Origin of the sequence: Pollutimonas thiosulfatoxidans (assembly GCF_004022565.1) — a bacterium.
In the GTDB taxonomy this organism is placed as follows: Bacteria; Pseudomonadota; Gammaproteobacteria; order Burkholderiales; family Burkholderiaceae_B; genus Pusillimonas_D; species Pusillimonas_D thiosulfatoxidans.
In genome coordinates this window covers 1,712,922-1,822,717 of sequence record NZ_CP022987.1, presented here as the reverse complement: position 1 = coordinate 1,822,717, position 109,796 = coordinate 1,712,922, and the positions used below count along the sequence as shown (strand labels likewise).

At 60.0% G+C, this 109,796-nt stretch carries 117 protein-coding genes, 2 tRNA genes and 3 pseudogenes (2 of these 122 cut by a window edge); 74 read left to right on the top strand and 48 right to left on the bottom strand.

Annotated features, from left to right (window positions below; all coding sequences use genetic code 11):
* The 12 genes in view from CKA81_RS08750 to CKA81_RS08695 are tightly spaced (at most 16 nt apart) and all read left to right on the top strand, a layout consistent with a single transcriptional unit that may run on beyond the window.
* On the top strand, nt 1–1,825 hold the 3' portion of the coding sequence (locus CKA81_RS08750) for a conjugal transfer protein TraG (RefSeq protein WP_118994235.1). It extends 191 nt beyond the left edge of the window; the window shows 1,825 of its 2,016 coding nt (coding positions 192–2,016); its start codon lies off the left edge, out of view; it ends in the stop codon at nt 1,823–1,825.
* Nucleotides 1,822–2,286: a ribbon-helix-helix protein, CopG family gene (locus CKA81_RS08745; protein ID WP_118994236.1), complete on the top strand. Its 465-nt coding sequence runs from the start codon at nt 1,822–1,824 to the stop codon at nt 2,284–2,286. The genes CKA81_RS08750 and CKA81_RS08745 overlap by 4 nt, the downstream gene beginning before the upstream one ends.
* Nucleotides 2,283–3,353, top strand: a complete 1,071-nt coding sequence (gene trbB, locus CKA81_RS08740; RefSeq protein WP_118994237.1) for a P-type conjugative transfer ATPase TrbB — start codon at nt 2,283–2,285, stop codon at nt 3,351–3,353. The genes CKA81_RS08745 and trbB overlap by 4 nt, the downstream gene beginning before the upstream one ends.
* Nucleotides 3,350–3,727: a TrbC/VirB2 family protein gene (locus CKA81_RS08735; protein ID WP_118994238.1), complete on the top strand. Its 378-nt coding sequence runs from the start codon at nt 3,350–3,352 to the stop codon at nt 3,725–3,727. The genes trbB and CKA81_RS08735 overlap by 4 nt, the downstream gene beginning before the upstream one ends.
* The gene (locus CKA81_RS08730; protein WP_118994239.1) at nt 3,724–4,008 is read left to right on the top strand and encodes a VirB3 family type IV secretion system protein; all 285 of its coding nucleotides are present in this window, start codon (nt 3,724–3,726) and stop codon (nt 4,006–4,008) included. Before CKA81_RS08735 ends, CKA81_RS08730 begins: the two co-directional genes overlap by 4 nt.
* 12 nt (nt 4,009–4,020) lie before the next feature.
* On the top strand, nt 4,021–6,477 hold the full coding sequence (gene trbE, locus CKA81_RS08725) for a conjugal transfer protein TrbE (protein ID WP_118994240.1): 2,457 nt from the start codon (nt 4,021–4,023) through the stop codon (nt 6,475–6,477).
* Nucleotides 6,474–7,214 (top strand): P-type conjugative transfer protein TrbJ, encoded by a 741-nt coding sequence (trbJ, locus tag CKA81_RS08720; protein ID WP_118994241.1) that lies wholly within the window; start codon nt 6,474–6,476, stop codon nt 7,212–7,214. Before trbE ends, trbJ begins: the two co-directional genes overlap by 4 nt.
* Before the next feature lie 16 nt (nt 7,215–7,230).
* Nucleotides 7,231–8,478, top strand: coding sequence for a P-type conjugative transfer protein TrbL (gene trbL / locus CKA81_RS08715; RefSeq protein WP_118994242.1), 1,248 nt, complete (start codon nt 7,231–7,233; stop codon nt 8,476–8,478).
* A gap of 11 nt (nt 8,479–8,489) precedes the next feature.
* On the top strand, nt 8,490–9,194 hold the full coding sequence (gene trbF / locus CKA81_RS08710) for a conjugal transfer protein TrbF (RefSeq protein ID WP_118994243.1): 705 nt from the start codon (nt 8,490–8,492) through the stop codon (nt 9,192–9,194).
* On the top strand, nt 9,191–10,183 hold the full coding sequence (gene trbG / locus CKA81_RS08705; protein ID WP_118994244.1) for a P-type conjugative transfer protein TrbG: 993 nt from the start codon (nt 9,191–9,193) through the stop codon (nt 10,181–10,183). The genes trbF and trbG overlap by 4 nt, the downstream gene beginning before the upstream one ends.
* A 2-nt stretch (nt 10,184–10,185) precedes the next feature.
* A complete protein-coding gene (locus CKA81_RS08700; RefSeq protein WP_118994245.1) occupies nt 10,186–11,526 on the top strand; it encodes a TrbI/VirB10 family protein in 1,341 nt (446 codons plus the stop codon).
* On the top strand, nt 11,480–11,722 hold the full coding sequence (locus CKA81_RS08695) for a DUF2274 domain-containing protein (protein ID WP_118994246.1): 243 nt from the start codon (nt 11,480–11,482) through the stop codon (nt 11,720–11,722). Before CKA81_RS08700 ends, CKA81_RS08695 begins: the two co-directional genes overlap by 47 nt.
* A gap of 96 nt (nt 11,723–11,818) precedes the next feature.
* Here the strand turns inward: CKA81_RS08695 and CKA81_RS08690 are convergent, their stop codons facing one another.
* A complete protein-coding gene (locus CKA81_RS08690) occupies nt 11,819–12,343 on the bottom strand; it encodes a rhodanese family protein (RefSeq protein ID WP_118994247.1) in 525 nt (174 codons plus the stop codon).
* Between the two features lie 25 nt (nt 12,344–12,368).
* Nucleotides 12,369–12,668: an ArsR/SmtB family transcription factor gene (locus CKA81_RS08685; RefSeq protein ID WP_228255684.1), complete on the bottom strand. Its 300-nt coding sequence runs from the start codon at nt 12,666–12,668 to the stop codon at nt 12,369–12,371.
* Between the two features lie 87 nt (nt 12,669–12,755).
* Here CKA81_RS08685 and CKA81_RS08680 point away from each other — a divergent pair, with 87 nt between their 5' ends.
* The 7 genes and pseudogenes from CKA81_RS08680 to CKA81_RS08650 all read left to right on the top strand — a co-directional run bounded on the left by CKA81_RS08680 (nt 12,756) and on the right by CKA81_RS08650 (nt 17,458).
* Entirely contained in the window at nt 12,756–13,628 is an 873-nt protein-coding gene (locus tag CKA81_RS08680; protein ID WP_118994249.1) for an MBL fold metallo-hydrolase, read from the top strand.
* Nucleotides 13,629–13,909: 281 nt separating this feature from the next.
* A pseudogene (locus CKA81_RS17300) lies at nt 13,910–14,089 on the top strand (hypothetical protein); the annotation flags it as partial.
* Nucleotides 14,067–14,348: a DUF2274 domain-containing protein gene (locus tag CKA81_RS17550; protein WP_118994250.1), complete on the top strand. Its 282-nt coding sequence runs from the start codon at nt 14,067–14,069 to the stop codon at nt 14,346–14,348. The pseudogene CKA81_RS17300 and the gene CKA81_RS17550, both read left to right, overlap by 23 nt.
* 97 nt (nt 14,349–14,445) lie before the next feature.
* Nucleotides 14,446–15,351, top strand: a complete 906-nt coding sequence (locus tag CKA81_RS08665) for an Abi family protein (RefSeq protein WP_118994251.1) — start codon at nt 14,446–14,448, stop codon at nt 15,349–15,351.
* A gap of 525 nt (nt 15,352–15,876) precedes the next feature.
* Complete coding sequence (locus tag CKA81_RS08660) at nt 15,877–16,122, top strand: AbrB/MazE/SpoVT family DNA-binding domain-containing protein (RefSeq protein ID WP_128354953.1); 246 nt, start codon at nt 15,877–15,879, stop codon at nt 16,120–16,122.
* Nucleotides 16,122–16,469 (top strand): type II toxin-antitoxin system PemK/MazF family toxin, encoded by a 348-nt coding sequence (locus CKA81_RS08655; RefSeq protein WP_128354952.1) that lies wholly within the window; start codon nt 16,122–16,124, stop codon nt 16,467–16,469. Before CKA81_RS08660 ends, CKA81_RS08655 begins: the two co-directional genes overlap by 1 nt.
* A 125-nt stretch (nt 16,470–16,594) precedes the next feature.
* Complete coding sequence (locus CKA81_RS08650) at nt 16,595–17,458, top strand: DMT family transporter (RefSeq protein WP_128354951.1); 864 nt, start codon at nt 16,595–16,597, stop codon at nt 17,456–17,458.
* Nucleotides 17,459–17,485: 27 nt separating this feature from the next.
* Here CKA81_RS08650 and CKA81_RS08645 read toward each other — a convergent pair whose 3' ends face one another.
* The 5 genes from CKA81_RS08645 to CKA81_RS08625 are packed head-to-tail and all read right to left on the bottom strand — an operon-like array spanning nt 17,486 to nt 21,686.
* Nucleotides 17,486–18,235, bottom strand: coding sequence for a YggS family pyridoxal phosphate-dependent enzyme (locus CKA81_RS08645; protein WP_128354950.1), 750 nt, complete (start codon nt 18,233–18,235; stop codon nt 17,486–17,488).
* An 11-nt stretch (nt 18,236–18,246) separates the two neighbouring features.
* Nucleotides 18,247–19,233, bottom strand: coding sequence for an LLM class flavin-dependent oxidoreductase (locus CKA81_RS08640; RefSeq protein WP_128354949.1), 987 nt, complete (start codon nt 19,231–19,233; stop codon nt 18,247–18,249).
* 41 nt (nt 19,234–19,274) lie between these two features.
* Nucleotides 19,275–20,033, bottom strand: coding sequence for an alpha/beta hydrolase family protein (locus tag CKA81_RS08635; protein ID WP_128354948.1), 759 nt, complete (start codon nt 20,031–20,033; stop codon nt 19,275–19,277).
* Nucleotides 20,020–21,141 carry a DUF3182 family protein gene (locus CKA81_RS08630; RefSeq protein ID WP_128354947.1) on the bottom strand — a complete coding sequence of 374 codons (1,122 nt, stop codon included), beginning with the start codon at nt 21,139–21,141 and terminating at the stop codon, nt 20,020–20,022. The genes CKA81_RS08635 and CKA81_RS08630 overlap by 14 nt, the downstream gene beginning before the upstream one ends.
* A gap of 8 nt (nt 21,142–21,149) precedes the next feature.
* Nucleotides 21,150–21,686 carry a PRC-barrel domain-containing protein gene (locus tag CKA81_RS08625; protein WP_128354946.1) on the bottom strand — a complete coding sequence of 179 codons (537 nt, stop codon included), beginning with the start codon at nt 21,684–21,686 and terminating at the stop codon, nt 21,150–21,152.
* A gap of 153 nt (nt 21,687–21,839) precedes the next feature.
* On the opposite strand from CKA81_RS08625, the gene CKA81_RS08620 reads away from it, so the two are divergent.
* From CKA81_RS08620 to CKA81_RS08610, 3 genes are all read left to right on the top strand, one after another.
* Nucleotides 21,840–22,055, top strand: coding sequence for a glycine zipper 2TM domain-containing protein (locus CKA81_RS08620; protein WP_128354945.1), 216 nt, complete (start codon nt 21,840–21,842; stop codon nt 22,053–22,055).
* Nucleotides 22,056–22,093: 38 nt separating this feature from the next.
* On the top strand, nt 22,094–22,240 hold the full coding sequence (locus CKA81_RS08615) for a lmo0937 family membrane protein (protein ID WP_128354944.1): 147 nt from the start codon (nt 22,094–22,096) through the stop codon (nt 22,238–22,240).
* A 231-nt stretch (nt 22,241–22,471) separates the two neighbouring features.
* Nucleotides 22,472–23,290: a mechanosensitive ion channel family protein gene (locus tag CKA81_RS08610; RefSeq protein ID WP_128356703.1), complete on the top strand. Its 819-nt coding sequence runs from the start codon at nt 22,472–22,474 to the stop codon at nt 23,288–23,290.
* Here the strand turns inward: CKA81_RS08610 and CKA81_RS08605 are convergent.
* The gene (locus CKA81_RS08605) at nt 23,280–24,059 is read right to left on the bottom strand and encodes an IclR family transcriptional regulator (protein ID WP_128354943.1); all 780 of its coding nucleotides are present in this window, start codon (nt 24,057–24,059) and stop codon (nt 23,280–23,282) included. The two genes, CKA81_RS08610 and CKA81_RS08605, sit on opposite strands and share 11 nt — an antisense overlap.
* 149 nt (nt 24,060–24,208) lie before the next feature.
* On the opposite strand from CKA81_RS08605, the gene CKA81_RS08600 reads away from it, so the two are divergent.
* Genes CKA81_RS08600 through CKA81_RS08590 form a run of 3 tightly spaced genes read left to right on the top strand, consistent with a single transcriptional unit; the run spans nt 24,209 to nt 26,472 of the window.
* The gene (locus CKA81_RS08600) at nt 24,209–25,153 is read left to right on the top strand and encodes a Bug family tripartite tricarboxylate transporter substrate binding protein (protein ID WP_128356701.1); all 945 of its coding nucleotides are present in this window, start codon (nt 24,209–24,211) and stop codon (nt 25,151–25,153) included.
* Nucleotides 25,154–25,165: 12 nt separating this feature from the next.
* Nucleotides 25,166–25,837 (top strand): 3-oxoacid CoA-transferase subunit A, encoded by a 672-nt coding sequence (locus CKA81_RS08595; RefSeq protein WP_128354942.1) that lies wholly within the window; start codon nt 25,166–25,168, stop codon nt 25,835–25,837.
* Nucleotides 25,834–26,472 carry a 3-oxoacid CoA-transferase subunit B gene (locus tag CKA81_RS08590; RefSeq protein WP_128354941.1) on the top strand — a complete coding sequence of 213 codons (639 nt, stop codon included), beginning with the start codon at nt 25,834–25,836 and terminating at the stop codon, nt 26,470–26,472. Before CKA81_RS08595 ends, CKA81_RS08590 begins: the two co-directional genes overlap by 4 nt.
* On the opposite strand, the gene CKA81_RS08585 is transcribed toward CKA81_RS08590, so the two are convergent.
* Complete coding sequence (locus tag CKA81_RS08585) at nt 26,459–27,262, bottom strand: RNA methyltransferase (protein WP_128354940.1); 804 nt, start codon at nt 27,260–27,262, stop codon at nt 26,459–26,461. The two genes, CKA81_RS08590 and CKA81_RS08585, sit on opposite strands and share 14 nt — an antisense overlap.
* A gap of 104 nt (nt 27,263–27,366) precedes the next feature.
* Here CKA81_RS08585 and CKA81_RS08580 point away from each other — a divergent pair.
* The 5 genes and pseudogenes from CKA81_RS08580 to CKA81_RS08560 all read left to right on the top strand — a co-directional run bounded on the left by CKA81_RS08580 (nt 27,367) and on the right by CKA81_RS08560 (nt 33,113).
* Nucleotides 27,367–28,157 (top strand): annotated as a pseudogene (locus tag CKA81_RS08580) (inositol monophosphatase family protein).
* A gap of 21 nt (nt 28,158–28,178) precedes the next feature.
* Complete coding sequence (locus CKA81_RS08575) at nt 28,179–29,750, top strand: TerC family protein (protein WP_128356699.1); 1,572 nt, start codon at nt 28,179–28,181, stop codon at nt 29,748–29,750.
* Nucleotides 29,747–30,625, top strand: coding sequence for an undecaprenyl-diphosphate phosphatase (locus tag CKA81_RS08570; protein ID WP_128354939.1), 879 nt, complete (start codon nt 29,747–29,749; stop codon nt 30,623–30,625). Before CKA81_RS08575 ends, CKA81_RS08570 begins: the two co-directional genes overlap by 4 nt.
* A gap of 30 nt (nt 30,626–30,655) precedes the next feature.
* Entirely contained in the window at nt 30,656–31,360 is a 705-nt protein-coding gene (locus CKA81_RS08565; protein WP_228255843.1) for a carbonic anhydrase, read from the top strand.
* A gap of 31 nt (nt 31,361–31,391) precedes the next feature.
* Entirely contained in the window at nt 31,392–33,113 is a 1,722-nt protein-coding gene (locus tag CKA81_RS08560) for a solute carrier family 23 protein (RefSeq protein WP_128354938.1), read from the top strand.
* Here the strand turns inward: CKA81_RS08560 and CKA81_RS08555 are convergent.
* From CKA81_RS08555 to CKA81_RS08545, 3 genes are all read right to left on the bottom strand, one after another.
* Nucleotides 33,092–33,868: a UDP-2,3-diacylglucosamine diphosphatase gene (locus tag CKA81_RS08555; protein WP_128354937.1), complete on the bottom strand. Its 777-nt coding sequence runs from the start codon at nt 33,866–33,868 to the stop codon at nt 33,092–33,094. The genes CKA81_RS08560 and CKA81_RS08555 overlap by 22 nt on opposite strands.
* The gene (locus CKA81_RS08550; RefSeq protein WP_180015053.1) at nt 33,861–34,424 is read right to left on the bottom strand and encodes a peptidylprolyl isomerase; all 564 of its coding nucleotides are present in this window, start codon (nt 34,422–34,424) and stop codon (nt 33,861–33,863) included. Before CKA81_RS08550 ends, CKA81_RS08555 begins: the two co-directional genes overlap by 8 nt.
* 101 nt (nt 34,425–34,525) lie before the next feature.
* Nucleotides 34,526–35,287 (bottom strand): tetratricopeptide repeat protein, encoded by a 762-nt coding sequence (locus tag CKA81_RS08545; RefSeq protein WP_228255683.1) that lies wholly within the window; start codon nt 35,285–35,287, stop codon nt 34,526–34,528.
* Between the two features lie 214 nt (nt 35,288–35,501).
* On the opposite strand from CKA81_RS08545, the gene cysS reads away from it, so the two are divergent.
* From cysS to CKA81_RS08515, 6 genes are all read left to right on the top strand, one after another.
* Nucleotides 35,502–36,950: a cysteine--tRNA ligase gene (cysS, locus tag CKA81_RS08540; RefSeq protein WP_128354934.1), complete on the top strand. Its 1,449-nt coding sequence runs from the start codon at nt 35,502–35,504 to the stop codon at nt 36,948–36,950.
* A 14-nt stretch (nt 36,951–36,964) separates the two neighbouring features.
* Nucleotides 36,965–37,612: a DNA-3-methyladenine glycosylase family protein gene (locus tag CKA81_RS08535; protein ID WP_128354933.1), complete on the top strand. Its 648-nt coding sequence runs from the start codon at nt 36,965–36,967 to the stop codon at nt 37,610–37,612.
* 35 nt (nt 37,613–37,647) lie between these two features.
* Nucleotides 37,648–38,610, top strand: coding sequence for an acetyl-CoA carboxylase carboxyltransferase subunit alpha (locus tag CKA81_RS08530; protein WP_128354932.1), 963 nt, complete (start codon nt 37,648–37,650; stop codon nt 38,608–38,610).
* Between the two features lie 9 nt (nt 38,611–38,619).
* Nucleotides 38,620–39,678, top strand: a complete 1,059-nt coding sequence (gene tilS / locus CKA81_RS08525; protein ID WP_128354931.1) for a tRNA lysidine(34) synthetase TilS — start codon at nt 38,620–38,622, stop codon at nt 39,676–39,678.
* Nucleotides 39,679–39,737: 59 nt separating this feature from the next.
* Complete coding sequence (locus CKA81_RS08520) at nt 39,738–41,006, top strand: aspartate kinase (RefSeq protein ID WP_128354930.1); 1,269 nt, start codon at nt 39,738–39,740, stop codon at nt 41,004–41,006.
* A 106-nt stretch (nt 41,007–41,112) separates the two neighbouring features.
* Nucleotides 41,113–41,205: transfer RNA gene (locus tag CKA81_RS08515), tRNA-Ser, on the top strand.
* Nucleotides 41,206–41,322: 117 nt separating this feature from the next.
* On the opposite strand, the gene CKA81_RS08510 is transcribed toward CKA81_RS08515, so the two are convergent.
* Both CKA81_RS08510 and CKA81_RS08505 read right to left on the bottom strand, forming a co-directional pair.
* Nucleotides 41,323–42,801 (bottom strand): DASS family sodium-coupled anion symporter, encoded by a 1,479-nt coding sequence (locus CKA81_RS08510; RefSeq protein ID WP_128354929.1) that lies wholly within the window; start codon nt 42,799–42,801, stop codon nt 41,323–41,325.
* Between the two features lie 114 nt (nt 42,802–42,915).
* Nucleotides 42,916–44,013: an NAD(P)-dependent alcohol dehydrogenase gene (locus tag CKA81_RS08505; protein WP_128354928.1), complete on the bottom strand. Its 1,098-nt coding sequence runs from the start codon at nt 44,011–44,013 to the stop codon at nt 42,916–42,918.
* 121 nt (nt 44,014–44,134) lie between these two features.
* On the opposite strand from CKA81_RS08505, the pseudogene CKA81_RS17415 reads away from it, so the two are divergent.
* A pseudogene (locus tag CKA81_RS17415) lies at nt 44,135–44,286 on the top strand (IS256 family transposase); the annotation flags it as partial.
* A gap of 327 nt (nt 44,287–44,613) precedes the next feature.
* Here the strand turns inward: CKA81_RS17415 and CKA81_RS08495 are convergent.
* Nucleotides 44,614–45,075 carry a methyltransferase family protein gene (locus tag CKA81_RS08495; protein WP_128354927.1) on the bottom strand — a complete coding sequence of 154 codons (462 nt, stop codon included), beginning with the start codon at nt 45,073–45,075 and terminating at the stop codon, nt 44,614–44,616.
* A gap of 163 nt (nt 45,076–45,238) precedes the next feature.
* Here CKA81_RS08495 and CKA81_RS08490 point away from each other — a divergent pair, with 163 nt between their 5' ends.
* Complete coding sequence (locus tag CKA81_RS08490; RefSeq protein WP_128354926.1) at nt 45,239–45,901, top strand: DUF924 family protein; 663 nt, start codon at nt 45,239–45,241, stop codon at nt 45,899–45,901.
* On the opposite strand, the gene CKA81_RS08485 is transcribed toward CKA81_RS08490, so the two are convergent.
* Both CKA81_RS08485 and CKA81_RS08480 read right to left on the bottom strand, forming a co-directional pair.
* Complete coding sequence (locus CKA81_RS08485) at nt 45,869–46,630, bottom strand: dienelactone hydrolase family protein (RefSeq protein WP_128354925.1); 762 nt, start codon at nt 46,628–46,630, stop codon at nt 45,869–45,871. The genes CKA81_RS08490 and CKA81_RS08485 overlap by 33 nt on opposite strands.
* A gap of 167 nt (nt 46,631–46,797) precedes the next feature.
* The gene (locus CKA81_RS08480) at nt 46,798–47,019 is read right to left on the bottom strand and encodes a YgdI/YgdR family lipoprotein (RefSeq protein WP_128354924.1); all 222 of its coding nucleotides are present in this window, start codon (nt 47,017–47,019) and stop codon (nt 46,798–46,800) included.
* Between the two features lie 243 nt (nt 47,020–47,262).
* Between CKA81_RS08480 and ypfJ the strand changes: the two genes are divergently transcribed.
* Nucleotides 47,263–48,111 (top strand): KPN_02809 family neutral zinc metallopeptidase, encoded by an 849-nt coding sequence (ypfJ, locus tag CKA81_RS08475; RefSeq protein ID WP_128354923.1) that lies wholly within the window; start codon nt 47,263–47,265, stop codon nt 48,109–48,111.
* On the opposite strand, the gene CKA81_RS08470 is transcribed toward ypfJ, so the two are convergent.
* Nucleotides 48,108–48,560 carry an HIT family protein gene (locus CKA81_RS08470; RefSeq protein WP_128354922.1) on the bottom strand — a complete coding sequence of 151 codons (453 nt, stop codon included), beginning with the start codon at nt 48,558–48,560 and terminating at the stop codon, nt 48,108–48,110. The genes ypfJ and CKA81_RS08470 overlap by 4 nt on opposite strands.
* Nucleotides 48,561–48,706: 146 nt before the next feature.
* Nucleotides 48,707–50,689, bottom strand: coding sequence for a TRAP transporter substrate-binding protein DctP (gene dctP / locus CKA81_RS08465; protein ID WP_128354921.1), 1,983 nt, complete (start codon nt 50,687–50,689; stop codon nt 48,707–48,709).
* A 218-nt stretch (nt 50,690–50,907) separates the two neighbouring features.
* Between dctP and CKA81_RS08460 the strand changes: the two genes are divergently transcribed.
* The 5 genes from CKA81_RS08460 (at nt 50,908) to CKA81_RS08440 (ending at nt 53,539) form a co-directional block, all read left to right on the top strand.
* Nucleotides 50,908–51,228: a hypothetical protein gene (locus tag CKA81_RS08460; protein WP_128354920.1), complete on the top strand. Its 321-nt coding sequence runs from the start codon at nt 50,908–50,910 to the stop codon at nt 51,226–51,228.
* Nucleotides 51,229–51,350: 122 nt separating this feature from the next.
* Entirely contained in the window at nt 51,351–51,890 is a 540-nt protein-coding gene (locus CKA81_RS08455; protein ID WP_128354919.1) for a lipocalin family protein, read from the top strand.
* Nucleotides 51,891–51,948: 58 nt separating this feature from the next.
* Nucleotides 51,949–52,140: a hypothetical protein gene (locus CKA81_RS08450; protein WP_128354918.1), complete on the top strand. Its 192-nt coding sequence runs from the start codon at nt 51,949–51,951 to the stop codon at nt 52,138–52,140.
* 84 nt (nt 52,141–52,224) lie between these two features.
* Nucleotides 52,225–53,151, top strand: a complete 927-nt coding sequence (locus tag CKA81_RS08445) for a pirin family protein (protein ID WP_128354917.1) — start codon at nt 52,225–52,227, stop codon at nt 53,149–53,151.
* Between the two features lie 7 nt (nt 53,152–53,158).
* On the top strand, nt 53,159–53,539 hold the full coding sequence (locus CKA81_RS08440; RefSeq protein WP_128354916.1) for an RNA-binding S4 domain-containing protein: 381 nt from the start codon (nt 53,159–53,161) through the stop codon (nt 53,537–53,539).
* A 31-nt stretch (nt 53,540–53,570) separates the two neighbouring features.
* On the opposite strand, the gene CKA81_RS08435 is transcribed toward CKA81_RS08440, so the two are convergent.
* Both CKA81_RS08435 and CKA81_RS08430 read right to left on the bottom strand, forming a co-directional pair.
* Complete coding sequence (locus tag CKA81_RS08435) at nt 53,571–54,080, bottom strand: DUF2165 family protein (RefSeq protein ID WP_128354915.1); 510 nt, start codon at nt 54,078–54,080, stop codon at nt 53,571–53,573.
* A complete protein-coding gene (locus CKA81_RS08430) occupies nt 54,077–54,715 on the bottom strand; it encodes a class I SAM-dependent DNA methyltransferase (protein WP_128354914.1) in 639 nt (212 codons plus the stop codon). The genes CKA81_RS08435 and CKA81_RS08430 overlap by 4 nt, the downstream gene beginning before the upstream one ends.
* A 71-nt stretch (nt 54,716–54,786) precedes the next feature.
* Between CKA81_RS08430 and CKA81_RS08425 the strand changes: the two genes are divergently transcribed.
* From CKA81_RS08425 to CKA81_RS08415, 3 genes are read left to right on the top strand one after another with little or no spacing between them, the layout of a single operon-like run.
* On the top strand, nt 54,787–55,176 hold the full coding sequence (locus CKA81_RS08425; protein ID WP_128354913.1) for a DUF6152 family protein: 390 nt from the start codon (nt 54,787–54,789) through the stop codon (nt 55,174–55,176).
* Between the two features lies 1 nt (nt 55,177).
* The gene (locus CKA81_RS08420) at nt 55,178–55,654 is read left to right on the top strand and encodes a DUF6644 family protein (protein WP_128354912.1); all 477 of its coding nucleotides are present in this window, start codon (nt 55,178–55,180) and stop codon (nt 55,652–55,654) included.
* 31 nt (nt 55,655–55,685) lie between these two features.
* Entirely contained in the window at nt 55,686–56,015 is a 330-nt protein-coding gene (locus CKA81_RS08415; protein ID WP_128354911.1) for a DHCW motif cupin fold protein, read from the top strand.
* Here CKA81_RS08415 and CKA81_RS08410 read toward each other — a convergent pair.
* Nucleotides 55,978–57,093, bottom strand: coding sequence for an extracellular catalytic domain type 1 short-chain-length polyhydroxyalkanoate depolymerase (locus CKA81_RS08410; protein WP_128354910.1), 1,116 nt, complete (start codon nt 57,091–57,093; stop codon nt 55,978–55,980). The two genes, CKA81_RS08415 and CKA81_RS08410, sit on opposite strands and share 38 nt — an antisense overlap.
* 27 nt (nt 57,094–57,120) lie before the next feature.
* On the bottom strand, nt 57,121–57,543 hold the full coding sequence (locus CKA81_RS08405; RefSeq protein WP_128354909.1) for a CopG family transcriptional regulator: 423 nt from the start codon (nt 57,541–57,543) through the stop codon (nt 57,121–57,123).
* Between the two features lie 220 nt (nt 57,544–57,763).
* Between CKA81_RS08405 and CKA81_RS08400 the strand changes: the two genes are divergently transcribed.
* On the top strand, nt 57,764–58,168 hold the full coding sequence (locus CKA81_RS08400; RefSeq protein ID WP_128354908.1) for a RidA family protein: 405 nt from the start codon (nt 57,764–57,766) through the stop codon (nt 58,166–58,168).
* On the opposite strand, the gene CKA81_RS08395 is transcribed toward CKA81_RS08400, so the two are convergent.
* Entirely contained in the window at nt 58,148–59,605 is a 1,458-nt protein-coding gene (locus tag CKA81_RS08395) for an NCS1 family nucleobase:cation symporter-1 (protein WP_128354907.1), read from the bottom strand. The two genes, CKA81_RS08400 and CKA81_RS08395, sit on opposite strands and share 21 nt — an antisense overlap.
* Before the next feature lie 158 nt (nt 59,606–59,763).
* On the opposite strand from CKA81_RS08395, the gene CKA81_RS08390 reads away from it, so the two are divergent.
* Both CKA81_RS08390 and CKA81_RS08385 read left to right on the top strand, forming a co-directional pair.
* Nucleotides 59,764–60,876, top strand: a complete 1,113-nt coding sequence (locus tag CKA81_RS08390) for a magnesium transporter CorA family protein (RefSeq protein WP_128354906.1) — start codon at nt 59,764–59,766, stop codon at nt 60,874–60,876.
* An 82-nt stretch (nt 60,877–60,958) separates the two neighbouring features.
* Nucleotides 60,959–61,468, top strand: coding sequence for a DUF1993 domain-containing protein (locus tag CKA81_RS08385; protein WP_128354905.1), 510 nt, complete (start codon nt 60,959–60,961; stop codon nt 61,466–61,468).
* Here the strand turns inward: CKA81_RS08385 and CKA81_RS08380 are convergent.
* A complete protein-coding gene (locus CKA81_RS08380) occupies nt 61,465–61,992 on the bottom strand; it encodes a cytochrome b (protein WP_128354904.1) in 528 nt (175 codons plus the stop codon). The two genes, CKA81_RS08385 and CKA81_RS08380, sit on opposite strands and share 4 nt — an antisense overlap.
* A gap of 212 nt (nt 61,993–62,204) precedes the next feature.
* Between CKA81_RS08380 and CKA81_RS08375 the strand changes: the two genes are divergently transcribed.
* The gene (locus CKA81_RS08375) at nt 62,205–62,819 is read left to right on the top strand and encodes a BPSL1445 family SYLF domain-containing lipoprotein (RefSeq protein ID WP_164878367.1); all 615 of its coding nucleotides are present in this window, start codon (nt 62,205–62,207) and stop codon (nt 62,817–62,819) included.
* A 2-nt stretch (nt 62,820–62,821) separates the two neighbouring features.
* Here CKA81_RS08375 and CKA81_RS08370 read toward each other — a convergent pair whose 3' ends face one another.
* The 3 genes from CKA81_RS08370 to CKA81_RS08360 are packed head-to-tail and all read right to left on the bottom strand — an operon-like array spanning nt 62,822 to nt 66,692.
* Complete coding sequence (locus CKA81_RS08370; RefSeq protein WP_128354903.1) at nt 62,822–63,163, bottom strand: hypothetical protein; 342 nt, start codon at nt 63,161–63,163, stop codon at nt 62,822–62,824.
* A 5-nt stretch (nt 63,164–63,168) separates the two neighbouring features.
* Nucleotides 63,169–65,694: a cbb3-type cytochrome c oxidase subunit I gene (locus CKA81_RS08365; protein WP_128356692.1), complete on the bottom strand. Its 2,526-nt coding sequence runs from the start codon at nt 65,692–65,694 to the stop codon at nt 63,169–63,171.
* 14 nt (nt 65,695–65,708) lie between these two features.
* Nucleotides 65,709–66,692, bottom strand: a complete 984-nt coding sequence (locus tag CKA81_RS08360; protein WP_164878366.1) for a cytochrome c oxidase subunit II — start codon at nt 66,690–66,692, stop codon at nt 65,709–65,711.
* Nucleotides 66,693–66,957: 265 nt separating this feature from the next.
* Here CKA81_RS08360 and CKA81_RS08355 point away from each other — a divergent pair, with 265 nt between their 5' ends.
* Together CKA81_RS08355 and CKA81_RS08350 are read left to right on the top strand one after the other, a co-directional pair.
* Nucleotides 66,958–67,362 carry a c-type cytochrome gene (locus CKA81_RS08355; protein WP_128354902.1) on the top strand — a complete coding sequence of 135 codons (405 nt, stop codon included), beginning with the start codon at nt 66,958–66,960 and terminating at the stop codon, nt 67,360–67,362.
* Nucleotides 67,363–67,380: 18 nt separating this feature from the next.
* Nucleotides 67,381–68,244: a c-type cytochrome gene (locus tag CKA81_RS08350; RefSeq protein WP_128354901.1), complete on the top strand. Its 864-nt coding sequence runs from the start codon at nt 67,381–67,383 to the stop codon at nt 68,242–68,244.
* Between the two features lie 28 nt (nt 68,245–68,272).
* Here CKA81_RS08350 and CKA81_RS08345 read toward each other — a convergent pair whose 3' ends face one another.
* On the bottom strand, nt 68,273–68,707 hold the full coding sequence (locus tag CKA81_RS08345; RefSeq protein ID WP_128354900.1) for a VOC family protein: 435 nt from the start codon (nt 68,705–68,707) through the stop codon (nt 68,273–68,275).
* A 67-nt stretch (nt 68,708–68,774) separates the two neighbouring features.
* On the bottom strand, nt 68,775–69,101 hold the full coding sequence (locus tag CKA81_RS08340; protein ID WP_128356688.1) for a YnfA family protein: 327 nt from the start codon (nt 69,099–69,101) through the stop codon (nt 68,775–68,777).
* Between the two features lie 100 nt (nt 69,102–69,201).
* Between CKA81_RS08340 and CKA81_RS08335 the strand changes: the two genes are divergently transcribed.
* Nucleotides 69,202–69,792 (top strand): phenylacetic acid degradation protein PaaY, encoded by a 591-nt coding sequence (locus CKA81_RS08335; RefSeq protein ID WP_128354899.1) that lies wholly within the window; start codon nt 69,202–69,204, stop codon nt 69,790–69,792.
* A 3-nt stretch (nt 69,793–69,795) separates the two neighbouring features.
* On the opposite strand, the gene CKA81_RS08330 is transcribed toward CKA81_RS08335, so the two are convergent.
* From CKA81_RS08330 to CKA81_RS08320, 3 genes are read right to left on the bottom strand one after another with little or no spacing between them, the layout of a single operon-like run.
* Nucleotides 69,796–70,959 carry an alpha-hydroxy acid oxidase gene (locus CKA81_RS08330; protein WP_269467480.1) on the bottom strand — a complete coding sequence of 388 codons (1,164 nt, stop codon included), beginning with the start codon at nt 70,957–70,959 and terminating at the stop codon, nt 69,796–69,798.
* Nucleotides 70,960–71,019: 60 nt separating this feature from the next.
* A complete protein-coding gene (locus tag CKA81_RS08325) occupies nt 71,020–71,940 on the bottom strand; it encodes a phosphoribosyltransferase family protein (RefSeq protein ID WP_128354898.1) in 921 nt (306 codons plus the stop codon).
* A 59-nt stretch (nt 71,941–71,999) separates the two neighbouring features.
* Nucleotides 72,000–74,507, bottom strand: a complete 2,508-nt coding sequence (locus CKA81_RS08320; RefSeq protein WP_128354897.1) for an NAD-dependent epimerase/dehydratase family protein — start codon at nt 74,505–74,507, stop codon at nt 72,000–72,002.
* A gap of 100 nt (nt 74,508–74,607) precedes the next feature.
* Here CKA81_RS08320 and CKA81_RS08315 point away from each other — a divergent pair.
* A tRNA-Arg gene (locus CKA81_RS08315) sits at nt 74,608–74,684 on the top strand.
* A gap of 43 nt (nt 74,685–74,727) precedes the next feature.
* On the opposite strand, the gene CKA81_RS08310 is transcribed toward CKA81_RS08315, so the two are convergent.
* Nucleotides 74,728–75,315: a DNA-3-methyladenine glycosylase gene (locus CKA81_RS08310; RefSeq protein WP_128354896.1), complete on the bottom strand. Its 588-nt coding sequence runs from the start codon at nt 75,313–75,315 to the stop codon at nt 74,728–74,730.
* A 234-nt stretch (nt 75,316–75,549) separates the two neighbouring features.
* Here CKA81_RS08310 and CKA81_RS08305 point away from each other — a divergent pair, with 234 nt between their 5' ends.
* Nucleotides 75,550–75,759: a cold-shock protein gene (locus CKA81_RS08305; protein WP_128354895.1), complete on the top strand. Its 210-nt coding sequence runs from the start codon at nt 75,550–75,552 to the stop codon at nt 75,757–75,759.
* A gap of 55 nt (nt 75,760–75,814) precedes the next feature.
* Here CKA81_RS08305 and CKA81_RS08300 read toward each other — a convergent pair whose 3' ends face one another.
* On the bottom strand, nt 75,815–76,864 hold the full coding sequence (locus CKA81_RS08300; RefSeq protein ID WP_128354894.1) for an adenosine deaminase: 1,050 nt from the start codon (nt 76,862–76,864) through the stop codon (nt 75,815–75,817).
* A 69-nt stretch (nt 76,865–76,933) separates the two neighbouring features.
* Between CKA81_RS08300 and CKA81_RS08295 the strand changes: the two genes are divergently transcribed.
* The 3 genes from CKA81_RS08295 to CKA81_RS08285 are packed head-to-tail and all read left to right on the top strand — an operon-like array spanning nt 76,934 to nt 79,449.
* Complete coding sequence (locus CKA81_RS08295) at nt 76,934–77,716, top strand: SDR family oxidoreductase (RefSeq protein WP_128354893.1); 783 nt, start codon at nt 76,934–76,936, stop codon at nt 77,714–77,716.
* A 12-nt stretch (nt 77,717–77,728) separates the two neighbouring features.
* Nucleotides 77,729–78,676, top strand: a complete 948-nt coding sequence (locus CKA81_RS08290; protein ID WP_128354892.1) for a 3-hydroxyacyl-CoA dehydrogenase — start codon at nt 77,729–77,731, stop codon at nt 78,674–78,676.
* 17 nt (nt 78,677–78,693) lie between these two features.
* On the top strand, nt 78,694–79,449 hold the full coding sequence (locus CKA81_RS08285) for an SDR family NAD(P)-dependent oxidoreductase (RefSeq protein ID WP_128354891.1): 756 nt from the start codon (nt 78,694–78,696) through the stop codon (nt 79,447–79,449).
* Nucleotides 79,450–79,466: 17 nt separating this feature from the next.
* On the opposite strand, the gene CKA81_RS08280 is transcribed toward CKA81_RS08285, so the two are convergent.
* From CKA81_RS08280 to zwf, 4 genes are read right to left on the bottom strand one after another with little or no spacing between them, the layout of a single operon-like run.
* Nucleotides 79,467–80,312 (bottom strand): SIS domain-containing protein, encoded by an 846-nt coding sequence (locus tag CKA81_RS08280; protein WP_269467479.1) that lies wholly within the window; start codon nt 80,310–80,312, stop codon nt 79,467–79,469.
* A complete protein-coding gene (locus CKA81_RS08275) occupies nt 80,305–81,285 on the bottom strand; it encodes a glucokinase (RefSeq protein WP_128354890.1) in 981 nt (326 codons plus the stop codon). Before CKA81_RS08275 ends, CKA81_RS08280 begins: the two co-directional genes overlap by 8 nt.
* The gene (pgl, locus tag CKA81_RS08270; RefSeq protein WP_128354889.1) at nt 81,266–81,940 is read right to left on the bottom strand and encodes a 6-phosphogluconolactonase; all 675 of its coding nucleotides are present in this window, start codon (nt 81,938–81,940) and stop codon (nt 81,266–81,268) included. Before pgl ends, CKA81_RS08275 begins: the two co-directional genes overlap by 20 nt.
* A 1-nt stretch (nt 81,941) precedes the next feature.
* Nucleotides 81,942–83,402 carry a glucose-6-phosphate dehydrogenase gene (zwf, locus tag CKA81_RS08265; RefSeq protein ID WP_128354888.1) on the bottom strand — a complete coding sequence of 487 codons (1,461 nt, stop codon included), beginning with the start codon at nt 83,400–83,402 and terminating at the stop codon, nt 81,942–81,944.
* Between the two features lie 145 nt (nt 83,403–83,547).
* Between zwf and CKA81_RS08260 the strand changes: the two genes are divergently transcribed.
* The 8 genes from CKA81_RS08260 (at nt 83,548) to CKA81_RS08225 (ending at nt 90,468) form a co-directional block, all read left to right on the top strand.
* A complete protein-coding gene (locus CKA81_RS08260; RefSeq protein WP_128354887.1) occupies nt 83,548–84,564 on the top strand; it encodes a LacI family DNA-binding transcriptional regulator in 1,017 nt (338 codons plus the stop codon).
* A gap of 166 nt (nt 84,565–84,730) precedes the next feature.
* Nucleotides 84,731–85,402: an amino acid ABC transporter permease gene (locus CKA81_RS08255; RefSeq protein WP_128354886.1), complete on the top strand. Its 672-nt coding sequence runs from the start codon at nt 84,731–84,733 to the stop codon at nt 85,400–85,402.
* Entirely contained in the window at nt 85,402–86,055 is a 654-nt protein-coding gene (locus CKA81_RS08250; protein WP_128354885.1) for an amino acid ABC transporter permease, read from the top strand. The genes CKA81_RS08255 and CKA81_RS08250 overlap by 1 nt, the downstream gene beginning before the upstream one ends.
* A 56-nt stretch (nt 86,056–86,111) precedes the next feature.
* A complete protein-coding gene (locus CKA81_RS08245; RefSeq protein ID WP_128354884.1) occupies nt 86,112–86,915 on the top strand; it encodes a transporter substrate-binding domain-containing protein in 804 nt (267 codons plus the stop codon).
* Nucleotides 86,916–86,932: 17 nt separating this feature from the next.
* Nucleotides 86,933–87,724: an amino acid ABC transporter ATP-binding protein gene (locus tag CKA81_RS08240; protein WP_128354883.1), complete on the top strand. Its 792-nt coding sequence runs from the start codon at nt 86,933–86,935 to the stop codon at nt 87,722–87,724.
* Between the two features lie 45 nt (nt 87,725–87,769).
* A complete protein-coding gene (locus CKA81_RS08235; protein WP_128354882.1) occupies nt 87,770–88,537 on the top strand; it encodes a sugar phosphate isomerase/epimerase family protein in 768 nt (255 codons plus the stop codon).
* A gap of 2 nt (nt 88,538–88,539) precedes the next feature.
* Nucleotides 88,540–89,484 (top strand): sugar kinase, encoded by a 945-nt coding sequence (locus tag CKA81_RS08230; RefSeq protein WP_128354881.1) that lies wholly within the window; start codon nt 88,540–88,542, stop codon nt 89,482–89,484.
* 15 nt (nt 89,485–89,499) lie between these two features.
* The gene (locus CKA81_RS08225) at nt 89,500–90,468 is read left to right on the top strand and encodes a 2-hydroxyacid dehydrogenase (protein WP_128354880.1); all 969 of its coding nucleotides are present in this window, start codon (nt 89,500–89,502) and stop codon (nt 90,466–90,468) included.
* Between the two features lie 15 nt (nt 90,469–90,483).
* Here the strand turns inward: CKA81_RS08225 and eda are convergent, their stop codons facing one another.
* Both eda and CKA81_RS08215 read right to left on the bottom strand, forming a co-directional pair.
* A complete protein-coding gene (gene eda / locus CKA81_RS08220) occupies nt 90,484–91,104 on the bottom strand; it encodes a bifunctional 4-hydroxy-2-oxoglutarate aldolase/2-dehydro-3-deoxy-phosphogluconate aldolase (protein WP_128354879.1) in 621 nt (206 codons plus the stop codon).
* Between the two features lie 118 nt (nt 91,105–91,222).
* Nucleotides 91,223–91,600, bottom strand: a complete 378-nt coding sequence (locus tag CKA81_RS08215; RefSeq protein WP_128354878.1) for a DUF423 domain-containing protein — start codon at nt 91,598–91,600, stop codon at nt 91,223–91,225.
* 121 nt (nt 91,601–91,721) lie between these two features.
* Here CKA81_RS08215 and CKA81_RS08210 point away from each other — a divergent pair, with 121 nt between their 5' ends.
* The 7 genes from CKA81_RS08210 (at nt 91,722) to CKA81_RS08180 (ending at nt 101,081) form a co-directional block, all read left to right on the top strand.
* Nucleotides 91,722–93,365, top strand: a complete 1,644-nt coding sequence (locus CKA81_RS08210) for an isovaleryl-CoA dehydrogenase (RefSeq protein WP_128354877.1) — start codon at nt 91,722–91,724, stop codon at nt 93,363–93,365.
* Between the two features lie 137 nt (nt 93,366–93,502).
* Nucleotides 93,503–94,135, top strand: a complete 633-nt coding sequence (locus CKA81_RS08205) for a thermonuclease family protein (RefSeq protein ID WP_128354876.1) — start codon at nt 93,503–93,505, stop codon at nt 94,133–94,135.
* Entirely contained in the window at nt 94,111–96,360 is a 2,250-nt protein-coding gene (locus tag CKA81_RS08200; RefSeq protein WP_128354875.1) for an ABC transporter substrate-binding protein, read from the top strand. The genes CKA81_RS08205 and CKA81_RS08200 overlap by 25 nt, the downstream gene beginning before the upstream one ends.
* Nucleotides 96,357–97,334 (top strand): ABC transporter permease, encoded by a 978-nt coding sequence (locus tag CKA81_RS08195; protein ID WP_128354874.1) that lies wholly within the window; start codon nt 96,357–96,359, stop codon nt 97,332–97,334. Before CKA81_RS08200 ends, CKA81_RS08195 begins: the two co-directional genes overlap by 4 nt.
* Before the next feature lie 4 nt (nt 97,335–97,338).
* Entirely contained in the window at nt 97,339–98,844 is a 1,506-nt protein-coding gene (locus CKA81_RS08190) for an ABC transporter permease (protein WP_128354873.1), read from the top strand.
* The gene (locus tag CKA81_RS08185; RefSeq protein WP_128354872.1) at nt 98,841–100,538 is read left to right on the top strand and encodes an ABC transporter ATP-binding protein; all 1,698 of its coding nucleotides are present in this window, start codon (nt 98,841–98,843) and stop codon (nt 100,536–100,538) included. Before CKA81_RS08190 ends, CKA81_RS08185 begins: the two co-directional genes overlap by 4 nt.
* Nucleotides 100,539–100,592: 54 nt before the next feature.
* Entirely contained in the window at nt 100,593–101,081 is a 489-nt protein-coding gene (locus CKA81_RS08180; protein ID WP_128354871.1) for a DUF1178 family protein, read from the top strand.
* A gap of 30 nt (nt 101,082–101,111) precedes the next feature.
* On the opposite strand, the gene efp is transcribed toward CKA81_RS08180, so the two are convergent.
* The 7 genes from efp to prpF form a co-directional block, all read right to left on the bottom strand.
* Nucleotides 101,112–101,669, bottom strand: coding sequence for an elongation factor P (efp, locus tag CKA81_RS08175; protein WP_128354870.1), 558 nt, complete (start codon nt 101,667–101,669; stop codon nt 101,112–101,114).
* Nucleotides 101,670–101,750: 81 nt separating this feature from the next.
* Entirely contained in the window at nt 101,751–102,866 is a 1,116-nt protein-coding gene (gene earP, locus CKA81_RS08170; RefSeq protein ID WP_128354869.1) for an elongation factor P maturation arginine rhamnosyltransferase EarP, read from the bottom strand.
* Nucleotides 102,866–104,068 (bottom strand): DUF2863 family protein, encoded by a 1,203-nt coding sequence (locus CKA81_RS08165; RefSeq protein WP_128354868.1) that lies wholly within the window; start codon nt 104,066–104,068, stop codon nt 102,866–102,868. The genes earP and CKA81_RS08165 overlap by 1 nt, the downstream gene beginning before the upstream one ends.
* Nucleotides 104,069–104,171: 103 nt before the next feature.
* Complete coding sequence (acnB, locus tag CKA81_RS08160; protein ID WP_128354867.1) at nt 104,172–106,757, bottom strand: bifunctional aconitate hydratase 2/2-methylisocitrate dehydratase; 2,586 nt, start codon at nt 106,755–106,757, stop codon at nt 104,172–104,174.
* Nucleotides 106,758–107,739: 982 nt separating this feature from the next.
* Nucleotides 107,740–108,018, bottom strand: coding sequence for a GNAT family N-acetyltransferase (locus CKA81_RS08155; RefSeq protein ID WP_128354866.1), 279 nt, complete (start codon nt 108,016–108,018; stop codon nt 107,740–107,742).
* 93 nt (nt 108,019–108,111) lie between these two features.
* A complete protein-coding gene (locus CKA81_RS08150) occupies nt 108,112–109,554 on the bottom strand; it encodes a bifunctional 2-methylcitrate dehydratase/aconitate hydratase (protein ID WP_128354865.1) in 1,443 nt (480 codons plus the stop codon).
* 33 nt (nt 109,555–109,587) lie between these two features.
* Nucleotides 109,588–109,796 carry the 3' end of a 2-methylaconitate cis-trans isomerase PrpF gene (prpF, locus tag CKA81_RS08145; protein ID WP_128354864.1) on the bottom strand. Its footprint extends 982 nt past the window's final position, so 209 of the gene's 1,191 nt are visible here — the last part of the coding sequence; its start codon lies beyond the right edge, outside the window; its stop codon occupies nt 109,588–109,590.

Sequence of the window (109,796 nt, the reverse complement as noted above, 5' to 3'; positions counted from 1 at the left end):
CGACGCCTATGCCTCCGAGGTTTTCAATATCGGTGGTCTGATCGCGGGCGGCAGCGGCCTGATTGCCGTGGTGGTTGCCATCGGCATGTCGATCTGGCGCTCGCGCCAGGCACGGATGGTCACCACCTACGGTTCAGCTCGCTGGGCCGAGACGAGCGACATCCGTGAAGCCGGACTGACCCAACCCGTTGGCGTTTTCCTCGGTCAGCACGAGGGGCAGTACCTGCGCCACGAAGGACCGGAGCATGTGCTGGCCTTCGCGCCCACGCGCTCGGGCAAAGGCGTGGGCCTGGTGGTGCCCACCTTACTCGCCTGGCCGGCGTCGGCCGTCATTCACGACATCAAGGGCGAGAACTGGCAGATCACGGCCGGGTGGCGCGCGCGCTTCTCGCACTGCCTGTTGTTCAACCCCACAGATAGCCAATCCGCAGGGTACAACCCGCTGCTGGAAGTACGGCGCGGCGCGCATGAAGTGCGCGATGTGCAGAATATCGCGGACATCTTGGTCGATCCCGAAGGTGCGCTGGAGCGCCGCAACCATTGGGAGAAAACCAGTCATGCGCTGCTGGTGGGCGCCATCCTGCATGTGCTCTATGCGGGCGAAGACAAGACGCTACGCGGCGTGGCGAACTTTCTGTCCGACCCGGCCTGCCCGTTCGAGCTGACCTTGCATCGGATGATGACGACCCCGCACCTGGGCACGGATGGGGATGAAGGCAGACCGCATCCGGTGGTGGCCTCCGCCGCGCGTGAAGTGCTCAACAAGTCGGATAACGAACGCTCGGGCGTGCTGTCCACCGCGATGTCGTTCCTCGGCCTGTACCGCGACCCCACGGTGGCCGAAGTCACTTCACGCTGCGACTGGCGCATTGCCGACCTGATCGCTGCCGACCATCCCGTGTCGCTCTATCTGGTGGTGCCGCCGTCCGACATCAGCCGCACCAAGCCGCTGATTCGCCTGATTCTCAATCAGATCGGGCGGCGGCTGACGGAATCGCTGGACGGTTCCGACGGCATCGCTCGCCGCCACAAGCTGCTGCTGATGCTCGATGAGTTCCCGGCCCTGGGCCGCCTGGACTTCTTCGAGACGGCGCTGGCCTTCATGGCCGGTTACGGCATCCGCAGCTTCCTGATCTCGCAGTCGCTCAACCAGATCGACAAGGCTTACGGCCAGAACCATTCCATTCTGGATAACTGCCATGTGCGCGTGACCTTCGCCACGAACGACGAGCGTACCGCCAAGCGGATTTCCGAAACTTTGGGTACGGCCACCGAACTGCGCGCCCAGCGTAACTATGCGGGCCACCGGCTCGCACCCTGGTTGGGGCACCTGATGGTGTCGCGCCAGGAAACAGCGCGGCCGCTATTGACCCCCGGCGAAGTCATGCAGCTTCCTCCCGATGAGGCGGTGGTGATGGTTTCCAGCGTGGCGCCGATCAAGGCTAAGAAGCTGCGCTACTACCTGGATGCCAATTTCAAGCATCGCGTGCTGGCGCCGCCGGTACTTGCCGCCGGGCGCTATGCGGATGCACCGCCGGCCCGTCCCGATGATTGGAGCGGTCTGTCGATTCCGGCTGTTCCCGTTGCGCCCGCCTCGGCGGGTGGCGATGGCATGGCGGGCGTGGCCGATGACGGCGGCCCGCGCCATCGGCCCGAGCTAGACGAAGCCGCCACCTACAGCCCGCAGCCAGAGTACCCCGCCAGCGACCTGGCGCTGCTCGATGACGACGATCTGGCGCCTGTTCTTCCCAGCCAGCTTGATCCGGCCATGCAGCGCGTGGCGCGGCTGGCTGTCCTCGACCCTGATGACGGAATCCAGTTATGAGCCGATATCGCCTGAATCTCTTCATCCACCCTGAACACGCCAAGCGCCTGGACGAGCTGGCCGCCAAGAAAGGGGTGTCCAAATCGTCCATCGTCGCCGCCGCCTTGGCTTCGTGGCTCTCGCCCGATGCCGGCGACCAGCGCGAAGCGGCGATGGCCAAGCGCCTGGATCGCCTGTCACGCCAGTTCGAGCGCTTGGAGCGTGACCAGAATATCCAGATCGAAACGCTGGCGCTGTTCGTGCGCTACTACCTGACGGTCAGCACGCCGGTGCCCGAAGCCCATCAGGATGCGGCCCGTGCGCAGGGCAAGGCGCGCTTTGAGCAATTCGTCGAACAGCTTGGCCGCCACCTGCTGCGCGGTCGCAGCCTGGTGCGCGACGTGGTGGATGAGTTGCACCCCGAGCCGATACGTATGGACGACGCGCCAGCGCATTTCGAAGCGCAGGAGCGTGTCTCATGACTATCGCGCCGCAGTCCTTGCATGAACCTCGTTCGTCCGCGTCCACATCGCTGGACCGCCGCATCCAGATGCTGCGCACAGCAATGGGGCCGCTGATCGCCGCCGCGCTGGAAGACCCGGACGTGGTGGAAATCATGCTCAACCCCGACCGCAGCCTGTGGATGGATCGGCTCTCTACGGGCCGCACGCCGTTGGGCGTCGAGCTGTCCGAAGCCGATGGCGAGCGCATCATCCGGCTGGTCGCGACGCACGTTGGCGCGGAAGTGCATCGCGGCCAGCCGCTCTTGAGCGCTGAACTGCCCGAAACAGGCGAGCGCTTCGAGGGCATCTTGCCGCCCGCCGCACCCGGCCCGGCTTTTGCGCTACGCAAGCGGGCGGTGAGCATCCTCAGCCTGGATCGCTATGTGGCCGACGGCATCGTCACCGCTGATCAGGCCGGGTTTCTGCGGCTTGCGGTACGTGAGCGGCAGAACATCCTGATCGCCGGCGGCACCAGCACCGGCAAGACCACGCTTGCCAACGCCTTGTTGGCCGAGATCGCCGCCACGGGCGACCGCGTACTGGTGCTGGAAGACACCATTGAACTGCAATGCGCGGCCCGTGACCACGTGCCACTGCGCACCCGCGCCGGGGTCGTGTCGATGCAGGAGCTGGTGCGCGCCACCATGCGTCTGCGCCCCGACCGCGTGGTGGTTGGCGAAGTGCGCGGCGGCGAAGCCCTGGATCTCATCAAGGTCTGGGGCACCGGCCATCCCGGCGGTATCGCCACCATCCATGCTGGCTCCGCCTTGGGTGCGCTGCTGCGCCTGGAGCAACTGATTCTGGAAGTCGCGGTGAACCCGCCGCGTGCGCTCATCGCCGAGGCGGTCAACGTCGTGATCCACATCGCCGGACGGGGCCGTAAGCGCCGCGTCGAAAGCATTGCCCGTGTCATGGGTTTCGATGCGGCGGGCTATCGCCTGGGGGATGCGCTGGAGACGCCGCTTTCTGCACCGTCACCTATTTCCGATGCCGCACCCGCTGCGGCGATCTTCCCATCCCCTGATTCCGTTGGAGAACTGCCATGACGCCTGCTGATGTATTTCGTATTTCCGTGATTCCGCTTTCTACTATGAACCGCCTGCGTCTGCTTGTCCGGCCTGCCGCGCAAGGGTTGCTGCTGGCCATGATGTTGATGCTCCTGGCCGGCGCAGCACACGCCGCTGGTTCCTCCATGCCCTGGGAAGGGCCGCTGCAATCCATTCTGGAGTCCATTCAAGGGCCGGTGGCGCGCATTGTGGCGGTCATCATCATTATCGCCACGGGGCTGGCGCTCGCCTTTGGTGACACCAGCGGAGGCTTTCGCAAACTGATTCAAATTGTCTTTGGTCTGTCCATCGCGTTCGCCGCATCTTCGTTCTTCCTGTCGTTCTTTTCGTTCTCGGGCGGGGCCGTCGTATGAGTGTCGACACCAAAGGCGCATCGAGCTTCGCGTCCGGCTTTGAAATTCCGCTGCATCGCTCGCTGACCGAACCCATCCTGCTGGGCGGCGCACCGCGCACCGTGGCCATTGCCAACGGCACGCTGGCGGCTGCCGTGGGGCTGGGTCTGCAATTGTGGATACCGGGCGTCGTGCTGTGGATCGTCGGCCACTCTCTGGCGGTCTGGGGCGCGCGGCTGGACCCGCAGTTCATGCAGGTGTTCGCGCGCCACATTAAGCACAAATCGTTGCTGGACGTATAAGAGGATACCGTCATGCTGAACCTTGCCGAATATCGCCAGCGTCCCGCCTTGCTGGCAGACTGGCTGCCCTGGGCCGGATTGGTTGCGCCGGGCATCGTGCTGAATAAGGATGGTTCCTTTCAGCGCACGACTCGTTTTCGCGGACCTGATCTGGATAGCGCGACCCAAAGCGAGCTGATCGCCACGACGGCGCGCTTGAACAATGCACTACGGCGCCTGGGGTCGGGCTGGGCGCTTTTCATTGAGGCCGAGCGCCGCCCGGCGGCGGGCTACCCCCATTCGGACTTTCCTGAAGCCCTGTCCTGGCTGGTCGATCAGGAGCGCCGCGCCGCCTTCGAAGAGGCTGGGAATCACTTCGAGAGTGCCTATTACTTGACGTTCGTGTTCCTCCCACCCGAGGAGTCTCGCGCCCGCGCAGCGGGGCTGCTCTATGAGAACCGTCCCGCCGAAGGCGTGGACTGGCGTGAGCGGCTGGCCGCATTCGTAGCGGAAACGGATCGCGTCTTTGATCTACTTGATAGCGTGATGCCAGAAATCGGCTGGCTGGATGACAGCCAGACGCTCGCGTACCTGCATTCCACCATCTCGACACGGCGTTACGGCATCGGTGTGCCGGAAGTGCCGTTCCATCTGGATGCGCTGCTGAGCGATTGCGCACTGGTGGGTGGGCTGGCACCGACACTGGGCGACGCACATCTGCGCGTGGTATCGGTGCGGGGCTTCCCGACGTCCACCTGGCCGGGCATTTTGGATGACCTTAACCGGCTTGGTTTTGCCTATCGCTGGAGTACGCGCTTCATCTGTATGGACAAAGCCGAGGCGGAAAAGGAGCTGCGCCGCCTACGTCGTCAGTGGTTCGCCAAGCGCAAAAATGTCGTGGCGCTGCTGCGGGAAACGATTTTCCAGCAGGAGTCGCCTCTGGTCGATACCGATGCCAGCAACAAGGCCGCCGATGCAGATGCTGCCTTGCAGGAGTTGGGCAGTGATCAAGTCGCCTTTGGCTACGTCACCACTACCGTGACGATGCTGGATGCCGAACCCGCTGCGGCCGATGAAAAGCTGCGCATGATTGAACGCGTCATCCAGGGCCGGGGTTTTGTGACGATTCCTGAGACGCTGAATGCTGTGGATGCCTGGCTCTCGTCCATCCCCGGCAACGCCTACGCAAATGTACGGCAACCGATTGTGTCTACATTGAATCTGGCGCACATGATGCCGGTATCAGCAGTGTGGGCTGGACCGGAGAAAAACAACCATCTGGACGGCCCCCCGCTGATTATCACGCGCACCGAAGGCGCCACACCATTCCGGCTGGTGACGCATATCGGCGACGTGGGCCACACCCTGGTCGCAGGACCGACCGGCATGGGCAAGTCGGTGCTGCTGGCCGTCCTGGCCAAGCAGTTTCGCCGCTATCGCGGTTCACGTATTTTCGCCTTCGACATGGGCCGTTCAATGCGCGCCACCATCTTGGGCCTGGGCGGGGAGCACTATGACCTTGGCAATGATGGTGAGATTGCCTTTCAGCCGTTGGCGCGCATTGACCACGACGGCTACCGCACTTGGGCCGCAGAATGGATCGAAGGTCGCTTGCTGCACGAAGGCATGGCCGTCAGCCCCGACGATAAAGTCGCCATCTGGTCGGCGCTGGGGAGCCTCGCAGGTGCGCCGGTGGAGCAGCGCACGTTGACGGGTTTTTCCGTGCTGCTGCAATCGAACACATTGCGCCAAGCGCTTGCGCCCTATGTCCTGGGCGGCTCACACGGCAAGCTGCTGGATGCCGACCATGACCGGCTGGGCATGGCCGACGTGCAGGGCTTCGAGATGGAAGAATTGATGCACAGTCCGGCCGCCGTGCAGGCGGTGCTGCGCTATCTGTTTGCCAGGTTTGATGAACGCTTCGATGGTGCTCCCACCCTCCTGATTCTAGATGAAGCATGGTTGTTTCTCGATGAACCGTCCTTTGCCGCTCGTATCCGGCAGTGGTTGAAGACCCTGCGCAAAAAGAATGTCAGCGTCATCTTTGCCACGCAAAGCTTGGCTGATATCAAGGATTCGAGCATCGCGCCAGCCATCATCGAAAGCTGCTCCAGCCGCATCTTCCTGCCCAATCCACAGGCGACCGAACCGCAGATTCGCACGATCTACGAAGGCTTTGGCCTGAATAGCCGACAGATCGAGATTGTCGCCACCGCCCAACCCAAGCGCGACTACTACTACCAATCGCGTCTGGGCAATCGTCTGTTCGACCTTGACCTGGGACCGGCGACGCTGGCCTTTGCGGGGGTGTCCACCCCGCAAGACCAGCGCGACATCGACCGAATCCTGCTAGACGCTGGGGTCCCCGGCTTTGCGGGCGCTTGGCTGCGCCATCGCGGTCTGGGCTGGGCTGCCGATCTGCTGCCCGATTTTCCCGGTCTCTCGCCCGTTCCCGAGCTTTCCCCTTCATCCCTGGAGAACCTGCCATGAAAACCCGCGCGCTATCCGTATCGCTTGCCGTCGTGCTTTCGATGTCGTTACTCGCTGTTTCGCCCGCCTGGGCCTGGAAAACGGTCTTTGATCCGTCCAACTATACGCAAAATACGCTGACTGCCGTCCGCACGTTGGAGCAGATCAATAACCAGATTAGCCAGCTTCAGAACGAGGCGCAGATGTTGATGAATCAGGCACGTAATCTGGCGAGCCTGGATTTCAACGTCGTGAACCGTCTGCGTACCGCGCTGGCCGCCACCGACCGTTTGATCGGCCAGGCGCAGGGGCTCAGTTACGAGGTGGCGCACATGGATCAGGAATTCGCCCGCCTGTATCCCGACCAGTACGCCGCAACTGTCAGCGGCGACAGTATGGCTCAGGATGCGCGGGCGCGCTGGCAGAACACGCTTAATGGCTTGTACACGGCCATGCGGGTGCAGGCGCAAGCCTCGCAGAACCTGCGCGACGATGAAAGCGCGCTGGCAGATCTGGTGAACCAAAGCCAGTCGGCGCAAGGCGCGTTGCAGGCCATGCAGGCGACCAACCAGCTTCTGGCTTTACAGGCCAAACAGAGCATTCAGGCGCAGCAGCTTCAGATTACCCAGGATCGGGCTGCCGCCTTGGAGCTGGCCCAGCAAGCCGCCGTGACCGAGCGCGCCCGTGAAGTACGGCGGCGCTTCCAGGGCAGCGGCACGCCATACACGCCACAGGCCGTGACCTTCTACGGCAACTGACCGGAGCGCTTGAGCCATGAACGACGTGGCGGTGATCGACCGTTTTCTCGCTACCTTTGCGCAGTACATCGACTCGGGGTTCGGGCTGCTGCAAGGCGACGTGGCGTTTCTCACCGCCACCCTAGTTGTCATCGACATGACGCTGGCCGGCCTGTATTGGGCAATGGGTCACGCCAGCGGCCAGGGCGATGACGTGATCGCCAAGCTGCTGCGCAAGGTGCTTTACGTCGGCGCCTTTGCCTACATTATCGGCAATTTCAACGCGCTGGCTGGGATCCTGTTCCGCTCGTTCGCGGGATTGGGGCTGATGGCCTCGGGCTCGTCGTTGAGCATGGGTAACTTTCTGCAGCCAGGGCGGCTGGCCAAGACCGGCATTGATGCCGCCGCGCCGATTCTGGAGCAAATCGGCGACATGGCGGGCTTTCCCCAAGTATTCGCCAACATCGACCCCATCGTGGTGCTGTTCCTGGCCTGGATGGTGGTGGTGCTGAGCTTCTTCGTGCTCGCCATCCAGCTTTTTGTGACGTTGATCGAGTTTAAGCTGACCACGCTTGCCGGCTTTGTGCTGGTGCCGTTTGCCCTCTGGAACAAAACCTCGTTCCTTGCTGAGAAGGTACTGGGCAATGTGGTGTCTTCAGGGGTAAAGGTGCTGGTGCTGGCCGTGATCGTCGGCATTGGCAGCGGCTTGTTTGCCGAGTTCCAGGTGCATCCCGATGAGCCGTCCATCGACTATGCGCTGGTCATCATGCTGGCCTCGCTCTCTTTGCTGGCGCTAGGAATATTCGGGCCGGGCATCGCTACGGGGCTTGTCTCCGGCGGGCCGCAGTTGGGCGCGGGCTCCATGGCCGGTGCCGCCGTGGGTGCTGTCGGGACTGCGGTTGCCATCGGTGCGGCCGCCACAGGGGTGGGTGGTGCGGTGGCGGCAGGCGCGCGCATGGTCCCGGGTGCCGTCCGCATGACATCCGGCGCAGCGCGCTCCATCGGTTCAAGTGTGGGCAGCATCCGGTCGGCCTCTCAGACAGGTCCTACAGCGGGTAGCGGCCTTAAAGGAGCGGCGGGGGTGACTTCCGCTTCTGGCGCCGGGATAGGTGCGTCCGGTGTTGCGTCATCTGAACCAGCCGGCACCGCACAACCGGCCTGGGCCAAGCGCCTGCACCGCAGACAACAACTGACGCAAGCCGCCACGACTGCCGCCCATGCTCTACGCGGTGGGGATGGCGGCGGCACGGGCCAAGGTCCGAGCCTTCGTGATGCCGATTCATAAGGAGAACAACCATGCGTTTCAAACGACCGCAGGTGCGCTATGCCGAGACACCGCAACCTGCAACCCCATATCAATCCGCCGCCCAGGTCTGGGATGACCGGATCGGTTCGGCTCGCGTACAGGCCAAAAACTGGCGGCTTATGGCCTTCGGCTGCCTGCTGCTCGCGCTATTCATGGCCGGTGGCCTGGTGTGGCGCTCGATGCAGTCCACGATCGTTCCCTATGTAGTGGAGGTCGATAGCCTGGGGAATACGCGGGCGGTCGGCAAAGCTACAGAACCCTACAGCCCGAAGGAGGCTGAGATCGTTACGCATCTTGAACGCTTCATCAAGCTTGTTCGCTCGCTTTCTATTGACCCCGTGGTCGTGAGGGAAAGCTGGCTTGAGGCCTACCGCTACACGACGGATCGCGGTGCCGCCGTGCTGAACGAATATGCACGGCAGAACAGTCCTTTCGCAAAAGTGGGTAAGGAGTCCACAACTGTGGAGGTCTATAGCGTGGTTCGAGCCAGCGACATGACCTTCAACATTCGCTGGATTGAACGGCACTACGCCAACGGCGCTCTTGCGTCCACGCAGCGCTGGTCTGCCGTCATCACGCTTGTCCATAAGGCGCCGAAAACAGAGGACGAACTGAGAAAGAATTCCTTGGGCCTGTATGTCCATGGATTGTCCTGGAGTCGAGATTTGAACGTGTCGGAAGGAGCACAGCCATGATTAATGTTGTCCGCATGTGGGTTGCCCCCTTAACCCTGATCATCCTCGCTGGGTGCGCTACGCACGGCAAGCCACCACCAGCCATTTCGCTCGATGAGCCGGTAGCCGCCGAGCTGCTGCCCGAACCACCCAGCCCGGTCGAAGTGATTGCCGTGCCCGAACCGCTGGCGCTGCCGGCGCAACTGAAACCCTTGCCGGACACGGATGCGGGCAAGTCCACGCCCGAACCCACCGATGAAACCGTCCGGGTGTCCCGCGCCAATGCCGAAGCGCGGATTGCGCCCACACGCGAAGGTTATGTCAATGCCATTCAGGTCTGGCCCTATAGCGATGGGGCGCTTTATCAGGTCTATACCGGCGTGGGCCGCGTAACGGTGATTGCGCTGCAGCCCGGCGAGGAGCTGGTGACGGTGGCAGCCGGCGACACCGTGCGCTGGATCGTGGGCGACACGTCCAGCGGCAGCGGCGCGGACTTGCGCGTGAATGTGCTGGTCAAGCCTATCCGCTCAGGCCTGAAAACGAACCTCGTCATTACCACCAATCGCCGAACCTATCTGCTGGAACTGACGTCCACCGAAAAGACATGGATGGCGTCGGTGTCTTGGGAGTACCCGAAGGATCGGATGCTAGCCTTGCACCGCCAGAACCGGGCCGCGCAGGCTGGCGCGTCCGTCGATACCGGGCTGGCGCTGGAGAGCCTGCGCTTTCGGTATGCAGTCAGCGGCAGCAATCCGCCCTGGAAGCCGCTGCGCGCCTTTGATGACGGACAGAAGGTCTATATCCAGTTTCCTGCAGGGATTGCTCAAGGGGAGCTGCCACCGCTCTTTGTGATCGGTGCTGAGGGCGACGGTCAACTGGTCAACTATCGCTTCCGTTCGCCGTACTACATCGTGGATCGACTCTTTGGCGCAGCCGAACTGCGCCTGGGTGGTGATCGAGGCGACGTGGTGCGCATAGAGCGTACCGATGGCGTGGCGCGGAGGAACTGAGTATGAGCGAGGAACACAGATCCGAACAAGCCACGCCACAGGCGACGGATAAGGTGGCCCCCGAAACCGTGGCGCTGCGCGCACGGCCACGGCCCGTCACGCGACTAAACCGTCGCATGCTCGCCCTCCTGGTGGCAGGGCTGTCGGCGGCGGCCTTGGGTGCCACCATCTGGTCACTGCAACCGCAGCGGCGCGGCGCGGGCGAGCACACCGAGCTGTACAACGTCGACCGGGTGTCCAAGTCGGAAGGGTTGGACATCTTGCCCGCTGACTATTCCATGCTGTCGGCCCCGGACGTGCCGTCCGATGTGCCGGAGCTCGGGCCGCCCCTGCCGGGCGATCTGGGGCCGGCCATCGTGAATAGTCAGCAGCCGGCGGTTGCCACCTATGCGCCGCCGGGGGTTGACGCGCAAGCTGCCGAACGCGAAGCGCGGCGTAAGGAAGCAGAAGCAGCAGCCGCTTCACCTGTATTCTTCCGCACCGGCCAGCCCACGGTAACGGCTGCGCAGGCGATGCCTGTCGCGCCCGGAATGGATGATTCCTTAGCTGCGTTCGACCCGTTGGCCGCAGGGCCAGCCTCGACGGAGGCGCAACCTACCGATCCCACTGCGGCACAGAACCGGCAAGACCAGAAAGAAGCCTTCCTGCAATCCGGTTCTACGCAAACCCGTAATTCTGGGGATTTGCAAATGCCGGCCTCGCCGTATCAGGTTATGGCGGGGACTGTAATCGCCGCTGCGCTGGTTACGGGCATCAAGTCTGACCTTCCGGGGGATGTGATCGGCACCGTGACTGAACCCGTCTATGATTCCGCGACCGGCAAGCACCTGTTGATTCCCCAAGGTTCGCGCATCCTGGGGCGCTACAACAGCCAAGTCAGCTATGGGCAAAGCCGGGTGCAGGTCGTATGGCATCGGGTCATCCTGCCTGATACGGCCTCATTGACGCTGGATAACCTAGTTGGTGCCGACCCGACCGGGTTCGCCGGCCTGGAAGACGATGTGGACTGGCATTGGAATCGCATCATAGGCGGTGCCGTGCTGACGACGCTCTTGGGCGTCGGAGCCGAGTTGGCCGCGCCGGAAAACCGGCAGGACGGCAACCGCGTCATCATCGCCGGACGCGACAGCGCCCAGGACAACATCAATCAGGTCGGCCAAGAGATGACCCGGCGCAACATGAACATCCAGCCGACACTGACTATCCGTGCAGGAATGCCGGTGCGCATCATCGTCAACCGCGACCTGGTGCTGCGACCGTACCAGCCGCTTTTCTTCAACAAGGGAGCGTCACACAATGACCACCACCCGAAAACTGCGGCTGGGACCGCTTCCCAAGACTGAAACTGTCAAGGTAACCTTCGTATGTCCGGCCAGCCTGAAAGCCGATCTCGACCGCTATGCAGCGTTACACACGCAGACTTACGGGAAAACCGTGAGTACAGTGACGTTGATCCCGCACATGCTGGAGGCGTTCATAGCGGGAGATCGTGGGTTTAGAAGAGGTGGCGAATGGAGCAGCAGGGAGAAAAATGGCTGATTTGATGCCTTTTGCGAGTGCAGTGCGCCAGTCACATAGAAACGTCGGAAAGCCAGGAGCGTGGTGATAAGATGCCTGGAGGCAGACGTATCTAGCCTAGCCGGCCACAGCCTTACGATTCCATGGCATACGCATCAACAGGCGGGCCATCCCGCAGAATCCAGATACACCAGCAAACACCAGGCCAGCGCCGATGGTTGCCGACAGCGCATGAAACCAGGGCGAGACTGTGGCGCCCAGCACAGCGCCCAACAGGACCAGCGAGCCTGCCGTAATCTGCACCTGGCGCTGCAACTCCATCGGCTGGGAAGTATCTGTCACCACGGGCAGCCCGGCCTTCTTCCAGGCATCGAGTCCCCCGTCCAGTACATAAGCCTCGCAGGCCGCACATGCGCTGAGTGTCTGAGCATTGATACGTGTGCGATTGCCGGAACGGCAGTGAAAGATGAGGCCCGCCGTGGCGTCGAGCGGTGCTGAGCTTTTCAGATCTTCCATGGGGACGTGGCGTGCGGCGGCGATGTGCTCGCGAGCATATTCGTTCGCTGCACGGATGTCGATCAGGATTGCGCCGTGATTCATAAGGTCTCGGGCTGCTTGGGGGGAAATAGGCTTTAAAGACATGAAAATTGACTCCGGACAGTCGGGTTCAGGGGCAGAAAATAGCCTTGAGTGTGGCAATGAGGGTGGCCACGTTTGGGTTGTCGATCCGATAATGCAGCGTTTGTGCCTCTCGGCGGAACGTCACTAGGCCCTCTTCGCGCATCTTGGCCAGATGCTGGGACAGCGCGGATTGGCTCAAGGGTACGTATTCATGCAGCGCACCTACCGTCATTTCCCCATGCTCGATCAGTAAACAGAGGGTCAACAGGCGGTGCTCATTGCCGACGGTTCGTAACATGGCAGCCGCCTGCTTCGCTCCGTCTTGTAGGAACTGCTTGTCTTTCATAGTCACAATCACAATTTATTTCGTATTTTTCTAATTTAGCATAAACTAATATATATTCAAGACTCCGTACCCCTGGATGGACAAGTTATGTTTCCTGCCGCTGACATTCAGTCCTTCTTCGATGAAGCCACCAATACGGTGAGCTATCTAGTTTCTGACCCATCCACCCGCCAAGCCGCCATCATTGATCCGGTGCTGGATTACGACCACCGCAGCGGCAAGGCTTCCACCACCTCTGCTGATCGCATGCTGGCCGCCGTCCATGCGCGTGAACTGCAGATTGCATGGATTCTTGAAACCCATGCGCATGCGGATCACCTGAGCGCAGCGCCTTACCTCAAAACTCGTACAGGTGCGCCTGTCGCTATCGGTGAGCATATTCGCGACGTACAGCGGATTTTCCGTCCAGTGTTTAACCTGGACGATGTTTTCTGCGACGGCAGCGAGTTCGACCGGCTGTTTCGCGATGGCGAAACCTTCCACATCGGTGCGCTGACCGTAGAGGTTATGCATACGCCAGGCCATACGCCCGCCTGCGTGTCGTACCGTATCGGTGACGCTGTGTTCGTGGGGGACACCTTGTTCATGCCTGATTACGGCACGGCTCGCGCTGACTTTCCAGGCGGTAGCGCATATATGCTGTACCTGTCGATTCGTCGGCTTCTGGCGTTGCCGCCAAAAACGCGTCTGTTCATGTGCCACGACTACAAGGCTCCGGGGCGCACCGAGTATGCGTGGGAATCGACCGTTGCCGAGCAGTGCCAGAGCAATGTGCATGTGCGCGATGGCGTGGGCGCCGAGGCATTCACCGAGATGCGCCAGTCTCGCGATGCCACACTTCCGGCTCCCACGCTGCTGCTGCCTTCCATTCAGGTCAACATCCGTGCGGGCCGCTTGCCGGAGTCTGAATCCAACGGCGTGCGCTACCTCAAGATCCCCGTCAGTTTGGCCGAGGCATAGGCCGGTTTGCTGCATCGGATGTGATCGAGTGAGGTAGAAAAGTGACGAGCGTGCGCGGGCACATGTAGCATAAGTCAGCGGCACTGCTATTGCAGACCTGACTTCGCCAACGGAGCAAGCTCGACCTTGACGTTAAGCTCCAATGCGTGGAGGTGCCAGTGATGTAGTCCTTCGCAACTGCTTGGGTGACCGTTTTAAGTCCAAATGCGGTCAGCCCGTCCATGACTGAGCTCGCTGCAAGGCAGACATCGCCCACAGAAACTAGAGCGATAGCAGCGGCTCGCAACATGAACATCCAACCTACGTTGACCACCCGCTCAGGGTTGCCAGTGCACATCATCGTCAACCGTGATCTGGTGCTGAGGCCTTACCAACCGCTTTTCTTCAACAAGGGGGTGTTCACAATGAGCGCGACTAAAAAAACAGCGGCTTGGGCCGCTGCCGAAGACCGAAACTGTTAAGTTAACCTTCCCGTGTCTGACTGGCCTGAAGGCCGATCTAGACCGCTACGCAGAGCTGCACGCACAAACCTATGGGGAATCGGTCGATGCCGTGACACTGATTCCACACATGCTGGAAGCGTTCATGGCGGGGACCGGGGGTTCACGAAGGGCGGAGGACGTCGTGTTGTGTTTGCATCAGAGGCATTGCCGCGAACGGCTTGGCCCCAGTTTCTGTCGGCCTTTCCGGCGTTTGCGTGAGGAGGGCTGGTTGGGTTAGAATAGTCTCAACACACCCGCCACACGTCCTATCTTCGGGTAGGGTTCTGCTAACGCAGACGTGCAAAAGGCGGGTTTTTTGCGCCCATATTACGCCCATGGCAATAAATCGCATTCCATTTAGCAAACCAGCGTCCTCGCCGGAGCAGCTTCTCCAGAAGCTGGAGCGGCAGGGGTTGGTCGTGGATGATTTTAAGCGTGGGCAAGCGCGTAATTACATGCGTTTCGTGGGCGGATATCGTCTCAAAGGGTACTGGCATCATCTGGTCGATCCAGTCACGAAAAACTTTCCCGCTGGATATCGGTTCGAACAGATTGTCAGCCGCTGCGAGTTTGATAGAGAGCTGCGAGCCCTGACCATGGCTGCCGTCGAGCGCCTGGAAATTGCGGTGCGGGTCGTGATGGCAAACCATCTGAGTCTGAAGCATTCTCCGCATTGGTTCCTGGATGGTAACTTGTTCAGGCAAGGGCGGCGGCAGGGCGCAGCTGAGCTTGTGGCGAAGATCGAGGCCGAGGTAGATCGAGCCCGCGACAAGACATTTGTGAAGCATTATTTCTCGCGGTACAGCGAACCGCATCTTCCGCCCAGTTGGTCAGTATGCGAGTGCGTAACCTTTGGGCTTTGGTCCAGAACCTATCAGTTGCTGAAGAATCCCGATGATCGCAAAGCAATCAGTCGGCGCTTCAATGTGGATGCGACTGAAGTATTTGAATCGTGGATTCATACTCTGACAGTTGTACGGAACATGGTGGCTCATAGCGGGCAACTGCTTCGCGTGACGCTTGGCGTTGCTCCCAGAGATTATCGTAAGGCAGACATTCGGTTTTCCGATTCAAAATCGTTCTATGCCGTGGCAACGGTTATCAATTACCTATTGCGACAAATAGGCCTACCGCTGGAATGGTCAGAACAGTTGAAAGCCCTGTTTGCCAAATACCCAGAGGTGCATTTGGCAGAAATAGGCTTCCCGATAGATTGGGGAAATCGACCAGGCTGGCTGTAATTAGCATCGGATTTTTCCGTTCAATAATTCTCCACTATGCGACGGATATGAGAAGCAGGCATTCCATACGGCAGGGCAATACAGCGTACCTCAGCGAAGCGCTGCAAAGTATGCCTGCATACCCTTGAATATGCTCCACGTTGATGACCAAATTCTTGGGACAAATTTGGGACAATTCAGTCGCTAAATCATGCCAATCGATGCCCATATCAAGCCAGAGACAAGTAAGGCGTAGTTTTATTAACTAATTGATTATAAAAGATAATTTCGCCTTTCTGTCCCCGACAGCAACTGCTCCTCCTCCACCATGGGGGTGTGATTTTCTGCCTTTCCAGAACTGCTCATTTATTAGCCAATACCTCGGTCATTACCTTGATTTTCATATAAAAAAGGTTAAGCGATATATTACGCTACCCATAGTAGCGGTCGTAGGAACTGTACAAGGATATGCTTGTCCTACTTGAGTAAAACACATAGTTCTACTAAAATAGGATTTATTAAGTTTCGGGTAAATAGGAGGCGTCTATGCTTCAAACTCTACGCAAAGCGGGCGGCTCGCTCGTGATGACGGTCCCCAAGGTGTTTGTGGAACAGAACGGTCTCGGCGAAGGTTCCCAGGTTGAACTTCATCTTCTGGGAAAGAAAATGACCGTCGAGGCGCCAACCCGCCCGCGCTACAAGCTGGCCGACCTGATGGCCGAAATGTCTGAAGGGCTGCCTCGAGTTGACGGCTGGGAAGAAATGCCCACCGTCGGACTGGAGAACGGTTGATGGCGTACGTGCCCAACCGTGGCGACATCGTGCATCTGGATTTTGACCCATCGTCAGGTCGAGAGATGCAAGGCCCTCACTTCGGCCTTGTCCTGAGCGGCAAGGTCTTCAACCAGCAAGGGTTGGCGATGATTTGTCCGATTTCGCAGGGGGCTGTTGCGGCAGCTCGAACCTACGGAACGGTGGTCACGCTGATGGGTGCGGGCACAGACACCCAAGGCGCCGTGCACTGTCATCAGTTGAAGTCGCTGGATTGGCGTGCGCGCAAAGTGCGCCTCAAGGAAACCGTGCCGCAGTCTATTGTCGATGAAGCCTTGGCCAGAATCGAAGCCATTCTGTTTGAGTGACAAGGCTTGGACCGGGATCTTATTGCTATGGCACGCCAACGCCTCGCGCTAAAGGATCCCGCCGCTGAGGTGGGCCTCGACTAATGCCGCTGCCATTCGACGGGAGAAAACTCCAAAAGGTAGCGATGAAAAAAACAACGAGCGGTTGGATAAACGGATTTATCGGAGTGGTGATTTTTGCCGGATCGCTGCCGGCTACCCGCGTAGCAGTGGCTGATCTTGACCCAATATTTCTCACCGGCGCACGGGCGACCATCGCCGGCTTGCTTGGCCTGGCGCTTCTGCTGCTGCTTAGGCAAGCTCGACCGAAGATGACTGATGTGCAAGCGCTGGCAATCACGGCACTGGGCGTTGTGGTTGGCTTCCCGCTGTTGACCGCATTGGCGCTGCAATACATCACGTCTGCCCACTCGATAGTTTTCGTGGGGCTGCTGCCGCTATGCACGGCCATCTTTGCTGTTTTGCGTAGTGGCGAACGCCCCGGGCCAGTCTTCTGGCTGTTCTCGACCGTTGGGGCTGCCTTCGTTGTCGGTTACGCGGCGATGGGCGGTATCCAGGCCTCTCCTGAGGGCGATTTGCTGATGCTGGGCGCTGTGGTTGTCTGCGGCCTGGGGTATGCGGAAGGCGGCCGCTTGTCCCGCAGGCTGGGCGGCTGGCAAGTCATCAGTTGGGCCTTGGTGTTGTCCTTGCCCCTCATGCTGCCGATCACCTTGTTGACTATGCCTGCGTCGTTCGAGCATGTTGGCGGGCCGGCATGGATAGGCCTGGCCTACGTTGCACTTTTCAGCATGCTGATCGGGTTCGTTTTCTGGTATCACGGCCTGGCACAAGGAGGTATCGCGGCAGTCGGACAACTTCAGTTGCTGCAGCCATTCATGGGGCTGGGCCTGGCGGCACTGCTGCTTCATGAACAGGTAAGCTGGACGATGCTGGTAGCCACCCTGGGTGCTGTGGTGTGTGTCGCAGGAGCCAAGCGATACGCCAGGTGAAAAGGAAGACGGGCCCAAGCGGCGGCCCTACGGAGCCTTCTTTACACCCTCCGGCCAGTAGTAATCGTCGTTATACACGCGCCCGCCAAAAATGGCGGTGCCGATCCGTACCTCGGTCGAGCCTTCCTCGATGGCAATCTCGAAGTCGCCGCTCATGCCCATGGACAAGCGATCCAGCTGCACACCCGGCAAGTCCAGATCGCGCGTGCGATCACGCAGCTCTCTGAGGTTGCGAAAGCATGCACGCACGGCCTCGTCGTTGGCTTCGTTGATGGCCAGCGTCATCAGGCCCTGTATGCGCAGGCTGGGCGCTTCGTCTGCTACGCGGCGCAGGAAATCAGGCAGTTCGCCCGGGGGCAGGCCGTATTTCGTGGGCTCTGTAGACGTCTTGATTTGAACCAGGGCGTCGATTTGCCGGCCTTCTTGTTGCAACCGTTTTTCCAGTGCGATGGCCAGTTCGATGCGATCGAGCGATTGAATCTCGGCCGCCATGCGGGCGACATCTTTGGCCTTGTTGGTTTGAAGATGCCCGATCATGATCCATTCGATATCGCAATCAGCCAGGGGCTCGTACTTGCTGCGGATTTCCTGGGCCTTGTTCTCGCCAAAGCGGCGCACCCCGGCTTGAACGGCTTCCCGGATGGCTGCTTCGCCAAAGGTTTTGCTGACTGGCAGCAGCCTAACGGCGTCTGCTGCACGGCCCGCGCGTACTGCGGCCTGGCTGATGCGTTGTTGGATTTGCGCGAGGCGCGCTGCGATGGAGCTATCTTCTGTCATAGCCTCATACTTTACAGCGACTCGCGAACTTGCGCGGTGATCTCGTACGAACGTAGACGGGCAGCGTGGTCGAACATATTGGAGGTAATCATCAGCTCGTCAGCGCCTGTCTGAGTGATAAAGGCCTTCAACTGATCTGCCACGGTTGCCGGTGCGCCGATGGCCGAACAAGACAGCACGTGCGCCAGCAGGTCCTGGGCGCCTGGGCCCAGTTGGTCGATGTAGCCGCGTACGGGGGGCGGTAGCCTGGAAGGCCGACCACTGCGAAGATTGACGAAAGATTGCTGCCATGAGGTCGCAAGATACTGCGCTTCGTCGTCGGTGTCGGCAGCAAACACATTGAAGCCCAACATGACATAGGGCTTGTCCAGGTGAACTGACGGTTTGAATGTGTTTTTATAAAGCTGGACAGCCTGCATCATTTGTTGGGGAGCAAAGTGCGACGCAAAGGCGTAGGGCAGGCCAAGTGCCGCAGCCAACTGCGCGCCAAAAAGACTGGAGCCCAGTATCCATATGGGTACATTCAGCCCCTTGCCAGGCACCGCCAATACGTTTTGCCGCGGCTCGTCCGACATATAGTCCATTAGCTCGAGAACATCGCGCGGGAACTCATCGGCGTCTGACGACAGGTTGCGGCGCAGTGCCCGTGCAGTGATCTGGTCCGACCCGGGGGCGCGTCCCAGACCGAGGTCGATGCGCCCGGGGTACAGTGACTCGAGCGTGCCGAACTGTTCGGCGATGACCAGCGGAGAGTGGTTCGGCAACATGATGCCGCCAGCACCCACGCGTATGGTCGATGTGCCTGCTGCCACATGCGAGATCAGGACGGCGGTTGCCGCACTGGCAATACCGGGCATGCCGTGGTGTTCGGCCATCCAGTAGCGCTTGTAGCCCCACTTCTCGCTGTGTTGCGCGATTTCCAGCGTATGGCGAAAGGACGCGGCGGCGTCGCTGCCTTCGTTGATGGGGGCAAGATCTAGTACGGAGAAAGGAATCATTAGGCCTAGGTGGGGTCGTCGACCCGTAAATCAAGAGAGGTCTACGATACTCCGTATCGCTTCCCGACTCGGGCGCCAACCACCATTTCGGTAATCCACCCTACCAGTATCGAGGTGTAAGCCTCCTGGCTTGCCTTGTGCGTCAATGCGTGGTCGGCACCGTCCACAACGCGGTGCGTAAGCGAATGCGAATTCCTGAAGGCGGCGCGATAGCTCATGATGGTGGCGTGCGGCACGAGGTGGTCATGCTCTGATTCCACCAGCAAGACGTCTCCGGAAAACCCGGCGCATGCTGCCAGGGCGCGATTTTCTTCAGGGGTAACCGGTGCGCCGCGATACACGGCGAGGTCCTCGCGGTTCAAGCGGCGTTTGGGCAGCGTCCATTGCGCGTCGCGGTATAGCGAAGGAACGCGCAGCGATAGCCACTTCACCGGACGCAAGGTGGTCAGTATGGTCGACAGGTAAGCGCCGTAGCTGGTGCCTACCACCGCTATGGCACTGGTGTCGATCGCCGGGTGCTGGGCCAGCAGGTCGTAGGCAGAGATGATGTCGCGCAAATTGTCTTCGCGCGTTACGGTTTGCTGGCGGGCCGAACCTTTTTCGTGGCCGCGCAGGTCAAAAGTCAGGCACACGCAGCCCAGGCCAGCGATGCCGCGCGCGCGCTCCAGATCGCGCTCCTGGCTACCGCCCCAACCGTGTACGAACAGTACGCCGGGCACTTTGGACTGCGGCGCAAGGAAAGTGCCCGCCAGGCGTTCTTCTTCAACGAGGATTTCGACTTTTGCGCTAGTGGTGCCCATAGGTCTCAACCTTCACGTATTTTCTCAGCTGCCCAATTTGGGGATCGCTGCCGTTATAAGTTTGGATGGCTCCGGTAGGGGCGGGCGCGTCGGTGCCGAAAAGCTCGATGGTTGTCGCCTTGACCGCTTGCAGCGCCGGGTCTGCAGCGAAGGCTTCCAGCGCCGCAACCTCGGCACTGCTGGCCCCCCCAGTGCGCCATGATTGTTCCAGAACCCCACAGCGAAATTCACCGCTATCGTTGCGACCGCTGGCAACGTCGTAGTTGCGGCGTGAGGCGAAAAAATCCGGAAAGCAACGGTCAGCCGCAGCATCGTAAATTCGCGCCTTCGCAACCGCGACCTTGAAGGGTTCTTCCAGATTTAGTGTCATGAGTGCGTCGTAGCCGCCGCGCGCCACGATCAGGTCCGAGCCGCCGTACACCCATTCGCCTTGATTGTCCTGCGTCAACCGCTGGGTGCCGACATAGCTGGCAATCATGCCTGCGACGCGGACTTGGCCGACGCTGTAGGTGATCACGTCGACCAGGTTCTCTTCGATAACCAGTCCACAGTCGGCCAGTCGAGTGGTATCCATGTCCCGCAATGCGGATTCCAATTCCGCCACCGTCGATACACGTTGCTGCCCCCGCCCAGCCGTAGCATGAACCGGCTTGATCCTGGCGCTGCCATGCTTGAGCAACTGTGCGCCGGCCAAGCGTGCATCATCAATGCTGAAAACGGTGTATCCAGGCAAGACGCTATCGTGTACGGCAGCGGAAAAGTCGCGAGACCAACCGGGGGGTGCCCAGGCTTGCGGGCCATGCAGGGCGTGAGTGATCGCTTTGGTGGGCATGAAGGAAAAAGGGGCGACGCCGCCAAAAAGGTCGGCGTCGCTGTACACGCCCAGATGGTTCGCCTGTTGCAGGCCGATGAGCGTGTCAGTAGGGATCAGGTATCGTGGCCTGGAACCATAATCCTGTTGTTGATACAGGCCACCGAACTCGCCTCGGAGCAGTGCGGCCAGGCGTTCGCCCAGCCGCATCAGTATTTGTTTCTCGTGCTCGGGTTCGGTTTCCCGCGCGGGATATACCAGCACGAGCGGCACACCGGCCGCGCGGGGAAGGTCCATACGCCTGATTACTTGGCCACCTCGACTCGGGGCAGGGCCTTCAACTGATCCTTGGTGTAGCCCTTCAGGACCAGCTTGTCTTCGCCAGATTGAGTGATTTCCTGGTAAGGGATGGCGACATCGCGTTCGCCCATGCCCAGGAAGCCGCCGGCACCGACAATGAAGTAGGCCGCCTTGCCATCGGACGCGAGGACAACGTCATTCACATCGCCGATCTTCTCGTCATTCTCGTTGACAATGGGCTTGCCCATGATGCTGTCTTTGACGCTCCAGCCACTGATTGCCTCGGTCGGCTCGGCTTGGGGCGCTGCGCCGTCGGCACCCATACCCGGGGCCGCAGGCGCTGCGCTGCCGGCGCCCATGCCGGGGGTTGCGGGTGCGGCGCCAGTCGCGGGAGGCGTGGTGGGTGCCGGTGTCGCCGTGCCCGGTGTCGTAGCTGCGCCACCGGCGCCGGCTCCGGCGCCCGGTGTTGTAGTCTGCGCAAAGGCCGCGGTGCCAAGAGCCAGGGGGAAGGTGCATACAGCGATAGCAACGAATTTTTTCATAGTGATCTCCAGGTAATCGACCAAATTGGGTCACAAGGCCGACAGCAATCGGCGTGCCACACATGTATTTTTGTCTGGCGGGCACGCTTCTTGCTCTGTACCCGGCGGAACCTGGCAGCTCGCTGCCGTTCTCATTTAATAAGGGGTAAATAGATGAAAACGACTCAACGACTCGCAAGCAGCGCCGTCATTGTCACTGTGCTGATCAGCCTGAGTGCTTGCAGCGGTATGTCGCGGCAAGGAAAGAACACCGCCATCGGGGCCGGGGTGGGTGCTGTCGGCGGCGCCGTGTTGACCGGTGGTAGCACGCTGGGCACTTTAGGCGGAGCGGCAGTGGGCGGCGTAGTCGGCCACGAAGCCAGCAAATAATACAAACACTAATCTCTCTACTAAGAAAGGAAGGCCCTATGCTTTATACCGTCGCAGTAATACTTCTTGTTCTATGGCTACTCGGCCTGGTCACGTCCTACACCATAGGCGGCTTCATACACATTCTTATTGTGGTCGCCGTGGTGCTGGTTCTGGTGCGGCTTATTAGCGGTCGTGGCGTCTAGCGCTGCGACGCATCAGTATCCATCCGGTACGCCGGATGGATACTAAGCTCCAGAAAGCAGGCGAGCGCGCTGGGCAATCTTTGCCCGCCCGCCGCAAGTGCCCGTCCTGTAAGGACTTCTTTGAGTAGTGCTGATCTTATCCGCGGACTTGTCCACAGAGGCAGTGGATAAGCAGGTAGAATTTCCTGTTGGTCTTAACAGGATAATTGCACGGTGGAAACCCTAGCCGCTATGCGGGCCCAGATGCCTGCCCTCGAATATCTCGCGTTCAACCTGATTGTCGCGATCGTTACGCTGGTCGTGGGCTGGGCGCTGTCTTCCCTGGCTGGGCGCGGCGTGCGCAAGTTGGCGGGCCGCTCTGCGCGAGTCGACCCCACTATAGTGCCGATGTTGTATACGGTCACGGTATGGTCGATACGCGTCTTCGTCCTGATCGCCGTCCTGGCGAGGTTTGGCGTTCAGACGGCCAGCATCATCACTGTGCTTGGGGCAGCCGGACTGGCCATCGGCTTGGCCTTGCAAGGCACCCTGCAGAACATTGCCGCCGGGATCATGTTGCTGGCACTGCGGCCGTTACGAGCCGGTGAATATATTTCGGTCGTTGGAAAAGGCGATGGCACCGTAGCCGAGGTTGGCTTGTTCCTGACCCGTTTGATTCAGTTCGACGGCGTGCATTTGACTTTGCCCAATAGCCTCGTATGGAACAACCCCATCATCAATTACAGCCGCAATGCGACACGTCGCCTGGACGTCGAGGTCGCCGTGCGCTATGGCGACGACCTGGAGCTGGCTTTACGCGAACTGGCCGCCTTGATCGAATCGCATCAATATGTGCTGCCTACGCCCAAGCCCGAAGTTATGGTGATCGACTACCGGGAAAGCACCACTATCGTCAATATGCGGGTCTGGGTCGCTTCCGCGAATTACTGGACCTTGCGTTTTGACCTCTATCGCAATGCCATGCAGGCCTTGGCGCGCGCCGGTTTGAAAATGCCGATACCCGTCAGCGAAATCCATGCCGCCGTGCCCATTGTGGAAGCTAGCAAGTAACCGGCATCAGCTCACTCAGCCCCGCACGGATCAGGCCGGCGATTTCGCGCTGACGCGCCACGGGCATACGTTCAGTAATGGCGGTTACGCTGATGGCCAGCCTGGGGTCTCCCTTTGCGTCGCACAAGGCGCAACCGACTCCCAGCGCGCCACGCACGGCATAGTTGCCCACCACCGAATAGCCCCGACTGCGTGTGTTCTGCACCAGTTGACGCATCTCGCGCGTGGTCATGCCGCCATATTGCTCCAGTTCCATGTTGTTATGCACGATGATCTGTTCGACCTTGGCGTCGTCCAGCGCCGCCAGCAGCGCCATGCCGCCGGACCCCACGCCCAGGGGCTGCCGCTTCCCAGCGAAGGTGGCCAGTATCTGAACGGGGTAGGGCCCGATTTCGCGCCAAAGGCTCAGCGACTCGTAACCGTCACGTACGACCAGGAAGACAGCATCACCGGTGGTTGCGGCCAACTGCTGCATGACTGGCAAGGCCAGCGCGATCCGTGGGTCTTCATCGTGCTGGCGTAGCGTCCCGGCATGGACTGCCTTGAACCGCTTGCTGGCCGGTACGGTCCGGGCAAAACCACTTTCGACGAGCGCCGCAAGTAGACGATAAACCGTGGGTCGTTGCAGGCCGGTGACGCGGGACAGGTCGGTGATGTTCAGGCCCACCTCGCTGTGTTCCTGCAAGGCCCGCAGCACCAGCAGGCCCCGTCTGAGCGTGCGCGGTCCGGCTTGCTGTTTATCGTCATCATTAAGCGGCGTAGTGTCCATGGCGTGTACGTAAGTGTTGGAGAAAATCGGAATGTCGTTAAAAATTGGTGCTCAATTATAGAGATGTCCATGTCGTGGACATAAACAGGAGGACGACAATGTTTACCCCATCATTCAAGTTATCGGGACGAATCAAGACTGCGCTGACCATGGCGTTATGTGCCGGTGCCCTGGGCTTTGCGCCGGCGGCGTCGGCCCAGTACCCCGAGCAGCCCATCCGCATGATTGTCGGATTCTCGGCTGGCGGTACCACCGATGTCGTGGCCCGCATCGTTGGCAAGGAAATCGGCGACTTGCTCGGTCAGCCCGTGGTGGTCGAGAATCGCCCCGGCGCCGGCAGCAACATTGCCACGGATATGGTGGCCAGGGCTGCGCCGGATGGCTACACCATTTACATGGTGGCGGTTACCAGTGCCATTAATCAAACGCTGTACAAGAACCTGACCTTTGACTTGGTCAAGGATTTCGCCCCGGTAGCCCTAGCTGTGCGCGTACCCAACGTGCTGGTCGTCAACCCCGAGGTGCCGGTCAAGACCGTCAAAGAGTTGGTCGATTACGCCAAGGCGAATCCTGGCGAACTGAATTTCGCATCGTCCGGTAGCGGTACATCCATACACATGGCTGGCGAGCTGTTCAAACAGCGGGCCGGTATTGATGTGACCCATATTCCCTACAAGGGCAGCGCGCCGGCCACCACAGACCTGATCGGCGGCCAGGTGGACTATATGTTCGACAACATGCCATCATCCTGGCCGCATGTGGCCGGCGGAAAGCTGCGCGCCTTGGCGGTGACCACAGCAGAGCGATCCGAGACGGCACCCGACCTTCCCACCATGCAGGAATCCGGTTTTGAGAATTTCGACGTATCGTCCTGGTTCGGCGTGATTGCACCCAAGGGCACGCCCGACGAAGCCATTACCAAGCTGAACAAGGCCATGCTGACTGCACTGGCCAAACCTGAAGTCAAAGAGCGTCTGGCCAAACTGGGCGCTGTACCTGCCAATACGACGCCGGCTCAGTTTGGCGACTTCATCAAGTCTGAAGTCAACAGCTGGGCAGAAGTCGTCAAGGCATCGGGTGCCACGGTCGACTAAGCAGGCAATGGCATGATCAACAAGATCTTTGGCAGCATGGAAGAGGCATTGGCCGATGTGGCTGATGGTTCTTCCGTCATGGTGGGCGGCTTCGGCCTGGCGGGACAGCCGCGCGAATTAATCGACGCCTTGCTCGATCAGGGCGCCAAAGATCTGGTCATCATCAATAACAATGCAGGCAATGGCGACACGGGCCTGGCCGCGCTGCTGGCCGCCGGCCGGGTTCGCAAGATGGTCTGTTCGTTTCCCAGGCAGGTTGATTCGCATGTTTTTGATCGCCTGTATCGGGCGGGCAAGATAGAACTTGAACTCGTGCCGCAGGGCAATCTGGCTGAACGCATCCGCGCCGCCGGCGCTGGCATAGGTGGGTTCTACACCCCGACGGGGGCGGGTACTCCGCTGGCCGAAGGCAAAGAGCAGCGCCACATTCATGGGCGCGACTACATACTGGAATATCCGCTGCATGCAGACTATGCGCTTATCAAGGCTTTGCATGCGGATCGTTGGGGCAACCTGGTGTACCGGAAAACCGCGCGCAACTTCGGGCCCATCATGGCCACGGCGGCGCGGGTTGCGGTGGTCCAGGTCGAAGACGTGGTGGAGCTTGGAACGCTGGACCCCGAAGCTATCGTTACGCCGGGGCTTTTCGTGCAGCGTGTCGTAAGGGTGGGGGGGCAGGCATGAGCCGCTTGAACCGAGATCATATGGCGGCGCGCGTGGCGCGAGATATTCCCGACGGCAGCGTTGTGAACCTGGGAATAGGCTTGCCAACCAAAGTTGCCAACTATTTGCCTGCCGACCGCGAAATCATGCTGCACAGCGAGAACGGCGTCATTGGCATGGGGCCCGCCCCGGCCGAGGGTGCCGAAGACCCCGACCTCATCAACGCCGGCAAGCAGGCAGTTACCCTGCTGCCTGGTGGCGCCTATTTTCATCATGCCGATTCTTTTGCCATGATGCGAGGTGGCCACCTGGACATTTGCGTGCTGGGGGCGTTTCAAGTGTCGCGCCGGGGCGACCTGGCTAACTGGCATACCGGCCAGCCCGACGCCATACCGGCTGTAGGCGGAGCCATGGATCTGGCTATCGGCGCGCGTTCGGTTTATGTGCTGATGGAGCTGCTGACGCGTGAAGGGCGCAGCAAGCTGGTGGAGCAGTGTACTTATCCGCTGACCGGCGTGGCGTGTGTCACGCGGGTGTATACCGATATGGCCATCTTCGGTCTGAACGATGGCCATATCGTCTTGCTGGAAGATTTTTCCGGCCTGGGTGCGCAAGGCCTTTCCGACCTTATCGCGATGCCCGTCAAGGACGCTTAGCCTGGCGGGCTGTCTTGATCATGGCGGTGCAAAGTCCGCGCATCATGTCGACTTCATCGTGTGTCATTGCTATACGACTGAACAGATGCTTCATGCGCGGCACCAGCCTCTTGGGGTGTCCGGGGTCCAGAAAGCCCACCTCGGTAATGGCTTGCTCCCAGTGTGCCAGCAGGGCGTGCACTTTTTCATTGGGCGCCAGCTCGGCACCAGGGTCCAGGCGCCCATCCGTTGCGGGCAATAGGGGCATTCCAGCGGCCTTGGCAAGCGCATAGCGCAGTTCCCAGGCCGCCAATTGCAGGGCCTGCGAAACATTCAGAGAACTGTACTCGGGGTTGGCCGGTATGTGACAGACCCGTTGGCACAGGGCGATGTCTTCGTTGGTCAGTCCGGAGCGCTCGGTACCCAGCACGATGGCGACCAGGCCTGATTGTTCCTGGATGTGCCGACAGCTGTCTTCGGCTGCCACCCGGATGTCGCAGGCGGGCGGGCCCAACACGCGCGCGCGGGCTGTCAATGCAAATGCCAGGGTGACAGGGGCCAAAGCCTGGGCCAGATCGGGCACAATTTGTACAGATGCCAGAACGTCCGTGGCGCCGCTGGCCAGTGCCAGGGCATCGGGATGGTCCAGCACATCCGGGAAGCGCGGGGCGACCAGGCACAGGTCATGAAAGCCCATGGTCTTGATGGCGCGTGCCGCCGCACCGACGTTTCCCGGGTGGCTGGGGTGCACCATGATGAAGCGCACACGGGCGAACGCGCCGGTCGTTTCAGGTGAAATCGTGTGAGTCATTTAAAATAGACGTTTATTGTGTTGATTGCCGGGCATTTGTTGCCCCAGAAATGCCCCGATTTTCGTGGCGCCTGGCATAGACTCTATGTTTACTACGGAATTTTATGCACCCGATGCTCAATACCGCCATCAAGGCGGCACGCCGTGCCGGCACGATTATCAATCGTGCCAGCCTCGACCTGGAACGCCTGCAAGTGGCGCGCAAAGGGCCCAAAGATTATGTCACGGAAGTGGACCACGCCGCTGAAGAAGCCATTATTGATGTCCTGCGCACCGCCTATCCCGGCCATGGCTTCCTGGGCGAGGAATCCGGCACGCACCTGGCAGCGGGGCAAGCCGATAACGAGCAGGCCGAATTCCAATGGATTATCGACCCCCTGGACGGCACCACCAACTTCATACATGGCCTGCCCTTGTATGCCATCTCTATTGCGCTGGCGCATCGCGGGCAGGTAACCCAGGCCGTGGTCTACGACCCATCGCGCAACGAGCTGTTTACGGCCAGCCGGGGGGCGGTGCCTTCCTGAACGACAGGCGCGTGCGCGTGTCGGGGCAGTTGCGCTTTCATGATGCCTTGCTTGGGGCGCATGTTCCCGGATCGGCAGCGGGCGGCGCCAAGAATGCAAAGTTTGCCACGATGCTGTCAGAGTGCGCAGCAGCCCGTCGCCTGGGCTCCACCGTACTGGACCTGGCGTATGTGGCGGCTGGCCGTCTGGACGGTTTTTGTGGCGTCAACCTTAAGCCCTGGGACATGGCGGCAGCTGGCTTGCTGATACTTGAGGCAGGTGGCTTGATTGCCGATTTCGATGGTGAGCAGACCTGGATGAAAAGCGGCAGCGTACTGGCCGCCACACCCAAGCTGTTTCCCCAAATGCTGGCTTACGTACAGGACTAAATCCTTTTGGCGGAGCTTACACTGGATTGGATGCAGGACCCCTCGGCATGGGTGGGCCTGCTTACCTTGGTCATACTCGAGATTGTGCTGGGTATCGACAATCTCATTTTTATCGCGATTCTTGTCGAGAAGCTGCCGCCAGCCCAGCGCGACCGCGCCCGCGTAATCGGCCTGTCGCTGGCCTTGATCATGCGCCTGGCCTTGCTGTCGGTAATGTCCTGGCTGATCAAGCTGACAAAACCGCTGTTTTACCTGGGGCCCCTGGATTTTTCCGGCCGGGATCTCATACTGATCGTCGGCGGTTTCTTCCTGCTGTTCAAGGGCACGCTAGAGCTTCATGAACGTGTGGAAGGGCGTGCCGCCCATGTTTCCGGTGCCAGATTGCATGCCGGCTTCTGGGTCATCGTCACCCAGATCGTCATCCTGGACGCGGTCTTCTCCATCGACGCGGTCATTACAGCCGTGGGCATGGTCGAAGAACTCACGATCATGATGCTGGCCGTCATCATTGCCATAGGCATGATGCTGGTCGCCTCCAAGCCCCTGACGCGTTTTGTCAATGCCCATCCCACCGTGGTCATCCTTTGCCTAGGGTTCCTGCTGACTATCGGTTTTTCGCTATTGGCCGAGGGCTTCGGCTTTGCCGTTCCCAAGGGCTATCTCTACGCGGCCATTACGTTCTCGGTCATGATAGAAACCTTGAACCAGCTTGCACGCCGCAATCTGCGCAAGGCTGACTCACGTCGGCCCCTACGCGAGCGCACGGCCGAAGGCGTGTTGCGCATGCTGGGCAAACGGCCGCTAGCCGGCCCCGAGCAGCCCCAGGTCGTCGAGGGACAGCCCCAGGTGTTTGGTGACGAAGAACGCAATATGGTCAGCGGGGTATTAACCCTGGCCGATCGATCCATCCATTCCATCATGACGCCGCGTACCGATGTGTCATGGATAGACCTGGACGACGACCCGGCCGAGCTGCGCGAGCAGATCATCAAGACGCCGCACAGTTTCTTTCCCGTGTGCCGTGGGTCGCTGGACGAAGTCATCGGTATTGGCCGGGCCAAAGAAATGATCGCCGACCTCATCACTCACGGAAATATCCGTCTGTCGCGGCTGCGCGACCCGCTGATCGTGCATGAGTCCATTGGTGTCTTGCGCCTGATGGACACCTTGAAGCGATCACGCGGACAGCTGGTACTGATTACCGACGAATTTGGCGCCATCGAAGGCGTGGTCACGCCTATCGATGTTTTCGAGGCCATCGCGGGGGAATTCCCCGATGAAGACGAAACGCCCGACATCACCATTCAGGGCGCCAACCAGTGGCAAGCTGACGGGGCAGCCGACCTGCATCATCTGGAACTGCTGCTGGAAATCGATGGCCTGGTGGATGACGATGAGGGCTATTCCACGCTGGCTGGCTATCTGCTGGAACGTTTTGGCCACCTGCCGCGGCCTGGCGACAGTTGCGAGCTGCGTCAGGATCATGCCACCTTCCGCTTCACCGTGTTGCGCCTGGATGGTCGGCGCATCGCCACGGTACAAATCGAGCGCCTGTATCCACAGGACGACGAAAGCAATAACGAGTCGACATGACGGACAACACCTGGTTTATGCTCAAGGCCCTTTTTCTGGGGCTGGTCGAAGGGTTTACCGAATTTATTCCTGTTTCCAGTACCGCGCACCTACTGCTCATTGGCGACTGGATCAACTTTTCTTCAAGCAACGATAAAGTCTTTGAAGTGGTGATCCAGTTCGGATCCATCATGGCTGTCATGTGGATCTTCCGTGCCCGCTTATGGCAGTTGTTTGCGGGCGTGCTGCGCGGAGAGCGCAGCGAGGTGCTGTTTACCCGAAATTTGCTGATTGCCTTTCTGCCGGCTGCCGTGATCGGTGCGGTGATGATCAAATACATCAAGGCGCTATTTCATAGCCCTGCGGTGTTTGTCGTGACCCTGATACTGGGCGGGCTCGTGATGCTATGGGTGGAACGCAAGCCTCAGTACGCCAAGAATCTCAATGCCGAGCAAGCGGATGCAGGCGCGGAAGACGACAGTATGGCCAGCCGCAATGCCACCGCAAGATCTCTGGAAGAAATCACCTGGCGGCAGGCGCTGGTCGTGGGCTTCGCGCAATGTCTGGCCATGGTGCCGGGCACATCGCGATCGGGCGCCACCATCATCAGTGGGATGATCGCTGGCATACAGCGCAAGACCGCGACTGAATTTTCCTTCTTCCTGGCCATGCCTACCATGCTGGCCGCCACGGTTTACGATCTGTATCGCAATAGCGGCGCGCTGGACAGTACGCAGGCGACTGCCATCGTGGTCGGCTTCGCGGCCGCCTTCTTCAGCGCTTTGCTGGTTGTCAGAGCCGTCCTCCGCTTCGTTTCGCGGCGCACCTACCGGCCCTTCGCCTGGTACAGAATCGGTTTGGGCATTGTTGTGGCAATGTGGTTGGTGTGGCGCTGACATTCCGTTAGAATCCGTTACTTGAATTCGATGGAGCGAGAGACCATGGCCGAGGAGTGCTGTCCGACCAATTTAAGGAACATATCGCATTTCGAGGCGGCCGTGCGCCGCTTTCGCAGCGATCACTACCAGCGTTCGCCAGAGCTTATGCACGCCTTGTCCACCAAGGGACAAGCCCCCGCAACCTTGATCATTGCCTGCAGCGACTCGCGCGTCGACACCGGGGTGCTGCTATCGGCGCAACCTGGCGAACTGTTCACGGTGCGCAACGTGGCCAATCTTGTACCGCCATATTTGCAAGGTTCCGGGCTGCACGGAACCGGCGCGGCCATCGAATATGCCGTGCGCGACCTCAAGGTCGATCACATCATCGTGTTGGGTCACGCGCAGTGTGGCGGTATCAAAGCCATGCTGGGTATGGCCGAAGGCCACTTGCCTGACCGCGATTTCGTCGGCGAGTGGGTGTCGATGGCCATGAACGCCACCGAGCTCTACCTGAATGCCGACAAACCCGAAGAGCGGCAGAAGGTATCGCTGGCGCTGCTTAAAGACAACCCCGGCCTGGCCGAGCGCGCCGCCGTGACCGGGTCACTGCACAACTTGCTGACTTATCCGTGGATCAAGGAACGTGTCGAGGCAGGCACACTGGCCTTGCATGGCTGGTGGTTCGATATTGAAACCGGTGATCTGTGGCGGACCGAGCCGGGCACCATGCAGTTGTTGCCCATTGACTGACGGCTACGTGTCGCAGCAGGGGCGATGACGCATGCGTAAACCCGATTTCATCGTCTATTGGATCAACGACCGCCTGCCCGTTCCCACGGCATTGGGTTTGGTGCTGCAGCAGATGGCGTTTCTGGGCGCCTTGCTGGTGGTGCCCAACCTGTTTCTCCACGAAACGGGTTTTCATCTGGCGTCCAACAGTTTTCTGGACGTTGCTGCGGCTTCGCTGATCGCCAGTGCCTTGTCGATACTGTTGCAGATATTGAACCGCTGGGGCATCGGATCGGGCTATTACTATCCCTTGCAGGCCACCCCTACCGTATTCGCGGTCATGTTCCTTGCCAGCAGCCACCCGGGTGGTTTGCCCTTGGCATACGGCATGGTATGCATCGTCGGCTTGACCCAGTTGGTCTTCAGCGCCGTTATCGTTCGCCTGCGCAGCATCTTCACCGTCGAGATTGCGGGCCTCATGGTAATGCTGACGGGGGTCAGCATCGGGCAAATAGGACTGAAATTACTGTTCGACCCGGGCGATGGCGCCGGCGCGACCAATCTCGAACTGATCGCGGCCGCCTTTACGTTGTTCGTCATGGTGTTTTGCCATATCTGGCTGAAATCCCGCTTGCGCCTGTTCGCGGCGCTGTTCGGGCTGCTGGGCGGCAGCATGCTGGCCGGTGTGCTGGGCCTGATCCCGGCGCAAAGCCTTACCTATATTTCCGCTGCTCCCTGGTTGCGCGTGCCCACACTACCGGCTTTCGGCTGGGAGTTCGACATGGGTCTGGTGTTGCCCTATATCCTTATCGGGCTGACGTTTTCCCTGATCTCCATCGGCACACAGACGGTGGCCCAGCGCACTGCGGATGTGGACTGGCATCGGCCCGATCTGCATGCTTATGGCCGCGGCCTGCGCGCAGAGGGCCTGACCCACATACTGGCTTCTTTCATCAACGCCATGCCGCAGTCGGCCAGCGGCGGAGCGGTGGGGTTGGCTGCAACTTCAGGTTCCGCCAGCCGCTATCTGGGTTATTGGGTGGCGGGATTTCTGGTTATCACGGCGTTCTGTTCCAAGCTGATCATCTTGTGGCTGGTCGTGCCAGGGCCGGTCATCTCTGCGTTGCTGCTGTACCTGGCTGCCTTCCTGCTGATGGCGGGATTGAAGCTGGTGGCTTCGCGCATGTTGGACGACAGGCGCTCCCTGGCCCTGGGCGTGGGGCTGATAGTCGGCGTGTCGCATCGCTATATTGTGGCGGGACTGGAGTATGCGCCCCTGGCCGGTTTCATGGATCTGGCTGGTGTCACCAATGGCACGCTGGTGGCTCTGGCCTTGACCATGCTGTTCCGCCTGGGCTCATCCCGCCGTACGACGCAGCGCTTCAAGGTGGACGCCACGACAGCCGACGATCTGAACCTGTTCATGGAAAACCAGGGACGCCTGTGGGGCGCAAGGCGCGATGCCGTACAGCGTGCAGAACAAGCGGTATGGCAAGCCTTTGATCTGCTGGCCCACAGCGGTCGGATAGCTCAGGAAGAGCCGGAACTTGAAGTCAGGACGCGCTTCGATGAATATGCCTTGCGCGTCAGTTTTTCATACAAGGGCCAGGCCCTGCCCGCGCCGCGTGATGCAGCGCCTTCTGCCGTTGAATTGATGGACGACCCGGAAGCCACTGCCCACATGACTTCTTATCTATTGAGCCGCCTGGCTCGCCGGGTACAGGTACGTCAGCGAGGCGAAGCCGCGGGGCTTCAACTTAATTTCGACGCTTGAACCAAATGCGGGCCCGTAGCATCGACGGCCAGCCACCCACCGCGCGGGGTGTCGCCGTGATCGTAATCCCAGTCGGGTAGTACATAACGGCGGCGCTCGCGTCCGCCCACTGTCAGTCGGTGCAGTTGCGGCCGGTGGGTATGGCCGTGAACCATGATGTCGGCGTCTGTGCCTGAAAAAGCCTGCTCTATGGCCGATGGACTGACGTCCATGATTTCCATGGCTTTATGGCGATTGGACGCCATGCTGCGCTTGCGGGCGAAGTCGGCTATGCCGCGCCTGAAGGAAAGGCTGAGGCGCAGAAAAAGCCACTGCACGGCAGGGCAGCGCACAAGGCGCCGGAAGCGCTGATAGCTTTTGTCGGCAAGACAGTATTCGTCGCCGTGCGACAGCAGGATGGGGCCGGCATCGGTGGCCAGGCATACTTGGTCCGGCAGTAGCTGCGCGCCAACGTGGCCCGCCAGCGCACGTCCGATCAGGAAGTCGCGGTTGCCGCGGCCCAGCCATAACGGTATTTTTTCAGAGACGTGCCCCAGTTCTGTCAGGGTCTCCGCCAACCAGGGTGGCGGCGCCGAGAGCGCCACGTCGTCACCTATCCAGGCATCGAAAATGTCGCCGCACAAGATCAAGGCATCCGCCTGCGCGGATGCCTTGATCAGGAAGCGGTGAAACGCCTGGGCGGTGGCAGGAGTGTCGGGCCCCAGATGGATGTCCGAGGCGATCCAGACCCTGCCCGGCAGTTCAAGCTTATTCAACGACCGTGGCTTTCTCGATCAGTACGTCTTCGACTGGCACGTCTTGGTGGAAGCCCTTGTTGCCTGTCTTGACCGACTTGATCTGGTCGACGACATCGGTGCCGTCGACAACTTTGCCGAACACGGCGTAACCCCAGCCATTCGGAGTGGGGGATGTGAAGTTCAGGAAATCGTTGTCGGCAACGTTGATGAAGAACTGTGCCGTGGCCGAATGCGGGTCGGCAGTACGAGCCATGGCCAAAGTGTACTTGTCGTTCTTGAGGCCGTTGTTGGCTTCGTTCTCGACAGGGGCGTGGGTTGGCTTCTGCTTCATGGCGACATCGAAGCCGCCGCCCTGCACCATGAAGTTATTGATGACGCGGTGAAAAACCGTGCCGTCGTAAAAGCCTTCCTTGACATAGGCCAGGAAGCTTTCGACCGTCTTGGGCGCTTTGTCAGCGTAGAGTTCGATCAGGATGTCGCCCTGGCTTGTTTGCAGTTTGACTTGAGGGTTGGTTGTGCTCATGGATTTACCTTGATTAGGAGTGGATGAGGCCGCCTGCGCGGCGCTGCCCATGCACAGGGCAAGCGACATTGCGCAGACCAGGCTGAACGCGCGTGACCACAGGCCGTGCGCGCAAGTAGGGGTAGTGTTGGAATTCATGTGGTTTCGCTGACTTAGTTACGGAGGATGTCGGCCGTTGCGGCGGCCTTGGATGATGCCGGGGCGACCCCCAGCCGTGCTGCGTCCTGAAAGGATGCGCGAGCCAGCATAAGTTGGACTTCGCCCAGATTGGCGCGTGCCGTCGCATAATTGGGGTTGGCGGCCAGCGACATGTTCAGGGCGTCTTGTGCCATGTGCAGTTTGCCTTGCCTGACGTATTCGGCCGCAAGGTTGTTCCAGGGCTCGGGCAGCTCGGGATACAGCGTGGTCATGTCGCGATAGATTTCGATGGCCTCGTTATGGCGGCCCAGGGCAGATAGCGCGCGGCCGTGCAAAAACAGCAACTGCACATCGGTACCCATTGCGCCTTGTTCCTGCAGTTGTGCGCTGCGTTGTTGAATGATGCGCAAGGCCTCTTCGTTCTGGCCTTCGTCGAGCATCTTGCTGATGCGCTCTGTAATTTGGGCCGAGGTAAGCGGGATGTCGGTGTCGATGGACGGTGTCAGGGCTTCGAGCAGCGTGGCCAGCCCTTTCCAGCCTTTTTCTTCCGGGGCGGCGTCGTCAAACAGTTTGCCGTCGCTGGGGCCCTTGCTTGAAAAACTTACGCCCAGGAGCGCTGTGGCCATGCTGGGGGCGTCTGGACCCGGGTTCAGCGAGGAGGTAAGATCGACGTGCGGCACCAGGCCTGCAACATCGGTCTGGGCATGGACGGACGATATCGACAGCCAGCCTGTGAACAGCACAATGGCCACGACAGGACTAAAAATTCGAACCACAGGCTTGCACCTATTTATAAGGGTTGTATTGCGGGTATAGCGTCCATCTGGAACGACGTCAGGCCATGCGGCGCGCGGCGCCGGTGTGGTCGGCTTGCTATACTTATCGACCACCATTTTAGCCTTGCTTGCCGGCTCGCGCCGAGTTTACCGCAACCGGGCCTGTATTGATCAGGCCCGTAATCGTATTTACTGACAAGAAATTTACTTGCACATGCTGCACATTTATAACACCCTTTCGCGCGCCAAAGAGCCTCTGAAAACCGTAGAGCCCGGGCAGGTCCGCATGTATGTTTGCGGCATGACCGTCTACGATTTTTGTCATCTTGGGCATGCACGCATGCTGGTGAGCTTTGACGTGGTGCAGCGGTGGCTGCGTTGCAGCGGCTATCAAGTCAACTATGTGCGCAACATTACCGATATCGACGACAAAATCATACGCCGCGCCGTGCAAAGCGGGCGGCGCATGAACGAAGTCACTTCGTTCTATATCGATGCCATGCATGCCGACGAGCAGGCGCTGGGGGTGGCAGCGCCCGACGCCGAGCCGCGGGCCACCGAGCACGTGGGCGAGATGCTGGGCATTATCAAGCTATTGGAAGACAAGGGCCTGGCCTACCAGTCCGACGATGGCGACGTCAATTACGCCGTGCGCGAGTTTCCCGGTTACGGCAAGCTGTCGGGCAAGTCGCTGGACGACTTGCGGGCGGGCGAACGCGTGGCCGTCGCATCAGCCAAGCGCGACCCGCTGGACTTTGTGTTGTGGAAATCCGCCAAGGCCGACGAGCCGCCCGAGTCCAAGTGGGATTCTCCCTACGGCATGGGGCGCCCTGGCTGGCATATTGAATGCTCTGCCATGAGCAAGGCCTTGTTGGACCTGCCGCTGGATATCCACGGCGGCGGCCCCGACCTGAAGTTCCCGCATCACGAGAACGAGATCGCCCAAACCGAGGGCGCTTTCGGCGGAAGCCTGGCGTCCATCTGGATGCATTGCGGTCCGCTTATGGTCGATGCCGACAAAATGTCCAAGTCGCTGGGTAACTTTCGCACCATACGTGCAACCGTTGCGGCCGATGCCGGCTTGCCCGACGATCAGGCACGCTACGAGGCGAACCCGCGCGAGGCCGAAATGCTGCGATTCTTTATTGTGCGCAATCATTACCGCAGTCCACAAAACTATGCGCCCGACAACCTGCTGGATGCGCAAAATGCGCTGGACCGCCTCTACCAGACGCTGCACAATGTTCCGGCAGAGCCCATCGAAATCGATTGGAGCGCACCGGCAGCACGCGCCTTTCGCGAGGCCATGGACGACGACTTCAATACGGCTGGCGCGGTGGCGGTTCTGTTCGAGCTGTCCACTGAGGCCAACCGTACCGGCTCTGCCACAACGGCCGGCCTGCTACGCAGCTTGGGCGGGGTACTGGGCCTGCTGCAAGCAGACCCGGCCCGCTATCTGCAATCGCCCAGCCGCTATCAACGCTCCGGCAGCGCGGATACCGTCTTGTCCGGCGAACAGATCGAGGCCTTGATCCAGGCGCGCGCCGATGCCAAGCAGCAGCGCAATTTTGCCGAAGCCGACCGCATACGCAGCGAACTGCAAGCGGCCGGCGTCGAGCTGGAAGATAAGGCGGGCGGCGTCACGCAGTGGCGACGGGCCTAAGGAAGGGGAGGGGAATGTCAGACAGTCCAGCGGTATCGCGCGAGAAACCCGAGTTCTGGGACGAGGCGTCGACGCAGTTAATGGGTCGGGATCGCATCCTGAAAAAACTCATCCCTCGTCATCGCTCCGAGTGGCTGGCGCCCTCGGCGTCTCCCTTCGTTACCCTGGCGCGAGCCATTGTCGGCCAACAGATCTCCATACGCTCCGCCGATGCCATGTGGCAGCGCTTTACCGATGCTTGCGGACGCAACCCCACGCCGCGCGCCGTCATGGCGCTGGCGGCGGAAGACATCCGGCTTTGCGGCTTGTCCAAGCGCAAATCCGAATACATCCTGGACCTGGCGACGCACTTTGCCGAAAAGAAGGTAAAGCCTGCGGCCTGGGACGCGATGGACGATGAAGCGGTCATTGCCGACCTTTGCGCAATACGCGGAATCGGTCGCTGGACTGCCGAGATGTTCTTGATCTTTAACCTTCAGCGGCCAGACATCCTGCCGCTGGATGATGCCAGCCTGCTCAAGGCAATTTCGTTACACTACTTTAGCGGTGAGCCTGTGTCGCGCTTCGAAGCGCGCGAGGTCGCTCAGGCGTGGGCGCCTTGGCGTACGGTCGCCACCTGGTATCTATGGCGCAGCCTGGATCCGGCATCCGTACAGTACTGAACAGCCCGAACGCTCTACTCTGGAACCAAGCTCTTATGCGTAATACCTTCCTGGAATTTGAACAGCCCCTGGCCGAACTCGAGAACAAGATCGAGGAGCTGCGTTTCGTGCAAACGGATTCCGCCGTCGATATCTCTGAAGAGGTGGGTCGGCTGCAGCAAAAGAACCAGGCTTTGGCAAAAAGCATCTATTCCAAGCTTACGCCCTGGCAAACCGCCCTGGTGGCACGGCACCCGCAGCGACCCTATACGCTGGACTATGTGCGCGAGGTCTTCACCGACTTCCACGAGCTGCACGGCGACCGCATGTATGCCGATGACCTGGCCATTGTCGGCGGGTTGGCGCGCTTCAATGGCACGCCTTGCATGGTGATCGGGCACCAAAAAGGACGCGACACCAAGGAACGCGCCATGCGTAACTTCGGCATGCCGCGACCCGAAGGCTATCGCAAGGCGCTGCGCCTGATGCGGCTTGCCGAAAAATTCCAATTGCCGGTTTTTACCTTTGTCGATACGCCGGGCGCCTACCCGGGCATAGGCGCCGAAGAGCGCGGCCAGTCCGAAGCCATCGGGCATAACCTGTATGCCATGGCCGAACTGAGGGTGCCTATTATTGCGACCATCATCGGCGAGGGCGGCTCGGGTGGGGCCCTGGCAATCGCGGTTGGCGACGTGGTGATGATGCTGCAATATTCCACCTATGCCGTCATCTCGCCCGAGGGTTGCGCGTCCATCCTGTGGCGTAGCGCCGAGAAAGCCTCGACCGCAGCAGAGGCCTTGGCCATTACCGCGCCAAGGCTGAAAGAGCTGGGCCTGATCGACCGCATCGTCAACGAGCCCGTCGGTGGCGCCCATCGCGACCCGGTCGTCATGGCCCGCCAACTAAGCCGGGCACTTGCCGATTCGCTGCGCCAGGTGTCCGGCATGTCGGCCGACCAACTTATCGAGCACCGCCTGCAACGCCTGATGTCCTACGGCCGCTTCCAGGAAGTGCGCTAAACCGGCGCCATGCCCCAGTCGGCCTTCTTGCGGCCCGCCTTGTCGGCGCCCATGGTGCAAGCCTTAGACGCTGCGCTGGGCGCCTTGCCTGAAGTGCCGTCCTGCCTGGCCGTCGCACTAAGCGGGGGTGCCGATTCTGCCATGCTGGCCGTGCATGCCGCCGCGTACGCGCGCGAACGCGGGCTGGAACTTCATTGCTTTCATATCCATCACGGCCTTCAGGCGCCTGCCGACCGCTGGCGGGCGCATGTGCACGACCTTGCGCAAGGGCTGCGGCTTCCTTGCCACAGCCTGAGGGTCCAGGTGACGGGCGCCGCTAACGATGGCATGGAATCCGCCGCGCGCGATGCCCGCTACCGGGCTTTTTCGCAGTTGGCTGCGGTAACAGGGGTGCAGCATCTGTTGCTGGCACATCACCGCAATGATCAGGCAGAAACGGTGCTGTTGCGGCTGTTGCGCGGCGCCGGCCCAACCGGGCTTGCCGCTATGGCGCCCAGCATGCGGCGCGACGGACTGACTTATCTGCGCCCCTGGCTGGACATAGCTCGGGCCGACATCCTGGCGCAGGCGACAGCGTTCGAGGCGGCAACAGGCTGGGCGCCCGTACACGACCCCACCAATGCCGACGATACCTACACCCGAGCCGCCGTGCGTGAACGCCTCGTGCCCGATCTGGACGAGCGCTGGCCTGGCTGGCAGGCCACCTTGCTGCGCCATGCCAGGCAAAGCGCTGAAGTGGCGCAGATCCTGGATGAGGTGGCTGCGCAAGACTTCGCCGGACTGGATCCTGGGGAGGATGGGCGCAGCTTCTTGCTGGCCCTGTGGCGGCTTTTGTCGACCGCGCGCCAAGCCCTGGTGCTGCGGTATTGGCTGGGCCGGCTAGGGCAGCGCATGCCCACCGATGCACGCTTGCAGGACCTGATGCGTCAGTTACGCACCTTGCATGCGCTGGGCCATGACAGGCAGATGCAAGTCAAGCATGGAGCGGCGGTCATACGATGCACACGCGGCCGGGTCATGCTTGATGTGCCCGCCGTGCCTCAAAACGAGCTTCTCGAAAAACGTTAAAATGCTTCGTTTTGCGCCACTTTCGCGCAGGCTTTTCGCAATTTAACGCAGAGTAAACGATGTCCCTGATTGTTCAGAAGTACGGCGGCACCTCCATGGGATCGGTCGAACGCATCCAGAACGTAGCGCGCCGCGTTGCGAAATGGCACGCGGCCGGCCACCAGGTTGTGGTGGTTCCCTCGGCCATGTCCGGAGAAACCAACCGCTTGCTGGGCCTAGCCAAAGAGATTTCCCCGCAGCCCGATGCGCGTGAGCTTGACATGTTGGCAGCCACGGGCGAACAGGCCAGCAGTGCCTTGCTGGCCATGGCGTTGATGTCGCAAGGCGTCTCCGCCCGCAGCTATGCCGGCTGGCAGGTTCCCGTCCGTACCGATTCATCCTTCAACCGGGCGCGCATACTGTCTATCGACGACGCACGCATCCAGGGCGATCTTGACGCCGGGCGCGTCGTGATCGTGACCGGTTTCCAGGGCGTTGACGACGATGGCAACATCACGACACTGGGGCGTGGCGGGTCAGACACTTCGGCCGTGGCCGTTGCCGCCGCCATGAAGGCAGACGAGTGCCTGATTTTTACCGACGTGGACGGCGTGTACACCACTGATCCACGCGTCGTGCCTGAGGCGCGCCGCATGAATGTCGTGTCATTCGAGGAAATGCTGGAGATGGCCTCGCTGGGCTCTAAAGTCTTGCAGATCCGCTCGGTGGAATTCGCCGGAAAGTACCAAGTACCCGTGCGCGTATTGTCGTCGCTTACCGATCCCTTGCTGCCCGTCGAAGAAGAGATGGTTTCGGGCACCCTAATTACTTTCGAGGAAGATCAGAAAATGGAACGTGCCGTTGTATCGGGCATCGCCTTCAGCCGTGACGAAGCCAAAGTAACCTTGCTGGCCGTCCCCGACACCCCGGGCGTGGCTTACTCCATCCTTGGCCCGGTTGCCGCCGCCAATATCGATGTAGACATGATCCTGCAGAACCAGTCGGTAGCCGGCACCACCGACTTCTCGTTCACTGTAAACCGCAACGACTTCGCCCGTACGCTGGACCTGCTCAAGTCGCAGATCGGCCCCGCCGTGGGCGCGGCCGATATCGTCTCGGACGACAAGGTCTGCAAGGTGTCCATCGTTGGCATCGGCATGCGTAGCCATGTGGGCGTAGCCAGCCTGATGTTCCGCACTCTGTCGGAAGAGGGCATCAACATCCAGATGATCAGCACCAGCGAGATCAAGACCTCCGTCATCATCAACGACAAGTACATGGAACTGGCCGTACGAGCGCTGCATAAAGCCTTCGAACTGGATCAGGACAAGACTCAGGCTCCCGCCTGATTGCTGTAGCGGCCGTCTTCCGCAAGGAAGGCGCCGCGATAGGGCCAAATTTGGCTCTGCCGGCCGAAATCACCGTTTTATCGTGATAGAATGGCGGCCTATTTCCGGAGACGTGGCCGAGAGGTTGAAGGTACTCCCCTGCTAAGGGAGCATACGGCTTATACCCGTATCGAGGGTTCGAATCCCTCCGTCTCCGCCAGTATTTGACAAGCTAAGGCCCTGTTTTTTACAGGGCTTTTGCTTTTCTGGCTTCTTCGTACTGCGGTTCTACTGCGGAATTCGCAAAAAGTGCCTGGTCTACGGCAGCTAAATGGCACTACCAATAACCTAGTACCTTCCACCAGACACCGCCGACGGTGACCCAGATCAGCAAGTTCACAACGCTCATTATGAATCCGGCCCGCCACCATTCGCCCAAGGTGACGTAGTTGGAGCCGAAGATCACCGGTGAGGTGCCGGTGGCGTAGTGGGTGAGGGTCATCATGATGGAGGAAGTTGCCGCCATTATCAGCACAAACGGCATGGGTGGAGCGCCCAAGGCCAGACCCACGACGAGGAAGGCGCCCATCATTGCAGTGATATGCGCGGTGGTGCTGGCAAAGAAGTAGTGCGAGTACAGGAAGACCAGTACCAGCAGAGCGCTGGCTCCTTGCCAGCCCATACCTGTCCCGGCGATGATGTCGCGCATGGTGCTGGAGAACCAGGCTATCACGCCTAACTGGTTGAGCTGCCCCGCCATCATTACCAGCGCACCGAACCAGATAAGGGTATCCCAGGCGGTCTTTTCGCCCAGTATGTCCTGCCAGGTGAGTACGCCGGTGAGCAACAGGATCGACAGGCCGATAAACGCGGTGGTAGTGGCGTCCAGCTGGAAAACCGGGCCGAGAAGACGCATCGGGATATCTGCCCAGAGCAGCAGCAGAATCAAGAACACGCCGAGGGTGATCTTTTCGTTTCGGGAGATGGATCCCAGTGCCGTCAGCCGATTCCGGGCAAAGGTAGTGGCATCAGGTGTATTTTTGATCTCGGGAGGATAGATCAGATACAGGATCAGCGGCATAAGTGCGAGCGCCACCAGACCCGGCAGCAGCATGGCCAGTGCCCAGGTGGTCCAACTCAGGCTGATAGCGGCTCCGGTGGCTTCGGCGATCAGCCGGACAGTCAGCGGATTGGGCGCGGTGGCAGTGATGAACATGGCCGAGGTGATGGGGTTGGCATGGTAGTTCACCAAGGCCAGGTATTTACCGATCTTACCGGTGCTATTGGCTTGCGGGGTGGAGCCGAAGCTGTGGGCGATCGACAGCATGATCGGGTGGATAATCCCGCCACCACGGGCGGTATTGCTGGGTGTGACCGGCGCGAGGATCAGTTCCGACAGCGCCAGGCTGTAACCTATCCCTAACGTATGCTTGCCAAACAACGAGATGGCGTAATAACCGATGCGAGCGCCCAAGCCGGTTTTGGTCAGACTGCGTGAGATCATCACGGCGACGGCGATCAGCCAGATCAGTGGGCTGCTGAAGCTGCTCAGGGCATCCCTGATCGCCTCACCGGGATCATTACTGGTCACATGGCTGGCCGCTACCAGCACAATGGCGATCATTGACAGGCCACCCAGTGGCATCGCCTTGCCGATGATTGCAGCAATGGTGCCGATAAACATCGCTAGCATCAACCAACCCTGATTGGACACCTCGGCGGGCTGGGGCAATAACCAGACTCCCAGACCAATGGCAATAGCAATCAGGGCCGATACTGGGCGCAAATCGGACGTGTGTTCTGGTTTTTGGGGCATGCCTTGCACTCCGCTGATATCTGTAGTTGATTCTGGGCCTGTATCGTGGGGTAGATGAGCGAGTCCCGAATAACCAGCCCATACAGGAAACGCTCTTCTGCCCCAATGCCCCTATCAGGGCTTGATAGCGATCTTCAAGACGCCGTCGCGCTGATTGGCGAACAGGTCGTAGGCTTCAACGATGTCGTCCAGCCCGTACTCATGGGTGACCAGTATGCCCAAATCCAGTCGGTTGGAAGCCACCACGTTCATCAGCCTGCGCATGCGTTCCTTACCACCCGGGCACAGCGCGGTGTTGATGCGATGGTCGCCTAGCCCTGCGGCAAAGGCACCCAGCGGAATACTGAGATCCTCGGAGTACACCCCCAGGCTGGACAAGGTGCCACCGGGCTTGAGCACCTGCAGCGACTGACTGAAGGTCTTCTGGGTGCCCAGCGCCTCAATGGATGAATCCGCCCCGCGTCCGCCTGTAAGCTTCATCACTTCCTCGACTACATCGCAGTTGCGGAAGTTGAAGGTGATATCGGCACCCATCTGCCGGGCAATATCCAGCCGGTGGTCATTGCCGTCTACGGCAATGATGGTGGTCGCCCCCAACAGCCGGGCACCCGCGGTGGCGCACAGGCCAATCGGGCCCTGGGCAAAGATCACCACGGTATCACCGATACGGATATTCGCATTCTCCGCGCCCTTGAAGCCGGTGGACATGATATCCGGACACATCAGCACCTGCTCATCGGTCAGGCCATCGGGAATCGGCGCCAGGTTGGCCTGGGCATCGGGCACCAGCACGTACTCAGCCTGGGTTCCATCGATCAGATTACCAAAGCGCCAGCCGGCGGTGGCCTTGTAGCCGTGGCAGCCACAGCGACCATCGGCGGTCAGATAGCTGCCATCCTGCGATGCCACGCCATCCTGGGCGGCATAGGAATTGAAATTCGGGCAGATGGCCCCGGCGATTACCCGCTGGCCTTCCTGGTAACCCTGCACAGCGCTACCGAGTTTCTCGATCACGCCCACCGGCTCGTGACCGATGGTCAGGCCCTTTGCCACCGGGTACTCGCCCTTGAGAATATGGATGTCGGTGCCGCAGATGGTGGTCGTGGTGATACGAATCAGTGCGTCATTAGGACCGACATCGGGAATGGGCTTGTCAGCCAATTCAATACGACCGGGTTCGACAAATATTGCCGCTCTCATCATCTTAGCCATGAGTAATACTCCTGAGTATCGGGTAGGGAATCAGCTTTCTATGTTACGCGGTACTCATTACAACTTACCTCATCTCGTCCCTGCCGACTTGACTAGGATCAAGAGCAGGGGAGGGTTTCTGTTCACCAGCCAGTGGGATGGCCCACATATCGGCAAGTCCTGGAGCACCCATTGGCCGAACTTGATTACCCGCCAGAAATCCGGCGTGTGATCTATACAACCAAGGCCATTGAATCGCTCAATCGCGTCATTCGCCAGTTGCGCGCGCGCCGTTGGCGCAGCGCAGGCGGGCGAACTACGCCGTGAACGCATTGCAAAGCCGAAGAGTGCCGCGTAGTCGGCCGCCTCAATTCCAGCCTCTCACCCAACAATCACCAACCGCTGACTCCCCCGCCGCCCCGGCCGCGACGCGGGCGAGCGTTCCAGCGCCATCCGATCCTTCTCGGCCAGCACGAGATAAAGCCTGAGACCGTCAAACTGACTCAGCTAGCGCCCGAACCCTCGGCTATTACGGAACACGATTACGGAATATCAGGACTAGCCAGAAATGTTCAGCGATTCTTGGACAGAGCGGTTTTTTTGCGTCTTGCATGAAGCCTCCTACAGCCACCGGCGCACTTCTTTCATGTAGTTCTCGAACGCCACACCAAACCTTTGGCTTAACAGGCGTTCCTCGGGAATGATCTGGAAACGCGTGATGTAGGCGATAAAAACAAGTAAACCCAGTATCGACAGCACGTTCCCCAGATAAACGGCCCATCCGGCAAGAACAAGCAACACACCAAGATACATGGGGTTTCGGCTGTAGCGATAGATCCCTGAGTTGATCAAGTTCGAGGCCAATGCCGGACGCCTGGGATCCGTCGTAGTGCGAGCGCGCTTGAAAGCAACGATACTAACCAGACTCATGGCGACCCCCAGCAAAGCAACAGCAACGGCCACCATATGGTTATTGGGAGAGGCCAGGTTCAATGCCGGAAACAGTCTTGCCGACGTCCCCATCATCAGTCCGACAAGCAGCATGATAAGGGGTGGCGGAATAAGTAGTTCAAGTCGTTTCATAGTTGCTATCCTGAAAAATTTCAGTCCATGACGTTCAGTTGACGGTTCTATCGTAAGGTGCGAGGACGCTCGCGACCATTGACGGGTGACAAGTTTCTCAGATTGGTTCCGCAGAAGACCTTTCTGTACCATACCGAGCATGCGGACTCCTAGCTGACCACGAATGAATGACAATAATATGCGCCAAGTTTGGCAAGAAGTGCTCGATTTCTGGTTCCCGGAAGGACGTTCGCTTCAGGCTGATCTTGCAACCCATAAAGACCATTGGCTCTGGCGGATGCGTGGTGGAGCAGACAGCGAAATTACGCGCCGCTTTACAGGGCCAACAGCGGAAGCGGCGGCAGGCCACCTTGATGGGTGGGCGTCCGATCCCAATAGCAGGCTGGCCCTTATCATTGTTCTTGATCAGTTTTCCAGATCGGTTTGGCGAAACAGTGCGAGATCCTTTGCTCAGGACACCGCCGCACTGGCGTTCACCATGGAAGGGCTAACCAATGGGCACTACGCTCAACTGCCCACCCCGTGGCACAAGGTGGTTTTTGGCCTTCCACTTGGACACTGCGAAGGAGAGGATCACCTTGAGCGCGTTGATCTTCTTATCGGCCTTCGTGAAGAAATAGCCGCACAAGCGCCAGTGCATCTATCGCCGGTATATCGGTCTTTGGTGAAGCAGGCTCAAGATGTACGGCAGGTTATTGCTGCTTTTGGAAGGCACCCTCATCGCAATGAGGTGCTGGGGCGCCCGTCAAGGCTCGATGAGGAAGCCTACCTAGCTAAGAAGCAATTTCCACACTTACGAGCATTTCAAGATCTTATCATTCCGTAAATTACGATGGAACAGTGCAAGCATAGCCTGCCAGCCGCGCTCGGCCGACACCCGATCATAGACAGGAAAATCCGGCATCATCCAGCCGTGCGCAGCGCCGGGATAGATTTCGGCGAAGTGCCGCACGCCCGCTTCTGTTAACGCCGCCTCAAGCCGCTCGGCCATTGCCGGTGGGTAGCTTGCATCGTTGTCAGCGCCCGCCACATAGAGCTCGGCTTTCAACTTTGGCGCGAAACGATGCGGGCTGCTGGGTGCGTCGTTAGCGAGGTTTCCACCGTGGAAGCTGGCCACCGCAGCGAAATGATCCGAATGGGTGGCTGCCGAGGTGATCGCCATACCCCCACCCATGCAAAAACCGACAGCGCCAGCCTTATCGCCAGCGACATCCGTGCGTGTGTTGAGATAGGCCAGGAACGCCTCGGTGTCCTCTGCTGCCTTTATGTTGTTGGTCGTAGCCATCAGCGGGCCTAGTATCGCACCTACATCACCTTTGAAAACCTCGGTTGGTACCAAGGGCCCATAGGGGCCATAGCGATAGAAAAGGTCCGGCAACAACACTAAGTAACCTGCGTCTGCGAGGCGCTGCGCCATGTCGACTACCGCCGGCCGGATTCCGCCAGCGTCCGCGTAGAAAATCACCGCTGGCCAAGGTCCCTGGTCAGCAGGAGACATGACGTGGGCGTGGCATTCTCCATCACGAGTTTGGATAGCAACTTGTTCATGGGGCATAAATTCCCTTGTTATTCTTGATTGGGACGCAGTCTTCGCTCTGCGATAGTTCCAGGCCGGGGATGCAACCGGCGCAACGGTCCGGTTAACCGTTGTGCCGGTGTCTCATAGTTTAGCCCTGGCAAACGTCCATTCTTAACATAGCCAAGGAACTACCTTGACCGTCTTCAGTCTACCTTCCTGATTTCTCGAACTTCAGACTTATTCATTTGCACGGTACTGCCGTCTTTTTCGTACTCCACGAAGCCGTCGTCGTTATCCACTTCTGGTTTTTCGCTGGTTACGGTCGACCCGCCATCACGTGTTTTAACCTCGTACGCGGACGAACATGCAGCCACCGTTCCAAGTGCGGATATAGCGGAAACCAACAGCAAGGTTCTTAATTTCATAGAGTGCTCCTGAAAGTATTGCTAAGGGAAATCCCCAGTCTTTCAGCAAGCCCGGTGCCCGCGTTGCCTCGGCTGTCTAAGCGAGACACTGAAGTACATCAACCGGTCAGGCACCGGCACCCGCGTTGTCAAGATCGAAGAGTGTTACGTAACCGCGAACTGAAGGGTGGCCACCCAAGATATACTGGATTTCCGGAACGCAAGTAGATGCTCGTGCTGCGTCCACAGAGCAAGGAGATCGTCATGCGACTAGGCAATTCGCGCGAAAGCCGAAATATAGAAGATCGTCGGGGCCAGCGCATGCGGATAGGGGGGCGTGGCAAGATCGGGCTGGGAACCATTGTGCTTGCGCTCGTTGCCCTATATTTTGGCGTCGATCCCAATGTAGTATTACAGAACGCCGTCGGTCCGGTTCAGACCGAGACCTCCGCCAATCCGCCAGCCGACACGCCGCAAACTCGGTTTGTATCCAAGGTGCTGGCCGATACCGAAGATGTCTGGGGCAGTGTTTTTCAGCAACAAGGTTGGGGCGCCTACCAGGAGCCCAAGCTGGTCCTGTTCAACGGGGCCACGCCAACCGCCTGCGGTACCGGGCAATCTGCCATGGGCCCATTCTATTGTCCGGGCGACAGCAAGGTCTATCTGGACCTGCAGTTTTTTCAGCAGATGGCGCAGCAGCTGAATTCGCCGGGTGATTTCGCTCAGGCCTATGTGGTCGCGCACGAGGTGGCCCATCATGTGCAGCATCAACTCGGCGTGATGGATCAAGTCGACCAAGCGCGTCAGGGCGCCGGCGCGGCGGCCGGCAATCAATTATCGGTTCTTGTGGAACTGCAGGCGGACTGCCTGGCCGGCGTCTGGGCGAACCATTCCAACTCTCAGCGGGGCACGCTTGAACCCGGTGATATCGAAGAAGGTCTGAATGCGGCCAGCGCCATAGGCGACGATACGCTACAGAAACGCACTCAGGGCCATGTCGTTCCCGACTCTTTTACCCACGGTACGTCTGCTCAGCGGGTACGCTGGTTCAGTCGCGGGTTTGAAAGCGGAGACGCCGCCCGCTGCGATACCTTCAGCGCATCTTCGCTCTAAGGCCGCGTTAAGAGTGCCTGTTGCAGCAATTTCGATTGCTCCGCCAGTTCCTCATCGGAAGCGCGAGGCGCGAGGGCGAAGCTAAGGTCTTTCTGCTCGATATACGCGGTTGAGGTCAGGTCCGTGTTGCTGTGCAAGGGAATCAAGTGCGCATGGACGTGCGCAACGTCTGTCCCTGTAAATGCCAGGCCCACGCGCTCAACGCCATGTAGCTGCTTCATGGTCTTGGAAAACCGCTGAGCCATTTGCATCAGACGCGCCGCCAACTCGGGCGGCAGGTCGTCGAAATAAGCATGGTGGTCCCGCGACACGATCAATACGTGCCCGGGCCGTATAGGATGGATATCGAGGAAGGCCACGAAATCATCATCTTCGTGAATGATGTGTGCTGGAATTTTCTTGCTTGCAATGGCGCAAAAAATGCATGGGGCATGAGCGGGTTCATTCATGGCAGTGGTTCCTGGACGTGAGCGCGATTTTGATCAGCACTTTACCAGCTTACCGTTCCCACGGGCGAGGCCGGGACGATTCTGAACAGGCCCGTCGGTTATTGTCTATGGGAGAAACCGCCTGACGTAGCGTCGTTAAGTAGCGGTCAGGGCGTGATGGTCCAGTAAGTAAAACCGTTGTGCACTGCGCTTGGGAGGTTGCGCGTTGAGGCTTTGCTGCGTTGTCGCAGAACCAGCGATACATCACTCGCTACCTTTGGTACGTCAAAGCCGTGGGAGTGATTGGCCTGCAAGATTTGTCGATCAACGGCCGACACATCTATAGTTTCGACCCCTTGTGTGATCAAGCGGTTTGCGCCACCCAGGCCCGCGGGCGCTTGTCGATTCACTATCTTGGACAACTTCAGTGCAAAGTCATGCTCATTCGCATAGAGGGTGACTAACTGCGTGAATTTCCCATGGAGCGTTATGCTTTGGATGAAGTTGGTACGCGGCACGTCGGGGGCAACAAACACAACATTCTGGATCGGCTTGCCGATATCTGCCGCGAACTCCAGCGCCTGGACCGCAATGCGACTGCCCATGCTATGTGCCAATATCGAGGTCGTGCCCAGCCTTTCATCGAGCAGGGCAGGGATCAATTCCTTAACAAATGCCCTGGTGTAATCCACGCTCCCCATATCATAAACATAGCCGCTACCGGTGTCCTGCGAAGGCCAGGCGAGGACAAGCACGGGGGCCTTAACCTCAAAATCCTGTGCGAACGCAATCGCTCGGCGAACTGCGAAGTCAAAGGAGTTGTTGTACCCATGGATAAAAACAATGACGGCATCGTTTGCGCGAGCGGCTTCGCTCACCAGGGAAGCACACGATTTCGCACCCGTTATAAGCTGTGATCCGGCAAGCGCGATGCCGCCCGTGTGAGAGCGACCGAAGGCTCGATGAGGTTCGGGCGTGTATTCAATCTCACCGCAATTGAGCAGTGCACTGGTGCGCTGAACTCCAAAACGATAAGACAGGTTAGGGTCGCCTTCATCGTTGCGATTAGTGGCAAAGAAAATGCGCGCGGGCGCCGCGCTGCGAAGGACCGGCGCCAGAGGCACCGGCGGGGTGGGCTGCGTTCGCTGCACCTCGTCTAGCAATTCCAGAACGGCCTTGCCCTCGCTGCCGGCATCCCGTAGCCACGACGCCCGGGCTGCTGTCTGCTCCGTATCCAACGTAGTAAAACTTAGATAGGACAGGCGGTTCGCTTTCGCCAGCATGGGTAAATCGGCTTCGGCACGCAAGACCGCTAGACGAGCCTGGCGCACGGCTTCCTCCGCCGCTTCTTGAATGGCTGCGCGTTCGCGTTGACGCAGTCCCAACCAAGCTTCTTCATTGGCCACCAGAAAGCCTTGCTCGTGCCGGAATTGTGCCAGGAGGCTGCCCCCTTCGGCTGTCTGGAGGGATGCATTCTTGCCATCAGATTCGACCGATGTCTCTGACGCATCAACCAAGCCTTTGTCCAGGGCCAATACGGCGTCGTCGGCCGACATCGATACGGGTGTGGCGCCCATCTCGATGAGAATGTCTTGAGACTGCATCTTCGGTACGGAGATTTTCAGGCCCATGAGGTCCCCGGCGGTATTCACCGACGTTTTCGTGACAATAGAGGACGCCGCTGTGTTCCAGAAACTGAGTACGGCGAATCCCTTGCTGCCGAGTTCTTGCTCCACTACCACGCCCAGTATCGAATCTTCGACGACGAATTGCGCGCTCGAATCGGGAAGTATCAGGGGGCTTGAGAGTAGAGATGTGGCCACCAGAGAATCATCATCTTCTTGGTAGCCGGGGATTTGAGAGCTGCGAAGCAGTGCGAGAGGGAACTTGCCTGCAAGAACTAAGGACCCAATCTGGCTCGACGGATATTCAGTATTACTGACGACAATTTTGAATTCAAGCCCGGCCTCTTGCACTTGCGGTGATTTGCTAAGCGAGGCGATGAACTGCCGCGCAGATGCCTCGTCTTCTACAGGCACCAGCACGCCGAGTTCTCTGGCGCTGGAAGAGCCCGCCAGCAGTATCGTCGCTACCAGGAGGAAGGCAAGGGCTCCCCATACCTGCAACTGCTTGCTTAGCATCGTACCCATTGCCTCTCCCGGTTTGTGGATACCGCATCTGGCTCGTCACGATTCTACTGCCGGAAACGGCGCTAAAGCCAGAAGCGCTTCATCCACCAGATGATCTAGCCTATGTAGCTGCTTGGATGTGCATTGCATGATGCGCATCATCCTCAGACGAGATGCTTTGCGTTTTCACCGATGCCAACTATGATGCTTTGACGCCGTCTTGGTGTTGAGGAGCCAGCATGAGAATCGAAAAAACGGAAAAGTCGGCAGAAGGCAATATGGGAGTCTTGCGCGCAAAACTCCCCGGCGTTGCCGAGCTGCAAGTGGACGAGCGCGGCAAGCTCACCGCCCGGGTGACTGGCTGGGCCGCGGACGGCCAGGGCAGTTCGGTCGAGCATCAAGTGATGCTCACCGACGGCGACATCGAGCGACTGCTTACCTGCCTGGCAAATCCCAAGAGCCCAGAGATCAGCGCCCTTGTCAGCAAGCTCATGAGCGAGAATCTACGGAACACGCTACGGCTAAGCGCGCTGGGGTCGGGCGTCTTACTGACCGATTAAGGCTGCCTAAGCTTGGCCTTACATTTATAGACAAGTACTCACAGCAAGTTGGGCGCAAATGACGTCCACTCAAAGGTATGAACGGGCATCGGTAAAAGGCCCGTCATCCTTTGAGGGGAACCATGAGAAAAATACTTGCCTTGCCGCTGTTCGCCATCGTGGCCGGTTGTGCCACTTCAGGCCCCGACCTGCCCACTCAGGCCAATGTTGACCTGGATAAATACGTGGGCACCTGGCACGAGCAGGCTCGTTTGCCCAACCGCTTCCAGGAAGACTGTGCGGGGGATGTACGAGCCTATTATTCGCTGCGCCCCGACAACACCATCAGCGTCACGAATCAGTGCCGCACTGAAGACGGCAAAACCAAGACGGCTGAGGGCGAGGGCCGCTTGTCCAAGGCTGCCGATCCTCTCGACCCCGCCAAGCTGGAAGTGCGCTTCGCGCCTAAATGGACGTCTTGGCTACCCATGGTCTGGGGAGACTACTGGATTCTCAAGCTTGCGGGCGATTATGAATACTCGCTGGTCGGTACGCCAGACCGCAAGTATTTGTGGGTGTTGTCGCGAGAGCAGCAGGCGGACCAGGCGGTGGTGGATCAACTGCTGGCGCACGCCAGAACCTTGGACTTTCCGGTCGATCAGGTAGTCCGAACGGCCGACTGATGTCTTTACTTGCCCCGGGTGGTAGCGTAAACTTAAGGGAAAACCCTAGGAGACTGATATGAACGATGCGTTGGTGTTGGTGTCCGTACTTATTACGGCATTGGCGGTCTTGACCGGTGGCGCAGTGTTTTTGCTGGTTGTGCTGGTGTTGGCCGGGATGCAGCCACTAAGACTGCGAGAACGACTGCACCGACTTCTATGCCGGATTTCATTCGACTGCTTCGGTCGTGGTGACATGGCCGGCCGATAGAAACTCAAGCCCTTACGACTAGCCCCGAAGTGATTTCGGGGCTTTTTCCATTATGCTTGGCGTGTACCCTTTCAGGAGACCGCCATGCCCGAACCTTTAGCTGACGACAGCGCCCTCGAAGTAGTTGTCGTGCCGCGCAGTCACGAGCTCAGCGAGAATTTCCACGTCAGGCGAGCGCTGCCGTCCAGGCAGCGTCGCATGGTCGGGCCCTACGTATTTCTGGATCAGATGGGTCCCCACGTGTTTACCGCCGGGCAGGGCATAGACGTTCGGCCGCATCCCCATATTGGGCTGGCAACCGTTACCTATTTGTTCGAGGGCGAGATACTGCATCGCGACAGTTTGGGTACGGTGCAGCCTATCCGGGCGGGCGATGTCAACTGGATGACTGCAGGGCGTGGCATTGTGCACTCTGAACGGACGGCGCAAGAGGCACGCCAGCAAGATAATCCCTTGTTTGGCATGCAATGTTGGGTAGCCTTGCCGCAGGCCCATGAAGAAATCGAGCCGACCTTTCTGCATGCCGGGAAGGCGCAGTTGCCGGTGGAAGAGGACCACGGTGTCTCCGCTCGCATCATTGCAGGCAGTTTTTTCGGACGCCGTTCCCCTGTGCCGACCCTGTCCGATTTATTCCAGGTCGATGTAAAGCTGGAGCCTGGTGCGCAGATACACGTCCCGGCCGAGTATTCCGAGCAAGCGATCTATGTGGTGCAAGGTAGGCTGGATTTGGGTAAGGACGGTGTTTATGAGGCGGGCCAGCTGTTGGTGACCAAATCCGGTGTTGCCATTACGATAAGCACTTCCGGACCGGAACCGGCACGGTTCATATTGTTGGGGGGCGAACCCATGGACGGACCGCGATACCTCAGCTGGAATTTTGTCTCCAGCTCGGCAGAGCGCATAGAGCAGGCGAAGGAAGACTGGCGCATGCAGCGCTTTGACAACGTGCCTGACGAGACGGAATTCATTCCCATGCCGGATATTCCCGGCAAACCTGTACGCTACCCTTGAGCCTGTGATGGAAAAGCTTCGTCTTGATAAATGGTTATGGGCTGCCCGCTTTTATAAAACGCGCAGCCTGGCGGTGCAGGAAATAGGCAAGGGCAGGGTGCTGGTCAACGACCAGACCGCCAAGCCGTCGCGCGAGGTCGCGGCCGGCGATATCGTCACGGTTCGCAAAGAAGACCCTCCCATACAAGTCCGCGTATGCGGCGTAAGCAGTGTGCGCGGCCCCGCACCCGTAGCACGGCAACTGTATGAAGAAACCGCCGATAGCATCAGTGCACGCGAGCAGGCCGCTGAAATGCGACGGCTTGCGCCAGAGCCCGCGCAAGAGATTGCCGCCGGACGGCCCACCAAGCGCGATCGGCGCCTGATCGACTTCCTGCGCGGGAAGTAAACGGAGGCTGCGCCAGCTTACGGTCCTGCGGCTACTTTGGTGTTTCCGTACTGATCTCGCCGTCCTGTTGGACGAGATAGATCAACACCAAGGCTATCGTGGCCAGAAAGCGGAACGCTGACGGCACGCCATTCCATTGTTCCGACATCCACATCCCGAACCATTCTCCGCCTACCGACATGAAACCGACTTGCCACACCAGAAAGCCCAGTGTCAGGCCGGCCACTGCCATGCGCTTGCTGTGATTGAAGTCACGTGCCGATGATTTCGCCCGTTTTAGCAGACGCCAGGCGCCCACCCAGCACAGTATGGCGGTCAGCGCTTCGGCCGCAATAATAAGTACATAGGCGGCGTGATGCAGGAAGGGCGTATGAATGGCGCGGTAATGAATGGTGGCGGTCGAAAAGATGGTGTCCATCAGCAGTACATGCCTGACAAATGCAAAATTGCTGCCGTAATCCGTGATGTTGCCGAAGGCCACCAGCGAGGCAAATAGTGCAATGGCGGCAACAAGCGAGGCTTTCGAGTAACGGATAATCATCGTGATGGTTCCGCCTTGCGCCAGACGCTGGCCAGCCAGGGCTGCTCTTCCCGGGGCAACCCTTCCGGCCGATAGTAGTGCTCCAGCTCTTCGAAGCCGGCTGCTTGCATCAAGGCGCGCCAGTTATCCAGGTCGTGATATGCGCCATATCGGCCGCCGTTCCAGCCCTCCTGATTCTGGCCGCGCGGATTGGAACAGAACAGCACACCTTTCGACTTCAGCGCAGCACGCAGTTGGACCAGCACTCGCGGCACTTCCTGCGTCGGGATATGAAACAGCACGGCATTGGCGTAGATGCCATCGAAGTAGTCCGCAGGCAAGTCCAGGCCAAGGAAGTTTTGATGCCAGACCTGGCAGCCGGTGGCGGCACGCGCCATGTCGACAAAGCGCTCGGACCCGTCAAGCCCGATGGGGCGATGGCCCAGGGCTTTGAAGGTTTGCAGATCGCGGCCCGGGCCGCAGCCGAGATCCAGTACGGTATAAGGCGCCGCGCCCTCCATGTGGCGCAGCAGCGCGGCGATATTCTGGCTGACGTCATGATCCTGCGTGCCTTCCCGAAAGCTGTCGGCATGAGCGTTATAGTGGGCCAGCGTCAGTTCCGTGATTTGGCGCAAACGGTCTTGTTCTATGGTCATAAAAAGGCTCCAACAGCGGGGGCGTTCTGCAATATGATGTCCCCGAGATACTAACCCCTAAGGAGATCGCCATGGCACTTCGATTTTTTACTGGATTGCTTTCAGTATTATTCGCGGCCTGCTTGCTCATGACCAGCGCTTGGGCACATCATGGCTGGAACTGGGCCGACAGCGAGCAAATAAAGCTTACCGGCACCGTGAAGTCGGTTTCGATGGTGCCGCCGCATCCTCGCCTGGAGGTCGAAACGCCCAACGATGGGGTGTGGCGGATAGAGCTTGCCAACCCGGCACAAACCAAAAGAGCAGGTTTTATCGAAGGGTCTGCCAAGCCGGGCGATAGCGTCAACGTGACGGGTAATCGTTCCAAGGATCACACCGAGAAGCGCATGAAAGCGGTGCAGATTACCGTCGGCGACAAGGCCTACGACATTTACCCTGACCGTATCTCGGCAGGCCGCTAGGGTGACGGCCTTGCTCGAGTGGCTCGCAAACCTGCCGCCCGCGGTGTTGCTGCAAGGCTCTGGCACCGCCTATTTACTCGTCAATGCGGCGCACATCCTTTTTCTGGGCGTGTTGGTCGGCTCCATCGTGGCGCTGGACCTGCGCGTGCTGGGTATGGGGCGCGACATACCACTGTCTGTGATCGCCCCGTATCTGTCTCGCGTGGCAGCGGGCGGCCTGGCCTTGGCGATACTCACCGGCGTGTGGCTATTCATTACCCAGCCACAAGAGTACGTGACGAGCGCCGCTTTTTTGATAAAGATAGCGCTGGTCGTGCTGGGGGTAATCAACGCCTTGTGGCTGCACGCCAGTACCGCGTGGCGGCAGGCCCTGCTGCCGGATGCGCGCACGCCCCGGGCAGCTCGCATGCATGCCCTGGCATCGCTGCTGATCTGGGTGTCGGCGGTGTTGGCGGGGCGCTGGATTGCATTTCTATAACATCAACGTTAAACATACTAAAGAGATATTCATGCAAATGACAGGGATACCGTTCGGTACCACCGACTGGTCAAAAGTTGAGCCCACCGAGCACGCAGGCGTAACCGGTACCGCCTATTGGCGGACTTGTCATTTCGGATCCATACGAGTGCGTATGGTCGAATACACTGCGGGCTATCTGGCCGACCACTGGTGCGCCAAAGGACATGTGCTGCTATGCCTGGACGGAGAGCTGCATACCGAACTGGAAGATGGTCGAACGTTTGTGCTGACGCCCGGCATGAGCTATCAGGTGGCTGATAACGCCGAGTCGCATCGTTCGTTTACCGAGGCCGGGGCGAAGCTGTTTGTGGTGGATTAGCGCCACCCAGGCTACGTTCAAAAAAGAATCGCAAGGTTTCGGCCGTGGCGTCGGGGCCGGTGCCGTCGGTATAAGAGCCCTGGTCCGTGCCGCCTGACCAGGCGTGGCCGGCGCCATGGATTACCCACCGTTCAGCGATGACGTCACCGGCAGCGTTGCTGTACAGATATTTGGTGCTGTTGCGCTTGGCACCTATGCCGGGCATGCGCTGTGTTATTGGCTGGGCGGTCGCGCCCACGCTGGCCTTGATCACGCCCTCGGCATTGATCGGGTGCACGGTCGTGTCGCGGTCTCCGTGGAAGACGATGGTAGGCACGCCGCTGCCAGCCTGCACAATGGGTGGAGTGCCCTTGCCTTTCATGGCGGACAGCGCGGAGGGCAGGTCAGACGCCACGCCCGGCGCAAGCCCGGAATGCACACACGCCGCGGCATAGAGTTCGGGGTAAGCGCTGGCCAGTATCGCTGCCATTGCACCCCCGGCCGACAGGCCCGCCACATAGACACGTTGGGAATCGATAGCGTGCGCTTGCATCGCCGCACGCGTCATGCCGGCGAGGATTTCCGGCTCGCCCCGCCCTTGCTGCTGGTGGTTGTGCTTGAACCAGTTCCAACACTTCTGGGGGTTGGACTGGCGCGGTTGAATTGGATAAAGCACGTAGAAGCCTTGCTCGCGAGCCGCCTCGTTCATGGCGGTACCGGCTGCGAAGTCGTCGGCATCCTGGGTGCAGCCATGCAGCATGACCACCAAGGGCATGGGCCGGTCGCCCGCGTGGGGCGGCACGTAAAGTTTGTAGTCCCGCTGACCCCGAGAGCTTCGGAAGAAGCCTGACATGAACACGTCACCGGTAGTGGGCGGTAGGTCCGTCGCCGTGCTCGCTTCAGCGGCCGCTGTGTCGGTCCGCGGTTCAGGGATCTCCCAGGCCTCCACATCTATGACCTCGGTCTCGTCTTGCCGGGCGCTAGAGGCAGGGGCACCGCGTTGTAGCGCGGCTTGGATCGCGGCGGTGGCGGCAGCCAGATTTCCCGATTGCGTCAGCCGGGTCGCCTGCTGCATAAGATGCTGAAATTTAGGGTGCATGGTGTGGCCTTGAAGGCTGGTAGGTTGTCAGCGGATGCGCTGACGCAGTGCAGATTTGACGGCGGGGCTAGCATGCAGCGCGCCCAGGACGGTCAATGACTCTATGGTTGCCAGGGCAAGTTCAGGCGTGACGTCGGGCGCTATGCTTGCCAGGCCCAGCACTCTTATTTGCAGGGTTTCGCCGGCGGTCTGTACGGCAAGCAGATCCGCGGCCGAGTAGTGCTGAATACCAAGCACCAGCGTCTTGCGACTGACGGCCTGGCGTACCGCGTCGCCATGCGCGGCCAATTGATTGCGAATGGCAGTTCGTATCAGGTCCGTGCGGTTGGCATAGAACCCTTCCTGGACCAAAAGATCAATTTGGCCCAAGTCGACATAGCCCAGGTTAATGGTGATTTTCTCGTCAGGCGGCTTAGTGGCCGAAGCAAGTGTAGGAGTGCGAGGAGGCATGGGCCGATATTAAAACCATCCACTTGGATGGTCTACGGATGTTTCAACTTGATAGACCTCCATTAGCGCCAGGGTGCACAGTCTCCCGGGTCTGCACTCATTGTTTGGATAACGCGAATAGTGATACCCGGAATCGCCTGTTTATCTGCGATCAGCGAATCTATATAGTCTATTCATTACTAATGCGAGGCTGCTGCAGCCTCTGGAATGGAGAATGTTGATGACTAAACGTGATGTGGTTTTTTCACCCGGAAGGCAAGAGCTTTACGAGCGGAACCGGTATTCACCTGCAATTCGCTCCAACGGCTTTTTGTTCGTGTCCGGACAAGTGGGCAGCCGCGACGATGGCTCGCCCGAACCCGAATTAGAGACGCAAATTCGGCGCGCCTTCGATAACCTTAACGGGATCCTGCACGCTGCGGGTAGCTCTTTCGACGATGTGATCGACGTAACGGTTTTTATTGTCGACCCTGAATCGAAGTTCGAAGCTATCTGGAAGGTCGTGCCAGAATACTGGGGCCAGGCACCGCATCCTACTTTGACGGCCGTGGGCGTTACCTGGCTTTATGGCTTCGACTTCGAGATCAAGGTTATTGCCAAGGTATCAGACACTACCGGCGGCTGACAGGGGCGATACCGCCTTGCGCATCAGCAGATAGTGCAGCAGCCCGCCAATGAAAGCGCCTATCAACCAGGCGAATCCCGACAATGCCTGCAAGGCCGGTGTCCACACTGACGCGACGGAAAATATCGCCGCCAACACGAACGCCAGCATGGCTTTTTTGTTCCAGCCCTTATCAAAGTAGTACTTGCCCGCAGGGTCGGCCGAGAAGAGATCCTGGACGTCAAGTTGCTGGCGGCGTATCAGGTAATAGTCGACGATCATGATGCCGTATAGCGGCGCAAGCAAGGCGCCCAGCGTATCGACAAAGCCGGCTATCCCCATTTTGCTGATGACGGCTATCCACAAGCCACCAATAAAGAAGGCGATGAAGGCGGCGATGAAGCCGCCGGTGCGCGCGCTGATGCGGCCAGGAGAAAGGTTGGCCAGGTCGTAAGAGGGCGGGATGAAGTTGGCGACCAGATTGATGCCGACGGTGGCAACAAAGAAGGTGATGGCGGCCACGACGGTCAGCAACAGGTTATCGACCTTGCCGACGATGTCCACGGGGTTGGTTAAGGTCTCGCCAAAAATTACCGCAGTCCCAGCCGTGATGAACAAGGCAAGAAAAGAGAAAAATGCGAGCCCGACCGGCAGTCCCAGGAAGTTGCCCAGCCGCATGTGGCCGTCCGACTTGACGAAGCGGGAGAAGTCGCCGTAGTTGATCACGACTGCCGCGAAATACGCCACCATGGTGCCCACGACGGCAAAGAAGGCGGCCACGGGACCACCTGCGTAGGTGCCAGAGCCCGCGAAGATACGGTCAACTTCGTGGGGAAGGCCGCTGCCGGCTTCCATCCAGATCAGCACCAGCAGTATTACCATTACCAGGTAGACCAGGGGGCCTGCCCAGTTCAAAAAGCGAGTGATCCAGATAATGCCGCGTAGAAACAACAGCACCTGAAAGAGCGCCACAAAGGTGTAGGAGATCCAGTCGACTGTTGTCATGCCCAGGAAGGTGGCGCCGCCGGAAATATCGAACACTGACCGCAACAGCAGGGCCACCGCCGTTGACGCAAAATAGGTCTGCACCCCGTACCAGAAGATGGCGACGATCCCGCGCACCAATGCCGGAAAGTTGGCGCCCCGCACGCCCATGCTGGCGCGGGCCATCACAGGATAGGGAATGCCATAGCGTACGCTGGGTTTGCCCGACAAATTGACCAGCACCATGACGATGAACCCGGCCAGGATAATGCCGGCAAATACCGAGGTGCCGCTTAAGCCGTATGAGATAAAAAGCGTAGCTGCCAAGGTATAGCCGAACAGGCTTTGGATGTCGTTGGACCAGACGTTAAAGATTTCAAACCAGGTCCACGTTCGTTTGTCGTGCGGCAAGGGTGCCAGGTCGTCGTTGTGCAGCGATTGATCGATATGCTTGATGGCGAGATCATCATTCATCGGGTTCCCCTCATTGCAATTTTTTTGGAAGCTGCTGGGTGTTGCCGGATGCCGCGGTACTGGTGCGCTTCAGTCTACCGTGAAGTTTTCCTGGACGGTAGTGTTTTTTGATTGGCGTGTTGGATATGATGAAGCCAACTATGCACCAAGGAATACCAATGACGAGTTTGCGCGCCTTTTTGATCCGACCCGACAAATCCATAGAGGCCCTAACCGAGTTGCCTGCGGCCGTTCCAGAAGATGGCTTCGTGTGGCTGGCTTTCGAGCGCGATAGCTTCGCGCAAGATATTGCCCAAGCGCAGGCCTGGCTGGCGCAATGGGCCGGTATGCCCTTGCTGGACCTGCATGTCTCTGATCTGCTTAATACGCAGCTGCCGTCACATTTTGACTACACCTCGGTCTACGACATGTTGGTCATTCGCAAGTTGGCCGATGGCGATGCGTCCACGACAGGGCAGTTACCCACAACCCGCAAGGTGCAGACGATGCCGATAGGCTTCGTGGCTTACGACCGGGTCCTGCTTAGCGTGCATCCCGCGGGCTGCGGCATTCTGGCCGCGTATGTGAAGCGCTTGAAGCAGTTGGCCAACGCAGAATCAGGCCATCTGCCCGCTGCCTCCGTTGGCGCTACGGTTGGGACGGCCAGATTGCCGGACTCGCCGGCCGAACTGATGTTGCGCGTGGTCAGCCTGGCCATTGATGGCTATCTGGACCTGCGCAAGGTCATGACCCGTCAACTGGACCATTGGCAGCAGCGCCTGCTGCGACCCAATGTACGCTTCGACAACTGGGAGGGGCTGCTGAAAGCCAGGCAGGCGCTGCACCACCTGTATGACATTTGCGACGATCAGCGCAACGCCATGGACCGCTGGATGGATGTACTGGAAGATCGGCCCGCGCCCCAGACCCCCTTGGCGCAGCACGAACACGATCAATTACTGGTACGCAGCCGCGACGTGCTCGAGCATATTGAGCGCGTGTCGCATCATGTTCAGCAACTGGAGCAGAGCGCCGAAACAGCGGTGCAGATTCACTTCAATATTCAAAGCAATCGTACCAACGATGTGATGCGCACGCTGACGGCGGTGACGGCCGTTTTCCTGCCACTGAATCTGATCGCCGGAATTTTTGGCATGAACTTCGAATATATACCGTGGCTGCACCAGGCTGACGGATTCTGGTGGGCCGTGGCCGCCATGGTCTTTATTGCCGTGGTGCTGTTCGCCTATTTGGGCCGAAAGCGGTATCTGACGTCCAGCCCGGTTGAATAAGTTGCACCTGCTATAGTCATTGGCTGATCCGGCATTGCGCTTCGCCGCAGGCCGCTCCTGTAAAGTTCAATAAAGGAACGACATGACCCAACCGATGTACACCTACTCCGTTCCCGTGTTCAAGCAGATGTTGACTGCCCTGCAAGCCATATTGGCCCGGGCCGACGCACACGTGACCGAAAAATCTATAGACCCTGACGCCTTGCTGCAGGCGCGGCTGTTTCCCGACATGTTCCCGCTGATCAAGCAGGTCCAGACTGCTGCGGACTTTGCGCGCGGGGTTTCTGCGCGACTGGCAGGTATGGACGTGCCCAAATACGAAGGCAATGAACAGGGTTTTGCCGACCTTGACGCGCTTCTGACGCAGACGCTGGCTTTCCTGGATAGTGTCGACGCTGCGAAGTTTGCCGATAGCGCTGGGCGCGAGATTGTTCTGCGCCCGGGCACGCCCAAAGAAAAGAAACTAACGGGTCAGGCCTACCTGGCCGGGTATGGCCTGCCCCAGTTTTTCTTCCACGTAACCACCGCCTACGACATCCTGCGCCACAACGGGCTGGCCATCGGCAAGCGTGATTACATGGGCGCTTACTAACTACCCAGCATGCGGCGCAGTGTTCTGTCACGCCTGACAAAATGATGGAATAGCGCCGCAGCAATATGACCGATGACCAGGGCGACGAATGTCCAGGCGATGTACGAGTGCAGATTTCCGATTGCAGCCAGCCAGGGGATCTCGACTTCGGTCTCGGCCACCAGGTTAATGCCGAATACCGTAAGGCCGTAGCCGCCGCCCAGCATGGTGCAAATGCCGGTGATAGGCAGTAGCAGCATACAGGCATACAGCAAATTGTGGCCTAGCCTGACCAAGGCGGGCATTGCCTCGGGTTGTGGTCTGTGCGGACGTTGCCGCAGTGCCCACCATAAGCGCAACAGAGCCAGTACAAAAATAAGAGCGCCAACGGAAATATGCCAGGGGACGATGTTTTGTCCTACCCAGTGCTCGCCATCATTGATGCGATCACCCAGCTTCATGAACTGCAGAATAATCAGCAGGCTCATGGCCCAATGAAGAAAACGCGTAGTACCGCTGTAGTGGCTCGGTGTGTCGTTGCGCATGGCTCATTCCTTTTCAGGCCCAGGGAGAACTCAATGTATCAGTTTCCTGCTCATTTGTATCAAATGTTCAAGGCGGTGCCTTTTGCACTCGTTTGGGCAGTTGACACTTTTGCGCGACTGCTGGAGACTGGCATGGCCGGTGGCGGGCACGGCATTTGCCCGTGTCGAGCGCACTGGACGAGGGTTCCCCCCGTCCATACCTGGAGAAAACTGTGAAAATAAAAACATCCCTTATCCCCCGCAACGTTCTGGTCGCTGTGGCCCTGGCAACGTCTGCACTCGCACTGACTGCGTGCACCACAACCTTGCCCCGAGACCATCAGTCTGGCATCGAAAACCGAGAAGACATCAATACACGTGCCGACGCAGCCCTGAAGCGTTTGTACGACGTGGCGCCCAATTCACGGCAATTGGTCTCGCAGGCCGCCGGCGTGCTGATCTTCCCCCGAGTTATTGGTGCCAGTGTGGTGGTTGGTGCCGAGCATGGCGATGGCGTGCTTAGGGTCAAGGGCCAGAACAAAGGCTACTACAGCACATCCAGCGGATCGTTCGGGTTCCAGTTGGGCGCTCAGTCCAAGGCAATCATCTTCGTCTTCAAGACGAAAGAGGCGCTCGACAAATTTCTTGCCAGCAGCGGATGGACCGCCGGCGTCGATGCCACGGTTGCGGTTGCCAACCTCAGCGCCAACGGTTCTGTGGACCTGAATACACTGCGCGAGCCGGTGGTTGGTTTCGTCATGACGAATGCTGGTTTGATGGCCGGTGTGTCGCTGGAAGGCACCAAGGTCAACCGCATCGATGATGGCGGCACGGGCAAAGCCAAGTAGTGTCAACTGCATGCCGGCAGCAGCAACACCGGCATGGTCTCCCAAATGACCGCCACGGCGGAAAGCAAGGCCAGCATGCCGGCGACCCACGGAAGAAACCCTGGGTCGTTGGTGGCTGGCGTTTGCGTTCGGCCCCGGACGTAGATGGCCGCCATGGCCGCAAGCGCCAGCAGGCTCGCGCCCAGGATGATCCATGACGATATCGGGATGCCAGCCCACGCGTGCATCAGTGCGGGGCGGGCGCAAGCGATGCCGTTGACGCTATAAATGAACAGAAAGTGCGCCGCCCAGATCAGCGGGCCGGCAAGCATGAACAAGAAGCTGCGTGAGAAGCTGTTGTGCATGATGATCACCCGACCAGTCGTGGAAAGCCATGCAGCACGGCAAGGATCAACACGCCTTGCGCGACGGCGAAATGCCACAGGATCATGGTGTTGTCGAAGGTGGCCCGTCGTGAGCCCAGCCGCCCCGCCAACGAGCGAGCCACCGTAAAACTGCCCATCAGGCACAGCACAATCCCATAGAAGCCCTGCAATCCCACCATGGCATAGACCGCTGCGGCATAGCCGCTATCTTGCGGGCGCAAGCCGGTTTGCCATTGTCCGTAGCCCTCCAGCCCTATCGCAAGCGTCGTCATCAAGATCGCCAAGGGCACGCCCAGCCGCAACAGCCCCTCGTGGCCATCCGCTAGCTGGCGACTTATTGCCGCCAACATTACGCTGCTGCCCAGCAAAAGAGCTGCGGACAACAGCGGTAGCCCTGTACCGGGCAATTGTTCAGCTTGCGGCCATACCTCTGGAGAGGTCGTCCATAAAAACAGGTAGGCGAACAGCAGCGAACTGAAGATACTGGCACACACCATGACCAGTATGATCATCGCCCACCAGGAGTGAGCGCTACTGCCCTGACATATTGCAGGCAGGCGCAGGCCGCCGCCGATGTCGACCGGGGAGGGGATGGGGCCGGAGTCTGCATCCCACAGCCAGCGCCATATCATCACAATCGCCAGCAAGCCGCAGACGGCCGCCAGTAGCTTCATCTTGAAGGTCAATAGCAGGAAGAATCCGGCGGTGCCCAGGGCGGCCAACAAGGGCGACCAACCGGGGCCGGGAAGTTCCAGCACATACTGCGGGCGCGCCTGTAGTGGGCTGGTAACCAGGGTGGAGCGCCGGCCTGTGGGCGCATTGGGCAGGTAATAGCGCCCCGCCTTGACGTCTTCAGCCAGGTTGGGCTGGTCCCATAGAGGTTCGCGGCTGCTTACGAAGGGCACGCTGCGCGGGCCGAAAGAACCGTTGGGTAGCCATTCCAGCGTGCCGGCTTGCCAGACGTTGCCCGCGTTCTCTCCGCCGGTGGGCCGAAAGTTTCGGGCCAGGTCGACCAAAAACACCAGCACGCCGGCAGCGATCATATACGCGCCTACGGTCGATACCAGATTCAGCAAGCCCCAGCCATAGCTGTCCGCATAGGTGTAGACGCGCCGCGGCATGCCCGCCAGCCCGGTGATGTGCATGGGAAAGAAGCTGACGTTGAACCCGATGAACATGAGCCAGAACGCCCATCTGCCCAGACGTTCGGACAGCGCGCGTGTGCTGGCAAAGGGCGTCCAATAGTAAAAGGCGGCGAACAGCGGGAAGACCATACCGCCAAACAACACGTAATGAAGATGTGCGACGATAAAATAGCTGTCATGTGCCTGCAAGTCGAAGGGGATCACCGCCACCATGACACCGGTAAGGCCGCCCAGCACAAAGATGAAGAAAAAGCCCAGAATAAACAGCGTCGGCGTTTTTAATGGGCGCAAGCGAACGGCGGCGGCGATCGTGGCGATCCAGGCGAATACCTGTATGCCGGTTGGCACCGATACAGCCATGCTGGCGCCCGAGGCAAAGCTTAATGACAGCTGGGGAATACCGGTGGCAAACATATGATGCACCCACAGGCCAAAGCTCAAGAAGCCAGTGGCAACCACCGCCAGCACAATCAGGCGATAGCCCACCAGCGGAACGCCGGCCATGGCGGGAATGATCATGGAAACCATGCCGGCCGCGGGCAGGAAGATGATGTAGACCTCGGGATGGCCAAAGAACCAGAATAAATGTTGCCATAGCAGCGGATCGCCGCCGCGCTGCGCAATAAAGAAGGGCAGGTCAAAGGCGCGTTCCAGTTCCAGCAGGGCCGTGGCGACAATCACCGCTGGAAAAGCAATGATGACCATGCCCGAAAACACGAGCATGACCCAGGCAAATATTGGCATGCGGTCCAGCGACATGCCGGGAGCGCGCGTGCGCAGGATGCCCACTGCCAGCTCGATCGCCCCCGCGATGGCCGAGATCTCGATAAACCCAATGCCGAGCAGCCACAGGTCGGCGTTAAGCGCCGGCGAATAGGCGGAGCTGGTCAGCGGCGGGTACATGAACCAGCCGCCGTCCGGCGCCAGTCCGGCAAAGATGCTGCAGAAGAACACGATACCGCCCACGGCGTAGGCCCAGTAGGCATAGGCCGACAAGCGCGGAAACGGCAGGTCGCGAGCGCCCAGCATATTGGGCAGTAGCAGCACGGCCATCGCCTCGACTGCCGGCACGGCGAACAGGAACATCATCACCGTGCCATGCATGGTGAACAACTGGTTATAGAGTTCGTGGCCGATCAGATCGTTGTCGGGTACGGCCAGTTGCGCGCGCATCAGCAAGGCCAGTACGCCGGCCAGCAGGAAGAACAGCATGGCCGTGCCGATATAGAGCAGGCCGACGTAGTTGTTATTGACGACGGTAAGCAGCCGCCAGCCGGTGGGGCGTTGCCAGACGCGCTGTAGTTCCTCCAGTTCTCCTTCCGGCCTCGGAAGCGAATTGGGCAAGGCCTGCGTTGATTCTGCCATGGGGTTCTGGGGCATCACTGGAGGCTTTCCATGTATTGAGCGACGGCGCGCAGATTCTCGCCGGACAACTGATTGAACGAAGGCATGGCGTTGCCCGGCTTGATATGTTGGCTGCCTGCAATCCAGCCGGCGAGCGCACCCACATTGTTGGGCAGCACCCCGGCTGCCAACGACAGGCGGCTGCCCACATGGGTCAGGTCGGGGCCGGAGGTGCCATTCGCGAGCGTTCCGCGTATGGCGTGGCACTGGACGCAGTTCTGCATGAACACCTGCTTGCCCAGTGCCAGCGTGGCGCCGGCGGGCTCATGGGCGGGCTCGCGCTGGCTTGCAACCCACGACTGAAAGTCATCGGCGGACAGCACCTGTACGTCGACCATCATCTTGGCATGCTGGGCGCCGCAATATTCCGCGCACTGGCCGCGGAACAAGCCCGGCTCTTGCGCCTGGATACGCAGCCGGTTGACGTGCCCCGGCACCATGTCCAGCTTGCCCGCCAGGTTGGGCACCCAGAAACTGTGAATCACGTTATCGGACTTCAGCACGAGTTCTACCGGCAGCCCCGCCGGCATCCGGATATCGTTTGCCGTCTCGAACAAGGCCAGCCCTTCGCTATCCAGATAGCGTACGCGCCACCACCACATCTCGCCGACCACTTCGATTCGGGCCGCAGGGGGCGTGTCGGCCTTCAGCATCGTTGATCCGGCGCTCAGCGTATAGATCAACAGGGCAGTCAGCACAACGACGGGAAAGATGATCCCGCCGCCCACAACCAAGGAAGGTTGGCGTAGCAGAACGCGCAGGCGAGGTGGCCCGCACAGCGCCAGGGCCAGCAGGATGCCGACCAGCACAAAAATGATGGCGCCGCCCGTAAACAGCACCCAGGTGATCTCCGCGACGCGTCCCGCACTCTCGCTTTGCGGGTGCAAGGCCGACTGCACGCCGGCCTGCAAGGGGAGCGGCAGGAAGGCGAGCAATCCAAATAGACGCGTACAAGGCATGTAGGGGCTAGGCCTGGAAGTTAGTCGCTGCGAGCTTCGACGGAAGGCCTGATCGGGCTAGCACATTGCGTACCGAAGGCGTACTTGGACTCTGTGACTGAGTGCGCTGGCCGTCTGGGCGTTCTGCGTTGTAAAAATTACACATTTCCGCCTTCGAATTACATGGAGTCCCGTTACGGTCGGTTGACGGTGTGGCTTAGGCGCTCAGCTTATCGTTGGCAAAGAACTTGCTGTCCGCTTGGACCCTATTCGACGAAACCTATTCATGCTCAGCCCTCCCGCTATTCGATGTCAGCACCTGTTGGGCATGATCGCCCTGGTGCTACTGACGGGTTGCGGGGAAGCACGCCCGCCGCTGGCGTCGGTGGGGCCGTTGCATCCGTGGGCGGATGCCGATGTCGCTCACGGACGCCAATTGGTTCAGGACTACGGCTGCGTGGCCTGTCACACGGTGCCGGGCGTACGGGCTCCGGCATCACGGGTTGGGCCGACGCTGGATAAAATGGCCTTGCGTGCTTACGTCGGAGGCGTGCTTGCCAATACGCCCGACAACCTGCTGCGGTGGTTGCTTGATCCGCCGGCCGTCGATCCACGTACCACCATGCCGAACGTGGGCCTGAGCGTGGCCGAAGCGCAAGACATCGCGGCCTATTTGCTAACGCTGCACTGACCCAACAGGCATACGCACATGACGACTAGGAGGCGCGTTGTTGGCATTACCCTGGCAGTGGCGGCTGCACTGGCGGCCCTGTTGGGCGGCGCCGTTGTCTATACCGGCGTCTATGATGTCAGCGCGACCACTCAGCACACGACTCTCGTCTACAACTTGCTCGAGACTTCCCTGCGACGCTCAGTCAAACTGCGTACTACAGGTGTTGAAGTGCCCGTTCTGGATGACTCGGATCGTATCGTCCGTGGTTTCAGGCATTTCCGCGCGCAATGCGTGCAGTGCCATGGCGCCCCGGGCGTCGCCCCGGAACCGTTCGCGCTCGGCTTGACGCCCGCGCCGGCGTCTTTGGTTGCTACCGCACGCGAGTGGCCGGCAACGGAAATCCATTGGGTCATCCGGCACGGCATCAAGATGAGCGGCATGCCGGCCTGGCAGTATCGGATGACGGACGAGCAAATATGGGACGTGGTGGCCTTCATGAAAGTGCTGCCCACCTTGTCGCCGGCCGATTATCGCGATTGGAGCCAGCAGCATGCTCCCTTGGTCGCCTCACCGGCCGATGCTGCGGGATCGTCGTCGCCGGACTTGCGGCTTGCCGATGCCGGGGCGGGCAAGCAAGCCTTGCAGCAGTATCTGTGCATCACTTGCCATGTCATACCGGGCGTCGTCGGCGCGCATCGCCATGTCGGGCCCTCGCTGGCTGGCATTGCGAACCAGCAGTACATAGCCGGCGTGCTGCCCAACACCGCGGAAAACATGGAACGATGGCTGCGCGATCCCACCAAGGTCGACCCCCTGACTGCAATGCCAGACCTGGGCGTAACCGCCCAGGACGCCCGCGACATCACCGCGTTTCTGTACAGGCTGGACGACGGCAAGTAGGTATGCCGCGAGCGTTTGTAGGCGGGCGTCAGGCCTCGAAGCTTATATGTACTGACGGCGCGCTGCGCTTGGCTTCGCCATGAAACACCGCTTCGATGTTGTTGCCGTCCGGGTCGAGCACAAAGGCGCCGTAATAGCTGGGATGGTAATCACGAAAGCCCGGCGCACCATTATCCTTGCCGCCGTGGGCGAGCGCTGCCTGGTGGAAGGCATCGACCATGGCTTGATCCCGAGCCTGGAAAGCCAGATGATGCCTACCGGTCAGTTGACCCGTTGCGGCGGGGCTGTCGGCGCTGGAAATCACCAGTTCATCAGCCCAGAAAAAGCCGTCTGCGGTACCGCTGATGGGTATGTTCAGGACGTCCAGGACAGCGGCATAGAAACGCCGGCTGGCGGCAAGATCCTGGACCACAAGCTGGATGTGGTCGATTAAACGTCCGCGATGCAATTCCATTGTTTCCATGAACGAGTTCCTTGTCAGGGTGGTGAAGTTCTAAATGGTATTACCAGCGGATCGAGCTGCACAACCCTCAGTGCGGCTGAAGGGCGATGATGGCCATGCCCACCAGGGCAACGGCGGCGCCGCTGATGTCCCATCGCGTCAACGCCGCCCCTTCGATGTAGCGTAGCCATAGCAAGGCCACCACCACATACATGCCGCCGTAAGCGGCGTAAGTTCTGCCAGCGGCCGTGGGATGCAAGGTCAGCAGCCAGACGAACAAGGCCAGCGACATGGCGGCGGGCAAGAGCAATAGCAGGCTCTTGCCTTGTCGCAGCACCAGCCAGGGCAAATAGCAGCCCACGATTTCCGCTACTGCCGTGATGGCAAACAGGCCGGCGATCCGAAGCAGTTCCAGGGCGGTGGAGCCGTGGATCATGGCGGGTATCCTTTATTCAATATTGCGTGTCGCACTTTCCTGCTGGTACAGTGCCTCGTTAACTTGTCGGAGCGACTCCATGTTGAAAGTCTACGCCATCAACGGCATTACGCCGGTCATCGATCCCACCGCCTACGTGCACCCCACTGCGGTACTGATTGGCGATGTCATCATTGGCCCGGGCGCTTATGTTGGCCCGCTGGCCAGCTTGCGTGGAGACTTCGGGCGGATAGTGATGTGTGAAGGCAGCAATGTGCAAGACACCTGTGTCGTCCATGGCGTGGCCGAGAACGACACCGTGATCGATGTTGACGGCCATGTCGGCCACGGCGCCGTGCTGCATGGTTGCACCCTGCAACGCAATGCCATGGTAGGCATGAATGCTGTCGTGATGGATCAGGCAGTCGTTGGTGAGTCCAGCATCGTGGCGGCCATGGCCTTCGTCAAGGCGGGCATGCAGATTCCGCCGCGCAGCTTGGTCGTGGGGGCCCCTGCCCGGGTTCTTCGGCAGCTTTCCGACGACGACGTTGCGCACAAGTCTTATGGCACACGTCAGTATCAGTTGCTGACCCGGCGCTGTCTGCAAACCATGCAGGCTGTAGAGCCTTTGCGCCAGCCCGAAGCCGATCGACCACGCCTGAAAGCAGAGCAAATCAACCCGGCCCGCTGAGCGCTACCGATCGAAGATGTTGCCGTTCAGCAGGATGGAGCGGTCGATATTGTGGATATCCGTATGGCCACAAAACCCCATGGTGATGTCCAGTTCGTTGGCGATCATTTGCAGGCAGCGTGTGACACCCGCCTCGCCCATGGCGCCCAATGAGTACAGGAAGGCGCGGCCTATCATGGTGCCTCTTGCGCCCAGTGCGATGGCTTTCAAGACGTCCTGGCCCGACCGTATGCCACCGTCCATCCACACTTCTATGTCCTTGCCAACCGCATGTGCGATAGCCGGTAGGGCGGAGATCGAGGACGGAGCGCCATCAAGTTGCCGGCCACCGTGATTGGACACGACGATGGCATCGGCGCCCGATTCCACGGCCAGGCGGGCGTCTTGTTCGTCCATGACGCCCTTCAGCACGATTTTTCCGCCCCAGCGTTTCTTGATCCATTCGAGATCGTTCCAGCTAAGTCGCGGATCGAACTGTTCCGCTGTCCAGGAAGACAAGGACGACAAGTCGCCCACACCCTTGGCATGACCGACGATATTGCCGAAAGTGCGACGATTGGTGCCCAGCATGCTCATGCACCAACGCGGTTTGGTAACGAGGTTCACCAGGTTGGCCAGGGTCGGTTTGGGTGGGGTGGACAAGCCGTTGCGAATGTCCTTGTGGCGTTGGCCCAGCACTTGAAGGTCCAGTGTGATCACCAGCGCGGAGCAGTTTGCTGCCTTGGCGCGGTCAATAATGCGTTCGATGAAGTCGCGGTCGCGCATGACATACAACTGAAACCAGAAGGGCTTGTGCGTGTGCGCCGCGATGTCTTCGATGGAGCAGATGCTCATTGTGGACAGCGTAAACGGGATGCCGAACTTTTCGGCGGCACGGGCGCCAAGGATCTCGCCGTCCGCATGCTGCATGCCCGTCAGGCCGGTGGGCGCTATGGCCACCGGCATGGCGACATCAATACCTATCATGGACGAGCGATGGGTGCGCTTCTCGATATTGACGGCGACCCGCTGTCGAAACTTCAGTTTTTGGAAGTCTTCTTCGTTGGAGCGGTAGGTCGCTTCAGTCCAGGAACCCGAGTCCGCATAGTCGTAGAACATCCGGGGCACGCGCCGCTCTGCCAGTTGGCGGAAGTCTTCGACACAAGTCATTTTCGATGGGGTGGGCACGTCGGGGCTCCTGTTAATGCAACGTCCTGAAAGATACTACAAGTCGCAGCTGTTCGCGCGTCAGGCAAGGTCGAGCCGGCTGGCATCGCTGGCATGTACGCGCAAGGCCTTGCCGCCGTTCCACCATATCACCCGTGCCACCTTGGCTCGATAGGCAATATCCAGTGCCTGGACCGGGTCGCTTTCTATGAAGTGCGTGTGACAACGGGCCATCAGCGCTTCGGCCTTGTGCTGGGAAGTTTGCGCCGGCGTATAGCGCGTTTCGTCTCTCATGACCAGGGGGCCATGGAAGCCGTGCTGTTGCAGCCAGGCTTGCGTACGACTGCGGTCCTGCTCGGGCCGGCCCGTAATGATGGTGATGTTCTCTAAATGCAGGCCAGGCAGCACGGCGTTGGGCAGCAGCAGATCGCGTTGTGCCAGCGTTTCGTGCAAGGCTTGTGCGTAGCTGTCTTCGGGCAGGTCCATCAGCAGAATTCCATCCAGGTCGATCGCCCACGAGGCGTACTCGTGTTCCGGACGTGTCGGTTCATTGTCGGTCGCGGCGAAGGCTTCGGTTATGGAGGTGCGCTCCCACGGAAACCAGGCACGCAGTCCGGATGGCACCTCAATGCCAAAGTCGGGCTTGATGCGCGATTGGGCATCGTAGGCCAGCGCAAAAACGTCGACTTGATGGCCCCGAGCCCGCAGAAAATCCAGGCAGTCCACCAGGGTCGTGCCACGACCGGCGATGTCTTCGACCAGTAAGATTTTTGATGCAGGGGAGGGCTGGTCGACGGTGTACCAAGAGACCTTGCGGGTATTGCGGGCATAGGCCAGCGCATGCAGCGGCAAGCTTAGCTCTGTGGAGGCGATCAGGCCCGGAAAGAGGCCGCCCCGGGCGATGGCCACCACCGCGCCGTAGCCCAGCGCCCGCCATTGCGGCACAAAACCGGAAACCAGGGTTTCGATATGCGCATAGTCATAAGGCAGGGCGGCGTTCATGCGGGACTCCAGTCAACGGCTCCCCGGCATTCTAGCGCAGCGGTACGCTGCACCATGGCCTATCGTATGCAGCGATTCCAGCGGCCGTACTGTCCTTGGATGTGCCCGCGCGGCAGGCTCAGCGCGACCAGGGCAAGGCCCGCGATCAGGCTGGCACCAGTCTGCACGGCGTTCGACTCGTAAGCGAAGGGCGTAATCAACAGGGCCACACCCAGCGGTATCAACAGGAAACGCAAAGTGCGCGCCACTTCCGCCGCCGCGATCGATACGATCGTCAGCACCAGCGCGCCGATGACATGATCGGCATTGGCCATAGCCCCTTCCGTGCCCAATGTCACACGGGTAAGCATCAGCCAAGCGCCTAGCGCTGCGGCCAACCAGAGCGTCCAGGGCAAATGCACTCCGCCTTGCAGTATCTCGCCAAGGACCGTCCCGGCCGGGCGGTCGAACTCATCGTCGCGGGCAGTGCGTTCTCCCTCGTCCGTGTCTCCGAACAGGAATACACGCAACATGCTTTTCCCGGCTTGCATGCGACGGCGCATGAACTGCGCAACTGCCAGCAGCTCGTCCAGCGAATAGGGTATTTGCAGCAGCATGGCAGCGGCGCCGATCAACGCCAGCGTGCTCCAGGTGCCGATGACGATGGGCTGGATGATTACGAAGGTGATCGATACGATGCCTAGCGGCACGATCATCAGTCCAAATAGCGCCACCAGCCAAGGCATGGTGCGCCAGCGTGCGCGTGAGCCAATGATGCCGGTCAGGATTTCCAGCATATAGGTATAGCCGCCCAGCGCCGCGTCGGATACCGGCCAGGCCTCTGAAACGCTGGACGTGATGATCTCTTCGGTGCCGTTGCGCGGATCGGCGGGGTTGCCCAGAAAAAAGGGCTCCCATACCGTCTCCAGATGGCCTAGCTGGTAACCGGCCAGGTAGCGGGAAACATAGAGCCCGACCAGCGCCAACGCAATGATGGGCACCCGTTGCGTCCAGGCCGAGGGGTTGTAGTCCCACCCCGGCGGGGTGTCGGGGCCGGTCATCCGCGCCAGTGGGCTAAGCCCCGGCTCGGGCGGAGTGGCCAGAGCCAGGCCAAGGATCAGCCCTCCCACCAGGGTGTCGGACAGATAGGCGGCCGCATTCCCGGTCCAGAAGACAAACGGCGCGGCCATCACGACAGCACCTATGCCCGCGCAGACCCAACGCGCAAAACCCATTTGCCAGCCGAGTGACAATGCCGCAAAAACAATAAGGGCCAAGCCCAGCAGGCTTTCCGTCCATCGCAACCCCGGTTCGACCACACCGATCAAGGGGCCTTGGGTAAGCAGCCACGTGCCCAGCGCCATATTCACGAAATGCGGCCAGCGGTAGGCTGAAAGCTCCTGACGATACTGCTGCTCGTTCTGCACGCGCAACCGCTCGCTGTCCTGCGACGCCTGCGCAGCCTCGGCAATGGTGGGTGGTGGCGTCATGCCGTTTCGCCTATACCAGGCTACCGGATCGCGCTTCAGCGATTCGACAATGGCGGGCAGGGTTTCCTTCAGCCTGTGTGCCGGCCGCCATCCCAGCAAGCGCTCCGCGCGACGTGTGTCCAGCGCGTAATGAGCATCCGACATGGCGATCATGTAAGGCTTGATGAAGGGCTCTTCGCCTTGGTCCAGCGCATCCGGCACGGCCGGCTCCATGCGGGCTTGCAGCCAGGCGCCGGCAGTGGCCAGGGTTTTAGGCACCCGCAAGGTGGGCCAATCGTCCTGCCCATGTATGAGGTAACCGATCTCGTCCTGCAAGGCGTCGTATCCGGGCGCGTCGGATTCGCCGATGAGCAGCACCGTATCAGCGGGCAGCTCGCGCCGGCATGCCAAGGTACGTTGAACGGCATCCACCATATCGTCCCGGTGCAACATGGCCTGGCCCACCAGCGTGGAAGCCGAATAGAAGTAGCTCTGAAAGTCGCGCTCATAGATGCGGGCGATCTGCTGCGCGAGCGTGGGGACCACCGTCTCCTCGTCATAGACTCCTGCAAACCGCAGGATGGCGTAGGGCATGTCGCCGTGACCTTCACGTATGATCTGTTCCGCCTGCAGTTTGGATTGCGGGTAGATGTACAGTGGACCGTAAGGGTCGGTTTCGGCTATGTGCTCGCCAGGCTTGCAGGGCGCGTGTACCAGCATGGTGCTGGCGTAAATGAAGCGTTCCACCTCAAAATCGCGCAAGGCCTCCAGCATCCGGCGCGTGCCATCCACGTTGACGGTTTGGTATAGCGGGTTGTCTTCGCCGGTAGAATCGAAATAGGCCACCAGGTGGATGACCGCCGCGAGCTTTCTTCCGCATAAGTCGGCAATGTGTTCGATGGCGTGGGCAACCGAATCATCGTCGGCAAGGTCTACGGCAAACGAGGGAAAGCCCAGGGTGTCGTCCTCATCGCGATCCAGCCCCACCAGGCGATAGTCATCCCTCAGGCTGGCCGCCAGGGTACGGCCAAGATTGCCGGACGCGCCGGTGATGACGACCACAGGTTTCCCGTCCGCGGCCGGCGCGTTGGCGTGTGGGGCAGGGGGATGAGAGGGCATGACCCCGGCCGGCAATTGGCATGCCTGTTCGGCAGACTGCCGGCCCGGAAAGCGACGCGACGCAGGCAAAAATCTATGTTATAGTTACGCCTCTTTTGCAGCGGCTGTAGCTCAGTTGGATAGAGTACTTGGCTACGAACCAAGGGGTCGTGGGTTCGAATCCTGCCAGCCGCGCCAGAATTAGGGGCTTTCCGAAAGGAAAGCCCCTTCCTGTTTGTGCCTACGGGTTTGCTGGGGTCTTTCTTGAAGGCACCCGGGACACATAAGCATTGCCCTCTATATAGAAGCGCAGCGGTTTTTCTGCCCACTCTCCAGCGTAGTCCACGCCTATCCGAGCGCTCGTGGCGATTTTTGGGGACTGGGCGCCTTGTTCTTCCGCAATAAAAAAGTCATCGCTGCAAAGATCATGGCCGTAGTAGCTCTTGTCGATCCCCATGGCCTTGCATAGCCTGCCGGGACCCCGGGTGTTGTCGGATAGGTTGGCGACAGGTTCCAGCGCGCGCAGTAGTACGGCGGCGCCGGTGCCGTCCGGTTCGGTGACGACATTCATACAGTGGTGCATGCCATAGATCAGGTACACATAGGCGTGCCCGGGTGGGCCGAACATGGCTCGGGTTCGGGGCGTCAAGCCCTTGGAAGTGTGAGCGGCCAGGTCATGCGGACCGAGGTAAGCTTCCACTTCCACTATGCGTCCGATACGCGGGCCCTCCGGGGTATTGCGTACCAAAAGCTTGCCGAGTAAATCAGGTGCCACCAGGATGGTGTCACGGTCATAAAAACTGCGAGGAAGCTTGCGCGCCGACGTCATATTTTCTCTGTTATGGATTGATACCAAATAGCCACACACACCCCACATAAAGTTTGCACTTATTGTTGACGTGGCTGCGGCCTGGCTATACTATACGTTCTAGATTTTCAAGTTCGTTGAAGTTAGTACAATCCAGTACCAGTATCAGTACAGTACTTTTTTGCTCAAATCTCTACACCTTGACAGTCTTCTATTTAGAGCATGTCGCTCTTATATTTTTAGGGATTGCAAAAAATGCAAACAGAAACCGGTATTGTGAAGTGGTTCAACAACGAAAAAGGCTTTGGTTTCATCAAGCCTGAATCGGGTGGTAAAGACCTTTTCGCCCATCACACAGACATCATCGGCACAGGCTTTAAATCGCTCGAAGAGAACCAACGCGTTTCCTTCGTAGCGGCCGAAGGCCAAAAAGGCCCTCAAGCCAAATCGATCCAAGTTATCTAATAACTTGCTAGATTAGAAAAGCCCACCCTCGCGGTGGGCTTTTTGCTTGATGGGGTCAGATCTTGCAAGACTCCAGATAAACCGTCAATTTTTCCAGCAGGGCGGCTTTCTCGGCCTCGGGCAGGAACGATGCGCTGATGCTGTTGTGTGCCAGCGTACCGAGTTCGTCACGCGTCAAGTCCAGGCTCAAGGCACTGGCCAGATAGTTGTCTGCGATGTATCCGCCAAAGTAGGCCGGGTCGTCCGAATTTACCGTTACCATGATTCCCTGTCGCAACATGCGAGCCAGATTGTGCTGGCGCATGTCGTCGACCACTTGCAGCTTCAGGTTGGACAAGGGGCAGACGGTAAGGGGTATGCGCTGCGCTGCAAGGCGCGCCATCAGGGCGGCATCTTCTTCCGAGCGTACGCCATGGTCGATGCGTTCCACACCCAAAGTATCAAGCGCCTCTTGCACATAAGCTGCTGGGCCTTCTTCGCCGGCGTGTGCCGTCAGGCGAAAGCCCAGCTGGCCGCAGCGATCGTACAGGCGCGCAAAGCGGGCCGGCGGATTGCCGCGTTCGGCGGAGTCCAGGCCAACGCCTATCCATAGATCCTGATATTGCTCGCGTAGCGGCAGGGCGGCATCCAGCGTTGCCATGGCTTCCTCTTCGGGCAAATGACGCAAAAAGCTAAGCAGCAGATAACTGGTGATTCCGGTGGTGGCGCGTGTTTCGCGCAGCGCTCGGGCAATGCCTGAAAAGATCGTGGCCATGCTGATGCCGCGCGACGTATGGGTTTGCGGATCGAACATGATCTCTGCATGCAGCACGCCGTCGTCCTGGGCCCGACGCATATACGCCATGGTCATGTCATAGAAGTCGTCCTCGGTGATGAGGACGCTGGCACCGGCGTAGTACAGGTCGAGAAAAGATTGAAGATCCTCGAACTGGTAGGCCGCCCGCAAGGCCGATATGGACGGATAAGACAAGGCGACGCCGTTACGCTGGGCGAGTGCGAAAATGAGTTCGGGCTCGAGTGTGCCTTCGATATGCAGATGCAGTTCGGCCTTGGGCAGCCCCCGGATAAATGTGGTCAATGCCTGGACGTCGGCCGTTGCGCTCATGGCTGCCCCTCCTTGTGGTCTATAGCCGCACTGGATAGTATAGCGAGTACATACAACGTGGAGACACCGATGTTCGACGACATAAGCATGCAAGACCAAAGGGTATTGATTACCGCCGGCGCCAGTGGCCTGGGCCTGGAGATGGCGCGGGTGTTCACTGCGGCGGGGTGCGATGTATTCGTTTGCGACATCAACGAGACCGCGCTGACGGCGGCGCGAAAAGAGCTGCCCAAGTTGCAGACTGCCGTAGCCGACGTTTCCGACGAGGCTGCGGTAGATGCGTTATTTGCCAAAGTCGGCGAGGCGCTGGGCGGGCTGGACATCCTGATCAATAACGCGGGCATAGCCGGCCCCACAGGCAAGCTGGAAACCTTAAGTCTTGCAGACTGGGACCGAACGCTGTCCGTGAACATCACCAGCCAGTTCCTGTGTGCGCGGCGGGCCATTCCCTTGCTCAAGCAGTCTGATGCCGGCGTAATGATCAACATGTCGTCGGTCGCCGGCCATCTGGGGTACGCCGGACGCTCGCCTTATTCATCGTCGAAATGGGCAACCGTAGGGTTCACCAAGACGCTTGCCATTGAGTTGGGTGAGTTCGGCATACGAGTCAACGCTATCTTGCCCGGTGCGGTCGAGGGCGATCGCATACGTGCCGTCATTGCAGCCAAGGCGAAAGAGGCCGGAAAATCAGTCGAGGAAATGACCACGCTTTATACCCAGCACGTATCGCTGGGCCGTATGGTCACTGCTCGCGACATTGCCAATATGGCCTTGTTCATTGCCAGCGGGGCGGCCGCCAGCGTCAGTGGCCAGGCGCTGGTCGTTGACGGCCACACGCAAACCCTGGTCTAAGCCGGAGCCACCATGAATATTGTCATTGCTGGAGCCGGCCTCATCGGCCAGGGGTGGGCTATTGTCTTTGCCCGCGGCGGTTGCGCTGTGCGCTTGTGGGATGGCGACGAGGCCGCGCTTGCACGGGCGACGACACTGATTTCGCGCCAGGTGAACGAGCTGGAAAACCGTGGGCTACTGAACGATGCGCAAGCGGTAATGGCGCGCATACAAGCGGTGCCAGACCTGGCGCTCGCCCTGCAGGACGCCGACTATGTACAGGAAAACCTGCCCGAGGTGCTCGAACTGAAGCAAACGTTCTTCAGCACATTGGATACGCTGGCCGGCCCACAAACTGTGCTGGCCAGTTCCACCTCCAGTATCCCGGCCTCGGCGTTCTCCGAACACTTGGCGGGCCGGTCCCGCTGCCTGGTTGCTCATCCGGTAAACCCGCCATATTTGGTGCCGGTCGTCGAGCTTTGCGGTGCACCGTGGACGGATCCCGCCATCATCGAAAAAGCCCGTGACATCATGCAGGCAATAGGTCAGAAGCCCGTTACGGTCAACAAAGAGCTGCGCGGCTTTGTGCTGAACCGTCTGCAGGGTGCTTTGCTGCGCGAGGCATTCCGGTTGGTGCAAGGCGGCTACGTCAGCGTGGAAGACCTGGACGTGACTGTCAAGGATGGGCTCGGACTGCGCTGGGCCTTCATGGGGCCATTCGAAACCATAGATCTGAATGCTCCGGAGGGTGTGGCCGATTACTGTAATCGCTACGGGGGCATGTTTCAGGACATCGCGCAAGAACAGACATCGATCGACGCCTGGGATCCCGCCCTGGTGCACACGGTAGACCAGCAGCGTCGCGCTTTGTTGCCAGCTGCCGACCTGCTCGAGCGTCGCCTGTGGCGCGACGAACGCCTGATGGCGCTGTTGCTTCATAAGCGCCAGGCCGAGATCTCGCAAGACGCAGCAACCTCTTAACTTTTTCAAGGAAACTCATGTTCGATCTTACCGGTCAGGTAGCACTCGTTACCGGCTCTTCTCGTGGTATAGGACTGGCAGCGGCCACGGCCTTGGGTCGGCAGGGCGCAACAGTGGTGCTTAATGGCAGGGATGGCCAGGCATTGCAGCAAACCGCAGCCGCGCTGTGCGAGCAGGGCATCAAGGCGCGTGCGCTGCCTTTCGATATTGCAGATATTCCCCAGGCCACCGCGGCGGTCGACCAGTTGCTGGCCGACGTAGGCAAGATAGACATCTTTTATTCCAATGCAGGCATCCAGCACCGCGAGCCGCTGCTGTCGGTTGCCCTGGCTGATTTCGAGCGTGTGCTCTTTGCCAACCTGACCTCGCAGTGGGCATTGGGGCGACACATTGCCGGCCATATGGTCAAGCAGAATTATGGGCGCATCGTGTTTACCGGATCGGTTACGGCCTTTCTCGGCCGGCCGGGTATCACGGCTTATACGGCCGCCAAGTCCGCCCTGCATGGGCTGGTGCGGCAATGGTCGGCCGAGCTCGCCGAATCCGGCATCACAATCAATGCCATTGCCCCGGGCTATATCAAGACCGAACTGACCCGCAAATTATGGGATGACGCCGAGTTCACAAGCTGGCTTTATGACCGGGTGCCGCAGAAGCGCTGGGGCGAACCCGAAGACATCGCTTCGGCCCTGGTGTTTCTGGCTGCAAAAGAATCCGGCTTCGTGACCGGCCAAGTCCTGACCGTGGATGGCGGCATGACAGCCTGCATGTAAGCGCACAAGCGCACCCGTCAAGCCTGGCGCGCTTGTGCCAGGCTCTTCTTGGTTTTTTCCAGTGTGCGGCTGGCTTCCTTGCCGCGCCTCAGGGCAACCCCCAATGCCAGCACATCGATCAGGGCCAGATGGACCAGGCGCGAGATCATGGGACTGTAGACTTCGGTGTCTTCCTGCGTGTCGGCGCGCAGCATCACTGTTGCCATTTCGGCCAGCGGCGTGCCCGATGCAGTGATGGCGACAACCGGGCTGCCGTTTTTCAGGGCCACCTTGACGGCGTCCAGCAAAGCACGTGAGCGACCTGAATGCGAAATCGCAACCAGGACGTCGCGCGGCCCCAGCAGCGAGGCCGCCATCAATTGCACATGGCTGTCCGAATACGCCACGGTGCAGAGGTCCAGCCGAAAAAACTTATGCTGAGCATCGCTTGCCACGATGCCGGAATTACCCACGCCGTAGAACTCGACCCGGCGGGCGGCGGCGATCAGGTCGATGGCCGCGTCCAGATGGTCGGCATTGATCTCATTGCGCACGCGCAAGAACGCGGACACGGCGTTGTCCAGCACCTTGGCCGCCAGCACCGCTGTTCCATCGTCTTCGCGCAGCGAAGAGTGCACGTAGGGTACGCCCGCCATCAGGCCGGCTGCCAGCTTGATCTTGAAGTCGGGCCAGCCGCGGTAACCCATGGAACGGCAGAATCGTATGACCGTGGGTTCGCTCACCTGTGCCAGATGCGCAACATCGCCCAGCGCAGATTTGGCCACGCCGTGGGTCTGCTCCAGAATCAACTGGGCCACCTTGCGCTCTGCCGTGCTGAACATGGGCAATTGCTGCTCGATTTTTGCCAGCAAGGGATTAGTCATTCAGATAGGCGTCCAGATAAGCGGCGGCACCAAGCAGTGCGGGATGATCGTCGGTGATGACGAAGACGGGGATGGCGGCCAGATAAGCCGAGAACCTTCCCTTGTCTTCGAAGCGCTGACGGAAGGGCGACTGCAGGAAGTAGCTGCCCAGCTTGGGCACAATGCCGCCACCGATATAAATGCCAGCCCGTGCCCCCAAGGTGACGGCCAGGTCGCTGGCGGCTGTGCCAAGGATGGCGCAAAAGGCGTCCAGCGCCCAGCGACTGAGATCGTCCGCGCCGTCCATGCCGTCGCGGCTGATGGCGGCGGCGGTTTGCAGGCGCGGCTCGCGATCATGGTGGCGGCATAGGGTGTTGTAGATGAACTCTAGCCCCGGGCCCGACAGCATGCGCTCCATGGATACATGGCCGTGGGCTTGCCGTGCAGCTTGCCAGAGCATAAGTTCGCGCTCATCAGCCGGCGCGAAGCTGACATGCCCGCCTTCGGCGGCCAAGGGTGCCCATCCGCCGGATTGGGTGGGGACAAGTGCAGAGACGCCCAAGCCGGTACCCGGACCCAGTACGCCCAGCGGCGTGCCCGGCACACTGCATCCGCCGCCAACAGGTACCAGGTTTGCGGCGTCCAGGTGGGGCAGCGCTAACGCCAATGCGGTGAAGTCATTGATGACATGCAAGCTGTTCAGGCCCAGCGTCCGGCGCGCCGTTTCTATCGAGAACTCCCAAGGGAAGTTCGTCATCTGGATATGGTCGCCCAGTACCGGGTTGGCGATACCGATGGCGGCTTCCAGAATGGCCGGGTTGCCATGGGTGGCCAGGTAGTGCCGGATGGCCTCCGTAATGGAAGCGAAGTCCGCGACAGCCAGGACACTGACATGCGAGATGTCGAGTATGGAGGTGCACAGCGCGAAGCGCGCGTGCGTGCCGCCAATATCGGCAATCAGGCGCGGCGGCCGCTCAGGGATGCCAATAGACATCTAGGGGAACTCCCTTCTGGGCAATGACATAGCTGATGGGCAGCGTTCGTGTGACTTGTTGGGCGGCTGCTTCGTAAACACGTCGCTTGTGCTCGCCAGCGATGGCCAGCACTATCCGTTTGCTGCCCAGCATTGCCGCAAGCGTCATGCTGATGCGCTCATGCGCGGCCGTCCCAGGCGTCATATGCAGATAGCGTTTGACCTGATCTGGCGCAAGCCCTTGCGCCAACTGCGGCGCCTCGGGGAACAGCGAGGCCGTATGGCCGTCGTCGCCCATGCCCAAAATCACCATCGTTAGATCATTGCGCTGTGTATTGGCCTGGGACACGCTGGCCGCGATGTCGTCGGGGTCGCTTACCAGTCCCGCAAATTTCGCCTGGGCCGCCTTGTTTTGCAGCAAATAGCTGCGTACCAGTTTCTCGTTGCTGTCCGGATGGTCAAGCGGCACGTGTCGCTCGTCGACCAGCGCAACAGTGATCTGCCGCCAGGGCAGCTCGGTCTGTGCCAGCGCCTGGAACAATGGAATGGGTGAGCGTCCGCCCGACACCGCCAAGGTGGCGGTTCCGGTTTCGTTGACTTCGCGCTGCAGCTGCTTGCCGATGTCACGCACCATGGCGTCGACGCAGTCCGCGCTGGATGTAAATTCATGCCACATATCAGCTCTCTTCATGCCATACGATGCCGGCGCGCGAGAGCAGGCCGCTGGATGCGGCTGGCCCCCAACTGCCGGCAGTATAGGTTTTAGGTGCGATGGCATGCTGCGCCCAGCAGGCCAGTATGGGTTCGACCCAGCACCAGGCTTCCGCCTGTTCGTCTCGCCGCATGAACAAGGCCAGGCGGCCGCGTATGACGTCCAGCAACAAGCGCTCGTAGGCGTCAGCCCATCGCGCCTGGAACATGGTATGGAAGTCCAGATTCAAATAGGTGGACTGCAGGTTCATGGCGTCGCCGGGTTCTTTGGCAAGGAAATACAGGCGCACGCTTTCCTTGGGCTGCAGTCGGATCACCAGGCGATTGGCCGAATGCAGGCCTATTGGCATGGGGAACAAGGCATGGGGCACATCGCGAAAGTTGATCACGATCTCGGCGACGCGCTCCTGCATCCGTTTACCCGTGCGCAAAAAGAACGGCACACCCGCCCAACGCCAGTTGGAAACTTCTGCCTGCATGGCGACGAAGGTCTCGGTGTTGCTGTCCGGGGCCACCTTGTGTTCGTCGCGATAGCCCGCCACCGGCATGCCCTTGATGGCACCGCTGCGGTACTGCCCCCGGACGGTTTTGCTCAGCACGTCTTCAGGGGTGAAAGGCTTGAGCGATTTCAGTACCTTGAGTTTTTCGTCGCGTATCGCATCTTCCGACAGACTGGCCGGTGGCTCCATGGCCACGATGCACAGTAACTGCAGCAAATGGCTTTGAAGCATGTCGCGTAGGGCGCCCGTGCGATCGTAGAACTCGCCGCGTTCTTCCACGCCCAGTTCTTCCGCGATGGTGATCTGGACGTTGTCTATCCACTCGCGTCGCCACAGGGGTTCGAACAGGGTATTACCGAAGCGCACCGCCATCAGGTTCTGCACCGACTCCTTGCCCAGGTAGTGATCGATGCGATAGATCTGGTTCTCCTCAAACCACTGGCCAACGGCGGCGTTGATCGCGTTGGACGATTCCAGGTCGTGTCCCAATGGCTTTTCCAGCACCACGCGCGCGTTAGGATGATTAAGACCTATGGCTGCCAATTGACGGCAAATCGGTATGAATAGCTGCGGGGCTGTCGCCAGGTAGCAAACGGTGACGCGGCCATGATCCGAACCGAGCAGGGCCGCCAGCGACTCGAAGTCCGGCAGATTGCCGGCGTCCAGTGTCTGGTAATGCAGCCGTTTGATGAAGCTGCTCCAGGTCAGTTCATCGTAGTCCACGCCCAGGCGCGGCCTTACCCGTTCCTCCAGCAGCGCCAGGTAGCCCTGCAGGCCGAACGCTTTCCGGCCCAAGGCGACGATGCGGCCATCGTCGTTCAGGGCGCCCGCCTTATGGGCCTGATAAAGAGAGGGGATGAGTTTGCGCAGAGCCAGATCGCCCGTTCCGCCAAAGAAGACCATGTCGAAGGCGGGGGTAGTGGCCATGTAAAAGTCCTTGCGAAGTGGGAAGCAGCTTTCTGTAATTAAGCTACAGCTGGCCGAGCTTGTAAAGCCCTTCGCGCCCGAGCGCCAGTATCCTGTACGATTGGCTACGAGCTCGTAACAAACAACGCTTGGGTATCCTTGCAGCATGACTAAAGAAAGTGAACGCAGCACCATCGCGGATGTGGCGCGCCGGGCCGGGGTGTCCAAGGCAACGGTGTCGCGTTTCTTCAATCACCGCGAAACCTTGCTTACGCCCGAGATCGCGCGACGCGTTGAACTGGCTGTAGCCGAGCTGGGGTATTCGCCCAGCCCGATGGCGCAGTCGCTCAAGCGGGGTCGCTCGCGGCTGATTGGTCTGGTGGTCGCAGATATCACCAACCCGTATTCGGTCGCCGTGCTGCGCGGCGCGGAACACGCGTGTCGCGAAGCAGGGTACTTGGTCATGTTGTTCAACCTGGGCAATGATCTGGAGCGCGAAAGCGCCGGCATACGGGCTTTGACCTCGTACAAGGTTGAAGGCTTTATCCTGAACACCATGGGTCACGATGCCGGTGCAGCCCTTGAAACAGCCCGCCAGGGCAAGCCGGTCGTGCTGGTCGATCGTCTGCACCGCGGCCTGGAAGTGGATTTCGTCTCGCTGGACAACTGGCAGGCCATCGAACTGAGTGGGGGGCATTTGCTGGAAGCCGGCTATCGCGACTTGCTCTTGGTGACTGAGCCGCTGGGCACGGTCAGTTCGCGCATCGAGCGCGTCCAGGCCTTTACGCAGTTCGTGGATGCCACCCCCGGCACGACCGGCGCCTGTTACGAAAGTCGTGCGGAAGACCCCAGCGGACTGGATGCGGCCTTGCTGCAGTTGCGCCAGCGCGCGAAGGGTCCCTGCGCGGTGGTGTCCAGCAACGCTGTGGTCAGCCTGCGCATCGTTGCAGCCGCGGCCAGACAGGGATGGCGGCTGGGTGGCGACATAGGCCTGGTCGGAATCGACGACACGCCGTGGGCGCCCTACGTGGGGCCGGGCATCACAGCCGTATCGCAACCGACCGATGAACTGGGGCGCCTGGCGGCGCAATGCCTGATGCAGCGCTTGCAAGGTCTGCAAGCTGCCCCACGCAGCATATTGCTGCCAGGCACGCTGCATGCTCGGGGCTCGACGCAGCGGTGACGTCAGTGATGCCGGGGTTTACCCGGCCTTATCTGCTTCCCGGCGGAGACGACGTGAAATCTGCTGCTATAATTTTTTACTTCGCCACCTTTATTGAAACCGGTTTCAGTGCCATCCTACGTTATGCTCTGGCGTATCGGCGGATGAACGTGGATTCAAGAACACCGTGAACTACTCCTTCCAATTCGGTCCCGTCTTTGACGCATGGCCCCTACTGCTACATGGCACTTGGATGACCATCCAGCTGTCATTTCTTGCCATGCTGTTGGGGTTGATGGTGGCCATCCTGTGCGCGTGGGGCAAGACCTCGGGACCAGCACCGGTGCGCTGGCTCATCAACATCTACATCGAGATCATCCGCAATACGCCGTTCCTGGTGCAGTTGTTCTTTTTCTTTTTCGCGCTCCCGGCGATAGGCGTGCGCTGGTCACCTTACACCGCCGCCTTGGTCGCCATGGTGTTCAACCTGGGCGCCTATGCAACCGAGATCGTGCGTGCGGGCATAGAGTCCATCGCCAAAGGGCAGATCGAAGCCGGCCTGGCGCTGAATCTGTCCCGGATGGAAATCTTCCGCTTCATCATCCTGAAGCCCGCCCTCAAGACCATCTATCCTGCGCTTACCAGTCAGTTCATTCTGCTGATGCTGGCGTCCAGTGTGGTGTCGGTGATTTCGGCCGATGACTTGACCTCTGTTGCAGCCAACCTGCAATCGCAAACCTTTCGCAGTTTCGAGATCTACATTGTGGTCACCGGCATCTACCTGTTGCTGACGCTGTTGTTTTCCTATGTATTCCGTCTGGTTTACCAGTCGAGCCTTAACTATCCGGATCGTCGATAATGCGCAGCTTTGGCTACAACGACCTGTGGTTTATTCTTGAAGCGGCGCAATGGACCATCGCGCTATCTCTCATGGCGTTTCTGGGCGGCGGCATTGTGGGCCTGCTCGTGGCGTTGGGACGCACGACCGAGTACCGTCCGGCGCGCGCCCTGGCGATGGGGTTCATACAGCTTTTTCGCGGCACCCCCTTGTTGCTGCAATTGTTTTTGGTCTTTTTCGGTGCGCCTGTCATTGGCCTGGACATCAACCCTTGGCTGGCCGCCGCCACTGCGCTTACCCTTAATAGCGGTGCCTTTCTGGGCGAGATCTGGCGTGGCTGTATCGAAGCCATACCGCGCGGCCAATGGGAAGCTGCCGAGGCGCTGGGGCTGTCGTATCGCAACAAGATGCGCTATGTGGTGCTGCCGCAGGCCCTCCGGATTGCCGTGCCTCCCACCGTTGGCTATCTTGTCCAGATCGTCAAGGGCACGTCACTTGCCGCCATTATCGGCTTTACCGAATTAACGCGTGCGGGCCAGATCATCAATAACGCAACCTTCCAGCCGATGATTGTATTCACGGTAGTGGCCGTGATCTATTTCTTCTTGTGCTGGCCCTTGTCTTTGCTGGCGGCGTATATGGAAAGGCGTCTGGCCGTGTCGCTGGCGCAATAACATGCGCCTTGCAAGTTTAGTTTTGACTGTAGTAGTTCAACCCTGGAGACAAATCTATGTTTGTGATCAATAAAATGCGCCGCCTCATGGGCGCGACCCTGCTGGCAGGCGCTGCGCTGGCTATCGGCGCAAGCTCAGTGGCGGCCGAAACCATCGACCAGATCAAGGAAAAAGGCCAACTGACCATCGGCATGCTGGTGGACTTCCCCCCTTATGGCATCCTGAACACCGAGAACAAGCCCGACGGCTACGATGCCGACGTGGCACGCTTGCTGGCCAAGGATCTGGGCGTAAAGCTCAATATCGTGCCGGTCACTGGCCCTAACCGCATCCCCTTCCTGTTGACCAACAAGGTCGATATGCTGGTAGCTTCGCTTGCCATTACACCCGACCGCGCCAAGCAGGTTCAGTTCTCGCATCCTTACTCGGCCGCCCAGATCGTGGTGTTCGGCGGCAAGGAAACCAAGATCGAGTCCGAGAAAGACTTGTCCGGCAAGCGCATCGGCGTAGCCCGTGCCAGCACGCAGGATATCGCCGTCACCAAGATCGCGCCCGCAGACGCCGAGATTCGCCGTTTCGACGATGACGCTTCGGCCATGCAGGCTTTGTTGTCGGGCCAGGTTGATGCCATTGGCTGCTCGACTACCGTAGCAGGCCAGATCGCCCAGCGCTCACCGGACAAGTTCGAGAACAAGTTCGTACTGCTGCAGCAAGAGATGGCTGTTGCCATGCGCCAGAATGAACCCAACACACTGAAGACGATCAATGAACTGATCGACAAGAACATCCAGAACGGTGAATTCAGCAAGCTGTACGAAAAGTGGCTGGGTTCGCCCTTGCCCGAGTTGAACAAATCCTGATTGCATAGCGATTGAACATGACAGACGCACAGACCAGCCGTGCTGTCGGTCAAGAAGGTCGTCCCGCCCATGGCGGGACGATCATCGAGATCGATGGATTGAACAAGTGGTTCGACAAGTTCCACGTTCTGACTGACATCAGCCTGACCGTGTCCGCTGGCGAGCGTATCGTCATCTGCGGTCCATCCGGTTCCGGTAAATCCACACTGATCCGTTGCATCAACGGGCTCGAAAAAGTGCAGCAAGGCCGTATTGCCGTCAATGGTATCGACCTGACTGCCAAGGCGGGCAATATCGACGCCGTCCGCCAGGAAGTGGGCATGGTGTTTCAGCAGTTCAATTTATTCCCCCACATGACCATCATGCAGAACTGCATGTTGGCCCCCATGCGATCGCGCGGGAAAAGCAAGGCAGAGGCCGAAGAGCTGGCCATGAAGTATCTGACCCGGGTGCGCATTGGCGACCAAGCCAAAAAATATCCCAGCCAGTTGTCGGGCGGGCAACAGCAGCGCGTGGCGATAGCCCGGGCCTTGTGCATGACACCCAAGATCATGCTGTTCGACGAACCGACCTCCGCACTGGACCCCGAAATGGTGAAAGAGGTGCTGGACACCATGATAGGCTTGGCTGAAGACGGCATGACCATGCTTTGCGTGACGCACGAAATGGGTTTCGCCCGCAGTGTTGCCGACCGTGTGATCTTCATGGCCGACGGCAAGATCGTCGAGCAGGCGCCGCCCGAGCAATTCTTCAGCAATCCCCAGCACGAAACGACCCGGAACTTCCTGGGCCAAATACTGAATCACTGACACGCTTGAGCATGCTCGCCACCTCATTGGCGGCATAGCGGCAACATGAATCCTTCCAGACCCATTATTGTGTCGCTGTCTTCCTTCGGGGCCACAGAGGTGCAACGCCATGGCCAAGCCTGGTTCGTCCATCTGTGCAAGCAGGCGGGCGCTGACGGCGTGGAGGTCCGTGGCGAATTACTGCATGGACACGCCGGCGAGCATGAACAAATCCGCGCTGCGGTTGCCGAGACGGCTTTGTATTGTGTTTATTCCAGCCCGCAAATGCTCTGGACGGCGCAAGGTCGCTTCGATGAGGACGCGCTGCGGCTGGGCCTCGACGACGCCGCAGCAATAGGGGCCAGCGTTTTGAAGATGTCCATCGGCGGCTTTAACGACAGCTCGATCGATTCGCTCGGCCGGCTTGCTGCGGCGCTGGGCAGCACCGACATCGTCCTGATGATAGAAAACGACCAGACCCATGGCGCGGGCACCGTACACGCCTTGAAACGCTTTTTTGCTGCGCTGGACGAAGCTGGCATCAAGCTGGGCATGACCTTCGATGTGGGCAATTGGCACTGGACGGGCGAATGTCCGCTGCTGGCGGCTCGGTCTTTTGCTGGACGTGTCCGCTATGTACACTGCAAAGGTGTGCAACGTCGGGTGGACCGATGGGTGGCGGTCCCATTGACGGATTCCGCCGCTCCCTGGCGAGCGGTGCTGCGCCGTTTGCCCACCAGTGTGCCGCATGCCATCGAATACCCCCTGGTAGGCAACGACCTGACAACGATTACGCGGGATGCGATTGCGCAACTGCGCGCCTTGGAGACCTGATAATGAGCCATACCCTGGACGTAGTGACTTTTGGCGAAGCGATGATGCTGCTAGTTGCTGACCAGCCAGGGCCGCTGGAGCAGGCGCGTGGCTTTTCCAAACGCACGGCCGGTGCCGAGACCAATGTTGCCATCGGCCTGTCGCGCCTGGGCAACAAGGTTGGCTGGGCCAGCCGCCTGGGTGATGACTCCATGGGCCGCTACCTGTTGGCTGAAATGCAGGGCGAGGGCATCGATTGCTCGCATGTCGTAAGCGCCGCCACTCAGCGCACCGGCCTGCAATTCAAGGGCAGGGTGACCGATGGCAGCGATCCCCCGGTCGAATACCATCGCAAGGGTTCGGCCGCAAGCCAGATGCAGCTGTCCGACATTGACGAAGACTGGCTGCGTAGTGCCCGCCATTTGCACGGTACAGGTGTGTTTGCCGCAATTTCAGCTAATTGCTTCGAGGTCTCGCAACGCGCCATGAACCTGATGCGGACGGCCGGAAGAACCGTCAGTTTCGATCCCAATCTGCGCCCGGTGCTATGGCCGTCGACTGAAGAAATGCGCACACGTATCAATACGCTTGCCGACGGGGCCGACTGGATCTTCCCTGGGCTTTCTGAAGGCCAGTTACTGACGCGGCGCGACACGCCTGAGGAAATCGCCCGCTATTATTGCGAGCGTGGCGCCAAGGCCGTGGTAATCAAGCTGGGCGCGGATGGCGCCTATTACGATACAGGGGACGAGCAGGGCTATGTGCCCGGATGCCCGGTCGCATCGGTTGTCGATACCGTAGGGGCCGGCGATGGCTTCGCTGTGGGTGTAATCAGCGCCAAGCTAGAGGGTCTGTCCTGGCGAAAGGCGGTGGAGCGGGGTAGCTGGATAGGCTCGCGCGCCGTCCAGGTGCTGGGCGACACTGAGGGTTTGCCGACTCGCCAGGAGCTCGAGCAGGCGGGTTACTGACATCAAGGAAGGCACATGAGTCGCAAGCAGGTTCTGGTCTATCGAGAGTTGCCGCCGGCGCAGTTGCAACGCATCCGTGACGAGCACGAGGTCACCATTGCCAATCCCCGGGTCGCCGGACAAGAGCGTGCCTTTCTGGACGCCCTGCCGACGGCGGAAGGCCTCATCGGGTCCAGCTACGCTATTGACGATTTGCTGCTTAAACTGGCGCCGCGCTTGCAAGTTATTTCCAGTATTTCGGTTGGCGTCGACAAGTTCGATGTCGATGCCTTGCAGCAACGCGGCATTACCCTATGCCATACACCGGGCGTCCTGACAGAGACGGTCGCAGACCTGCTCTTCGCGCTGGTGCTCGGAACCAGCCGGCGCATTCTCGAACTGGGGCGCTATGTGCAACAGGGCCGCTGGAAGCGCAGCATAGGAGAAGACCTATACGGCTGGGATGTACATGGCAAGACGCTGGGCATATTGGGTTATGGCCGGATCGGGCAGGCGCTGGCACAACGCGCCGCCCTGGGTTTTCGAATGCCCGTGCTCTATCACACCCGTACGCCCGTAGGCAGTGGTCTGCCGGAAGGCAAGGCGCGCAGCGCAAGCTTCGATGAAGTGCTGCAGCGATCTGATTTCGTGGTTATTGTGTTGCCGCTTACCGAGCAGACCCGGGGGATGATGGGGGCGGCGGAATTTGCACGGATGAAGCCGGGTGCAATTCTGATCAATGGGGCACGCGGCCCCATTGTCCAGGAAACAGCCTTGCTGGACGCTCTGGATAGCGGCCACTTGCGTGCCGCCGGCCTGGACGTCTTCGACATCGAACCGCTGCCGCAGGATTCTCCCTTGCGCGATCATCCGCAAATACTACCCTTGCCGCACGCCGGCTCGGCGACTCACGAAACGCGCGCCGCCATGGCCGAAATGGCGACGACCAATCTGCTTATGGCGCTGCGCGGTGAAACCCCGCTGGCGGCCTACCGGCGCGGCTAGGCCGCCCGGCTGCAGCTACTGGAGACGGCACGCCTCTTGTGCCAGGCGCGTGATGGCAGCCCAGTCGCGCCCGGCCACCGCGTTTTCAGGCGTCAGCCACGAGCCCCCGACACATTTCACATTTGGCAGCGCCAGATAAGTGGCGGCATTGCTTGCGTTGATGCCGCCGGTGGGGCAAAAGACGATATCGGGCAAAGGCCCATACAAGGCTTTCAACAAGGCTGCGCCGCCCACGGCTTCAGCCGGGAAAAGCTTTTGCACGGTAAAGCCCTGGTCCGCAGCGTGCATGGATTCGGATGCCGTGGCTACGCCCGGCAGGAAGGGTATGCCTGCAAGGCGAACGGCGTGGGCGATATCCGGTGTCAGGCCCGGACTGACCGCAAAGCGGGCGCCGGCTTCCAGGGCTTGATCCAGTTGGCGTGCGTTGCGCACCGTGCCCACGCCCACCAGGGCCTCGGGCACTTCCTTGCTGATCACGCGTATGGCCTGTAGAGCATTTTCCGAACGCAGTGTAATTTCGAGACTGCGTACGCCCCCGGTTACCAGCGCGCGGGCCAGGTCGACGGCCGTGTCCAGGTCGTGGATGACGATGACCGGCATGACCGGGCTATGTTCAAGGAGTTCCAGTGCGTTCATGGTAACGGCTCGCTAGGTTTGTCGGTGCGATCAAGCATGCGCCCAATCGGGTGTTGGAAGGTGGTGGCCCGCAAGAGGCCGACATTTTACTGTAGTTTTACTACAAATGGCCTCAAAGCTAAGGAGCACTGCGCCAAGCGGCCAGCGCAACCATGGCCCAGGCCGCAATAAATGCCAAGCCACCGAAAGGCGTAATGGCGCCCAACCACCTGATGCCGGTGAAGGCCAGCAAATAAAGGCTGCCGCTGAATACCACTACCCCCGCAAACATCAGCATGCCGGCATAGTGCAGCAGGGGCGAGCCGTAGCGGGTCGCCAGCAGCGCGATCAGCAGCATGCCCAAGCCATGGACCATTTGGTACTGCACAGCCGTTTGCCAGATGGCAAGCATGTCCGGGCTAAGGATGCGCTTGAGCGCGTGCGCGCCAAAGGCGCCGGTTCCTACGCCCACCATCAGGGTAAGGGCGGCAAAAATAACGAGCAGGCGATCTGTCATGGCGGTTCCGGTAAGTAGTCTTTGATCTTACTGTATGCGCCCGGTGCTATCATCAAAACACGCCTTGCCGGGCGCGCCAAGACGCCCACGCACAAGGCAGTGAACCGGCACGGAGGTCGCCATGGCATGGACCACGCACGAAGTCACGAATCAGGTGCCCGACCTGGGCGACTACAACCTGTATACCTCGGATGCCGCCTTGCAAGAGGGGGTGTTGCGTGAAGGTGGCGCTGCTCATACCGAGACCTTGCACCATTACGGCGCCCGCCTCGGCCTGGCCGAAACCATCGAGCTGGCCAACCAGGCCAATCGCCACAAGCCCGAGCTTGTCATGTTCGATCGCCAGGGGCGCCGGGTCGATGGGGTCGACTTCCATCCGGCATGGCACCGCTTCATGCGCCTGGCCTTTATGCAAGGCATGCACAGCGGCGCCTGGTCTCATCCCGGGGCGGGGGCGCAGGTGGCGCGCGCAGCCGCTTACCTGATGCACGGCCAGGTGGAAGCGGGCTCTTTATGCCCCGTCACCATGACCTCGGCAGCCATCCCTATATTGCAAAAGGAAGACTGGTTCGATTCCGTCGCTAGCCGCCTTTACTCATCGCAATACGACCAGCGGGATGCTCCGCTTTCCGACAAAACGTCCATGATGGTGGGTATGGGCATGACCGAGAAGCAGGGTGGTTCGGACTTGCGCAGCAATACGACCCGGGCACGGCCTCTGGCACAGAGTGGTCGGGGCTTGCCCTACCATCTGGTGGGACACAAGTGGTTCTTCTCGTCGCCCATGTCGGACGCCCACCTGGTGCTGGCCCGCCATGACGAGGCTTATTCCTGCTTCTATGTGCCGCGCTGGCTGGACGACGGCAGCAAGAACGCCGTGCGCATTCAGCGCTTGAAGGACAAGTTGGGCAACGCCTCGAATGCCAGTGTGGAAGTCGAGTTGCAGGATGCCGTAGGCATATTGGTCGGCGAGGAGGGCCGTGGCATCGCCACGCTGGTGGAAATGGCCTCGTACACGCGCCTGGATTGCGTCCTGGGCAGCACGGCATTGCTGCGGCAGGCCGTCGTGCAAGCCGTCCATCATGCCCGGCACCGGATGGCCTTCGGCGAGCTGCTGATAAATCAGCCGCTGATGCAAAGCGTGCTCATGGACCTGGCTCTGGAAAGTGAAGCTGCCACGGCGCTGGCGCTGCGTCTGGCGCGGGCCTTTGACGCGCCAGACGAGCCCCTGAACCAGGCCTATCGGCGTATTCTCACGCCGGCGGCAAAGTTCTGGATTTGCAAGCGCAGCATAGAGGCCACGGCTGAATGCATGGAGGTGTGGGGCGGCAATGGTTATATAGAAACCGGGCCCATGGCGCGTCTGTATCGCGAGGCGCCGGTCAATTCAATTTGGGAAGGATCCGGCAACATCATGTGCCTGGACGTCTTGCGGGCGCTACGTCGTCATCCCGAACTTGCCGCTGTGTTGTTGGACTCGCTCGAGGAGGATGCCGCAGGCGACACGATGCTGCAGGCGCGTGCCAGCAGTCTGCGTCAGTTGCTCGGGACCACAGGCCCGGCGCTGGAAGCCGCAGCACGGCACATCGCCCAGGAGATTGTCCTGCTGGTTCAGGCTGGCTTGTTGCGTCGACATGGAACCGCAACACTGGCCGACGCCTTCATCCGCAGTCGTTACGCTGGTGCGGGCCGGGTATACGGCGTGACCCCGGCAGCGTTTGCCTTGAGCAGCGTCCTTGATCGCTGCTGGAGCGGCGCGGACTAAGCAAGGGGCGCTAAACCGTTATGATGCGCTTCAGGGATATACCGACTGTTTCGGACCACTTGGGGGCCCTATAATCGCAGCGCCTGGCCGCGCCGGCGGCCGCAAGCTTTTCCGTGCGACTGAATTCCAGGACTGATGTGAACCGTTTTTTGAATCTGCTGGTGCACAAGCTGCTGCACGCCTTGACGGCGCGGGGCGGCGTGTCCTTGGCAGTGCTGGTCTTCGTCGGTGCGCTGGCGGGCTGGGGTTCCCAGTACGGCCACCGCAATGTCGGCGCCACCACCACTGCCGGAGCACCGCCTGGCAGCTATTCCCTAGCGGGCCGGGTCGTTCAAGTCACCGACGGCGACACCTTCAGTCTGCTGGTCAATGGACGCGAGTTGCGCATACGCCTGGCCAGCATCGACGCGCCAGAGACCGGCAACAGCAAGAACCAGCGTCCCGGCCAGCCCTATGCCCAGGCATCGCGCAAAGCCCTGGCGGCGCTTATCGCCGGCAAGTCCATCACGGCCCAGTGCCATGAACAAGATCATTACGAACGGCATATCTGCGATGTGCCCCTGCCCGACGGCACCACGGCCAACCGGCAACTGGTGCAAAAGGGCATGGCTTGGGCAAACATGGAGAAGCGCGGCAAGTTTCTGCGCGATGCCAGCCTGCCTGCCGTGCAGGAGCAAGCGCGCGCGGCCGGCCTGGGCATCTGGCAACAGCCAGAGGCCGTAGCGCCCTGGGTTTGGCGCTATCAATGCTGGCAGAAGCAGCAGTGCTAGGGCTGCGTCTGTCATTGCAGGTGCTGGGCTTGGTGGCGCTGATGCTGGGCCTGGTCGCTTGCACGCAAGAGCCCGTCAATAGTCCCTATCCGGCCGGCCATGAGCAAGACAACGTGTTGTACACGGCGTTTTCCCAGCGCTCGCCCAAGCATCTGGATCCGGCCAGTTCGTATTCCAGCGACGAGACGCCATTTACCTATTCCATTTATGAGCCGCTGTACGGATACGATTATCTGGCGCGGCCCTACCACCTGGTGCCGCGCGCTGCAGCATCGATTGACCCGCCCACTTACTATGATGCTGCAGGCAATATCCTGCCCGACGATGCGCCCGGGCAGGATATTGCCGTCAGCGTCTACGACATACGTATCAAGCCCGGCATACGGTTCCAGCCCCACCCCGCATTTGCCCGCGACGCCAACGGCAAGCCCGTGTATTGGCCCATTTCTTCCGGTCAGCTTGAAGGCAAGTTCGGCATCGACGATTTCCAGCACACCGGTACGCGCGAGCTGGTGGCGGACGACTACGTCTATGCCTTTCGCCGATTGGCCAGTCCGCGTGTCGTATCGCCTGTGTATGGCGTGATGGCCGAGCATATCGCGGGCATGCGCGACTACGGGGAGGTCTTGAAGCAGCACGATGAAGTCCTGCGAGAACAGGCGGGCGGCGGCGACGCCGCCTGGATGGACTTGCGCAGGATGGGATTCGATGGCGTTTTGGCGCTGGATGACCACACGTTGCGCATCAAGGTAATCGGCAAGTATCCGCAATTCAAGTACTGGCTGGCCATGACTTTTACCGCGCCCGTTCCTTGGGAAGCCGACCGCTTTTACCACCAGCCCGGCATGGCCGAGCACAACTTGTCGCTGAATACCTGGCCAGTGGGTACCGGGCCTTATATGCTGAGCGAGTCCATCGTCAACCGCCGCCATGTCCTGCAGCGCAACCCTAATTTCCGTGGCGAGCCCTATCCTTGCACGGGCGAGCCTGGGGACCAGGATATCGGCTTGCTCGACGACTGCGGAAAACTCACGCCCTTTATCGACCGTATTGTGTTTTCGCTGGAGAAAGAAGGCGTACCCCTGATGGGCAAGTTCATACAGGGGTATTACGACATTCCGCAAGTCGAACGTGGCGACTACGGGGTGGCGATGCGCGTGGCGGCGGGCGATTCGACAGAGAAGGCAGCCCTTTACGAAGACCACGGACTGCAATTGCGCAGCGCCACCGAAGCGCAGGTTTTCTATCTGGGTTTCAACTGGCTGGATCCTGTCGTGGGCAAAGGCGATACGCCCGAGCAAACAGAGCGCAATCGCAAGCTGCGCCAGGCGCTTAGCATTGCCTTCAACTGGGAGCAGTATGTTTCCATTTTCCAGAACGGCGAAGCGCAAGTTGCTTACGGTCCTGTTCCTCCGGGCGTGCCCGGCTATCAAGCCTTGCCCGAAGGGCTTAACGAACAGGTATACACGCTGGAGGACGGACGGGCAGAACGGCGCCCCCTGGACGACGCGCGCCGCTTGCTGGCAGAGGCGGGGTATCCGGAGGGCCGCGATGCACTATCGGGCCGGCCATTGATTCTGCATTTCGATTCGGCGGGCGGCATGGGCTCCAGCGCCATGCTCGACTGGATGCGTCGTCAACTGGCGGCCATAGGCATACAGCTGGAAGTACGCGCCACTGATTACAACCGCTTCCAGGACAAGATGCGCAACGGCAGTGCCCAGCTATATATGTGGGGATGGGTGGCCGACTATCCGGATGCCGAAAACTTTCTGTTCCTGCTGTATGGCCCGCACGCCAAAGTGGCCACGGGCGGGGAAAATGCGTCGAACTATCAAAACGACGAGTTCGACCGGCTGTTCGAGGAAATGCGCTTTCTGGACGACGGCCCAGAGAAAGAAGCCCTGGTGCATCGCATGGTACAGATCGTTCAGCAGGACGCGCCATGGATGTTTGGCTATTTCCCCAAATCCGGCGGCGCCTATCAGGCCTGGGTCCGTAACGCCAAGCCCACGCAAATGGTGCGCAATACCTTGCAGTACTACCGTATCGAGCCGGCCTTGCGTGCGCAGAAGATACAACAATGGAATGCCCCGGTGTGGTGGCCTTTATGGCTGCTGGCGGCAGTGCTGGCTGTCGGCGCCGGCCTGGCCTGGCGGACGGCACGGCGGCGGGACGGCGCGGCCGCGTTGGCTGACCTGCCTGATGTTGCGAGGAAGCCATGATCCGTTATACCGTCCGGCGCCTGCTGTATGGCATGCTGATTCTATTGGGCGTCAACCTGCTGACCTTCGTGCTGTTCTTCGCGGTCAACACGCCAGACGATATGGCCCGCCTTTCCATAGGCGGGCAGCGTGTCAGCCAAACCGCCATCGACCGCTGGAAGGTGCAGCGGGGCTACGACAAACCCTTGTTCGTCAACACGCAGGCCAGCGGCGCCGCGCAATGGACGGACACCATTTTTTATACCCGCTCAGTGCCTCTGTTGCGCATGGACTTCGGATTTTCAGATGATGGCCGCGACATCAGCCACGAGATCGCGACCCGGATGGGTCCCAGCCTGGCCCTGGCGCTGCCGACCTTTGCATTGGGCCTGTTCGTTTGTATTGCTTTTGCCTTGCTGCTGGTGTTTTTCAAAGGCACGCGGCTGGATTTCGCGGGGGTGGTGATCTGCGTGGTCTTGCTTTCGATTTCGGGCCTGTTCTATATCATCGCCGGGCAATGGCTGTTTGCCAAAGTGTTGCGCTGGGTGCCGTACTCGGGTTTTGTGGATGGCTGGAACAGCATACGGTTTCTTATCCTGCCGGTGCTGATCGGGATTATTTCAGGCTTGGGGGCTCAGGCACGGTTCTATCGCACCTTGTTCCTGGAAGAGGCCAGCAAGGACTATGTGCGTACAGCGCGTGCCAAAGGCCTGGCTGAACGCGTCGTGCTCTTTCGGCATGTGCTGCGTAATGCCATGTTGCCGATACTCACGGGCACCGTGTCCGCCATCCCGCTGTTGTTCATGGGCAGTCTTATCTCGGAGTCGTTTTTTGGTATTCCCGGCCTGGGCAGCTACACCATAGACGCGATCAACGCGCAGGATTTCTCCATCGTCCGCGCCATGGTCTTCCTGGGCTCCGCCCTGTACATCGTGGGACTGATACTGGCGGATCTTTCCTATACGCTGGTCGATCCACGAGTCCGGTTCGAGTAGCGCCATGCCTAGCTTTGTTTTCCTGTGGACTGACGTTTTTGTGTACTTCCTGGTGCTGGCCATGCTGTTTTATGTATGGCGGGCCAGGCGCAGCGCGGCGTTGCGATCGGCCTGGCGCAGTGTGGCCCGCACGCCATCGGCTATGTGCGCCGCCGTGGTGCTGCTGACTTTCATTACGCTAGGTGTGCTTGACTCCATACATTACCGCCCCTTGTTGCCGCCCATCGCGGGTGCCAGCGCCACAGATCCGGCACCTGCGCCAGTCTATTCGCCGGTATTGCGTTCGGCATTGGATGATTTGTTGTCGTTGACGCAGCTGGCGCAGCGCGAGAAAACCTATTCGGCACCCTTGGCCATACGTCAGTTCACCAAGGAAACGGAATTGATCGATGGCCAGCCGGTACGCGATTTTCCACGACTGAAGTACGCCGGGCTGGGTATCGACACTGAGGCCGAGCATGTAGCGGACATCTCCCGCCGGGTATTAACCGGACTGGCAGTAGGCGCGGCCCTGTCATTGCTGGCAGCCTTGCTATTGACGCTCGCGCACCGGGTCGCCAGCCCCAGTTGGTCTGCTGCCTGGCGGGCGTGGTGGCGTGGCGAAAACGACCTCCCTTGGCGAGCTGTCTGGATCACCGCCAGCCTGCTTCTGGTGCTTGGGTCGGTCGCGCTGGTGCTGGGCGGCAACTACCATGTGCTGGGCACGGACCGCACGGGCAACGACGTGTTGTGGCAGTGCCTGAAGAGCATACGCACGGCACTGGTCATTGGCACCTTGACCACGCTGGCCATGCTGCCCCCCGCCTTGATGTTCGGCATCGCGGCGGGCTACTTCAAGGGTCGGGTCGATGATGTCATTCAGTACATCTACACCACGCTGACCTCCATACCCGGCGTCTTGCTGATTGCCGCCTGCGTGCTGATGATGCAGGTCTACATCGACAACAACCCGGAGCTTTTCGATACGGTCGCCGCCCGCGCCGACTTGCGTCTGTTCATGCTGTGCATGATTCTTGGCCTGACCGGCTGGGCCGGCTTGTGCCGGCTGCTGCGCGCCGAAACACTGAAACTTCGAGAACTGGAGTACGTGCAGGCAGCGCGGGCCTTCGGGGTAGGGCACTGGCGCATCATGCGGCGCCATTTGCTGCCTAATCTCATGCACATCGTGTTGATCACGCTGGTACTGGAATTTTCCAGCCTGGTGCTCTACGAAGCGGTGCTGTCTTACCTGGGCATAGGCGTGGACCCCAGCACGCCATCTTTCGGAACCATGATCGATGCAGCTCGCCTGGAAATGTCGCGCGATCCCATGATCTGGTGGAACTTGCTGGGCGCTTTTTTATTCCTGCTGGCGCTGGTGCTGTCCGCCAATATCTTTGCCGATGCGGTACAGGACGCGTTCGATCCCCGCACACGGCGTTTCCGTTCAGCGCGGCTCGCCCGGGCTGCCCCTGTGCTGACTGTCCCCGCGGCGGACGCAGGCGCCAACGCTTCAGGGGCAGAGCGATGAGCGCCACCGGAAGTTCCGCGACCGTCTTGACGGTGGAAGGCCTGTCGGTGCAGATTGCAGGCGACACTGGCATCGCCGAGGCCGTCAAGTCATTGCAATTGACGATCAAGCATGGCCAGACCTTTGCACTGGTGGGCGAGTCGGGCTGCGGCAAAAGCATGACTGCCCTGGCGCTGCTGCGTCTGCTGCCCGATGCCGGCAGCATCAGTGCAGGCCGGATCCGTCTGGGCGACACCGAGCTGGCGACGCTGTCCGAACGCGCCATGCGCGATGTGCGCGGGGGCAGCATCGGCATTATCTTCCAGGAGCCGGCCACCAGCCTGAATCCGGTCATGACGATCGGCCAGCAGCTATATGAAACCTTGCGCGCGCACACCGGTTATCGGGGCAAGGCGCTGGCAGAGCGTGCCGCCTGGTGGCTGCGTCGCGTGGGTATTCCGGAGGCTGATCGACGGCTGAACGATTACCCCTTCCAGTTTTCCGGTGGGCAGAAGCAGCGCATCATGATCGCCATCGCCCTGGCGGCCGAACCGCGCCTGTTGATCGCCGACGAGCCAACCACCGCGCTGGACGTTACGGTTCAAGCCCAGATTCTCGATCTGCTGGCCGATATCCAGAAGGAAATGGGTCTGGCCATTTTATTGATTACGCATGATTTGGCTGTGGTAAAGAACGTGGCGGACTATGTGGCCCTGATGCGTGCCGGCGAGATCGTCGAAACCGTTGATGCCGCAAGCTTCTTTGCGGCGCCCCGCCATCCCTATGCGCGCCAGTTGCTTGCAGCCATCCCCACGTTCGCCAAGCGCGGTCAGGTGTTGTCTGCTCAGGACCCATCCCTTGCGGCGGGGACCTTGTCGCCTGGTTTGCCGCGCAGGCACGCCAGCGCTACACCGGGCGCGGAGCCGGTATTGGTCGTCGAGCATTTGTCTGTGTCCTATAAGCCCAGGGGCGGGTTCTGGCGGACTGGCGGCAAGCCCCTGCGTATTGTCGACGATGTGTCGTTCGACTTGCGGGCGGGGGAGACCTTGGCATTGCTGGGAGAGTCGGGTTGTGGGAAGACCACAACCGCAAAGGCGCTCTTGCGCCTCCTGGACAAGCAGGTGCAGGTCGGCGGAAAAGCCAGCCTGCAGGGCCAAGACCTGTTGCAGGCCCGCGGCCGCCAACTGCGCCGCTTGCGCCAGAGCATACAGATCGTTTTTCAGGATCCTTACGCGTCTTTGGATCCGCGTATGCTGGTGGGCGACATCCTTGACGAAGGCATCGCCGCCTTGCGGCCAGATCGATCGCGCGCCGAACGGGCGGCACAGATAGGCCGGCTGCTCGAGCGGGTGGGCTTGCCGGACAATACCGCCGATCGCTATCCCCACGAGTTTTCCGGGGGCCAGCGGCAACGTGTGGCAATTGCGCGGGCCTTGGCGGTCGAGCCGGCTGTGCTGATTTGCGATGAACCAACGTCGGCGCTGGATGTCTCAGTACAGGCCCAGATACTGGATCTGCTGCAAGACCTGCAGGCGGAGTTCGGCATGGCCTATCTGTTCATCACCCATAATTTCGGCGTGGTCGAGTATTTATCGGATCGCATCGCGATCATGCACGAAGGACGCATCGTGGAGGCCGGTGCGACTGAAGCTGTTCTGCACCGACCGCAGCATGAACAGACGCAGCGTCTGCTGGCCGCCGTCCCGCGCCTGTAGGTCCGAAGGCCACCGCAGCCTTGAATTCAGCGCTTTCGCCCGCATATTGAAGCCATGTCATTAAAAGTTTTTGATCTCCAGTGTCAGCAGGGTCACGTCTTCGAAGGATGGTTTGGCTCGGAAGACAGCTACGAATCCCAGCACCAACGCGGATTGCTCACTTGCCCTGTGTGCAACAGCAACGAGGTCAGCAAGATGCTCTCGGCTCCACGGCTTAACGTCAGCCATCTTCGTCAGGAGGATGCGCCCTCGCGTGCCTCGCCGTCAGGCAAGCAAGCGGGCGGCACCGCCGTGGCGGCGCCGGCATCATCGCGGATGCAGCAGTTGCAGGCTGAAGTTTTGCGGCGCATACGCAGCATGTTGCGTAGCGCCGAGAATGTCGGCCCGCGCTTTGCCGACGAGGCTCGCAAGATGCATGAGGGCGAAACGCAAGAGCGCGCCATACGCGGCACAGCCACCTTGGAAGAACAAGAAGCGCTGGCGCAGGACGGCATCGCAGTGATGCCGGTCCCGGATTTTCTGGATGATGAGCGCCTGCAATAGGCGCAAGCGAGGCGCACACGCCTCGCTTTTTTACATCGCGCGGCTGCGGTATTCGCCGGTACGCGTGTCGATCTCGATTTTGTCGCCGATATTGCAGAACAGGGGTACGGCCACTTCCATGCCGGTGCTGGTCTTGGCGGGCTTGAGTACCTTGCCCGAGGTGTCGCCTTTGACGGCCGGCTCGGTGTAGATAATTTCGCGCACGACGATGGTGGGCAGGTCGACCGAGATGGCGCGGCCTTCGTACAGCACGACGGCGACCTTCATGCCTTCTTCCAGGTAGTTCAGCGCATCGCCCATGCTTTCAGCTTCGACTTCGTGCTGGTTGTACTCTTCGTCCATGAAGACGTACATCGGATCGGCGTAGTACGAATAGGTGCACTCGCGATTTTCCAGGACGACGATTTCGAATTTTTCGTCGGCCTTGTAGACGGATTCGCTGCCCGAGCCGGTTAGCAGGTTCTTGAATTTCAGCTTGACGACCGCCGAGTTACGGCCAGATTTGTTGTATTCGGCTTTCTGGACGACGAGCGGATCGGTGCCCACCATCACAACGTTACCAACGCGCAATTCTTGTGCGGTTTTCATATAGTAGAGAACTCCGGGGAATTTAAATTGCTCCGCCAGTTGTACTGCCGGGCCGGAGCATGTCTTGTAAAACCCACTATTTTAACCTTTTCGACGATTTTGCGCGCAATACTCGGCCAGTGTTGTTGCCAAGTCATTTTGCCTGGCCAACTGCGCGCACCAGTCCGCTGCGGCGCCTTGCCACTGCGCCCAGTCCGGGTTATCCATCGCCTTGCGCAGCAAGGGAATAACGGCGGACGGGTCGCCGTCGTTCCAGCACCTCATCAACGGACCTGCAATGCCTTCAAACGGCGATAGGGCCAGCCATGCTTGCAGCTTTTGCATGTGTGCGCCGTCTTCCTGGGGATAGATGTGCCAGAGCAGGGGCTTGCCGGCCCATAGCGCCCTTACCAGCGAATCCTCGCCCCGTATGCAATTCAGGTCGCTGGTCCATAGCAGGCGATCAAAGCCGTCTTGATCAACAAAAGGCATATCGTGAACGTAGGTCTGGCCGTAAGCGCCCCGCGGCAAGTCGGGGCAGACGCCCGAAGGCACGAGTACGACAGACGGCTGCTGCTGTTGCGCCAGAACTTGGCGCAGCGCGTTCGCCGGCGCATGCGAGTAGCCAAACAGCAGCACTTGCCGGCCGCCCTCCAGCAGCGTGGCGATCTGCGCAGTCGGCAGGCCGACGGTAACCAGCAAGGCGGCACGTTGGCCTGGGTCTGCACGATAAGCATCACGGATCGCCAGAAGATCGGGCTCACGCAACAAGCCACCCGTGTCGGTAGTGAACCCCGGAAAAAAGAACACCTTGCGCAGGCCGTTGGCCTGCAGTGAGGGCAAGCCGTGACAGCTCGCAACCCAAGGTTCGGCGCTGAGGTATTCCAGGTTCACGCACAGGCTATCTTGCTGCCTGGCCTGTTGCATGAATGCGGCAGGGGGGTCGCAGGCGAAGGCTTCCACGACGATCTCTTGCGGCGCCAGCGAGGCACTGGCGTCGTTCCAGGCCACGATGTCCACGCCGCTTATGGTTTGTCGGTCCAGCGTGGGCGCGACGGCCGGTTCGATGCGGGCAAAGGTTGACAAGTCGTCGACCCATAAGCGTACGGTGTGCTGCTGGGGCATGGCAGCCAGCTGACGCGCCAGGCGCCAGCAGACGCCGATATCACCGAAGTTATCGACGACGCGGCAGAACAGGTCGAAGCCCAGGCGCGCCATTAATGAAAATGAACAGGCCCGAGGTCGGTTTCTTCCGGAAGTTCGGGGTGCAGCATTTCGCCCAAGGGGTTGGGAAAGTGCGGCGCTCCGCAGTCATCGCAGAACTCGGGCGGATAAATGCCGGGCAAGCGGCGTATGTCGCCCACGCCCATTTCCTTCAGCAGGGCCGCGATCTCGTCCGGCACGTCGACATGGCCGGCTTCCAGTCCGTCGGCTACAGCCTCTTCCTTGCTCAGGACAGGCCAGATGCATCCGTACACGACTTCATTGCTTTGGCGGGTGCTGAAACCGATGCGATATTCTTCGATGGAAGCCTCGCCGCAGCCGGCAATAACGGCGCGTAAATCGCCACCCGGCAAATGAGCGGCGGTCTGCAGCCAGGTCACGGCAGCCCGCAATGCCAGCGGCCGGATACGGCGGTCGGCCTCGCGGCTGTTTACATAGTAGGCGTCGGGTTGCAGATATTCGACCTGACAGCCGGTAAATAGCGGCCCCAGGGTGATCGAGCAATCGTCGATCCAGGCGTCCAGACACTGCTGGCGGGTCAGCGCGCCGGCGTCGTCAGGGTTGGTCTGCCAGCGGAAAACAGCGGCGCCGCGCTTGACGACAATCGCGCCCACGACAAAGCGCGCGTCGGCCAGCAAGCCCTCTGGATCGGCGGGTTGGCCCAATACGCAGGCCTCAGTACCGGTACGCAGCGCACGCTGCGCCAGCCGTTGGGTCCAGGCGCGCGTTTCTTGAAAGGTCTGTGGCATCTGATCGAAATTGACCAGCGATGGGATAAGCGCCAGGCGTGCGTCGGGGGCGGCAATGTGGGTGGCCAGCGCCGCGCTGATCGTGTCGCGCTGCACGGCCGTTAAATCCCCTTCGGGCAACTGATAGCGGGTCCAGGCCACCACGGGCGCCGAGAAAAGCAGGGCGTCATACTCTACGCCATCCACGGTCATCGTCGTGGACTCGGAGACGGTCTCCGCTTGTTCCACCAGGATCTCGTAGGCATCGATATTGGTCGCCAGCAGGTAGTCCAGGGCGGACTCCACGGTCTTGTTCTTTTTACCCAGCAGCAGCTTATCGAGCAGGACGCCAAGCCGGCTTTCCCACCAGTCGTCTTCAAGACGGCTGCCAGAGCGCGCCAGCGCTTCGGTCAGCGCCAGAAGCCGCTGGGCATCGCGGGATAAACGGGTTGGAGAGGTAGGGGGCATGGAAGTTTCAGGCAATGCAAGTAATAAGACGTCTAGTGTAACGCCGTCAAAAAGAAAAGCTCCCGACACGTAAGGTCGGGAGCTTGTGGTCAACGATCAGTAATCAGACGCTTACTGCATCCGCGATCTCGCGGAAATCTTCAATCTGATCGAAGTTCATGTAGCGATAGATATCGTCGCTGTTCTGGTCCAGTACACCCATGTCGGCCATGTACTCTTCCCGTGTCGGGATACGACCCAGGCGCGAGCAAATGGCAGCCAGTTCGGCCGAACCCAAGAAGACGTTGGAGTTCTTGCCCAGGCGGTTCGGGAAGTTGCGGGTGCTGGTAGACATCACCGTAGCGCCTTCTCGTACCTGTGCCTGGTTGCCCATGCACAGCGAGCAGCCGGGCATTTCCATGCGCGCGCCCGCACTGCCCAGAACGCCGTAATGGCCTTCCTCGGTAAGCTGCTTCTGGTCCATCTTGGTGGGCGGAGCCACCCACAGCTTGGTCGGCATGTCGCGCTTGCCTTCCAGCAACTTTGAAGCAGCACGGAAGTGGCCGATATTGGTCATGCAGCTGCCGATGAACACTTCGTCGATGGCGGTGCCGGAGACATCAGACAAGGTCTTGACGTCGTCGGGATCGTTCGGGCAGGCCACGATGGGCTCGTGTATGTCGGCCAGGTCGATCTCGATAACTGCGGCGTACTCGGCATCGGCGTCGGGCAGCAGCAACTGCGGGTTGGCAAGCCAGGCTTCCATCGCCTTGATGCGTCGGCCCAGTGTGCGCTCGTCTTCATAGCCGTTGGCGATCATCCATTTCAGCAAGGTGATGTTGCTGGTGATGTATTCGATGATGGGTTCTTTGTTCAGCCGCACCGTGCAACCGGCAGCCGAGCGCTCGGCCGACGCGTCGGTCAGTTCGAAGGCCTGTTCGATCTTCAGATCGGGCAGACCTTCGATCTCGAGTATGCGGCCAGAGAAAATATTCTTCTTGCCTTGCTTGGCAACGGTAAGCAGGTCTTGCTTGATGGCGTACAGCGGAATGGCATTGACCAGATCGCGCAGCGTGACGCCGGGCTGCATCTTGCCCTTGAAGCGCACCAGCACGGATTCGGGCATATCCAGCGGCATGACGCCGGTGGCAGCCGCAAACGCCACCAGGCCAGAGCCGGCCGGGAAGCTGATGCCGATCGGGAAGCGGGTATGGGAGTCGCCGCCCGTGCCCACGGTGTCGGGCAGCAGCATGCGGTTCAGCCACGAGTGGATGATGCCGTCGCCTGGGCGCAGCGAGACGCCGCCGCGGGTGCTGATGAAGTCGGGAAGCTCGTGATGAGTCTTGACGTCCACGGGCTTCGGGTAGGCGGCCGTATGGCAGAAGGACTGCATGACCAGGTCTGCCGAGAAACCCAGGCAAGCTAGGTCTTTGAGTTCGTCGCGCGTCATGGGGCCAGTGGTGTCCTGGCTGCCCACGGAGGTCATGCGCGGCTCGCAATACGTGCCGGGCCGTACACCAGTGCCTTCGGGCAGGCCGCAGGCACGGCCGACCATCTTCTGGGCAAGGGTGTAGCCCTTGCCGGTGTCTACCGGGCTTTGCGGCAGACGGAACAGGGTGGAAACAGGCAGGCCCAGGGCTTCACGCGCCCGGGCTGTCAGGCCGCGGCCAATAATCAGCGGAATACGACCGCCGGCGCGAGCCTCGTCGAACAATACATCCGACTTGACCTGGAATTCAGCGATGACCTGGCCGTCTTTAAGCGCTTTGCCCTCGTAGGGGCGCAGTTCGATGACGTCGCCCATATTCATTTGCGAGACATCCAGTTCAATCGGCAAGGCGCCGGCATCTTCCATGGTGTTGTAGAAAATGGGTGCAATCTTGCTGCCCAGGCAAACGCCGCCAAAGCGCTTGTTGGGTACGTAGGGGATATCTTCGCCGGTGTGCCACAGTACCGAGTTGGTGGCCGACTTGCGTGAAGAGCCCGTGCCGACGACGTCGCCCACGTAAGCAACCAGGTTGCCCTTTTTCTTGAGCTCTTCCATGTACTTGATGGGGCCGATCTTGCCGGGCTCATCGGGCTGTATGCCCTCGCGTGGGTTCTTCAGCATGGCCAGCGCGTGCAGCGGAATGTCAGGCCGGCTCCAAGCGTCGGGCGCGGGCGACAGATCATCGGTATTGGTTTCGCCAGTGACCTTGAAAACCGTCAGCGTCAGGCTTTGCGGGACTTCAGGACGGCTGGTGAACCATTCGGCATCGGCCCAGCTTTGCAAAATAGCTTGTGCATAGGCGTTGCCCTTGTCGGCTTTTTCCTTGACGTCGTGGAAGGCATCGAAAACCAGCAGGGTTTTCTTGAGCGCTTCGGCCGCGACCGGTGCCAGTTCAGGCTTGTCGAGCAGATCGATAAGGGGGCTGATGTTGTAGCCGCCCAGCATGGTGCCCAGCAGCTCAGTCGCGTGGCGTGCATCGATCAATGAACAGGTTTCCGTGCCCAGCGTGATGGCAGCCAGGTAAGAAGCCTTGACCTTGGCGGCATCGTCGACGCCGGCGGGTACACGGTGCGTAAACAGGTCGACCAGGACGGCTTCTTCGCCAGCAGGCGGCGCCTTCAGCAGCTCGATCAGGTCGGCCGTTTGATGTGCAGTAAGGGGAAGCGGAGGGATGCCCAACGCAGCGCGTTCGGCTACGTGTTGGCGATAAGATTCCAGCATTGTGGATGCCCTTTGTTCTAGATTGTGGATGTGCGAGGTGATGGTGACATTGTAGAAGGAACAGGGGTGGGAGGCAAATGTCTTATATCTTATATAAGACATAAGATGGGCGTAGAAGTGGGAGTGTTGCTAAATGGTGATTTCTTCGTTTTTTGCTGAGGGTCGTTATTGACACGCGCTGGGGAGGTGGGGCCTGTTGCGGGACACGGTGCCGGTTCGGCGCCCTGCGCGCCGAACATCGCATCGCCTCGCTCGTTCGCCCGTTCGGGCTGCCTTCGCGTCCGGCTCGCTCGGCCCCAAAGTCCCTCAACAGGCCCCACCCCCTCCCCAGCGCTGCGGTGGATTAATGTGACCGTCGCCGTGGACGAGTTGTTTGCTTGGCATGTTTATGCACCGCCACTTCGGGGTGAAAGGGCCTGCGTCGCCGCCAAATTCCCCGCCCCTGCGGCGGGGAACTTGGCATTCCCGACGTAGACGGGCGGGGGGCAGCTCTGACTTTTTTGATTGCGTGGCGGTTGCTCGTACACGAAGTGGTTTGCCCGTTGGCTTACTGTGCGCGCGGCAGACCAATGATCTACCTAAATTGCCTGAACACAACATTGCTGGCACTGCCGTCTCGCGTCATGATTGGCTCCAAGTTACGCGCTGCCATCCCGGCAAACCAACACCCATCCGCCATATCAACCTCGAGGTCCGAGCGGCCCGGCAGGCGGGCCGCGTAGGACGAGCGCAATAAGCCTTTCACACTAGCTGGGGGTGGCAGAAGCATGCCAAGCAAGCGACCCGTCCCAGCGGCATATGGTTAACTCAACACGCAGCAGGCGTGGCGGGGGCTAAGGGTGGGGGGCCATTCGGGGCCGAGCGAGCTGTACGCGAAGGGAGGCCGAAGGGCCGGACGAGCAAGGCAAAGCGGTGTTCGGCGCGCAGGGCGCCGAACCGGCCCAGTTGGCCAGCCCCCCTCAGCCCCCGCCGCGCCAGCGTCTTAAGAAACCACCAAATCCTCGTACCCAGGATTCCGCCGTATATACGCCGCCGCATAAGAACACAACGGACGCACCTTCCAACTCTGATCACGAGCCACCTCCAGCGCCACTTTCGTCATGTCTGCGGCGATGCCGCGGCCGCCTACTGCTTCGGGGACGCCGGTGTGCATGATGGTCATCACGCCATGCTGGAGCTGATAATCCAGCACGCTCAGTACGCCGTCCTCGGTCCATTCGAAGCGTTGTTCAGCGACATTGTGATGTATGGCACGGCTCATTGCGATATTTCCTGGTGGATGATTGCTGACGCATGATTCGCGATCACGCGGCTTGCGCAGGCGGGCGGTACGCCCTGCTGTTTAGCGGGCCGGCTAGATGACGTAAAGGTCCACGTACTCGTGTACCGGCATGGCTTCCAGCGCTTTCTGGTCCAACGAAATGTCTGTGATGCGTGCCTGCTGCCTGGCTGGAAAACGCCGGGCCAGGTTGGTGCGAAACTTGTCTTCAAGCAGCGGGATACCTTCGGCGCGGCGGCGCTTGTGGCCGATGGGGTATTCGCAGACGACTTCATCCAGCTTGCTGCCATCATTGAATTCGACCGTCAGGGCATTGGCGATGGAGCGCTTGTCCGGGTCGTGATAGTCGGCGGTGAAGGCCGGGTCTTCGACGCAGATGATTTTTTCGCGCAGGGCATCGATGCGCGGATCCGCTGCGACGCTGTCTTCGTAGTCGCCAGCCGTCAGGCGTCCGAAAATCAACGGTACGGCAACCATGTATTGGATGCAGTGGTCGCGGTCGGCGGGGTTGTTCAGCGGACCCTTCTTGTCGATGATGCGGATGCAGGCTTCGTGCGTGCGTATGGTGATCTTCTTGATGTCGGCGTCGGTCTTGCCCGCTGCCTGCAACGCCTGGTGAATTTGCATGGCGCATTCCACAGCGGTTTGCGAGTGAAACTCCGCCGGATACGAGATCTTGAAGAGGATGTTTTCCATCACATAGCTGCCGTAGGCACGCTGGAACTTGAAGGGCTGGCCTTTGAACAGGACGTCGTAAAAGCCCCAGGTGGGGGCCGTCAGCACAGAGGGGTAGCCCATTTCGCCGGTCCGGGCCATAAGCGCCAGGCGCACGGCGCGGCTGGTGGCGTCTCCGGCGGCCCAGCTTTTGCGGCTGCCGGTATTGGGAGCGTGTCGATAAGTGCGCAGGCTTTGGCCGTCTACCCAGGCCAGCGACACCGCGTTAAGGGTCTCTTCGCGACTCAGGCCCAGCATCTGCGCCACCACGGCGGTCGAGGCGATCTTGACCAGAACGACGTGATCCAGACCCACTTTGTTGAATGAGTTTTCCAGTGCGATGCATCCCTGGATTTCATGCGCCTTGATCATGGCGGTCAAGACGTCGGCCATGGTCAAGGCCGGCTTGCCGACAGCGACAGCCTGGCGCGACATCCAGTCGGCCGTGGCCAGGATGCCCCCAAGGTTATCGGACGGATGCCCCCATTCGGCGGCCAGCCAGGTGTCATTGAAGTCCAGCCAGCGGATCATCGTGCCGATATTGAAGGCGGCCTGGACGGGATCAAGCTGAAATTGCGTGCCGGGCACCTTGGCGCCGTGGGGAACGATCGCGCCTGGCACGATGGGACCCAGCAGCTTGGTGCACGCCGGGTACTCCAGTGCTTCCAGCCCGCAACCCAGTGTATCGATCAGGCACAGGCGGGCGGTGTCGTACGCCAGTGGTGACTCGATGGTGTAATCGTGGACGTAGTCCACGATATCGATCAATACCGTATCCCAGTCGGGACGATGAGCGGAATTCATAGCCTGGATGACCTCCGTTTTGATGGCTGTACGCTAGAACGCGTCGGCGGGCACGCGGACCCATCCCTCCATCAGCACGCGAGCGCTACGGCTCATGATGGCCTTGGTAACGACCCACTCACCGTCTTGCTGGCTGGCTTGTGCGCCTACCCGTAGCGTGCCGGAGGGATGCCCAAAGCATACTGCCTTGCGTTCACCCCCGCCAGCCGCCAGGTTGACCAAGGTGCCGGGAATGGCTGCCG

Excerpts from the sequence above, each read along its gene's own strand:
- CKA81_RS08745 (WP_118994236.1), top strand. The coding sequence starts at position 1,822 with ATGAGCCGATATCGCCTGAATCTCTTCATCCACCCTGAACACGCCAAG.
- trbB (WP_118994237.1), top strand. The coding sequence starts at position 2,283 with ATGACTATCGCGCCGCAGTCCTTGCATGAACCTCGTTCGTCCGCGTCC.
- CKA81_RS08735 (WP_118994238.1), top strand. The coding sequence starts at position 3,350 with ATGACGCCTGCTGATGTATTTCGTATTTCCGTGATTCCGCTTTCTACT.
- CKA81_RS08730 (WP_118994239.1), top strand. The coding sequence starts at position 3,724 with ATGAGTGTCGACACCAAAGGCGCATCGAGCTTCGCGTCCGGCTTTGAA.
- trbE (WP_118994240.1), top strand. The coding sequence starts at position 4,021 with ATGCTGAACCTTGCCGAATATCGCCAGCGTCCCGCCTTGCTGGCAGAC.
- trbJ (WP_118994241.1), top strand. The coding sequence starts at position 6,474 with ATGAAAACCCGCGCGCTATCCGTATCGCTTGCCGTCGTGCTTTCGATG.
- trbL (WP_118994242.1), top strand. The coding sequence starts at position 7,231 with ATGAACGACGTGGCGGTGATCGACCGTTTTCTCGCTACCTTTGCGCAG.
- trbF (WP_118994243.1), top strand. The coding sequence starts at position 8,490 with ATGCGTTTCAAACGACCGCAGGTGCGCTATGCCGAGACACCGCAACCT.
- trbG (WP_118994244.1), top strand. The coding sequence starts at position 9,191 with ATGATTAATGTTGTCCGCATGTGGGTTGCCCCCTTAACCCTGATCATC.
- CKA81_RS08700 (WP_118994245.1), top strand. The coding sequence starts at position 10,186 with ATGAGCGAGGAACACAGATCCGAACAAGCCACGCCACAGGCGACGGAT.
- CKA81_RS08695 (WP_118994246.1), top strand. The coding sequence starts at position 11,480 with ATGACCACCACCCGAAAACTGCGGCTGGGACCGCTTCCCAAGACTGAA.
- CKA81_RS08690 (WP_118994247.1), bottom strand. The coding sequence starts at position 12,343 with ATGTCTTTAAAGCCTATTTCCCCCCAAGCAGCCCGAGACCTTATGAAT.
- CKA81_RS08685 (WP_228255684.1), bottom strand. The coding sequence starts at position 12,668 with ATGAAAGACAAGCAGTTCCTACAAGACGGAGCGAAGCAGGCGGCTGCC.
- CKA81_RS08680 (WP_118994249.1), top strand. The coding sequence starts at position 12,756 with ATGTTTCCTGCCGCTGACATTCAGTCCTTCTTCGATGAAGCCACCAAT.
- CKA81_RS08665 (WP_118994251.1), top strand. The coding sequence starts at position 14,446 with ATGGCAATAAATCGCATTCCATTTAGCAAACCAGCGTCCTCGCCGGAG.
- CKA81_RS08660 (WP_128354953.1), top strand. The coding sequence starts at position 15,877 with ATGCTTCAAACTCTACGCAAAGCGGGCGGCTCGCTCGTGATGACGGTC.
- CKA81_RS08655 (WP_128354952.1), top strand. The coding sequence starts at position 16,122 with ATGGCGTACGTGCCCAACCGTGGCGACATCGTGCATCTGGATTTTGAC.
- CKA81_RS08650 (WP_128354951.1), top strand. The coding sequence starts at position 16,595 with ATGAAAAAAACAACGAGCGGTTGGATAAACGGATTTATCGGAGTGGTG.
- CKA81_RS08645 (WP_128354950.1), bottom strand. The coding sequence starts at position 18,235 with ATGACAGAAGATAGCTCCATCGCAGCGCGCCTCGCGCAAATCCAACAA.
- CKA81_RS08640 (WP_128354949.1), bottom strand. The coding sequence starts at position 19,233 with ATGATTCCTTTCTCCGTACTAGATCTTGCCCCCATCAACGAAGGCAGC.
- CKA81_RS08635 (WP_128354948.1), bottom strand. The coding sequence starts at position 20,033 with ATGGGCACCACTAGCGCAAAAGTCGAAATCCTCGTTGAAGAAGAACGC.
- CKA81_RS08630 (WP_128354947.1), bottom strand. The coding sequence starts at position 21,141 with ATGGACCTTCCCCGCGCGGCCGGTGTGCCGCTCGTGCTGGTATATCCC.
- CKA81_RS08625 (WP_128354946.1), bottom strand. The coding sequence starts at position 21,686 with ATGAAAAAATTCGTTGCTATCGCTGTATGCACCTTCCCCCTGGCTCTT.
- CKA81_RS08620 (WP_128354945.1), top strand. The coding sequence starts at position 21,840 with ATGAAAACGACTCAACGACTCGCAAGCAGCGCCGTCATTGTCACTGTG.
- CKA81_RS08615 (WP_128354944.1), top strand. The coding sequence starts at position 22,094 with ATGCTTTATACCGTCGCAGTAATACTTCTTGTTCTATGGCTACTCGGC.
- CKA81_RS08610 (WP_128356703.1), top strand. The coding sequence starts at position 22,472 with ATGCGGGCCCAGATGCCTGCCCTCGAATATCTCGCGTTCAACCTGATT.
- CKA81_RS08605 (WP_128354943.1), bottom strand. The coding sequence starts at position 24,059 with ATGGACACTACGCCGCTTAATGATGACGATAAACAGCAAGCCGGACCG.
- CKA81_RS08600 (WP_128356701.1), top strand. The coding sequence starts at position 24,209 with ATGGCGTTATGTGCCGGTGCCCTGGGCTTTGCGCCGGCGGCGTCGGCC.
- CKA81_RS08595 (WP_128354942.1), top strand. The coding sequence starts at position 25,166 with ATGATCAACAAGATCTTTGGCAGCATGGAAGAGGCATTGGCCGATGTG.
- CKA81_RS08590 (WP_128354941.1), top strand. The coding sequence starts at position 25,834 with ATGAGCCGCTTGAACCGAGATCATATGGCGGCGCGCGTGGCGCGAGAT.
- CKA81_RS08585 (WP_128354940.1), bottom strand. The coding sequence starts at position 27,262 with ATGACTCACACGATTTCACCTGAAACGACCGGCGCGTTCGCCCGTGTG.
- CKA81_RS08570 (WP_128354939.1), top strand. The coding sequence starts at position 29,747 with ATGACGGACAACACCTGGTTTATGCTCAAGGCCCTTTTTCTGGGGCTG.
- CKA81_RS08565 (WP_228255843.1), top strand. The coding sequence starts at position 30,656 with ATGGAGCGAGAGACCATGGCCGAGGAGTGCTGTCCGACCAATTTAAGG.
- CKA81_RS08560 (WP_128354938.1), top strand. The coding sequence starts at position 31,392 with ATGCGTAAACCCGATTTCATCGTCTATTGGATCAACGACCGCCTGCCC.
- CKA81_RS08550 (WP_180015053.1), bottom strand. The coding sequence starts at position 34,424 with ATGGGCAGCGCCGCGCAGGCGGCCTCATCCACTCCTAATCAAGGTAAA.
- cysS (WP_128354934.1), top strand. The coding sequence starts at position 35,502 with ATGCTGCACATTTATAACACCCTTTCGCGCGCCAAAGAGCCTCTGAAA.
- CKA81_RS08535 (WP_128354933.1), top strand. The coding sequence starts at position 36,965 with ATGTCAGACAGTCCAGCGGTATCGCGCGAGAAACCCGAGTTCTGGGAC.
- CKA81_RS08530 (WP_128354932.1), top strand. The coding sequence starts at position 37,648 with ATGCGTAATACCTTCCTGGAATTTGAACAGCCCCTGGCCGAACTCGAG.
- tilS (WP_128354931.1), top strand. The coding sequence starts at position 38,620 with ATGCCCCAGTCGGCCTTCTTGCGGCCCGCCTTGTCGGCGCCCATGGTG.
- CKA81_RS08520 (WP_128354930.1), top strand. The coding sequence starts at position 39,738 with ATGTCCCTGATTGTTCAGAAGTACGGCGGCACCTCCATGGGATCGGTC.
- CKA81_RS08510 (WP_128354929.1), bottom strand. The coding sequence starts at position 42,801 with ATGCCCCAAAAACCAGAACACACGTCCGATTTGCGCCCAGTATCGGCC.
- CKA81_RS08505 (WP_128354928.1), bottom strand. The coding sequence starts at position 44,013 with ATGGCTAAGATGATGAGAGCGGCAATATTTGTCGAACCCGGTCGTATT.
- CKA81_RS08495 (WP_128354927.1), bottom strand. The coding sequence starts at position 45,075 with ATGAAACGACTTGAACTACTTATTCCGCCACCCCTTATCATGCTGCTT.
- CKA81_RS08490 (WP_128354926.1), top strand. The coding sequence starts at position 45,239 with ATGAATGACAATAATATGCGCCAAGTTTGGCAAGAAGTGCTCGATTTC.
- CKA81_RS08485 (WP_128354925.1), bottom strand. The coding sequence starts at position 46,630 with ATGCCCCATGAACAAGTTGCTATCCAAACTCGTGATGGAGAATGCCAC.
- CKA81_RS08480 (WP_128354924.1), bottom strand. The coding sequence starts at position 47,019 with ATGAAATTAAGAACCTTGCTGTTGGTTTCCGCTATATCCGCACTTGGA.
- ypfJ (WP_128354923.1), top strand. The coding sequence starts at position 47,263 with ATGCGACTAGGCAATTCGCGCGAAAGCCGAAATATAGAAGATCGTCGG.
- CKA81_RS08470 (WP_128354922.1), bottom strand. The coding sequence starts at position 48,560 with ATGAATGAACCCGCTCATGCCCCATGCATTTTTTGCGCCATTGCAAGC.
- dctP (WP_128354921.1), bottom strand. The coding sequence starts at position 50,689 with ATGGGTACGATGCTAAGCAAGCAGTTGCAGGTATGGGGAGCCCTTGCC.
- CKA81_RS08460 (WP_128354920.1), top strand. The coding sequence starts at position 50,908 with ATGAGAATCGAAAAAACGGAAAAGTCGGCAGAAGGCAATATGGGAGTC.
- CKA81_RS08455 (WP_128354919.1), top strand. The coding sequence starts at position 51,351 with ATGAGAAAAATACTTGCCTTGCCGCTGTTCGCCATCGTGGCCGGTTGT.
- CKA81_RS08450 (WP_128354918.1), top strand. The coding sequence starts at position 51,949 with ATGAACGATGCGTTGGTGTTGGTGTCCGTACTTATTACGGCATTGGCG.
- CKA81_RS08445 (WP_128354917.1), top strand. The coding sequence starts at position 52,225 with ATGCCCGAACCTTTAGCTGACGACAGCGCCCTCGAAGTAGTTGTCGTG.
- CKA81_RS08440 (WP_128354916.1), top strand. The coding sequence starts at position 53,159 with ATGGAAAAGCTTCGTCTTGATAAATGGTTATGGGCTGCCCGCTTTTAT.
- CKA81_RS08435 (WP_128354915.1), bottom strand. The coding sequence starts at position 54,080 with ATGATTATCCGTTACTCGAAAGCCTCGCTTGTTGCCGCCATTGCACTA.
- CKA81_RS08430 (WP_128354914.1), bottom strand. The coding sequence starts at position 54,715 with ATGACCATAGAACAAGACCGTTTGCGCCAAATCACGGAACTGACGCTG.
- CKA81_RS08425 (WP_128354913.1), top strand. The coding sequence starts at position 54,787 with ATGGCACTTCGATTTTTTACTGGATTGCTTTCAGTATTATTCGCGGCC.
- CKA81_RS08415 (WP_128354911.1), top strand. The coding sequence starts at position 55,686 with ATGCAAATGACAGGGATACCGTTCGGTACCACCGACTGGTCAAAAGTT.
- CKA81_RS08410 (WP_128354910.1), bottom strand. The coding sequence starts at position 57,093 with ATGCACCCTAAATTTCAGCATCTTATGCAGCAGGCGACCCGGCTGACG.
- CKA81_RS08405 (WP_128354909.1), bottom strand. The coding sequence starts at position 57,543 with ATGCCTCCTCGCACTCCTACACTTGCTTCGGCCACTAAGCCGCCTGAC.
- CKA81_RS08400 (WP_128354908.1), top strand. The coding sequence starts at position 57,764 with ATGACTAAACGTGATGTGGTTTTTTCACCCGGAAGGCAAGAGCTTTAC.
- CKA81_RS08395 (WP_128354907.1), bottom strand. The coding sequence starts at position 59,605 with ATGAATGATGATCTCGCCATCAAGCATATCGATCAATCGCTGCACAAC.
- CKA81_RS08390 (WP_128354906.1), top strand. The coding sequence starts at position 59,764 with ATGACGAGTTTGCGCGCCTTTTTGATCCGACCCGACAAATCCATAGAG.
- CKA81_RS08385 (WP_128354905.1), top strand. The coding sequence starts at position 60,959 with ATGACCCAACCGATGTACACCTACTCCGTTCCCGTGTTCAAGCAGATG.
- CKA81_RS08380 (WP_128354904.1), bottom strand. The coding sequence starts at position 61,992 with ATGCGCAACGACACACCGAGCCACTACAGCGGTACTACGCGTTTTCTT.
- CKA81_RS08370 (WP_128354903.1), bottom strand. The coding sequence starts at position 63,163 with ATGCACAACAGCTTCTCACGCAGCTTCTTGTTCATGCTTGCCGGCCCG.
- CKA81_RS08365 (WP_128356692.1), bottom strand. The coding sequence starts at position 65,694 with ATGGCAGAATCAACGCAGGCCTTGCCCAATTCGCTTCCGAGGCCGGAA.
- CKA81_RS08360 (WP_164878366.1), bottom strand. The coding sequence starts at position 66,692 with ATGCCTTGTACGCGTCTATTTGGATTGCTCGCCTTCCTGCCGCTCCCC.
- CKA81_RS08355 (WP_128354902.1), top strand. The coding sequence starts at position 66,958 with ATGCTCAGCCCTCCCGCTATTCGATGTCAGCACCTGTTGGGCATGATC.
- CKA81_RS08350 (WP_128354901.1), top strand. The coding sequence starts at position 67,381 with ATGACGACTAGGAGGCGCGTTGTTGGCATTACCCTGGCAGTGGCGGCT.
- CKA81_RS08345 (WP_128354900.1), bottom strand. The coding sequence starts at position 68,707 with ATGGAAACAATGGAATTGCATCGCGGACGTTTAATCGACCACATCCAG.
- CKA81_RS08335 (WP_128354899.1), top strand. The coding sequence starts at position 69,202 with ATGTTGAAAGTCTACGCCATCAACGGCATTACGCCGGTCATCGATCCC.
- CKA81_RS08325 (WP_128354898.1), bottom strand. The coding sequence starts at position 71,940 with ATGAACGCCGCCCTGCCTTATGACTATGCGCATATCGAAACCCTGGTT.
- CKA81_RS08320 (WP_128354897.1), bottom strand. The coding sequence starts at position 74,507 with ATGCCCTCTCATCCCCCTGCCCCACACGCCAACGCGCCGGCCGCGGAC.
- CKA81_RS08310 (WP_128354896.1), bottom strand. The coding sequence starts at position 75,315 with ATGACGTCGGCGCGCAAGCTTCCTCGCAGTTTTTATGACCGTGACACC.
- CKA81_RS08305 (WP_128354895.1), top strand. The coding sequence starts at position 75,550 with ATGCAAACAGAAACCGGTATTGTGAAGTGGTTCAACAACGAAAAAGGC.
- CKA81_RS08300 (WP_128354894.1), bottom strand. The coding sequence starts at position 76,864 with ATGAGCGCAACGGCCGACGTCCAGGCATTGACCACATTTATCCGGGGG.
- CKA81_RS08295 (WP_128354893.1), top strand. The coding sequence starts at position 76,934 with ATGTTCGACGACATAAGCATGCAAGACCAAAGGGTATTGATTACCGCC.
- CKA81_RS08290 (WP_128354892.1), top strand. The coding sequence starts at position 77,729 with ATGAATATTGTCATTGCTGGAGCCGGCCTCATCGGCCAGGGGTGGGCT.
- CKA81_RS08285 (WP_128354891.1), top strand. The coding sequence starts at position 78,694 with ATGTTCGATCTTACCGGTCAGGTAGCACTCGTTACCGGCTCTTCTCGT.
- CKA81_RS08280 (WP_269467479.1), bottom strand. The coding sequence starts at position 80,312 with ATGACTAATCCCTTGCTGGCAAAAATCGAGCAGCAATTGCCCATGTTC.
- CKA81_RS08275 (WP_128354890.1), bottom strand. The coding sequence starts at position 81,285 with ATGTCTATTGGCATCCCTGAGCGGCCGCCGCGCCTGATTGCCGATATT.
- pgl (WP_128354889.1), bottom strand. The coding sequence starts at position 81,940 with ATGTGGCATGAATTTACATCCAGCGCGGACTGCGTCGACGCCATGGTG.
- zwf (WP_128354888.1), bottom strand. The coding sequence starts at position 83,402 with ATGGCCACTACCCCCGCCTTCGACATGGTCTTCTTTGGCGGAACGGGC.
- CKA81_RS08260 (WP_128354887.1), top strand. The coding sequence starts at position 83,548 with ATGACTAAAGAAAGTGAACGCAGCACCATCGCGGATGTGGCGCGCCGG.
- CKA81_RS08250 (WP_128354885.1), top strand. The coding sequence starts at position 85,402 with ATGCGCAGCTTTGGCTACAACGACCTGTGGTTTATTCTTGAAGCGGCG.
- CKA81_RS08245 (WP_128354884.1), top strand. The coding sequence starts at position 86,112 with ATGTTTGTGATCAATAAAATGCGCCGCCTCATGGGCGCGACCCTGCTG.
- CKA81_RS08240 (WP_128354883.1), top strand. The coding sequence starts at position 86,933 with ATGACAGACGCACAGACCAGCCGTGCTGTCGGTCAAGAAGGTCGTCCC.
- CKA81_RS08235 (WP_128354882.1), top strand. The coding sequence starts at position 87,770 with ATGAATCCTTCCAGACCCATTATTGTGTCGCTGTCTTCCTTCGGGGCC.
- CKA81_RS08230 (WP_128354881.1), top strand. The coding sequence starts at position 88,540 with ATGAGCCATACCCTGGACGTAGTGACTTTTGGCGAAGCGATGATGCTG.
- CKA81_RS08225 (WP_128354880.1), top strand. The coding sequence starts at position 89,500 with ATGAGTCGCAAGCAGGTTCTGGTCTATCGAGAGTTGCCGCCGGCGCAG.
- eda (WP_128354879.1), bottom strand. The coding sequence starts at position 91,104 with ATGAACGCACTGGAACTCCTTGAACATAGCCCGGTCATGCCGGTCATC.
- CKA81_RS08215 (WP_128354878.1), bottom strand. The coding sequence starts at position 91,600 with ATGACAGATCGCCTGCTCGTTATTTTTGCCGCCCTTACCCTGATGGTG.
- CKA81_RS08210 (WP_128354877.1), top strand. The coding sequence starts at position 91,722 with ATGGCATGGACCACGCACGAAGTCACGAATCAGGTGCCCGACCTGGGC.
- CKA81_RS08200 (WP_128354875.1), top strand. The coding sequence starts at position 94,111 with ATGCTGGCAGAAGCAGCAGTGCTAGGGCTGCGTCTGTCATTGCAGGTG.
- CKA81_RS08195 (WP_128354874.1), top strand. The coding sequence starts at position 96,357 with ATGATCCGTTATACCGTCCGGCGCCTGCTGTATGGCATGCTGATTCTA.
- CKA81_RS08190 (WP_128354873.1), top strand. The coding sequence starts at position 97,339 with ATGCCTAGCTTTGTTTTCCTGTGGACTGACGTTTTTGTGTACTTCCTG.
- CKA81_RS08185 (WP_128354872.1), top strand. The coding sequence starts at position 98,841 with ATGAGCGCCACCGGAAGTTCCGCGACCGTCTTGACGGTGGAAGGCCTG.
- CKA81_RS08180 (WP_128354871.1), top strand. The coding sequence starts at position 100,593 with ATGTCATTAAAAGTTTTTGATCTCCAGTGTCAGCAGGGTCACGTCTTC.
- efp (WP_128354870.1), bottom strand. The coding sequence starts at position 101,669 with ATGAAAACCGCACAAGAATTGCGCGTTGGTAACGTTGTGATGGTGGGC.
- earP (WP_128354869.1), bottom strand. The coding sequence starts at position 102,866 with ATGGCGCGCCTGGGCTTCGACCTGTTCTGCCGCGTCGTCGATAACTTC.
- CKA81_RS08165 (WP_128354868.1), bottom strand. The coding sequence starts at position 104,068 with ATGCCCCCTACCTCTCCAACCCGTTTATCCCGCGATGCCCAGCGGCTT.
- acnB (WP_128354867.1), bottom strand. The coding sequence starts at position 106,757 with ATGCTGGAATCTTATCGCCAACACGTAGCCGAACGCGCTGCGTTGGGC.
- CKA81_RS08155 (WP_128354866.1), bottom strand. The coding sequence starts at position 108,018 with ATGAGCCGTGCCATACATCACAATGTCGCTGAACAACGCTTCGAATGG.
- CKA81_RS08150 (WP_128354865.1), bottom strand. The coding sequence starts at position 109,554 with ATGAATTCCGCTCATCGTCCCGACTGGGATACGGTATTGATCGATATC.